The sequence below is a fragment of the Chryseobacterium sp. C2(2020) genome (genome assembly GCF_014218915.1).
Lineage (GTDB): Bacteria > Bacteroidota > Bacteroidia > Flavobacteriales > Weeksellaceae > Chryseobacterium > Chryseobacterium mucoviscidosis.
The window spans coordinates 57,672-173,014 of record NZ_JACLCT010000004.1; the positions used below are offsets into that span (position 1 = coordinate 57,672).

Here is a 115,343-nt window from a genome sequence, read left to right on the forward strand (position 1 = left end):
GACAGTTTCCTTCTTCAAGCAGCCATACTTTTTCTACATTCAGTTCTTCAGGAACGACATAAGAATTTTTCTTGTTGGCTTCTTTCTCAGAACTGTAGATCATCAATTCTTCATTGAATAAGAAATCCTGATAAAATTCATCTGCCGCATCATAAGGTGTGGAAATAATTCCGGCATCCAACTCTCCTGCTTTCAAAGCTTTGATGATGTTGTCTGTCGTCATTTCCTTTACATTCATCTGGATTTTCGGGTTTTCTTCCAAAAATTTGAAGATTTCCGTAGGCAGGATGAAAGAAGAAACGGTAGGAATAATTCCGATGTTGATGGTTCCTCCTAAAATATTGTTTAAAAGATTGGCTTTATTTTTAAGTTCATTGACAGATTCTATAATCACCTTTGCCTGATCGATGATCTGAAGTCCCACATCTGTGGTACGGATCGGGTGCGTTGTTCTGTCGAAAACCTTCACATCCAGTTCATCCTCAAATTTCTGTATCATTGCACTTAGTGTAGGCTGCGTAATGAAGCATGCTTGAGCCGCTTTCCCAAAATGTTTGTACTTATCAACCGCGATAAGATACTCGAGTTGCTGAATGTTCATCTGATTAATATTATCTATTACAAAGATAAAATGTTTTTGCCATTTGCAATTAAAAATTCAAGTAAATTTGATATTTAGTACCTTTACATAAACAAATACAGTTAAAAAATCATTCACAAAAATCATAAATCTATGGATTCTAAAAAATTAACCTTAAGTAACGGCGCTCCCTATTACGAACATCAGGATTCACAAACAGTCGGTCCAAGAGGTCCGGTATTACTGCAGGATTTTATTTTACAGGAAAATCTTGCTCATTTTGTAAGAGAAAGAATCCCGGAAAGAATTGTTCATGCAAAAGGAACGGGAGCTTACGGAACGTTTACGGTTACCCACGATATTACCCAGTATACAAAAGCAAAATTATTTTCTAAAGTTGGCAATTCATGCAGAATGTTTGCCCGTTTTTCCACAGTAGGCGGAGAGAAAGGAAGCGCAGATACTGCTAGAGATCCGAGAGGTTTTGCTTTAAAATTCTACACAGAAGACGGGAACTGGGATCTGGTTGGAAACAACACGCCGGTATTTTTCATCAAGGATGCGAAAAAATTCCCGGATTTCATCCATACCCAAAAAAGAGTTCCGAAAACGAATCTGAAAAGTGCAACCATGATGTGGGATTTCTGGAGTCTGAATCCTGAATCTCTTCATCAGGTTCTTATCTTAATGTCGGACAGAGGAACACCTTACGGACACAGACACATGCACGGTTTCGGTTCTCACACGTTCTCTATGATCAATGCTCAGAATGAAAGAGTCTGGGTGAAGTTTCATCTGAAATCCAAACAGGGAATTAAAAATTTCACCAATGATGAAGCGGTAAAAATGGCAGGAGAAAATCCTGATTTTGCGCAGGAAGACCTTTGCAATGCCATCGAGGAAGGAAATTTCCCGAAATGGACAATGTACATTCAGGTAATGACAGAAGAACAGGCAAGAGATTTCAGATGGAATCCTTTTGATATTACCAAAGTATGGTTCCAGAGCGACTTCCCGTTAATTGAAGTCGGAGAAATGGAACTGAACGAAGTTCCGGTTAATTATTTTGCGCATGTAGAACAATCTGTTTTCTCGCCGAGTAATTTAATCGATGGAATCAGCTTTTCACCGGATAAAATGCTTCAGGGAAGATTATTTTCTTATCCGGATGCGCACCGATACAGAGTGGGCGTAAATGCTCACCTGCTGGAAGTTAACCGATGTCCTTTTGCGGTTAACAACTATCAGAGAGACGGATTTATGGCAGATTCCAGCCATTATCAGGATAAGCCAAACTATCATCCGAACAGCTTTGATGATATTAAGCCGGATCCTGCCTACAAAAGTTTCGAATATGAACTGGACAGCGCTCATGTAGCAAGTTACAACAGAAATGAAAATGATGACGATCATTACACCCAACCCGGATTATTATATACAAAGGCAATGAATCCGGAAGACAGGCAAAACCTTGTAAATAACATTGTTGGAAGCATGAAAGGAATCACGGGACCGAAAAAAGATGAGATCATTAACAGACAGTTATGTCATTTTTTCAGAGCTAATATTGAGCTTGGAATGAAAGTGGCATCTCAACTGAATGTGGTTATTGATGCAAATATGATGAACCACACGAAATAAGTATCTTAAACAATAATTTCAATCAGAAGGAAAAAAAGTCAATATTTTTTCCTTTTTTTTATAAAAAATTCATAATTTGCACAGAATAATATTTTAAAGTGGAAAATGGGTTACGAAAATATATTATTAAATAAGGAAGATAAAATATCTATTATTACAATAAACAGACCTGAGAGTTTAAATGCACTTAATGCTAAAACAATCAGCGAATTAAGTTCAGCTTTGGACGAGTTAGATTCAGACCAATCCTGCAGAGTAGTTATTCTTACAGGAAGCGGTGAAAAATCTTTCGTTGCAGGAGCAGATATTAAAGAATTTAGTGATTTTGGACAGGAAAAGGCAGAAGAACTTGCCAAAAACGGACACAATACTTTATTCAACAAAATTGAAAATATGACCAAGCCGGTAATTGCAGCCGTAAACGGTTTTGCATTAGGCGGAGGTCTTGAGCTTGCCATGGCTTGCCACATCAGATACGCATCGGAAAATGCAAAACTGGGACTTCCGGAAGTAACTTTAGGATTAATTCCCGGTTACGGAGGAACCCAGAGATTACCGAAGCTTGTAGGAAAAGGCATTGCCAATGAAATGATCTTCTCTGCCAAAATGGTTCCTGCTGCAAAAGCAAAAGAAATCGGACTGGTAAATGAAGTATATCCAATAGAAGAATTATTAAACAAAACAAAAGAATTAGCCAACGTTATTGCCTACAATTCACCAATGGCAATTTCCAAAGCAATTCAAGCTGTAAACTTATCGGACACGGATAAAGGTTTTGAAACTGAGATTAAATATTTCGGAGAGCTTTTTGAAATGGACGACAAAAAAGAAGGAGTTTCTGCTTTTCTTGAAAAAAGAAAGCCAAGCTTCTAAACTTTTTACCCTTAATACAAATTATTTCGAAACAAACAAATGCGGCGGTATGAATAAGTTTGACAAAGCTTATCTAAAAATGGCTCAGGAATGGGCAAAACTTTCCTACTGTAAACGAAAACAAGTAGGAGCTCTTATCGTAAAAGATAGGATGATTATTTCAGATGGTTATAATGGTACTCCTTCAGGATTTGAAAACTGCTGTGAGGACAATGACGGCAAAACACACTGGTACGTACTTCATGCAGAAGCGAATGCTATTTTAAAACTGGCAGCTTCCACGCAGTCTGCAAAAGGCGCAACACTGTATTTAACGCTCTCACCCTGTAAAGAATGCAGTAAGCTCATTCTTCAGGCGGGAATCACCAGACTTGTCTACATCAATGAATATTCAGACGACGACGGGATATCATTTTTAAGAAACCACAATATTGAAATAGAACAAATTTCGGAAAGTGAACTAAAAAAATAACACAACATGACTTGGGATGAAAAAATTAAGGATTTTGAGATCTTTCTTCGATTCGAGAGAAACTTTTCAGAAAACACTCTCGACGCCTATATTCGAGACATCAAAAAACTAAAAGAATACGCAGAAGAAGATCTGGGCAACGTCGGACCGGATACTATAGGCTACGAAAATCTGCAGGAATACATTTTCAATCTTTCCAAACAAAAATTTAGCGAAAGATCTCAGGCGAGATGGATCTCTTCCATTAAAGCATTCTTCAAATTTTTACTGGAGGATGAATACCGCGAAGACAATCCGGCTTCTTTGCTTGAAGGTCCTAAACTGGGTCTTTACTTACCGGATACCTTAAGCCTGCCCGATATCAACAAGATTATCAGCGCGATTGAGGTAAATTCCGACCTTGGAAAGAGAAATCAGTGTATTATCGAAGTTTTGTACGGATGCGGACTCCGTGTTTCGGAACTTATTGATCTGAAAATTTCCAATATCAATTTTAAAGAGCAATATATTAAGGTAAACGGAAAGGGAAACAAAACACGTTTCGTTCCTTTAGCAGATTATACGGCAGATCTTTTGGAAAATTACATTCAGGAAGTACGTTCTAAAAGTAAAATTAATAAGAAATACGAAGACACTTTATTCCTGAACAGTCGCGGAACATCGATGTCCAGAGTAATCGTATTTTTAATTATAAAAGAATTAACAGACAAGGCGGGTGTAAGCAAAAAAATATCACCGCATACATTCAGACATTCTTTTGCAACCCATTTGCTTCAGAATGGTGCAGATCTTCGTTATATTCAGGAAATGCTCGGACATTCCAGCATTACGACGACAGAGATCTACACCCACCTGAAAACAGAGGAGCTGCGTGATGTGATCTTGTCTTATCACCCGAGAAATATTAATGTAACTCAATGAAAATACTGAAATATTGCCCCAACTGCGGCAAAGAATCTTTACAGTGGGATGGAGAAAGAAAATGGAGCTGCCAAAACTGTGGTTTCACATTATACAACAACGTTGCCGGAGCGGTAGCTGTGGTAATAAGATATAATGATGAAATTTATCTTACAAGAAGAAACAGAGATCCTAAAAAGGGAAAACTCGATCTTGCAGGAGGTTTTGTAGATCCGAAGGAAAGTGCAGAAGAAACCTGTAAAAGAGAACTTTTTGAAGAGCTGCAGCTGGTTGTTGATATTTCAAATTTAAAGTACTTAACGAGCCTTCCAAACGTCTATCAGTACAAAGAGATTGATTATAATACCATTGATCTTTTTTATGAATACCGCGTTCCGGAAAAATTTGAAGTGAATCTTGAATTGTCTGAAATTTCAGAAGCAGTCTGGATTCCTTTAAAAGAACTGAATCTCGAGGATATCGCTTTTGATTCTCAGAAAAAGTTTTTTGAAGAGTACCTGAAGAATATTTAATATTCCTGAAATATATTTCTCCCGCAGATTTTACAGACATCTACTAAATATGTAAAATTTGCGGGAGATTTTTTATGCTTTTGCTTTGCATGATCAACATAAATTAAACTCAGTTCAGGATAAGAAATAAATTTAAAAAATTGATTTATAGCGTTGTATTATTTTATCGCAAAGAAAAACAAAAGATTTTTTTTAATTATTAAAAGTTGGTAAGCTAAACAAAGGCACTTCGTTTATTTAAAAAAGACAAAAATGGTATTACTTGGATAAGTTTTACGCCTTTGTATATCTTAAAAACTGAATTCCTGATAATTGAATTTCTTTGTTTAACCTTGCGGTTAAGAAGACTTATCTCGAACTCTGGTTAAATTAAAGATTCTTAAGTTGATTTTCAAAATCTGATTATTTTATCGCAAAGGAAAACGAAGAAGTATTGTATTCTATGAAATGCTTTTAAGAAATGATTGACTGCCTGAATAGAAAAAAAAAAAAAAAAAAACAATGATAATCAAACAGTTAAACCATTTGTTTTTATAAATTCTTACACTGAACTTAAGTTTGATTAATAAGTTTTGGATTTCAGCATCTGATCAAAATACTGAATCAGTAAAGCTCTTTCTGCATCGGAGAGATTAGCTTTCTTGTGATAAACAATATAACCCGGCATTGGCATGGTTTTATTCTGAATAGTCTGGATCGACTTACTCAGCATACTCTGCTTTAAATCTTTATTATAGGTTTCCCAAATTGAAAAATTAAGATGTTCTCTTCCTTCGTTGATATGACTTTTCACAGACCATGAAATCGGTGCGATGTAAGCATATTTAGGGTAAACCGTTTCGTTGGTATGACAATCGTAGCACGCTCCTTTCAACAATTCCTGAATTTTTGCAGGTGCTTTTTTAGCATCCACAAAATTCACTTTGTGATCAACCGGAGGATTTACTTTATCTGTTGAAATAAACTGAATTAAAGCAAATCCCAGCAAAGTCCAGAAAAATATTTTCTTAAATGTTTTCATATTTAGCTTGAAGGCGTTACCAAAGCATCATTTCCTTTCAGATCAAGCTTATTAGCATCTTTCGGCTGAGATTTCGGCTCTGCTTTCGGTGTGCTTATTTTTGACGGATCCAGAACTCTTGTATCTTTAAGATCCCAGTTTTCGTTGCTGTCCCAAAGCGGTCTTACGATGGCTGTTTTGTAGTAAATGTAGGAATCTTCCGCGAAAGTTTCGTTCTGGAAATCTGCTTCATCCCAAAAGCCGTTTTCGTTATTATCCACTAAAATCCTTACAATGTATTCTCCCGGTTTAAGAATATCAAATTTCACCTCGCTTCCTTTGGTATATTTCTGGAACAATACTTTATCTGAACTGTCTAAAAGTTGCAGCCAGTAACTTGATGCGGGAGCGTTCTGAAGGATGAATTTTAAGCTTCCGAAATTCTCAACTTTATCCACTTCAAAATCGAAACGTTTCGACTGATAATTTTTAGCAAAGAATGATGAAACGGTTTCTTTCGGAATGGTAAGCTGATATTTTTTACCTGAAATAAAATCCGCTTTCACCAAAATCTGATACGGATTTTTCTCTGAGATTTTTGCGGTAAAAGGAACAGTGTTCAATGAGTCTCCTGCAACTCTGAAAATCCATTTATCCGTGTTTATTTTATCCACATAATAATTGGAAAGGATTTTAAAATCTTCTCTCGGAGGAAGCATTGCACCGCCGTTATCACTGTTGATATCCATTGCGTTTTTCGCATTGTATCTGTAAAACAACGAGGCGTTGTAAAGGCTGTCTTTTTTTCCGACACCGGCATTATATCCGAATTTTAAATTCTCGTTTGTAGTCTGTCCTACATCACTTTTCACAGCATCAAACCAGATTCTTACGGAATCGGATTTCGGAGCGTGGGTTACCTTATATTCTTTTATTTTTTCGTTTAAAGGTTTTACGGTTACTTCATTCGGTTTTCCTTCGAAAGTCATCACAACACCTCCCGGAGCTTCTTTCATTTCAAGGTATTTCACCGGCTTTTTAGACGGATATAATTTAAGATTTAATCCTGAAACCGATTTCTCTACGACAACAGGATCTTTCTGAAATCCTACTTTCTCTTTTCCCGCATCGTAGATGGAATTTCCGTTTTCATCTTCAAATGCGATGATTTTATATTTTCCGGCAGCAAGATAATTCAGTTCAAAATAGCCATCATCATCAACTTTGGTAATGTAGTAAGGTTTTTGTCTGTAATTGATGGTGTCTTTTACCTGATATAATCCTACCACAAATTTATTTTCACTGGCTTTTTTAATGGATAAAGCATCTCTTACATCCCCGCTTACATAAAGATCATCAAGCTTATCTCCCGTAGAAAACGCGAAATTGTAATATCTCAGAATATTGGCTTCATTATTATCTGCAATAGAATTTCCGAAATTAAAATTATACGTTGTATTTGCCTGTAAAGTATCTTTCCACTGGATCAGGATAAATTTATTGGCAATATTGGAAGGAACAATTCTGGTGATATTTTTAATCGGCGGAGAAATATTCAGGTTTTTGTTGATGTCTTTTAACGTAATGTATTCGTCAAAATCTATTCGCAACTGCTTTATATCTCTTGGCACATTTACTCTTGAAGAATCTATATTTGAGCTTAAAAATTTCGGAGCTAAGGAATCTTTTGCGCCTCCTACAGGCGAACCTACCCTTGCACAAGACTGCAAAAGAAAAGCGAAAACCAATAAAAAAAGAATTCTTTTCATGAAGATGTTTACGCAAAAATAAACATTATTCTCCATAAACTTCACTATGACCTTTTAATGTATCGCGATCATCGCTCATTACGCTGTGAAGTTTGTCTTTCTGAGGCGGAAAATCTTCGAATAATCCCGATAAAGCCAAAGCTGTATATACTCTGTTGGAATATTTATTACCGATAGCAATAATGGTAACTTTAGATTTCAGAAGATGGGCAAAAACGGAATTCGTTCCGTGCCACCAACCGTTGTGATACGTAAGTTTTTCTCCGTTATCAAAAATTTTCATCCTGAAGCCGAAACCGTAATTGTTCATGCCGAATTTTTCATTGCTGTAAGGTGTGAAAACCTGCTCCATCAATTCAGGCTTTAAAAAATCTTTCGAAAACATCGCTTTTGAAAAACTGTATAAATCTCTAGGAGTGGTATAAACATTTTTATCTCCGTAAATTAAATCCAGCCTGTCCAAAGGATACAGTTTATTTCCTCCGTAATAAAAAGACTGTGATGCCGTCGGAATATCTTTTTCCTGAAAAATATAGGAGTTTTTCATTTTCAGAGGATCAAAAACCATTTCTTTCATCGCCTGAGGAAAAGGAACTTTCGTTACTTTTTCAATAATTAAAGCCAACATGGCAAAATTCGTGTTACAGTACATAAATCCGGTATCTGTTTCTCTTGCCAGATCCGGTTTATATTTAATGATCATATTCAAAATATCCTCATTCATAAGGAACGTTTTTGAAAGTTCCGCGGGAGCCGGCTGAATTTTCGTGATGAAATATTCATATTTTGGAAGACCGCTTCTCTGATCGAGCAATGTTTTAACAGTAACATTCGGATAAGGAAAGCCCGGAAAATACTGGGTAAGATGATCGGATAAATTCACTTTTCCTGCTTCCACCAACTTCAGCATTGCCATTGCGGTTAACGTTTTTGAAACGGAAGCCACATGAAGCGGCGTATTTTTACCGATCGGGTTCTGATTTCCTTCTCTGGCAAAGCCTCTGTAATTTTCGTAGATGATATTATCTCCTTTCGCGACTAAAATTCCCCCGCTCAGATCACCGTTTTCCCAAACTTTCTGGTAATAACTGTTGATATAATTTGCGAGTGAAGCCTTATTGGCAACCTGATTCTCAGCAGGTGTAAAAACTTTGGCTAAGTCTACATTTCCGTAATTGGGAAGATTGGTGGTGCTTTCAGCGACACTGTCCTGATTTTCAGTTTTTTTTTTGCAGGAAAAAAGGAATAAAAATGCAGATAATACAAGGATAAAATTACGCTTCGTCATGAGTTTCGAAAATGAGCGGCAATTTAATAAAACTCGAAATAATTCGTATCTCCTGAATAGAAATTATGAATTATTTAACATAAATAAAAATTAAAAATAATTCATAAAATAGTATCGTAAAAATTTGTTTCTAATCTTACTGAATTTCAAGGCTAAGCAAACTGTGCCACAATTTTATCTACAATCACCTGCGCAAGTTTTTCCTTGCTCTGAACGGTCCATCCTGCAATATGCGGAGTAACAATTACTTTCTCGGTTTCCAGAAGGTATTGAAGGTCTTCATTTTCTGTTTCCAGATTTTCGAAAGAGGATTTTTCGTATTCCAGAACATCAAGACAGGCACCTTTTACTTTACCTGTTTTTAATGCCTCAACTAAACTTTTCGTTTCAACATTCTTTCCTCTTGCTGTATTTACAAAATAGAAATTGTTTTTCATATCAGAGATAAACGGACCATCCACCAAATAATAGGTCTGTTCCGTTAGAGGAATATGTAAGCTTACAACTTCAGCTCTTTGCTTTAATTCTTCCAGAGAAACCTGTGTTGCAAATTCATCCGAAAGATTCGGTAGAATATCATGAAAAATCACGGTACAGCCAAAACCTGAAAGTCTTTTTGCCGTGGCTTTTCCCATATTTCCGTAACCGATGAGTCCGACTGTTTTTCCCAAAAGTTCATCGCCTCTGTTTTCTTCCCGAAGCCAAATTCCGTTTTTCACTTCCTGCGATGCGATAAAAAGCCGGTTCATTAAAATCAGCAACATTCCGACAACGTGCTCTGCCACAGAATCCCTGTTTCCTTCCGGAGAATTGATCAGTTGAATTCCCAGTTTTTCAGCAACCGGAATGTCTATATTTTCCATTCCCGCTCCTACTCTTGCAATGAATTTCAGATTTTTTGCTTTTTCTAAAAAGTTTTGGTCTAAAGGAATTCTGCTTCGGATGATAATTCCGTCGTAATGTTCAATTTTAGCACAAATCTCATCATAAGAAGAGCTGAAATCTTCTTCCAGAATAAAGTTTTTAGCCAGAAGCTGTTCGGTAATTAAGGGGTGGTTTTTATCGAGGAGTAAAATTCTCATGGAAGACATAATTCTTTATATTTGCTGATGCAAAGGTAAGATTCAAAGTTTTAGAAACCGCTTTTGTGAAATAGAATTTTTCAATTTTTACATCAAAATGAAATTATATAAAGTCATTTTCAGTTTCTCCATTTTGCTGTTTTTGGGTTACCTAATTTTTTTAGCGGTAAAATTTTCTTCAATTAATGAAACGATTCCAATTCACTATTCTTCTGAAGATGCAGATGGTTTTGGGAGTAAAATTTTTCTGTGGTTTGAAGCAGCAATTAATGCCATCATTTTAATTTTTATTGGTTTAATCTTAGTCTTTCCTGAAAAAATGTTCAGAAAAACGGATGAATATTTAGAATCATCATTGGAAGCAGCAATAAAAAACCGACAAATATTCTGTCGGTTCTATCTGTATTGATAACTGTAGTATTCTGCGGATTGTCTTTGAAAGAAATTATGCCGTAGTATCTTCTTGGAAAAGCTTTTTAAGCTCAATAGATTCAGAGGGTTTCATTCTTCCGGAAAGAATCAGGGAAAGTTCTTTTCTTCTAAGTGCCGCTGCATATCGTTCTTTTTCAAGATCTGTTTCAGGTTCCATATCTGGAATCGGGATCGGTCTGTTGAACTCATCTACCGCAACGAAAGTATAAATTCCTTTGTTGGTCTGAATTTTTTTATGATTGATCGGATCATCCAGCCAAACATCTACATAAATTTCCATTGAGGTGGAAAAAGCTCTGGAAACTTTGGATTCCATCACAACAATTCCTCCTTCCGGAATCGGATGATCGAATGAAACGTGATTTACGGATGCCGTTACGACTCTTCTTTCGCAATGTCTTGTTGCGGAAATAGAAGCACATCGGTCCATTCTTGCCAATAATTCTCCTCCGAAAAGGTTTCTCAATTGGTTGGTGTCATTCGGAAGTACAATATTCGTCATCACCGTCAGAGATTCTGACGCCTTTTTTATTTTTGCCATTTCGTTGTCTTAGTGTTGTTTTGAGTTGCCGGAACTTTTGCCGCGTTCTGCACGGCGGGCTGAATGGTTTTTGGAACCACAGAATCTTTCTTTAAAGAATCTGCAACCGGAGCCGGATTCATTATTCTTGGCTGAGCTTTTACAGTATCCTGAATTCTGTGTGTTTTTGTCTGTACAGAGATATTGGCTTTGTCAAAAGATTTCTCTCCGAAAAGAAGTTCCTGCTGCGTGTATGCTACGTATACGATTCCTAAAATCGGGATGATAACCAGAAAAGCCCAAAGAATAGATTTATTAAACTGATAATCTTTTTCGGTATTCAAAGAAGTTTCTGACTGAGTGTTTTTATTGCTGATATCGGAAATCTTAATTTCTTCAAGACCATAAAAATCCGGATGATCCGACTGCAGTCTGTTTCCTTTGAAGTGCGTTTTGCCGTCTTCTACAAAAAGGACTCCTAAACCCTGAATTTCAAGCGTCTGATCTGCCTGCAGTTTTTTCTTCCAAAAATCGGTCTGAATCTGAAGATCTGTTTTTGAAGCTTCCAAAGTCATATGTTTCTGCCCCGCAATAAAAGATGCCAAATCATCAGACTTTACCTCATAATCGGGAGTGTAAACGATTTTGCTTGCAGGAGGAAGAATGCTCCCATTTTCGGAATTGATAATGGCTTTGGAATTTTCCAAAGAAAAAACGCCAAAATCCGGAACAATAACGGTCCCGAATTGTTTCAAATATTCTAAAATGTAAGCTGAAATATTCATTTGGCAGCAAATTTATGACTTTTTCACGACTTTTTGAGAGATTTATTGATTATGAATTTGTGTTTAGAAATATGAATTATATTTTTGGATGAAACAAATTTTACAGAATTTAATTTTGAAAACACGCTAAATCCCGCACCTATTGATTTTGAAAACTGAAATACAATAAAAAGACTGCCGAAGCAGCCTTAAATCTAACTTTACATTCTATAATTAATCTTAAATATAGCCTGACTGTTTACTGAATTTTCCAGCTGATCCCAAACATAAAATTCGTTCCTGCCTGAGAAAAATAATACGGAGAACCGTCATAAACAGCTCCGTTGTTCACATACTTTTTATTGAATAAATTATTAACCAAAAGCTTCAGAGCAATTTCATTATTTTTAATTTTAAACTGATACTGCGCATTAAAATCGGTTAAAAAATAATCTTTAAGCTGTAAATTTTCATCTTCCGAATTATCCAGATATTGTTTTCCGACATACTGATTCATCAATGCAAACTGGAAATTCTGTGTCGGATTGAATTTCAAACCTAAATTGGCAATCACATCCGGAGAAAAAGAAATCTGCGTATTTCCGAGATCTTTAACGCCCGTTTCTGTTTCCACTTTAAAATCTAAATTTCTGTTGTTGCTGAAACTCACATTTCCGGAAAGTTCCCATTGTTTGGAAAGTTTTGCCAAAGCTCCAAGCTCGATTCCGCTTCGGTAGCTTTTCCCGGAATTCGTTCTGATGAAAGCCCCCACATTATTCAGTTCGCCATTTAAAACCAACTGATTCACATAATACATATAATATAAGTTCGCGGTAAAAGACACTTTTCCGAACTGCTTCTCTACTCCAGCTTCGAAATCATGCAGCTTTTCAGCCTTCACTTCATTGTTTGCCAAAAGATCATCTCTGTTCGGTTCGCGGTGCGCATGAGCATAAGAAACGAAAATTTTTCCTGCTGAAATTTTATAATTGATTCCCGCTTTTGGATTAAAGAACAGCCAGTTTTTATTTAAATCAGCCCCTTCTCCATCTCCTGCCATGATGATTTTTGTATCATAATCTACATTTCTCAATTGCAGGTCTCCGAAAAATTCAAAATCATTCATTCTTACCAGTGCTTTGGCAAAACCTGAAACTTCGTTTTTCACAGAGCGGTTTCTGTAATATTCATGTTCATCAATTTGAGGAAGAAAAACGCCCGTTACATTTCCGAAATGTCTTCCGTAATATTGATTGGCAACGGCTCCGAAGTTCACATCAACAGCTCCCAATTTTCCGTAAAGCGTGGAAACAACTCCGTAAAAATCGTTATCCAGCCATTTCTTTCTGATAAAATCCGCTCTCGTTAAGGTTTGAGAACCGTTGATGAAGTTAGGAAGATTATATTTCGAAAATTTAGCGTCCTGCTTATAGTTTTCATAATATCCTTTTCCTTTGGTGTAATGTACCGTTGTTTCTAAATTCCATCTTTCATTGAATTTCTGTTCCAAAAGCAACTGATAATGGTTTTGTCGGTAATTATCCGTTTCGTTATCATAAAATCCGACGATGTTTTCCCAGTTCGAATCGTAAATTGCTCCCGAATAATTAAATTTAGGATCGGTTTCCCATGTTTTCCTATCGATTCCGTTCCACGCCTGATACGTTTTTTCTTTTCCTCCGAAAGCCATCAGACGAATTCTTGTATTTCCTTCCTCATATAAAGCGGTCAGATTGTAAGAATTTAATTTTGAGAAAGCGCGGTCTATATATCCGTCAGAATTAATGTGGGTATATCTTCCCATCACAGAAAGACGGTTTCCCCAGAATTTTCCGGAACCTATTTCCGCAGAATATTTGTAGGTGTTGAATGATCCGTAACTGTCATCCGTTTTAAAGTAAAACTTCTCTTCAGGATCTTTGGAAAGTACATTGATGCTTGCTCCAAAAGCCGCAGAACCATTATTGGAAGTTCCCACCCCTCTCTGAATTAAAATCTGTGATGCCGAACTCGTAAGATCCGGAACATTCACGAAAAACGTTCCCTGACTTTCGGAATCGTTGTACGGAACACCGTTCATCATGACATTAATGGCGCTTCCCGCAACACCACGAATCCGGAATCCTGTATACCCCACTCCGTTTCCGGCATCTGAAGTTGAAATGATGGAAGTCTGATTCTTCAGTAAAATCGGGAGATCCTGTCCTAAATTTCTGCTGTCCAAATCTTTCTGGACATTGATGATTTCTTTGGCAACAGGAAGTCTTTTGGTAAAATTAACGGCTTCAATTTCCCTTACTTTCAGGGAATCGGAATTCTGCGCCTGTAAAAAAGCGAAAGAGCCAACGGTAAGCCCTAAAAAAAATAATCCTTTCATTCTATAAATCTTTAAAATTTAATGAATAAAAGGGGCGGATTATGATGAGTAATTAGTAATCGGTAATAAGTAATATGATGAGGATTACTCATTGCTCATTACCTATTGCTCATTTTTAATTTCCCTAAACGGCATTACCCGTTCCAGGTTCATTGGGTATAATCTCAGCTTGCTACAGCACCCCTTTATTTCAGCCGCGAAATTACGAAAAATTTACCAACTGTAGGAAATTACGTTTTTCAACCTATTTTTTCACCAAGATCATTTTGATTAAAGGTTTGTGCTATCTGTAAAAGATTCGTGCAATTCGTGTTTAAATCTAATAGGTCTTATTCTGCGAATCTACATAATAATAATTCTTACTGTCTTTTGAAACCTCGAACATTTTACCAAGCTTCCAGCTAAAATTTCGTTTAATATCAGAATATTCAAACGGAATAATCACCTTTCCATTCACATCCACGACTCCGAAAACATTATTTTTTGAAGCAATAATCATGGGATTGGCAACATCATCACCTTCTAAAATAAAAAGATAGTCGTATTGAGGATAAATTTTAAACTGCTTGTAATCATAAGGATTTTCAAACGTTGCTTTTTCAATGATTCCGAAAAAACCATTCATCGTATATACCTGAAAAAGCTGCTGAACGTATTCTTTGTGAGGACATTTTGCCAAATCGGACTGTTTATACTGATACACCCTTTTGCCTGTTCTGTCGACACGGTAAGAAATTTCATCTTTTTCTACCGTCGCATAATCCGCAGTCCCGAATTTTCTGAGTTTTACATTTGGAGAGTTCAGAAGATTACAGTCTTCGTAGAAAAATACCGCAATGTGATATTCCGGCTGGATGATGAATTTTCCTTTTTGGTTCACATATCCGAATTTACCGTCCTGTTTTTTCGGAATTAAAAGCGGAAGCTCTTCATTGATGATGGGAAAATTGCTATTAAGTTTTGCCTTTTCTGGTAATTTTTTAACCACAGTTTTAGAACCTGTCTTCGAAGACAATTTCTTCACTGTTTTAGCCTGAGAAAAAACAAAAACCGAAATAAAAAGGAATAAAACCGAAGCTGCATTTTTCATAATCATCAATTGTTTGCAAAAATATCGCCAAAAATAGAAAATATAAAATACATATTTATAAAGAATCTAAATAATTTAAACTTGAAAAAATTGTAAAATTCCGTAAATTTGGGCACGTTTTCAGGCATTTATTATGACAGATGTCTTAAAGAAGTCATTTTTAATATTCTATCTAAAAATTTCAGCTTCTTGCTTAGATCAAATAAACAAAAAAATAATAATTCTGCCGGAAAACACACGATGATAATCTTCTCGTGAATAATGTTGATTATCATCCGATTAAGATTGAAAAGATTTCTATTATTATGAATATTTATCAGGATTACATCCAAGAGATTGAAGAAAGAAAAACTCAGGGGCTTCATCCAAAGCCGATTGACAGTGCAGAATTATTAAGCGAGATCATCGCACAGATTAAAGATACAGCAAACGAGTACAGGGCTGATTCTCTTAAATTTTTTATTTACAATACCTTACCCGGAACCACGAGTGCAGCCGGTGTAAAAGCTAAATTTTTAAAAGAAATTATTCTTGGTGAATCTGTAGTAGAAGAAATCTCTCCGGTTTTTGCTTTCGAATTGTTATCCCACATGAAAGGTGGAAAATCTATCGAAGTATTGTTGGATCTTGCTTTAGGCAACGATGAAAATATTGCAAGACAGGCTGCAGAAGTACTGAAAACACAGGTTTTCCTTTATGAAGCAGATACAACCCGTCTGAAAGAAGCCTTCAATATCGGAAACGAAATTGCAAAAGAAATTCTTGAAAGCTATGCAAAGGCAGAATTCTTTACAAAACTTCCTGAAGTTGCTGAAGAAATTAAAGTGGTTACTTTCATCGCAGGGGAAGGAGACATTTCTACCGACTTACTTTCTCCGGGTAATCAGGCGCACTCAAGATCAGACCGCGAATTACACGGTAAATGTATGATTACGCCTCAGGCACAGGAAGAAATCAAAGCGTTACAGGCAAAACATCCGGATGCAAGCGTAATGCTTATCGCAGAAAAAGGAACAATGGGAGTTGGTTCTTCGCGTATGTCCGGTGTAAACAACGTTGCACTTTGGACAGGAAAACAGGCAAGTCCTTATATTCCTTTCGTAAATATTGCTCCTATCGTTGGAGGAACAAACGGCATTTCTCCTATCTTCCTTACAACAGTAGACGTAACAGGCGGAATAGGAATCGATCTTAAAAACTGGGTAAAGAAAGTAGACGAAAACGGAAAAGCTGTTCTTAACGAAGAAGGCGAACCTATTCTTGAGCAGACTTATTCTGTTGCAACGGGAACGGTTTTAACCATCAATACCAAAGAGAAAAAATTATACAACGGAGATCAGGAACTTATCGATCTTACAAAATCTTTCACACCGCAGAAAATGGAATTCATTAAAGCGGGTGGATCTTACGCCATCGTGTTCGGTAAAAAATTACAGACATTCGCTGCTGAAGTTTTAGGCATCGAAGCTCCGGTAGTTTTTGCACCTTCTAAAGAAATTTCTCACGAAGGACAGGGGCTTACTGCGGTTGAAAAAATCTTTAACAGAAATGCATTAGGAAAAACTCCGGGTAAAATCTTACACGCAGGTTCTGATGTACGTGTGAAAGTAAACATCGTAGGTTCTCAGGATACTACCGGTTTAATGACGGCTCAGGAACTGGAATCTATGGCTGCAACGGTAATTTCTCCGGTAGTAGACGGAGCTTACCAGTCCGGATGTCACACCGCTTCAGTTTGGGATAAAAAAGCACAGGCTAATATTCCTAAATTAATGAAATTCATGAACGAATTCGGTTTGATCACAGCGCGTGACCCGAAAGGTGAATATCACGCGATGACAGACGTTATTCACAAAGTTCTTAACGATATTACTGTAGACGAATGGGCAATCATCATCGGAGGAGATTCTCACACGAGAATGTCTAAAGGAGTTGCTTTCGGAGCAGATTCAGGAACTGTTGCCCTTGCTTTGGCGACAGGAGAAGCGTCAATGCCAATTCCGGAATCTGTAAAAGTTACATTCAAAGGAACCATGAAAGAACACATGGATTTCCGTGATGTGGTTCATGCAACTCAGGCTCAGATGCTGAAACAGTTCGGAGGAGAAAACGTATTCCAGGGAAGAATTATTGAGGTTCACATCGGAACACTTCCTGCCGATCAGGCATTTACCTTCACAGACTGGACGGCTGAAATGAAAGCAAAAGCTTCCATCAATATTTCTGAAGATGCTACTTTAATCGAGTCTTTGGAAATTGCAAAAAGCAGAATCCAGATTATGATTGATAAAGGAATGGATAACCACAATCAGGTTCTTCAGGGATTAATTGACAAGGCTAATAAAAGAATTGAGGAAATCAGATCCGGTGAAAAACCTGCTCTGACTCCGGATTCCAATGCTAAATATTACGCTGAGGTTGTTGTAGATCTTGATGCCATCGTAGAACCGATGATCGCCGATCCGGATGTAAACAACGAAGATGTTTCTAAAAGATATACGCACGATACCATCAGAGATTTAACGTATTATGGTGGTGAGAAAAAAGTAGATCTTGGTTTCGTCGGATCTTGTATGGTTCACAAAGGAGATCTTAAAATTGTTTCTCAAATGCTTAAAAACATTGAAAAACAAAATGGTACGGTAGAATTTAAAGCTCCGCTTGTGGTGGCTGCTCCTACCTATAACATCATTGATGAATTAAAAGCGGAAGGCGACTGGGAATTTTTAGAGAAATATTCAGGTTTTGAGTTTGACGATAATGCTCCTAAAGGCGAAGCTCGTGTTGAATACAAAAACATGATGTATCTAGAAAGACCGGGATGTAACCTTTGTATGGGGAATCAGGAAAAAGCAGCAAAAGGAGATACGGTTTTAGCAACTTCTACGCGTCTTTTCCAGGGAAGAGTGGTTGAAGATTCTGAACGTAAAAAAGGAGAATCTCTATTAGCTTCAACTCCGGTGGTTGTACTTTCTGCGATCATGGGAAGAATTCCAAGCATCGATGAATATAAAACAGCGGTTGAAGGAATTGACCTTACTACTTTTGTTCCTTCTATTAAAGAACTTACAAGTACAAGTGCTCACTAAAAGAGTTTACAAAGAAGCCATAAAGGCTGTTTTAACAATTTATAGAATTGAAAGATTTTACTCGTAAAGATGTAGAATCTTTCAATTTTTTATTTAGAATCTTTCCATTTAAAGATCTGCAAAAATTATTTTAACTTAGATCAATCACAAAAATTTTATTTTTTCTTAACTTGAAGGTTGGAAATTTCAGAATTATTTATCATTTTTTATCCTTTTTAAAAGCATACAGGAATAGAATTTGATAATTTAATGATGTTAATTAATTTAATAGCAAAGAGCAAATAATTAAAACAGAAGAAAAATAAATTCAGATATGACTTTTGATATTGATATGATCAAAAAAGTGTACGAGCGTTACCCTGAAAGAATTGCTGCGGCAAGAAAAGTAGTGGGAAAACCTCTTACCCTTTCAGAAAAAATCCTTTATACCCACCTTTGGGAAGGAAATGCAACACAGGCACACGAAAGAGGAAATTCTTATGTAGATTTCGCACCGGACAGAGTAGCGATGCAGGATGCAACGGCACAAATGGCTCTGCTACAGTTTATGCAGGCAGGAAAAGCGAAAGTGGCTGTTCCTTCAACCGCTCACGCCGATCACCTTATTCAGGCAAGAGTAGGTGCAGAAGCAGATTTACAGGAAGGTATCAACAAAAACTCGGAAGTTTTCAATTTCCTGAGTTCGGTTTGTGATAAGTACGGAATCGGTTTCTGGAAACCGGGAGCCGGAATTATCCATCAGGTTGTACTGGAAAACTATGCTTTCCCGGGAGGAATGATGATCGGAACCGATTCTCATACTGTAAACGCAGGAGGTTTAGGAATGGTTGCCATCGGAGTTGGCGGTGCAGATGCTGTAGATGTAATGGCGGGAATGGCTTGGGAACTTAAAATGCCAAAATTAATCGGGGTAAAACTAACCGGTAAAATGTCGGGCTGGACTTCCGCAAAAGACGTGATCTTAAAAGTGGCAGGAATTCTTACTGTAAAAGGAGGAACAGGCTGCATCGTAGAATATTTCGGAGAAGGAGCACAATCTCTTTCAGCGACAGGTAAAGGAACCATATGTAACATGGGAGCGGAAATCGGAGCAACGACTTCTACTTTCGGCTATGATGATTCCATGAGAAGATACCTTTCGTCTACCGGAAGACAGGATGTTGTAGATGCGGCAGATCAGATTGCAGAACATTTAACAGGAGATCCTGAAGTGTATGCAAATCCTGAACAATATTTTGATCAGCTAATTGAAATTAATCTTTCTGAACTGACTCCTCACTTAAACGGACCTTTCACTCCGGATCTGGCAACGCCTGTTTCTGAATTCAGGGCAAAAGCAGAAGCCAACGGTTGGCCATTAGAAGTAGAATGGGCACTGATTGGTTCTTGTACCAATTCGTCCTATGAAGATTTATCAAGAGCAGCTTCTATCGTGGAAGATGCCGTTGCTAAAGGAGTGAAACCAAAAGCTATTTTAGGAATTAATCCGGGTTCTGAGCAGGTGAAATTTACCGCAGAAAGAGACGGTTTCCTGAATTCATTCAGAAAATTTGAGAATGCTAGAATCTTTACAAACGCCTGCGGACCTTGTATCGGACAATGGGACAGAGAAGGTGCTGAAAAAGGTGAAAAGAATTCAATCATTCACTCTTTCAACAGAAACTTTGCAAAAAGAGCAGACGGAAATCCAAATACACACGCTTTCGTAGCTTCTCCGGAAATGGTAGCTGCTGTGGCAATTTCGGGCAGACTGGATTTTAATCCGATTACCGATACTTTAACCAACGAAGCCGGAGAGCAGATTAAATTAGACGAGCCTAAAGGTTTTGAATTACCGGAAAAAGGATTCGCTGTGGATGACAATGGTTATCAGGCACCTTCTGAAGACGGATCTTCTGTAGTGGTAAATGTAAGCCCAACTTCAGACAGACTTCAGTTACTGGAAGAATTTCCGGCTTGGGATGGTAAAAATATTACAGGAGCAAGACTTTTAATAAAAGCTTTCGGAAAATGTACCACCGACCACATTTCTATGGCAGGACCATGGCTGAAATACAGAGGTCACCTTGATAATATTTCAAATAATATGTTGATCGGAGCAGTTAATGCGTTCAACATGGAAACCAATAAAGTTAAAAATCAGCTTACAGGAGAATACGGAGAAGTTCCTGCTGTACAGAGAGATTATAAAGCCGCAGGAATTCCATCCATCGTTGTGGGAGACCAAAACTACGGGGAAGGTTCTTCAAGAGAGCATGCTGCAATGGAACCGAGACATTTGGGCGTAAAAGCTGTTTTGGTAAAATCGTTTGCGAGAATTCATGAAACCAACCTTAAAAAGCAGGGAATGTTGGGAATTACTTTTGCCAATGAAGCAGATTATGATAAAATTCTGGAAGATGATGTAATCAATTTCCTGGATCTTGATCAGTTTGCTCCGGGGAAACAACTGACTTTAGAATTCATCCATTCAGATGGAACGAAAGACATTGTGATGGCAAACCACACCTACAATGATCAGCAAATTGACTGGTTTAAGGCAGGTTCTGCTCTGAATCTGATCAAACAACAGGAGAAAAATTAATTGTTAGATTTAATTAATCATAAAAAAGCAACTTCAGATTGAAGTTGCTTTTTGTTTTATATTGATTTAGCTTATTTTTAGGCTTTAAAAACTAAGAGTAAAACTGAACTATGAAAAAACTTTTACTGCTTTTATCATTTCTTCCTCTACTCTCTTTCGCGCAGGAAAACAACGAAGTAAAAATTAATGCCTTTGGAATATTTAAATCAAGAATTGATATTGGATATGAACGAATTATTAATTACAATGCCGGAATAGGAAGTTATTTTATATACCAATGGAAAGAAAAATATACGGTTATGCCATATTATAGATTTTACACAGACAATGAAGGTATTGCAAAAGATTTTTTTATTGAAGCATTAGCTATTTACAACAGAGACAAATATTCTCCGCTTGACGATAATGGTAAGACTTTAAATAATGAGAAATGGGGATCATCTTTAGGAATCGGAGCCGGAGTGGGAGAAAAATATGTATTTCTATCAAATCTCTTTGTGGAAGCTGGTCTGGAAGCCGGAATTGTTAAAAATTTATCTGCTTCAGACAGAGATCAGTATGGTGGATTATTCCGCCTCTTTATTTCCGCAGGGTATAGATTTTAAATTTAAGTGAATAAAAATGTAACAAAAGTACTTTTTTCATTGTCTAATAGAATATCAGAAAGACATTATGAAAAAAGCAATTATTGCGTTATCACTTTTGGGCAGCATCTTTTCTTTTGCCCAGGAAAAAACGAATAACCAGGCAACCAAAGAAAAACAAATTGAAGGAGTAACCATTACCAAAACTAAAAAAGCCGTTGAACAAAAAGCCGACCGTACGATTTTCGATTTTTCGGAACAGCCGCAGCTTAATAACGGAAACGTTCTGGAAGGCATCAAAAAACTTCCCGGATTGGTTTCTACAGATATCGCAGGAATGATGTATCAGGGAAAAGTTCTGGATGTTTATTTAAACGGAAGACCTTTGAACATTACTTCCAATGAGCTAAATTCTTTTCTTGAAGGAATGCCCGCCAATTCTGTAGACCGAATTGAAGTTATTACACAGCCCGGTGCGGAATTTCCTGCCACTTCAGGCGGTGCCATCATGAATATTATTACGAATAAGAATGCTAATAAATATTTAACGGCAACCTATTCCGGAAATTATTCTTTTACGAATTATGATAAATTCAGAAGCAGAACAAGCAACTCTCTGAATCTGAATGCGAGAAATAAAATTTTCGGATGGCAACTGAATGTTGGACAGAATTACCGTGAAAGTATGCTGAACAGCAATCAGGACAATCTGATGTTAAGCAATACGGACAGAGTGGGAAGAGGATATTTTGCAAAATCTGGGCTTACTTTTGATCTCGGACAGGACAGATTGCTTTTAAATTATGATATTTACCATAATAACAATGATAATTATACAGCCAGCAACGGACTTGCAGATCTTCCGTATTATCTGAATCCAAACATTATCAGAGAAGGAAATTTTTCATCCTTTGATGCAGCTCACACCGATAATTTGAGACAGGAAGCTGTGGTAACTTATCAGAAACGTTTTACAGAAAAATCCCAAAAGCTGGATTTCCAGTTTGGTTTTACAAAATCCGACAGTAAATTTATTCAGGATAATATTTTTACAGATGTGGTTTATACCAATCCTGTTGAAAATAGTCCAAGAATTCCTTTTTCTAATAAGCTGAACAACAAATCGGATATGGAAATCGCCAACTTTAAGGTAGATTATTCTCAGCCTTTAAAGATTTTGGACGGCGGAAAAGTAAGTTTGGGAGGATTGTACGAGCATCAGAAATTTGATACGGAAAGCAAAGGAATTACGAATTTAGAATACACCAGACAGACAACGGCAACTTATCTGGAGTTTCAGGCTAAGCTGAAAAAGTTTGATTTTATTTTGGGAACGCGTGCTGAAAATTATGATATTTCCGGTGTTACAAGATATTACAACAACAAAAATCTTATTGAGGCAGATCTTCTTCCTTTTAACAAGTTTAAATTGTTCCCGAACGCAAGTGTTCAGTACAATCTGATGAATCAGGTATACGTAGCAGCGAATTACAATAAAAAGATCAATTTGCCGAGTATTTCTGCCTTAAATCCTAACAACACCACATTTCAGGGACCGAATACGCAGGTAACGGGAAACCCGAATCTTCAGCCAACGATTTTTGATAATTATGAAATAAAAATTTCAGCTTTCGATTATGCATTTATCGGATACAGTGTAAGTTCAGCGAAAAATCAGGTAGCGCAGATCATCAGAAAAGACGGAAAAAATCTCTTCAACGAGCAGATTAATATTTCTGAAATGAAAATCCACAATTTCAACGTCGGATTACCGGTTCCTTTCATGATTTTCAGCAAACCGCTGAGCGAAATTATGAAGTTTAATTTCAATCCGGATAAGATCAACTTCATGTACATTTACGCAGGTTATCAAAAGCATGACATTGACAATCTGAACAATAAAGGATTCTGGATTCTGAATCTGATGACGCAAATTATCTTACCGAAAGAAATCAAGTTAACAGCCAATTACAGTTATCTGACTCCAAAAGCAGGATATTTTTATTTCACCGCAGAAAAACCATTCAACAATTCTGTGGATCTTACGCTTACGAAGAAGTTTATGGATAATCGTTTGACGGTTTCTGTTTTTGCCAATGATATTTTCAACGGACAATTGATGCAGGTTCGCTCGAATCCGCCTTCCGGAGAAACAGTTATGCTAAGAACCAAATACGACTCAAGAAATTTCGGATTATCGGTTAATTACAAAATCCCGACGAAGAACAAATTGGCAAAAGAAGATGCAAACATTCTGAATCAGACGAAGAAAGATGAAAATGGCGGTGTGATGCAGCAGGGACAGTAGTTTTTTGTTTAAAAACAAATTGCACGAATGTTTTTACACAAATTTCACGAATAATTTTGATTTATAATGATTAAGCAAAATTGAAACTAATAAGTATTTATTTTATCAATAGGAGCGGACTTTAGTCCGCTTTTTATGCCCAAAGAAAGGCTTTAGCCAAAACTTAGAATATTTGTGCGGTTTGTGCAAAAAAATTTGTGCCATTAGTGTTTAATCGATACGAGCGGACTTTAGTCCGCTTTTTTATGTCCCGAAAGAAAGGCTTTAGCTAAAACTTAGAATATTTGTGTTATTTGTGCAAAGCATTCGTGCTATTTGTGTTTAAATTAGAAATCAATCGTCTGGAATCTCCAATTCAATGTATCAATCAATGTTAGTTGATTCAACTGCAATGGTAAATCTGTAATAATTTTCAAAGCTAAATTCGCCATCATGCTTCCTACAATTCCGGGTAAAGCACCCAAAACGCCTAAACTGTCGCAATCCGGAAGTTGTTCTTCAAAAGGCGGTTTCGGAAAAATATCTCTTAAATTTTTGCTGCCATTATAATTAAAAATCGCGACCTGCCCTGAAAATCCGAGAATACTTCCATAAACCAAAGGCTTTTTGAATTGTACACAAGCGTCATTAACTAAATATCTCGTTTTAAAATTATCGGAACCATCAATAATGATATCAAATCCGGAAATCAATTCTTCTGCGTTTGATTCATCTACTTTTTGTTCAATTCCAATAAATTTAATTTGATGATTTAGATTTCTGACAAATATTCCGGCGCTTTTTATTTTAGAAATTCCAACCGTTTTTTCATTGTGAATAATCTGTCGGTTTAAATTATGGAGTTCCACCTCATCAAAGTCCACGACACCCAAAGTTCCGACACCTGCAGCAGCCAAATATTGAATAACGGGGCTTCCCAAACCTCCGGCTCCGATTACCAAAACTTTAGAATTCATTATTTTTTTTTGACCTTCCAGACCGATTTCTTCTATGAAAATCTGTCGGCTGTATCTTGCGAAGATATCTTCTTTTTTCATTGATTATTTTTATTTGAACCATTAAGATTTTATTAAGGAGTTTAGAAAGATTAAGTATTTGCAAGCAAATAAAAATAAGCTGAATTACTAAAAAAATATTTTTAAATATTTTCTTAATTAAACTTAACTCCTTAATAAAATCTTAATGGTTCAAATTTCTAATTTAAATTCCGCTATAAACCACATCCCAATCTTTCATTACCGGATCGTAGCCTGCTTTTTTAATGATATTTTTGATTTCTTCCATGCTTCTTTCATCACTGGTTTCGAACTGTTCCAACGACTCTTTATCCACCGCATAACCTCCCGGATTGGTTTTAGAAGCAGCACTCATTGCTGTTGCACCCAATGAAATAATGTTATTTCTGAATTTTTCGTTTTCTCTTGTGGAAATAGAAATCTCCAAATCTTCATTCCAGATCCGGTAAGCGCAGATGAGCTGTAATAAATCTCTGTCGGGCATGATGAAATTCGGCTCAATAATCCCTTCCGCAGGTCGAAGGCGCGGAAATGAAACTGAATATCTGCTTTTCCAGTATTGCTTCTGAAGATAATCGATGTGTAATGCGTTGAAAAAACTGTCTACCCGCCAATCTTCCAGCCCCAGTAAAACGCCGAGTCCTGTTTTATGAATTCCGGCTTTTCCAATTCTGTCGGGCGTTTCCAGACGAAATTCGAAATTCGACTTTTTTCCTTTCGGATGGTATTCTTTGTACACTTCATGATGATAGGTTTCCTGATAAACCAAAACCGCATGTACTCCCGCTTTATGGAGCCGTCGGTATTCTTCTTCAGATAAAGGCTGAACTTCAATCGAAATATTAGCAAAATGAGGCTTTAAAAGCTGAATCGTATTCAGAAAATAATCAATTCCGACCGTTTTATTGGCTTCACCGCTCACCAGCAAAACATGGTTTACACCCATTGATTTTAAAACGGAGGCTTCAATAAGAATTTCGGCTTCAGAAAGTGTTTTTCTTTTAATGGAATTATCCAGACTGAAACCGCAGTAAGTACAGATATTCTGACATTCATTGCTAAGATACAACGGCGCATACAACTGAATGGTTTTTCCGAAACGCTTTTGGGTAAGCTGTTGAGTCATTTTTGCCATCACTTCCAGTTTTTGAGAAGCAACCGGCGACAGAAAATTCAAAAAATCGTCTATGGTTTTATTTTTTTTCTGAAGACTTTTTTCAACATCAGTTAACGTTACTTTTCCAAGCTTCGTTTTCACCTCATCCCATTGGTATTTTTCAAAAAAATCTTTAAAACTCTTCATTTCATTTAATTTTAATCAAATAAAAAGGCAGTCAGCGGACTTGAAGCTTCTGCGTGATGTGAAATTGCTCCCAAACCGGATTCAAAAGCTCTTCTTCCCGCAATCACACCCTCTTTGAATGCCAATGCCATATTTACCGGATTCTTCGCCACCGCAATTGCCGTATTTACCAAAACCGCATCGGCTCCCATTTCCATTGCTTTTGCCGCATCGGAAGGTGCGCCAATTCCAGCATCCACTACAACCGGAACATTACTTTGAGCGATAATAATTTCCAGAAAATCCATTGTTTTCAATCCTTTATTGGTTCCGATCGGTGCTCCTAAAGGCATGACAACGGCTGTTCCTGCATCTTCGAGACGTTTGCACAGAACAGGATCTGCATGAATGTAAGGCATCACGACAAATCCTAATTTTGCCAGTTCCTCTGTTGCGTACAATGTTTCAATAGGATCGGGTAACAGATATTTCGGATCGGGATGGATTTCCAGTTTCACCCAGTTGGTTTCCAGTGCTTCTCTTGCCAACTGCGCCGCCAAAACGGCTTCTTTTGCTGTCCTCGCTCCAGAAGTATTGGGTAAAAGGTGGGATTTTGTCGGTTTTAACGCGCTTAAAATATCATCTTCCGAAGAATGGGCATCGATTCTTTTCAAAGCCATGGTTACCAATTCGCTTTCTGAGGCGATGATGGAATCCGCCATTTCCGACAGGCTTCCGAATTTTCCTGTTCCTAAAAACAATCGCGATTCAAAGATTCTGTCGGCTATTTTTAAAGGTTGATTTTTCATATTTACTTTTTAATTTAGATGTTTCTAAGAGTTATTTGAATTCTAAAATGCTTCTGAATTCATTAATTACAGAAGGCTGACTGGTAATCTGCCCGGAAACAGCAACACCATAAATTCCGATTTCTTGTAACTGTCTGATATCCTCCAAAACCACTCCACCAATGGCAAAAATTTTTGGAATCTCAATTGATTTTTCTTTTAAGCTATTGATGATTTCACCATAACCTTCGAATCCTAATATCGGACTTAATTGTTCTTTGGTGGAAGTAAATCTCAACGGACCTAATCCGATGTAATCGCAGCGTTCGACCATTCTCTGAAGAATATCTGAAAAAGTATTGGCTGTTCCTCCAATGATTTTATTTTCTCCCAAAATGTATCTCGCCTTTTCTACGGACATATCTTTCAGTCCCAGATGAACTCCATCCGCATCAACGTCTTTCGCGATCTGAACATGATCGTTAATAATACAAACAGCCTGATAATCTGCACATAACTTTTTTGAAATTTCACTGAGTGTGATAAAATCTTTTTCGGATGCATTTTTCCAGCGAACCTGAATACATTTTGCGCCATAATCAAGAGCTTTTCGGATGTTCTTTTCCTGAACTTCTAAAGATGAACCTTGAGAGATGTATTGTAATTTTTCCATTTTTTAATTTTGATTTTAACACTAAGAGCGCTAAGATTTTTTTTAACTACTAAATATTTTTTTAAGTTCGCAAAGGCGTTTCACTTAGCAAAGAACACAAAGTTTTAATATTAATTTTCAGGAGTGAAATCCTAAAAACATCTGATTGCTTGTTAAAAATTTTTCGATGTATAATTTTCCTTTTCGGCAGGCATTTTCTAAGTTTTCTCCTTTTGCTAAATGACTTGCAATTGCGGATGAAAGCACGCAGCCTGACCCATGTTTCGGGTAAAATAGAGCGGTTGTATTGTTGGGTTCGATTGAAATTTCTTTTCCATTTTCCCATAAAATATCTGTCCCGATTTCATCTTCCCGATGTCCGCCTTTTATTAATACGGAACATCCATTTTCTGATGGTTCAAAAAGATGATGTTCTTTCAAAACATTGTATTCATGATAGTTGGGTGTGATTAAATCTATTTTTTGTAAAACATTTTTAAGCTCGGAAATGGTATTCAAATCAAAAAAAGAAAATTCCGATGTGCTTTTTAAAACCGGATCCCAGACAATTTTTAATTCAGGATTAATGGATTTAAGCTTTTCTACAATCTGAGCTAAAAATTTGGCATCTTTTACCACTCCTATTTTCACCGTTTCAACTTTATATTTTTTCATCAAAACATCGGTCGCTGATAAAATTTCATCTATCGGCTGCCATTGAAGCGTATAAAATTCGGACTCTGTTTGTAAAGTCATTGCTGAACAGACAGCCAATCCGTGAACTTTTAACTGTTCAAATGTTTTAATATCTGCCAATACACCGGCTCCTCCGCTTGGATCGAAGCCGGCAATGCTCATTACGAAAGGACGTTCTTCCTGCATTTTCTGAAAATATCTAAAGGATTATTACTTTCCCAAATTGCTCCCAACAAAGCCACTCCGTCTACTCTGCTGTTGAAAACTCCACTAACATTGTTTTCATGAATCCCTCCCAAAGCAATCAGTTTTACGTTTGAATGATTTCGTTTTTGAATCTCATTCAAAATATTCGAATTTTCTCCGTATCCTTTTTTTGAAATACTCGGAAACACCGGACTGATAAAAGCATATTCCCAATCGTCACTTAATTCATTAAAAGTCTCAATATCATGAACAGAAGTTGAAATCCTTTGATCTGTGAAAGATTTATACAATTCATTCTGTCTGTCGGTTTCTCTGAAATGAAATCTTGAAATATTAAAACGTTCAGCCAAATCGTAATGACTGTGCAAAACCAATTGGTGATGAAATTCAGAATGTATGTTTTGGATAAAATCCGTCATTTCTTCTGAATGGATAAAAGGTTTTCTGATATGAAGCAAATCCAGCCCTTCCTGAAATAATGCATTGATGATTTCAGTTTCATTCTGAACCAGTTCTTCGGGAGTGATAACGATGATCATATATAAATTTCTTTTCCTTTTTCGATGAACTCCTGCGATTTATCCAGCATTCCCTGTTCGGCAGATTCACGGATTTCCTGGGTAATTTTCATGGAACAGAATTTAGGTCCGCACATCGAACAAAAATGGGCTACTTTTGCTCCGTCTGCCGGAAGTGTTTCATCGTGATAAGATCTCGCGGTTTCGGGATCCAAAGAAAGATTGAACTGATCTTCCCATCTGAATTCGAATCTGGCTTTGCTCAACGCATTGTCTCTGTATTGTGCTCCGGGATGTCCTTTTGCCAAATCTGCAGCATGAGCCGCCAGTTTGTACGTAATCACTCCCACCTTTACATCTTCTTTGTTCGGGAGTCCCAAATGTTCTTTCGGCGTAACGTAACACAACATGGCACAACCAAACCAACCGATCATTGCCGCTCCTATTCCTGAAGTGATGTGGTCGTAACCCGGTGCAATATCTGTTGTTAAAGGTCCCAAAGTGTAAAACGGAGCTTCATCACAAACTTCCAATTGCTTCTCCATATTTTCTTTAATCATATGCATCGGAACGTGACCGGGACCTTCGATCATCACCTGAACATTCTGTTTCCATGCGATTTTCGTTAATTCGCCTAAAGTTTCAAGCTCTGCAAACTGCGCTTCATCATTGGCATCGGCAATTGAACCGGGACGAAGACCATCACCCAAAGAAAACGCAACGTCATATTTTTTCATGATTTCGCAGATTTCCTCGAAATGTGTGTATAAGAAGTTTTCTTTGTGATGAAATAAGCACCATTTTGCCATAATTGAACCTCCTCTGGAAACAATTCCTGTCATCCGCTTTGCTGTTAAATGAATATATCTCAGTAGAACTCCTGCGTGGATTGTGAAGTAAGAAACGCCCTGTTCTGCCTGTTCGATCAAGGTATCTTTAAAAATCTCCCACGTTAAATCTTCTGCAACGCCTTTTACTTTTTCTAATGCCTGATAAATGGGAACGGTACCAATGGGAACCGGACTGTTTCTGATGATCCACTCTCTGGTTTCGTGGATGTTTTTCCCGGTTGATAAGTCCATGATGGTGTCTGCGCCCCATCGACAAGCCCAGACTGCTTTTTCCACTTCTTCTTCAATGCTTGATGAAACGGCACTGTTTCCGATGTTGGCATTAATTTTAACTAAAAAATTCCGCCCGATAATCATCGGTTCGCTTTCGGGGTGATTGATGTTGTTGGGAATGATGGCTCTTCCCGCTGCAATTTCGTCTCTTACAAATTCAGGCGTGATTTTATTTTTCGGCGTTTTGGCACCAAAACTGTTTCCCGAATGCTGGAAAGCCATGTCTTTTGAAACGGAATCCAACTGCTCAATTCTCTGGTTTTCCCTGATGGCAATATATTCCATTTCGGGAGTGATGATGCCCTGTTTTGCGTAATACAACTGGGTAACTTCTTTACCTTCTTTGGCTACTTTAGGTTTATGATTATATGAAAAGCGCAGTTCGTCCAATTTTGAATCTGCAAGGCGGGCTTTTCCGTACTCTGACGTAATTCCGTCGAGAATTTCTACGTCATTCCTGTTTAAAATCCACTGTTCCCGGATTCTTGGGAGTCCTTTTTCGATATTGATTTCAAAATTTTCGTCGGTGTAAGGTCCTGATGTATCATAAATGGTAACAGGAGGATTTTCATCCATTTTTCCGTTGCTGAGTTTTGTCGGACTGAGCTGTATTTCGCGCATTGCTACATGGATCGGGTGAATTGTCCCTTCAACATAGATCTTTTTTGAGTTCGGAAATGGTGAACGTGTGATGTTATGAGCCATAAAAATATTTTTTTAACCACCCTGAGTGGCTGTGATAATTAAAACTGAATCTTTGTCGTTGAGGAATGTTTCCGCCCAGAATGACTGCGGAATAATACGGTTGTTGAGTGCTACAGCAATTCCTTTTTTCTTTTCAGGTAATTCCATAGCAATAAGTGCTTCCAGATTTTCGGGAAGTTTTTCGAACTTTTTTGTCGTGTGATTGATTGTGAGCTCCATTCCTAAATTTTTTAAAACACTTTAGGAATATCCATGATTGTACAGTAGAATGTACAGCAAAGTCATCTCACTTTTCCCTACGCTAGTATGATCTAGAAATCAGGTTCAAAGGGTAAATTCTCAGCCCGTTTGTTCAACAGACACCCCTAAAGTATGGGACGAAGTTAGACATTTTTTTGAAATGGGCAAAATTTTTTGTGAAGGAGGAAAGTCTGAAGTTTTTGATTTTGCTAATGATAAAGAGATTTTTGATTCCAACGTAAAGAGCTCTTATTCAGGATTCTTAGTTTAGTAAGCAGAGGCAAATAAATTTGCGGCGCGAAGCTTTAAAATATTCTTTTTTGGATTGATTTTTTTAATTTTAGCTAACTGATTTTGTGGATAGTGCAGAGGTTTTGATTTTAACGCAAAGAGTTCTTATTAAGACTTCTTAGTTTAGTAAGCAAAGGCAAATATATTTGCTGCGCGAAGCGTGAAAATATTTTTTCATGAACCGATTTTTAATTTTATATATCTCGCAGATTTTGCCGATTGTGCGGATGTTTTTTGATTTAATTCAAATACTGAAAACAAAAGACCGCAATTTAGCCTCGATTGAGCGGCGTGTCTGAGCTCTTTTCTGGGTTTCGGCGGCGGCTCCGCCCCCGCCGAAACCCAGAAAAAGCGAGTAGCGAAAGCGGGAAATAGCTCCTAAAAATAAAAAAGACCATCTCCGGATCAAGATAGTCTTTGGTGTTTAAGACAATATATTATAAAGAAAATTAACAGCCACACATTCCTTTTTTAGAATAGAAATAGGCTTTTTTCTTGTAAATAATTTTTATTGAATAGACTTTATTTTCAATACAGGATTCTCCATCCTTTACCGACTTGGTTTCGCGGATGTAAATTTTATAGGTTTTATTTCCAAAGGCTTCGGGATATTCTTTTGTTCCTTTGATGGAAGGAAAAATTTCATTTTTTCCGTTAAGATTAAATAAAGCGCCTTCGTCTTCGGATAAATTGGCAACCGGATTATTTTTTCCGTCGATATAGCAACCCGCATGCATTTTAGGATCTTTCAGATCATGAAGAACAGGTTTTTGGGCAGAGAAGTTATTGATCAAAAGAAAAATGATTAAGAATAATATATTTTTCATGGCCAAATATTTTTAGTTAAAGGAAATAACTTAACCCTGCTTTATAGCGGTTGAGTCTGTCGGGCAAGCCGTTGTATCCACCGTTAATGGTTTTTGTGATTTTTTTGAAAACAACCAGATTATTTCCGGTATCAATGCTTTTGGTAATGTCAATCTGATCTGCCAAAGCATTTAGTTTTCTGCTATTCCAGAACCAACCCGCACTTTCTGCTGCATTTTTGAGTTGGACAGCATTACATTTCGTAACATTTTTACCTCCTAAAAATGTAGGATTTGTTACAAAATCAGTTCCTAAAGCCAATGAAACGGCTTTATAATTGGCTCTTCCGGTAATCTGAATGAGCCCTCTTCCTTTAAATTTCACGCCATCTCCTTTCTGGGTATTTCCCAAATCTGCTCTTCCTTCATAGGCACTTCCGCTCGCAAGTTCTTCGGTGTAAAACAATCCGCCGCTTTCGTGACCGACCTGTGCAAGAAAATTAAGCATTCGTGAAGGCGTGTTGATGGAAAATTTATCACATGTTGCTGTAACGTACGGTAAGAATTGCGAAGCATATGCAGTTTTTGAGCAGGTAGCTTCTTTAAGTTGTCCCAATGTAAGCATGATTATTGTTCTTTAGATTGATAGTGTAAAACTATTTCTAAAAAACAATAATCATTACAGTAAAATCCCTGTTTTGGGTAAGTGTTTTTACGGAAATTTACTCTTCGCAGGCTCTCCAAATGGCATCATTTTGCGGAACAGGAGCCGTAATTTCTATTTTTTCCTTTGTAACAGGATGGATGAACTCGAGTTTTCTGGCGTGAAGGTTAATTCCACCATCGGGATTGGAACGCGGTGAACCATATTTCAGATCGCCTTTAATGGGAACTCCTGTTTTTGACAACTGCGCCCTGATCTGGTGATGTCTTCCGGTTTCAAGATCAATTTCAAGAAGAAGATAATTGTCTAACGTTTTAATTACATTGTACGTAAGAATAGCTTCTTTTGCTCCTTCGGTTGCTTTTGGAAAAACAATGGCTTTGTTATTCTTTTCGTTTTTCTTTAAATAGTGAACCAGTCTCTGCGTTTTGGGAATCATCTCTTTTGCGACAACTGCCCAATATGTTTTTTTCACTTCACGGTTTTTCACCATCTGCGTGAGACGGGACAACGCTTTGGAAGTTTTAGCATAAATCACGAGACCCGAAGTCGGTCTGTCGATGCGATGAACCAAACCGAGAAACACATTTCCCGGTTTGTCATCTCTTTTTTTTATAAAATCTTTGATCAATTCCAGTAAAGAATCATCGCCGGTTTTGTCGCCCTGTACAAGCTGTCCGACTTTTTTATTGATGACGAGAAGATGGTTGTCTTCATAAACAATCTGTTCCTCCATTTTTCTACTGACGGTAATTGGATCTGTTGGCAAAAGAAATAATTACCCCTGCCAAAAGACCGATGGTTTTCATTCCTGTAAGATTCGATTCATAAGGTAAAAATGCTCCGATAATGCAAAGTGCAGCAGCGGCATACATCGGATAAACAAATTTCCTGTTCAGCAATAAAGAAGCCTGCAAAATGAAGCTTACTCCTACGATGATGTAAAATATCCTCTTGGAAAGGAGTTCGTTAATATCCGGAGAAAAAAGATTAAACCATCCTACCGCAAGACAAACTACGGCAAGAATAGAAATAAACCCCTGAATGGTCTGAAGTTTCTGATGATCCATTAATAGCTTTCGTTTTGGTTAGGAAATTCCTGAGTTTTCACATCTTTTACGTATTGCGCAACTGCTTCGGTGATTTCTGTATACAAATCCAGATATCTTCTTAAAAATTTTGGGCTGAAGCCTTTGTTCATTCCCACCATATCATGATACACCAAAACCTGTCCGTCGCAATGCGCACCGGCTCCGATTCCTATGGTTGGGATAGAAATAGATTCCGTTACTTTTTTAGCTAAATCTGCCGGTATTTTTTCTAAAACTACTGCAAAACATCCTAATTCTTCCAAAAGTTGTGCATCGGCAATTAATTTTTCTGCTTCTGCTTCTTCTTTGGCTCTTACTTTATATGTTCCAAATTTGTAGATCGATTGTGGTGTTAATCCCAAATGTCCCATTACAGGAATTCCTGCGTTGATAATTTTTTTAATTGATTTTGAAATTTCTTTCCCGCCTTCAATTTTCACTGCATGAGCTCCTCCTTCTTTCATCATTCTTACGGCGGATTCCAAAGCTTTTTCGGGATTACTCTGATACGTTCCGAAAGGTAAATCGGCAACTACCAAAGCTCTGTCGGTTCCTCTGACTACACTTTGAGAATGGTAAATCATCTGATCCAAAGTAATTGGCAATGTGGTTTCAAAACCCGCCATTACGTTTGCCGCAGAATCTCCGATCAAAACCGCATCAATTCCTCCCGCATCCACCATTTTCGCAGTGGTATAATCGTATGCTGTAAGCATCGTTATTTTTTCCTTGTCGAATTTCATTTTACGCAAGGTTTCAGTTGTAACTTTTTTAATTTCAGAATGAACAGACATAATGTATCTATTTTTTAAAAGTTAAAAGTCGGCATTTAGCCGACTTCAAGTTTGTATGATTTATAAAACTACGTGACCTAGTTTCATTAATTTGTCGTGGTTGAGAATTTTGATGTTTCTTCCGTCTACTTCAATGAGATGGTCTCCTTTGAATTCAGAGATCAGACGGATTGCACTTTCGGTTGCAGTACCGATGATATTGGCGATCTCTTCTCTTGTTAAAGAAATTTTGATAAATCCTTCCGGATCGACCCCTAATTTCTGTTCCAATAACAGAAGAATTTCCGCGAGTCTTTCTCTTACGGTTTTCTGAGCAAGGAAAGTAATGGTATTGGAAGATTCTCCCAATTCGTAAGCGATTTTCTGAAGCATCACAAAGGAAAGCTGGGAATCTACTTCCAACAGATACATAAAAATATCCGCCGGTAAAAAAGTAGCTTCAATATCCGTCATTGCTTCCGCTTTCGCCTGAAAATTTTCTCCGCAAAGCAAAGAACGGTAACCGATGATGTCGCCTTCTTTAATGAATCTCAGAATCTGATCTTTCCCGAAAGCTCCCGATTTTGATAACTTCGCTGCTCCTTTTTCCAGAACGAACACACCTTTCGGCGTTTCCCCGTCTTCGAAAATGGTTTCGTGTTTTTGAAAACTCAGTTTCTTTTTAGCGTTAATGTATTTTTCAAAATCAGCACTGGAAAGCCTTTCCCTGAATGATTTATCATTAAAAACTCTTGCGAACCTCTCCTCGATTGCAATTTGTTGTTCCTGCGACATTTTATATGACATTTATCACAAAAATAGAACTTTTTAACTCGATAAACAAAAAAAATTGTTATAATTTTGTAGTTCAATAATTTATGAAGGTGAGCGAGAACTGTTTTCATTGTGGTCAAGGGATCGAAAAAGAAAGAATTTTGTTTGATGAAAAAACTTTCTGCTGCAACGGTTGCAAATCTGTTTATGAAATTCTGAATACGAACAACTTAAGTAATTTTTATGAATTAAATAAACGTGCAGGAATCCGTCCGGACGAAAGTTCTTCACAGTTTGAATATCTCGACACTCCTGAAATCTTTGAAAAGGTAACGGATTTTTCTGAAGGAAGCACAAGTTTAGTCACCTTTAAAATCCCTGTAATCCACTGTTCTTCCTGTATATGGCTTTTGGAAAGTCTTCATACACTGAATAAACACATTAAATATTCTCAGGTTAACTTCACCAGAAAGACCTTACAGATCTCTTTTAATCATAACGATTTAAAATTAAGCGAATTAGCTAATTTTTTAACAAATTTAGGCTACAAACCGGTTATCAGTCTGGAAACCGCCGATAAAAACGTTGAAAATTTAGACAAATCATTACTTGTAAAATTTGCCATTGCGGCTTTTGCCTTCGGAAACGGGATGTTCCTTGCTTTTCCTGAGTATGTAGGCGGCGAAGATTACTGGATGGAGCATTACAAAGGACTTTTCAGAGCTTTGATGTGTCTTTTGTCTATTCCGGTTGTTGTATATTCTGCTTCAGATTATTATAAATCCGCTTGGTACGGTCTGAAAAATAAAATCGTGAATATTGATGTTCCGATTGTTTTGGGAATTATTGTGCTTTTCGGGCGAAGTTTATATGAAGTTGCCACGAATTACGGCCCCGGATATTTTGATACTTTATGCGGACTTTTATTTTTCATGCTTTTGGGTAAAATCTTTCAGAAAAGAACGTACAATGCGCTTTCATACGACAGAGATTACAAATCTTTCTATCCTATTGCCGTTACAAAAGTTGATTTTGAAGGTAAACAGGAAAATATTCTGCTTTCTGAAATTAAAGTGGGCGACCGGATTTTGGTAAGAAATCAGGAGATTATTCCGGTAGATGCTATTCTGATTAATGGTGAAGGTAATATCGACAACAGTTTCATTACCGGAGAAAGCGAAAGCATCAGCAAACAGCCGGGAGATAAAATTTTTGCCGGAGGAAAACAGATCGGATCATCATTGGAACTTGAAGTGATTAAGAATGTTGACCAAAGTTATCTTACCCAGCTTTGGAATAAAGAAGCCTTCAAAAAACATGAAACCGGACTTGATACGTTAACTAACAACATCAGTAAATATTTCACTTTCATTATTTTAGGAATCGCACTGCTTTCGGCAATCTACTGGTACACTGTAGATCTGGAGAAAATGTTTCAGGTAATTTCTGCAATTCTTATCATCGCGTGTCCTTGTGCGTTGGCGTTGTCCGCTCCGTTTACATTCGGGCACATTATGAGGATTCTGGGCAGAAATAAATTTTACGTAAAAGACACTTTAACAATTGAGAAAATTGCCAAATTAGACACGATTGTTTTTGATAAAACCGGAACTATTACGCACAGAAAAAAATCAAATATCAAATTTGAGGGCGCTGAAATAAAAGAATTTGACTTACTGAATATCAAAACATTACTAAAAAACTCCAATCACCCGCTTTCAAAATCATTATACGAATTCATTGAGGTAAAAGATGAATATTTCCCGGTTGAAAGTTTTCAGGAAATTTCAGGAAAAGGTTACGAAGCAAACGTACGGGGAAATGTTTACAAAATCGGTTCTGCGAGATATAACAATCAGGAATCAAAAAATCTTGAAACCGCAGTTTATATCAGTAAAAACAATGAATTTTTAGGAAAATTCATCTTTAAAAATGAATACCGCGAAAATTTAAAGGATTTGTTTAAAAAACTTACCCATTATAAAGTTTTCATTCTGAGTGGTGACAATTCTTCGGAGGAAAATCAATTAAAGGAATTAATTCCGAATTACAAAGGAATGGCTTTCAATCAAAATCCTGAAGACAAGCTGAATTATATTCAAAACCTTCAGAATCAGAACATGAAAGTTGCCATGCTTGGAGACGGACTGAATGATGCCGGAGCTTTAAAACAAAGCAATGTAGGTATTGCGATTGCAGATGATTCCAACAGTTTTACCCCTTCTTCGGATGTAATTATGAATGGAGAAAAAGTGGTAAGCTTAGACAAATATCTGAATGTATGCAAAGGCTCTATGACAATTGTGAAAATGACATTTATAATTAGTTTTCTTTACAATGTTGTTGGTTTAGGTTACGCAGTTACAGGACACATGCATCCTCTTTTCGCTGCTTTAATTATGCCTGCAAGTTCTATTACAGTGGTTTCATTCACTACACTTTCGACCTGGATTCTGGGAAGAAAATACTTCAAAAAAGGGGCTTAGAAAGACTTATTTAGATTCGTTTTAAATTAGCCAAAAGCCGTATTTCGTGATGAAAGTCATTATTTTTCACTAAATTTGAAACCCGAAAATACGTTAATTTTGTTGTCTAATGGATATTCTATATTTAATGATCCTATGCAGTGTTTCTTTGGCTGCAGTTTTCCTGGTCGTGTTTATAGTGTATGCCAGAAAAGGACAGTTTGAAGATGATGAGTCTCCGGCTGTACGAATACTCTTCGATTCCGATGAGATCAAGGAAAAAGAAGAATCTGGCAACAAAGAGGGCGATGATGAAAAAGGAGAAAAGAAAAAAATTGAAGAAAAAAGTGAATAGTTGATATGGAAACACAAAAGTTTAGTTATGACAACAGTATTGTTCGGGCATTCCTCTATGCGACCGTTGCTTTCGGGATCATAGGATTTCTGTTCGGACTTACGGCCGCATTAATGCTTTTCTATCCTGAGCTTCCGGAATTCTTTTTTGGAACAGACGATACAACCATTAATAGTTTAGGTGGAAGTATCCAGGGATTGATTAATACTCATGGAGCGTTCGGGTTCGGAAGAATCAGAATGTTGCACACAACCACTGTAATCTTTGCATTCGTAATGAATATCGTTTATGTGGGAGTTTATTACTCTTTACAGCGATTACTGAAAACAAGAATGTACAGTGATACATTGTCCTGGATCCATTTCTGGACATGGCAGATTATGATTCTTGTAACGTACGTTACGTTCTTTATGGGAATCAACACTTCTAAGGAATATGCGGAACACGAATGGCCGATTGATATTTTGATCGCATTCTCATGGATCATTTTCGGAGCCAATATGTTCTTAACGATTGCGAAAAGAAGAGTAAGACACCTTTATGTAGCGATCTGGTTTTACATCGGTACATGGATCGCAGTAGCAATGCTGCACATCTTCAATAACCTTGAAGTACCTTTGTCTTTCACAGGATGGAAATCTTATTCAGCTTATGCAGGGGTAAAAGATGCCATCGTACAATGGTGGTATGGTCACAATGCGGTAGCTTTCGTATTGACGACTCCTGTTCTTGGTTTGATGTATTACTTCTTACCAAAAGCTGCAGACAGACCGGTTTTCTCTTATAAACTGTCTATCATTCACTTCTGGTCATTAATTTTCGTTTATATCTGGGCTGGTCCTCACCACCTTCAGTATACAGCATTACCAGCTTGGGCACAGGCGGTAGGAACCGGTTTCTCTATCATGCTTATTGCACCATCTTGGGGAGGTATGCTTAACGGTCTTCTTACCTTAAGAGGAGCTTGGGATAAAGTAAGAGAAAATCCTATTCTTAAGTTCTTTGTTGTAGCAGTAACGTGCTACGGTATGGCAACTTTCGAGGGACCTCTTTTGGCAACAAAAAACATTAACAAAATCGGTCACTTTACAGACTGGGTTATTGGTCACGTACACGTTGGAGCACTTGGATGGAACGGCTTTATGGCGTTTGGTGTAATCTATTATCTTGTACCGATATTGTGGAGAACAAAAATCTATTCTACCAAACTGGCAAATCTTCATTTCTGGTTGGGAACATTAGGAATTATTTTCTATGCGGTTCCAATGTATATTTCAGGATTTACACAAGGATTGATGTGGAAACAGTTCAACCCGGACGGAACTTTGGTTTGGAAAAACTGGCTTGATACTGTAACGGCTATTGTTCCTTATTATAAAATGAGATTTGTGGGAGGTATTCTTTATCTTTCCGGAGCTCTTGTAATGGTGGTGAACTTAGTGGCTACTGTAAGAAAAGGATCATTCCAGAAAGATGTCCCTGCTGAAGCACCTGCATTGGCTAACATCAGCGGAAAACGTAAAGAAGGAGAAGGAACTCACCTTTGGTTAGAAAGAACTCCTGTATTATTAGGTATTTTATCTTTATTAACGATTTCAATCGGTAGTATGGTGGAAATTATTCCTACTCTGTCTCTTAAGAAGAGTGTACCTACTATTTCAGCAGTAAAACCATATTCTCCATTAGAATTAGAAGGTAGAGATATTTATATCAGAGAAGGATGTAATGCTTGTCACTCGCAAATGGTAAGACCATTCAGAGATGAGATCGTAAGATTTAACGGTAAAAACGGACAGTACTCTAAAGCAGGGGAATTCGTATACGACAGACCTTTCCTTTGGGGATCTAAAAGAACCGGACCGGATTTGCATAGAGAAGGTGGTAAAAACCCAAGTTCTTGGCACTACAAGCACATGTATAACCCAAGATCAACTTCTGCGGGATCTATCATGCCTCGTTACCCTTGGTTAATTGCAACAGATTTAGACAGATCTAAAATGGTTGATAAAATGAAGCTGATGAAGAGTGCTTTCGAAGTACCTTACACAAAAGCTGAAATTGATTCTGCCAACTCTTGGGCAAACAATCAGGCTTCAAAAATCGTAAGAGATATTATGTCTGAAGCACCGGATTTGAAGGAAGCTTATGCGAAGAGACCTAAAGGAGAATTAGAGAAAAAAGAAGTTGTAGCGCTTATCTCTTATCTTCAAAGATTAGGAACAGATATTAAGACAACTGAAATCAAAACAGCAAGTAATAACTAACATATTAAAAGGTTCACATCATGATCCCTCAGAATTTTAAAGACATCTTATCCAATACCGAAAACGCTGGCTTTTACCAGACTTTGGCTCTGATTTTCTTTATGCTGTTCTTCATTGCTTTGGTAATCTACGTTTTTAGCAAGCCTAAAAAATATTACAAAGAGGAAGAAGAAGCGCCTCTGCAGGATGACAGTGATGACGATTTTAATTTAAAAAATTAAACTACTTATTATGAAACAAAGAACACCGGTTGTTATAAACATTTTAATAATAATTGGACTTTTAATAGTTTTTTATTATCTGTTTGTACAAAGCTATGATTTCCTATCTTCTCCTTATTTCTGGGGAACTGTAGTAATCGGAGGTATTTTAGCTTATATCCATAGTGCAATCGGAGATTTAATTGAGAACAATAAATTCAAAAAATTATCTCCTGAAGAAAAGGCAGCTTATTTAGCTGAAAAGAAAGTACCTTACTTTACAAGATTATATAATGCAGCATTCAAGAAGCAATCTGCAGCAGAAGAAAAAGATATCCTTATCGACCACGGTTTCGACGGAATCATGGAGCTGGATAACCAGTTGCCAAAATGGTGGGTAGGTTTATTCTATTTTGGGACTGCTTTTTGTATTGTATATGTAGCAGCATTTTCTTTCACAGATTTCGCACATCCGTTGAGCGAATATGAGAAGGAATACAAAGAACAGTTGGCAGCGATTGAAAAGTATAACAGCGAGCAGCCTCCGGTAACGATTGAGACCGCTAAATATTCTGCTGATAATATTGCTGAAGGAAAAGAATTGTTCAAAACAAACTGTGCATCTTGTCACAAAGAAGACGGTAGTGGTGGAATTGGTCCAAACCTTACGGATAATTTCTGGATCAACCAGCCTGAGAAAACGTTATTCAAAAACGTATTCAATATGGACTGGAATGGTTCTCCTAACAATCCTGCGATGAGAGCATTTGGTAAGAACGGAGAAGTTTCGGGTGCTGAAATTGAAAAGATTGCAGCGTATGTATATCACATCAATCAGGAATTGCCTCCGATAACACCGGCTCAAGGTGGTGCAGCTCCTCAGGGAACAGAGGCACATTGGGAAAAAGAATAATTTAACTTAAATAAATTAGAACATATGAAAAACATAGTTTGTTATTAAATTAAAAAATAGTAACGAATTATGTTTTTCTTTTTTTAAAAACTATCATAAATGTCAGACATAGAAGAAACAGAAGTACGCGGAGGACAGGGACAAGTTCTGGACCCTGAAACTTATAGAGATTCTATCGGGACAATGGAACGCTCCGGTAAGAGGAAATGGGTTTTTCCCAGAAAACCAAAAGGAAAATATACCAACTACCGAAGCATTGTAAGTTATGTTTTACTGCTGATTTATTTTGCAGTGCCATTCATCAAAATTAATGGTAACCCTCTTATTTTATTTAATGTAATTGACAGGGAGTTCTTCATCTTTGGACAGCCTTTTTATCCACAGGATTTTTTTATCCTTACACTTGGCGCAATTACTTCTTTAATATTCATCATCATTTTTACGATGGCTTTCGGGAGAATTTTCTGCGGATGGATCTGTCCTCAGACAATTTTTTTAGAATTTATTTTCCGTAAAATAGATTATCTTATTGAAGGGGACAGAAACAAACAGATGAAGCTTGACAGACAGGAGTGGAACAGCGAAAAGATCTGGAAAAGAAGTCTAAAATGGACGATTTTTCTTGTGATTTCGTTAATTATTACTCACTTCATGTTCATGTATATCGTAAGATATGAAGAAGTATTCAGAATAGTTTCTGAAGGACCTTTTGCCAATCCTACCAACTTTATTGTTATGATTCTTTTAACCGCTGCATTTTACTTTGTATTTGCATGGTTCAGAGAGCAGGTTTGTACATTGGTTTGTCCTTACGGTAGATTACAGGGGGTTTTAATAGATAAAGATACCATTAATGTTTTCTATGATTTTAAAAGAGGTGAAAACAGAGCAAAATGGAGAAAAGGAGAAGACAGAAAAGCAGCCGGAAAAGGTGATTGTATCGATTGTCATCAATGTGTGGTGGTTTGTCCTACCGGAATAGACATCAGAGACGGACAACAGCTTGAGTGTGTAAACTGTACAGCCTGTATTGATGCCTGTGATGAAGTTATGGAAAAGGTAGGTCTTCCGAAAGGATTGATTAGATACGCTACCGAAAACGAGATCGAGAAGCAGACCGAGTTTAAGTTTACAGGAAGAATGAAAGGTTTTGCAGTGGTTCTTTTACTGCTTACAGGATTTTTAGGCTATCTTCTTACAAGCAGAGCCGAAATGGAAGCCAAATTCATTAAACCTGCAGGAAGCACGTTCTTTGTGAGAGACGGAAAAATTACCAATACGTACAATTATACTTTTTTAAATAAAACCAACGAGAAAAAAATTGTAACCATCAAGATTATCGAGCCGAAACATGGAGAGGTGATCTACAGCGAATCGAGTAAAATTTCTGTAGACAGAGACAAAATTACCAAAGGAACCATCAACATCAGTTTTCCGGAAAATGAAATGACGCTTTCCAAGCAGAACATCACAATCGGAGTTTATGATATGAAGGGGAAACTGGTAGATTCATACAAAACATATTTTGAAGGACCATTCAAATTACAATTTTAATTTTTAGAAATGAAAAACTTTAATTGGGGACACGGTGTAATTATCGCTTTAGCATCCTTTATGATCTTTATTTTATCCATGATGTTTCTTTTTCCGAACGGACAAAAGAATTCTGAAATGGTAACGGATAATTATTATGAAGAAGAACTGAAATATCAGGACGTAATTGATGCTAAGAAAAGAGCTGACGAACTGAAGGAAAAACCTGTTTACAGCCAGAGTCCAGCAGGAATAAGAATCACTTTTCCAAAAGACTATAATAACTCTAATACTTCCGTAAAATTTGTACTGAACAGAACCGACGATCAGAACCTGGATGTTCATAAAACGGTACAGTTAGATGCCAATCAGTCTTTTTTAATTCCTGCACAGGTTCTGAAACTGGGGAATTATACCCTTCGTTTGAGCTGGACAAAAGATAAAACAGACTACAGAATGGATTATGATGTGATATGGAAATAGCACTTGTAATATCGGCAATCGGGTTGGGTTTTGCATCAGGATTCCACTGTATCGGAATGTGCGGACCTATTGCATTGTCGATGGGATTAACAAAAAAACAGGCAACCAATTTCTACCTTCAGAATCTCACTTATCAATTCGGGAGGATTTTCACCTATTCCCTTTTGGGAGCAATTCTTGGAATTATCGGGAAAGGTTTTGAAATGGCAGGTTTCCAGAAATATCTTACAATTGCTGTGGGAATTCTACTTATTATTATGGCTGTTTTTTCGTTTGGAGGAAAAGATTTTGCTTCTAAAGTTCCGTTTTTTTCAAAATTTTTATTCAAAGTAAAATCGAATTTGGGAAGACTGCTTCAAAAGGCAGATTACCGTTCAAGATTTACTACAGGTCTTCTGAATGGTTTTTTACCCTGTGGAATGGTTTATATGGCTTTAACGGCAAGTTTAGCAAGCGGAGGAATATGGCAGGGCGCTTTGTATATGGCTTTATTCGGTTTGGGAACACTTCCTTTTATGTTCGCGGTAGTTTTGGTCGGAAATCTCATGAATCAGACTTTTAGAGTGAAAGTTTTAAAAGTGATTCCGATTGTCATGATTATTTTGGGCGGACTTTTTATTGTCCGGGGAATGGAACTGGGAATTCCCTATATTTCTCCGAGAGCAGAAGCCATGACCATTTCAAAAGACAATCAGGGAGACTGTCATTTGCCGGGAGATCACAGTACGCATGATCATAGTAAAGTAAATTGTCATTAGTAGTAATGCTAAATTTAAAAGATTTAACCCTCTGAAGTATATCCGGAGGGTTTTTTAATTATAATTCGGAATGATCAAACCAGACATTAACATTATACAAATCATACAAATAACAATTTATTCACGCAAAAATTCGATTAAAAATTTAATACAGTTACCAATATTATCTTTTAAATTCAATTTTATTATACAATCAATTTCGTATCTTTATTGTAACTAAAAATTTAATATATGTATATAAAGCTACCTTTTCCCTCATTTCAGAAAATTCAAAAACATCAAACACTAAGCTACCTTAGTAAAATTGCATGTCATGCGTTTACGGTTGGTGCTATTTTATTTTTTTCAGCAACGAAAGCCCAAACTTCAGTAACTGTTCCTAATTTGACTTCAACAGCAGCTTTTACAGGACCGTTTGCCAATTCTACCAGAACTTATCAACTGATTATTGATGACTCTCAGCTTACTGCTTTATCAGGAAAGTATCTTACTTCGATATCACTTAGAATTCCTGCAAGTGCAGCCTCTGCATGGCCTGCCTCAAATACAACCTACCCGGATTATCAGATTTATCTTAGTGACGGCGTAGAACCGGCTAACAGACAGCTTAATTTTGCAGCTAACGTTGTGGGAACGCAGACACAAGTCCGCTCAGGAAGTCTTTTAATACCATCCGGCGCCGTTACAAACAATGGAAGTTTCAGTTTTGATATAAATTTCAATACTCCTTATTTATATACAGGTACTAATCTTGTAATAGAAATACGTCATACCGGAAGCAACGGAACAACAACTTCCGTTGATGCTGTAGGAACAGGTGTTTCGGGATATGGTACACTTTTTACCGCTTGCTGGTCGAGCTCAACATCTGTGCTGCAAGGAAACTTTTCTTATGTGAAAATTAATTCCGGAAGTGTGTTGGGGGTGAAGTCTGTTGAAATAGATGGAGTCACCTCTGTTTATCCTAATCCTGTAAAAGATCAGTTATATGTAAAATCAGCTAACGATATAGTGGAATTAAATATTTTCAATATGGTTGGGCAAAAAGTCTATTCACAAAAGAATTCAGTTAAAAATCCACAACTGAATGCATCAGGTTTAGCCAAAGGAAATTATATTTTACAAATGATTGACAAAAACGGAAACTCAACGTCAACACGATTCATTAAAGATTAATCATGAATTCATTTCAAATGAAATCGTTTAGATAAACCAAATAAAAAACCACTGAACAACAGTGGTTTTTATTGTATATAGACAAAATTTTATTTAGCTGATCAAATCAAACTTCGCATATTCAGCGACTTTCTTCGGAAGTTTAATTCCTTCCTCTGTCTGATTATTTTCCAGCAAAGCAGCCATAATTCTTGGCAATGCCATTGCAGAACCGTTCAGGGTGTGAACCAACTGAGATTTTCCATCTGCTTTATAACGACATTTCAGTCTGTTTGCCTGGAAGGTTTCAAAATTGGAAACAGAGCTTACCTCAAGCCATTTTTCCTGAGCTGCACTCCAAACTTCAAAATCATACGTCATGGCAGAAGCAAAACCAGTGTCTCCTCCGCAAAGTCTTAAAACTCTATATGGTAATTCAAGATCACTTAAAATTTCTTTAATGTGTTCTACCATTTCTTCCAATACGGCATAAGAATTTTCCGGTTTTTCAATTCTTACGATCTCAACTTTTTCAAACTGGTGAAGACGGTTTAAACCTCTTACATGTGATCCGTAACTTCCCGCTTCTCTTCTGTAGCATTGAGAAAAGGCTGTATTTTTAACAGGAAGATCTTTTTCTTCAAATAATACATCGCGATAGAGATTCGTTACAGGAACTTCAGCCGTTGGAATCAGATATAAATCATCTGCCTGAATATAATACATCTGCCCTTCTTTATCCGGCAACTGTCCTGTTCCGTATCCTGAAGCTTCGTTTACAACGTGAGGAGGATTTACTTCCATATATCCTTTCTCAACATTTTTATCTAAAAAATACTGAACCAAAGCTCTCTGCAATCTTGCCCCTTTTCCTAAATATACCGGAAAACCTGCTCCTGCAATCTTTACACCCAATTCAAAATCAATAAGGTTATATTTTTTTGCTAGTTCCCAGTGAGGAATTGCTCCTTCTCCAAGACCTTCCACATCATGAGACTGATATATGATTTCATTATCATCCGCAGAAGCCCCATTTTTTACCTTTTCATTCGGAATGTTAGGTAATTGATACAGAATATTGATTAATTCTTTTTCTTTTACATCTAACTGAGCTTTCAATTCCGACGTCGACTCTTTGTATTGCGCTGTTTTAGATTTTGCGGATTCTGCTTCTTCTTTTTTTCCTTCTTTCATTAAAAGTCCGATTTCTTTGGAGATTTTATTGATTTCGGAAAGTTGGGAATCCAATTCAAACTGAATTTTCTTTCTTTCTTCGTCGGTAGCAATAGCCTCGTCTACCAACTCAAGATTCTTGAATTGTCTTTTTTTAAGACCTTCTAAAACGCGCTCTTTATTGTCGCGCAAAAAATTGACTTGTAACATTTTATTTAGATGTTAGTTATTAGAATGTTGAACATCAGAATGTCAACAGTTTTGCAAATGTATAAATTATTTTACGATCGTAACAACATTCGGGGAACCCGGTGTTTTTGTAAATCTTAAAGTATCGTTGTAATAGACTTTCGAGACCTCAAAAACCGAAGGCGTCATGCGATACTGAATTCTGAGCCTTTCATTAATGGTATCAAGAATCGTACTGTTAAGTCTCTTCACCAGTGAAACCGTAATTACCGACTGATAGGTTTTATTGTTCGGATCCAGCGTATCCAGCCCTACTCTTTTGGCTCCTGCAATATATTCAATAAAAAGTGTGGAATCTGCAGTAGCACGCAAAGTACTGCTTACCGGAGAAACGTCTTTGGTTCCGTTAACATCATTTAGTGAATACGTATAATAAGTCTGATCTTTTTTTGCATGAAACAGATCTCGTCCTGCCCCATTCTTCATATAGATGTTCAAAATCTGATCGATTTTCTGCAAATCTTCATCATCCGTTCTGCAGCTCAGAAAGGCACAAAAAATAACCAGAAATCCAAAAACAATATTTCTCATGTTACAAATATAATTCATTTCAATCTTCTAAGATAAATGAAGAATGAAAACATCATGAAAAAACCGATAATAGTTAATGTAAGCCCTAAAGAAAACGCCATTCCTAAAGCTCCTTTTTCAGGAACCCAAAAAAAAGAAAATCCTGCTAAGAGCAGCAAAGACAAAATGGAATAGAGAGTATTTTTTTTCATTAATCCTACCGCAGAAAGCATATTCCCGTAAAGGTTTCTTAAAAGCATACTCACACAAAACGCTCCTAATAAAAGACAAAAAGCAAATGAATTGTCTGCATATTTTACTCCGAAAAATAATTGAATTAAGGCGGTGCTGAAAAAACTGCCTAATGCAAATATTAATATAGAAACAGGGATAAATATTTTATAATAATTAATAATATAGTTAATTAAAAAAGATCTGCTGTAAGAGTTTTTTGCCAAAACAGGATAATCGCTCTGCATAAAAGAAAGTGCCAAAAAAGTAATATTAGACGGAATAAGCAGAACGACTTTGTAATTAGCAACTGCATTTTCATCTTTAAAAAAGTTGAGGAGTAAAATATCTGCAGAAAAAAAAGCATCTGATAATAAAGCCGTAACCGATGCATGAAACGCGAAATTCCAGATTTCTTTCTTTTGAAATTTTATTTTGGGGACAGCAATCTTCCACAGCGGCTCCTTATACCAGAAAAGAGAAAGAAAAGGAGCAATTAAATTAGCAAGCAAATATCCGTAGAGTCCCCAAAAAAAAGAAAAAGCAATCATCATGACCAATCCTCCAATATTCACGATATTATTAAGCATGGCATATTCGCTGTTTTTCATATGTATGCGAAGTTCAACCTGTTTGTGATTAAGAAAATACACTCCGATAAGCCTCACAGCAAAGAAAAGAAATATATAAAATATGTGGTAATAATGGTTTACATAAAAAAAAGCGATTAAAAAAAACACAATGCTTAGAAAAAGCTGATATAGAAATCCTTTTTTAAAAAGATAAACTGAAAGATCTTTTTTTTCATTTTCAGTTTGGCTTAAAGAACCAAATCTTATTAAACTCTGAAAACTGCCAAAACCGCTGAAAGGAACAAAGATGGCAAAAACAGATGCCACAATACTCAGTATACCGAATTCTTTTTCAGGAAGAAGCCGGATCATCATAACAGAGCCTGAAAATGCACATATTTTCGCTATTAAAAGAGACAGAAATACATATTGCCCTTTGTTCGCAAAAAATGCTTTAATAAAATCCTTTAAGCTTTTCATTTTAAATTTGTGGCTGGAAATTTATGCTTTTTAAATTAAAAATAATTTAAACCACTTTTTTGTAAATCTCATCGAATTTTTCTGCTATTTTTAACATAGAAAAATTGTCTACAATGTATTGGTGAAGTTCCGTCGGAGAATCCGGTTTATAGGTCTCATTTAAAACACTCTTCATTGCAGCATATAATTCTTCTTCAGTCTTTCCAATGATGATTCCGCAGTTATTTTTCACAATCTCAGGTACACCTCCTACGCGGGTTGATATTACCTGTATGCCGGAGGAAATAGACTCAAGAAGTACACAGGGTAAATTTTCATATTCGCTGAACAATACAAAACAATCGCTGTTCTTCATTTGTTGGGCAACTTCTTCATGAGAAAGTTCACCGAATGTTGTTATGAAATCTTCCGCCTTATTTTCTTGTATGATTTTGTTTAATCTTTCAATGTCTCCGTCGCCTCCAATCTCTAATTTAAAATTCTGAAATTCACTTCTAAGCCGGATTGCCGTTTTTATAATAATATCCGGATTTTTTAAAGCGATCAGATTGGATATATGAAGAAATCTGAAAATATCTGAATGATGTTTTGCAGGAGTAAAACGATTTGTATCTACAACATTTCCAACAACTTTAAATTTCTCACCAATTTTCAACTCTTTTAAGTTATTCATTAAATTCTCACTTACCGGAAAAATAAATGATGCTCTTTTTGCAATAAATCGGGCAACAGATAACGTTGAAAATGAGAGTCTGTTTCTGTTGATTTCAAGAAATAAAGACCAGTGCTCTGTTATAACAAAAGGAATTTGATATTTTTTTTTTAAATAAACCGCAAACAACATAGATTTATCCAAAATATTGGCGTGTATCAAATCCGGTTTCTTGATCTGTGAAAACCCCAATTTATACGCCCGAAATCTTCTTAAAAAATTTAATGCAGGATTTTTAGACTTCTTATAATAAACTACAATCGTCTTTACTCCATTAATATGATTTTGATCGAAAATATAGCTTTCCTTCTGTCCAGAATCGCCTATTGCGTGTAAAATTTCTACATCGTGCAATAAAGAAACGGCTTCCGCATGTCTCTGTACGAAATTTCCGTTGGTAGGCTCTAATTTGTTAGGAAACCATGATGAAATAAAAAGGACCTGCATGAATTATTACTTTATAGAAGCCGCCCAACTTCTATCGAATGGCAAAAGAAAATTTCCTATAAATTCGAGATAGGTATTTTTAGAAAAATCAAAAACCTGAATGTCTTTAGCAATTTCTCCGTTTCTTACTTTTGACTTAAAATCATTCAGCTTTAAGGTTTTTACTTCTCCATTTTCTATGAAGCTGGCTTTCATTCTGTCGAATAATCCCAATTGATATTCTTCATCAATTTCTCTCATTACTTTCCCAAGCGCATCGATACTGCATCCGGAAGCCATCTCCTTTTCTTCATCCACACAGATGATGATAAACTGATTTTTTTCAATCTTAAAAGATGAGGAAAGCGGTTTTCCGTGTGCTGCCCAAATTGCCAGAAAATCAAAAAGTTTCTCAGTGATCTGTTTGGCTTCTTTTGTTTCAAAAGGTCTTGAGGCAGGATATATTATTACTCTGTAGTCGTTTGCTTCTACAATATTAGATTCTTCAATCTTCATTTTGATCAATTTAAAAGGTAAAATTACAATTTTTTCTTCACACCATAATCCGACAAGGTGGAATTCTCACCAAACAAAAAACTCAGGAAAAATCCTGAGTCTTATATTTTTAGAAATATTCTTACAAATCTTCAGCTTCCGCTAAAAGTTCTACAATATCTTTCACGGCTACTTCATCATTTTTATTGAAATGTTTTACACCGTCCGTCATCATCGTATTACAGAAAGGACATCCTGTTGCAATAACTTTAGGCTCGAAAGACAGAGCTTCTTCAGTTCTTTCGATATTGATGTCTTTTTTTCCTTTTTCAGGTTCTTTAAACATTTGTGCGCCTCCTGCTCCGCAGCAAAGACCATTGGTCTTGCAACGCTTCATTTCTACCAGTTCGGCATCCAGTTTTTCCAGTAAAAGTCTTGGCGCTTCATACTCTTCATTGGCTCTTCCCAGATAACAGGGATCATGGAAGGTAATCTTTTTACCGCTGAATGCGCCACCTTCAATTTTCAGACGCCCTTCTTCCATTAATTTTTTAAGGAATTGGGTGTGATGCATTACTTCATAGTTCCCTCCTAAATTCGGATATTCATTTTTAAGCGTATTAAAGCAGTGCGGACAAGCCGTAACGATTCTTTTTACTTCGTAAGCGTTCAGAATTTCGATATTGGTTAAAGCCATCATCTGGAAAACAAATTCGTTTCCTGCACGTTTTGCGGGATCTCCTGTACAGCTTTCTTCCTGCCCAAGTACCGCGAATTCCACGCCTATTTTATTTAAAATTTTGCAAAATGCTTTCGTAATTTTTTTAGCGCGGTCGTCGAAACTTCCGGCACAACCTACCCAAAATAAAACTTCAGGCGATTTTCCTTCGGCAGCATATTCTGCCATTGTTTTTATATTGAAATCCATTGTTGTCAATTTGAAAATGTGAGAATTTGGAAATTTGAAAATATACTATCAATTTTCAAATTTACAAATTGCGTGATTGATTAATTAGTCTTTTGCCCAGTTTAAACGGTCTGCCTGATTGTATTGCCACGGTGCAGCGTTGTTTTCTACATTTGTCATCATCAGGTTTAATTCCTGTGGTGCAGCAGACTGCTCCATTACTAAAAATCTTCTCATTTCGAAGATGATAGAAAGCGGATCTAGCAATACAGGACAAGCTTCTGTACATGCGTTACAGGTTGTACAAGCCCATAATTCTTCTTTGGTAATGTAGTCGTTCAACAGTTTTTTTCCGTCGTCTACAAACTTTCCGTTTTTATCAATGTTTTTGCCGACTTCTTCCAGACGGTCTCTTGTCTTCATTAAAATGGCTCTCGGAGACAATTTTTTGCCGGTAATATTTGCCGGACAAACTGCAGTACAACGACCGCATTCTGTACATGAATAGGCATTTAACAACTGAACCTGATTAAGATCAAAAATATCTTCTGCTCCGAATTTTGCAGGTGTTTCTGCCTCTCCTTCTGCCGGAGCTGCATAAGGGTCTGCATTCGGATCCATCATCAGTTTAATTTCTTTCGTTACAGATTCAAGATTATTGAATTTTCCTTTCTCTTCAAGATTTGCATACCAAGTGCTCGGAAAAGCGAGAATGATGTGTAAATGTTTTGAATAATAAAGATAATTCATAAAGAATAGAATCCCTACAAAATGGAACCACCAAGCTGCTCTTTCAACACCGAATAAGAATCCATTATCAAAACTGAAAACTTCAAGGAACGGAACGAAAGTCATTTCGCTGATCGGGAAAGATCCTACTTTTACAAAATGATCGTAACCATTTGACTGGAGAATAAAGTCTGAAGCGTTCATGGTAAAGAAAGCCATCATCAAAGCAAATTCGATAATCAGAATCCAGTTTGCATCTTCTTTTGGCCAGCCTAAAAGTTCTTTCATCGTTAATCTTTTTACTCCGTAAAAATTTCTACGGATAAAAAATACAACAACGCCAATTACGACTAAAAGTGCCAAAACTTCTAAAGTAGCGGTAAAGAAACCATAAACGGTGCTTCCTAAAATGGTTGATAAAAATCTGTGTGTTCCGAAGATTCCATCCACCACAATTTCGATAAGTTCGATATTGATGATGATGAATCCTACATACACAAAAAGGTGTAAAATTCCGGCTATAGGACGTTTTGTCATCTTACTCTGCCCCATTGCAACAGTTGCCATTGTTGCCCATCTTTCTCCTCTTCTGTCGCTGCGATTGATCTCACGTCCTAATCTGATGTTTCTATATATCTTCTGCAGACTTTTTACAAAAAGTCCAAAACCTGCAATTAATAAAATCAGAAAAATAATATTAGGGATATAATGCATGGTTTAAAAAATTAGTCTTTATTATTTTTTCCGAAAACGGAGAAGTTAACATATTTTTTTGGGTGCGCTTTCAAATCTTCGATCAAAGAATTAAGATTGTTTGAAGCGGCATTCAGGTTATTGTAAAGCTGATCGTCTTTCATAATTTTCCCCAAACTTCCTTCCCCTCTGTCGATTCCTGAAACCACATTATTTAACTGTCCTACTGTTGCATCTAAATTAGCGATGGTAGCATTCAGCTTTTTAGTATCAATGCTTTCTGCTAAATTTCCGTATTTATCTAAAGTAACTTTTCCGCTCTGCATCGTAAGACTTGCATCATCCAATACTTTCTGAAGTTTAGGATCGTTGTGACCCACTAAGGAATTTACACTTCCTGCCGTAGTCTGTAAAGCGGCAACTGTTTTGTTAAGATTAGCCAGTAATAATTTAATTTCCTGTCTGTTTTGCGCATCTACAAGCTGATTGGCATTCGTCATCAGAGAGTCTACTCTGTGTAAAACAACCTGTAATTGATCTTTTACAGGACCTACCTGTGAAGAAAGGCTTCCTAAAGTTCCTAATTTAAATGCCCCTCTTAAAGTATCTCCGTCTTTTGCCGTTGGACCTCCATACATCAGGTTAATTCTCATTTCTTTTCCTCCCATTAAACTCGGTTCAAAAATTTCCAATGTTGAATTTTTTGAGAACTCAAAATTGTTATCAACCGTAATTTTTACGAGAAAATCGATTTTACCGTCCTTAGATGTATGAGGAATGATTTTATCAACCTGTCCTACCTTTAATCCATTAATGGAAACAGGGGAAGATTGTGCCAATCCCTCGACATTATCATATTGTGCGTAAAATATATTATCGGTAGTAAAAAGGCTTCTGCCTTTCATAAATTGAAAAAGCACCACAAAGCCGACAATGGCCAATAGTGCGATCACACCAGCTTTTAATTCTTTACTGAACTTCACTTGCTAAATTTTTTCTAATGAGCAAATATACTACATTTAAATGAATGTTTTTCTCTATTGCTCTGCGTTACACACAAAAAAAGCGGCAAAAACTTTGCCGCTTTTTATCTATCTGAAAAATTATTTTTATTGTTGCTGAGAACCCAGCTTATTCCAGATCTCGATTCTGTAATCTTCAATATCCGAATTGTCCTGTAAGCTCTTTAACCAAGCCTGCCCGAACATTCCGCCGTTTCTCTGGGTAACAGATTCTGTAAACTGTTTAAGATCTCCGGGCTGTTTGTTTGTGATCTCATTCTTTTTAATAAGAACATAAACTCCTGTTCCTCCTTCAACCGGCTTAGAAAGCTGTCCTTTCTTCACTCCGAATGCTGCTCCGGCAACTTTTGGCTCCATAGAACCTGCTACTGAAGGATTTAATAAGTTAACCTGTGCAGATTGTTTTGTAGTTCCGAATTGTTTAGCGATCTGATCTAAATTTCCTGCTTTCCCGATTTTCTCTGAAATCTGTTTTGCAGCCAGTTTATTTTTAACCACTACTTCAATCTGATCTCTTACAGATTCAGGATCTGCAGTTCCTTTTTCCTGCTTCCCGTTTAAGTAAACTACAATTTTATCTCCTGTTCCGTCTACTGTAAATAATTCAGTATCTCCTTTTTCTCTTTTCTTATCAAAAGCCCATGCAAGGATTTCCGGATCTTTGTCTGTTCCTAATCCCTGAAGCTGTCCGTCGAATCTCTTCGCCTGTTTAGGATTAGAGAACTGATAGTTTGCTTTTTTAGCAATATTCACGAAATCGTTGAAAGATTTCCCCTGAACCTGCTGAACGAATCTGCTTGCTTTTTTGTTTACTTCTGCTTCCGTAGCATCAGAAGGTTTAATTGCTTTTACCAAGTTTGCCACTTTGTAAGCCATTGCTCCCGGTTTTTTATCTTCAATATTGATGATATGATACCCGAACTGTGTTTCTACAACACCTGTCGCACCTTTAGGGTTTTCAGACAGATATTTTAAGAATTCAGGAACGAAAGGCGTTTCAGGAGTTGTCCATCCTAAGCTCCCGCCTTGTGCAGCAGAACTTGGATCGTTTGACAATTTTAGGAATTCTGTAAATTTCCCCGGATTTGCTTTTACAATTGCTCCGATAGAATCTGCTAACTTTTTAGCCTGTTCTTTGGATCTTGTAACACCTTCACCTGCAGGACTTCCTTTAAAAGCAATTAAAATATGTCTTGATAATGTAGAATCTGAAGTCTTTTTATCTAAAAGTTTAGAAACTACATAGAAATTCTGCTCTTTGTACGGACCAAAAGTCTGACCGATTGCAGCAGTCGGAAGCTGTGCCTGAATCGTCTGAGGCAATTGGTTTGGCTTCAGATACTGCGGATTGAAAGGCATATCAGAATTCGCCATGATAAACATAGAGTCATTCTTTGTATTCTGGAAGTTTTCAGAACCTCCGCTTGCATCGCTTCCTACAGAGAATAATTTATTAATTTCTTTCTGAGCCGCCGCATCATCTGCAGGACTTGGCTGAGAAGGGAAATAAACGATTCCTATATTTCTGCTTTCTTCCGCTTTGAACATTATCGGATGCTGCTTGATATAATTTGCTAAATCTTCAGTGGTAACTTTAATGTTGTTTTTTTGAAGATAAGCTGCATAATCTACTTTTACGAAATCGATATCCGCTAACTGATCTCTTTCTCTCATCAACTCTTCAGCTTCTTTTTTACCTGTCGTGATTCCTGTAGAAACATTAGCAAATACCTGTCTCGCCATCAATCTGTATTCGATCGATTTTCTGGTTTTCAACCACTGGTTGTAACCTTCCGGCGAAGCAGCTTTCATATCTTCGATTTGTTTTTTAAGCTCCTGCGTCTTGAAATTACCTTTTTCATCAAAAAACTGCTTCTGCTGTGCAAACATCTGATCGTACTGGATCTGGTTCCAGAAGTAATCGTCCGTCATTTCGAAGCCCATTTTCTCGAATTGCTGTTTAATCAGCTTCGATTGCACAAGCAATTGCCAAGCCTGCTCTTCAAGACCATTTTTTGGTTGACCTTGCTGTTCAGCCTGTTGTTGCAGTACGAAAAGTTGATCGTTAAACTCTTCACGGGTAATTTTCTCACCATTCACTTTTCCTAAAACATCAGGATTTTTACCAAAAACCTTATCAATACTGTCGGGGTTTACAAGGAACGCCAAAAGCGCCAGTGCAATTACTCCCATCAAAAGCCAAGGTCTACTCCTAATTTGTCCTAAAATTGCCATTATATAAATTATAGTTTTTTATCAGTTTGCGAAAATACACATTTTTAAGAAATTACGGAAATACAAGACCTTTATTTTAATTTTTAAAATTTAATTTTTATAAAAAAGGAAATTTTGACCGTATTTTTTAGTAAAAAACAAATGGCATAAGTCTTGTGCATTTTAAGCACACATAATATGGACAGTCTTTTTAAAACATATTATGAAATTTCACGTTAACGAATTAAAACGATAATGACAATTTGTCATTCGATTTACTATGACAGAATTTGAAGATATTAGTTTAGAAGATATGATAAGCGACGGATTTGATATTGTAGCTCAGGAAATCAACATTGATGATCTTGCGGAAACAGAACAAAATTCGGAGCAAAAGATATTCCCAATCCTTCCTGTAAGAAATATGGTGATGTTCCCCAACGTTGTGATCCCAATTACTGCGGGAAGAAAAGCGTCCATCCAATTACTGGAAGAAGCGCAGAAAAATGGCGATTTTATAGGAATCGTAAGCCAGAAAAATTCAGATCTTGAACAGCCTGCCGAAAAAGATTTATACCAGATTGGGACTTTAGCAAAGATTATTAAAATCATTAAACTTCCGGAAGGAAATATTACTGCGATTACGAAAGGTTTCCACCGTTTTAAAATAAAGAAAGTGGTTGAAAGACAGCCTTATTTTAAAGCAGAAATATCAAAATTAAAGGATTCTAAGCCTAAAAACAAGGAAGAATACGAAGCTTTACTGGAAAATGTAAAAGATCTTGCCCTGAAAATCATTGAGCTGGATCCGAACATTCCGAATGCTGCGAATTTTGCCATAAAAAACATCAACAACAATGATGACCTGTTGAATTTCATTTGCACAAATGCCAATTTCCCTTCTTCTGACAAGCAAAAGCTTCTGGAAGAAAAGAACCTGATGGAAAGAGCCAACAAGTGCTACGAGATGATGCATGAGGATTTCAGAAAGCTGGAACTGAGAAACCAGATCCATCAGAAAACGTCGAAGGATCTTGATAAACAGCAGAGAGAATATTTCCTGAACCAGCAGATCAGAACGATTCAGGAAGAATTGGGAGGCGGTACAGAAGGTGATGTAGAGGATCTTATTAAAAAGGCGAGAGAAAAAAAATGGAGCGATGAAGTAGAAGAACATTTCCAGAAGGAAATCAACCGTTTGCAGCGTCAGAATCCTAATTCGCCGGATTACAATGTTCAGAGAAATTACTTGGATTTCTTTACGGATCTTCCTTGGGAAACCTACACAAAAGATGTTTTTGATATTGCCAAAGCGGAGAAAATTTTAGATAAAGCCCATTTCGGTTTAGAAGATATTAAGAAAAGAATTCTGGAGCATATGGCGGTTTTAAAGCTTAAAAACAACATGAAATCTCCTATTCTTTTGCTTGTGGGACCTCCCGGAGTCGGTAAAACTTCACTGGGAAAATCTGTTGCAGATGCACTGGGAAGAAAATATGTAAGACTTTCTTTGGGCGGTCTTCACGATGAAAGTGAAATCCGCGGTCACAGAAAAACCTACATCGGTGCAATGGCGGGAAGAATCCTGCAGTCGATTAAGAAATCCGGGACCTCCAATCCGGTGATTGTTCTGGATGAAATGGATAAAATCGGACAGGGATTGCATGGTGATCCAAGTTCGGCACTTTTAGAAGTTCTTGATCCTGAACAAAATAAGTCTTTCTACGATAATTTCTTGGAAATGGGATATGATCTGTCTAAAGTAATGTTTATTGCAACGGCAAATTCATTATCTACCATTCAGACTCCTTTGTTAGACAGAACTGAAATCATTCAGATTGCAGGCTATACTTTGGAGGAAAAAATTGAAATCGCCAAAAGACATTTAATTAAAAAACAGCAGGAAGAAAACGGTTTGGATGCTAAATCTTTTAAACTCGGAAATGCTGAATTAAAACATATCATCGAAGCGCATACTTCGGAAAGCGGCGTAAGATCTCTGGAAAAAAGAATTGCAGGAATCGCGCGTTGGGTAGCTTTGCAGACGGCTTTAGTTAAAGATTACGATCCTAAAATCTCGATCGAAAAAGTGGATGAAATTTTAGGTGTTCCGAGACCGAAAAGCTTATCTGAAATTACAGGAGTTCCGGGAGTTGTTACAGGTCTCGCATGGACGAGCGTGGGCGGAGATATTTTATTCATTGAAAGCATTTTAAGCAACGGAAAAGGAGCTTTATCCATGACCGGAAATTTAGGAACGGTGATGAAAGAATCTGCAACCATTGCACTGGAATATATTAAAGCGAAACATGACGAACTGGGAATTTCTCAGGATGATATCGAAAAGAAAAATATCCACGTTCACGTTCCTGAAGGTGCAACACCAAAAGATGGCCCTTCTGCGGGAATTGCGATGCTGACTTCTATGGTTTCTTCTTTTAAAAATAAAAAGGTAAAACCTCATCTTGCCATGACCGGAGAGATTACTTTAAGAGGAAAAGTTCTTCCGGTGGGAGGAATTAAAGAAAAACTTCTTGCTGCAACTAGAGCGGGAATTAAAGAGGTGATTCTTTGTGAAGCCAACAGAAAAGATGTGGAAGAAATCAAAAAAGATTATCTGAAAAACCTGAATGTACATTATGTAAACAGAATGGAAGAGGTAATCGAAATTGCACTGGAGAAATAATTCAGACTTATCATTTAAATAAAAAACACGTCTCAGATTTGAGATGTGTTTTTTATTGTTTTTTTTGTAGAAGTTAAAAATAGCCTTACTAAATGGCATACATTTTTCTAATGAGTTGAAAAAGATTTAAAGGTTAAAGCACTTAACTCGAACGGTTTTTATTATTTTTATAGAACAGATTTTCACACCATGAATTTACTTCGACTTCCTTTTCTTGTAAAACTCACGCTGGTTATTATTTCCATCATCGGATTGGGATATCTTCTTGCTTTGGGACAGAGTATTTTAGCTCCTTTCTTTCTGGCATTTTTAATGGCAATGCTTTTTCTGCCGGTTTCCAATTTTCTGGAGAAAAGATTACGGTTTACAAGATCGATGTCTACCATTGCTTCAGTATTAATAATGCTGTTTATTTTAACGGGATTAATTTACTTTTTCGGATCACAGCTTTCGGATTTCAGTAAGGATATTCCCCATCTTAAAAGACAGTTCACCTCCGTTGCGGAAGATATTCAGCATTGGGTTTCCAGAACTTTTCATGTAAAAATAGATGAACAGCTTAATTATATTGATCAGGGACTAAATAAACTTCTTTCATCTTCGGGGGTTATTCTGGGCTTTACTTTTGGGATTTTTTCCTCGAGTTTAGGATTCTTTGTGTTTTTTATTCTGTTTTTTATCTTCATTTTAAATTACAGAAGGGTTTTGAACAACTTTATCATTACCGTTTTTAATGAAAAACATAAAGCCAGCGTTCAAGAAGTGGTAGGCGAAGTAAGAGTGATGACCAAAAAGTACATTATCGGATTGTGTCTTCAAATTTTAATCGTTTCCGTTCTTACTTCTATTGTTCTTACGATTCTGGGAGTAAAATACGCCATTCTTTTAGGAGTTCTTACGGGCTTGTTAAATGTAATTCCGTATCTGGGAATCTGCATCAGTCTTTTGATTTCATGTTTTATCGCTTTTGCTACTTCTACTCCTTCTACCTGTATTTATGTAGCGATAGGATATATTGCAGTTCACGTTGTAGACGGAAATATTGTTCTACCATTCGTGGTCGGCTCAAAAGTAAAAATCAATGCATTATTTTCATTTATCGGAATTCTTATCGGTGAACATCTTTGGGGAATTGCGGGGATGTTTCTGTGTATTCCGGCAATTGCTATCATTAAAATAATTTTCGAAAGAGTTCAGGGACTTCAGCCTTGGGGAAAATTGCTGGGTGAAGAAGAAAAACCTGATAAAAAGAAGAAAACCTATAAAATCTCCAAGAATATCACTTTAAAGGAAATGGATTGATAATCAACAATTAACTATAAAAAGAAAGCCTTCAGAATTGAAGGCTTTTATTTTTACAATGCACAAAGAGGCTGTAATCCGTTTGGACAAAGTGCTGTACAATAAATATACTCTCCGCTGTCCGGACAATATCCTACAGGATCGCCCGGATTTCCCGGATCTCCTCCTCCGCCTAAACAAGGATCTCCCGGTGGAATTTTACAAGGGCATCCAACAGGTCCGATATCGCATTTTTCTGCACCACCGCCTCCTTTAATTTCTCTTAAATCTGCACGATTTAGTTTTTTAAGATTTTTCAGCATAATATTTAGTTTTATTTGTCTTGCACAACAAATATATTAAATCAATTCATATAATTCAATAAATATTTCTCAAAACTGAGAATTTATTTAAATTTTATTTTCTTCTAATCAGTTAGCAATAATTTTCTCTGAGTTTAATAAAAATCATAACATGAAAATCGTAAAATTGAGAAACAAATTGACCATTCACTTTAATTTAAACAAATGCGCTGAAACCTGTAATTGATCTTCCCACAATCAGAGAATTGATTTCCTTTGTGCCTTCGTAAGAATAAATAGCTTCCGCATCGGCTACAAATCTTGCGACATCATATTCCAGCAGAATTCCGTTTCCGCCCATCACTTCACGCGCTCTGGAAACAATATCTCTGGTTCTCATGGTACAGAAAACTTTTGCCAGAGAAGCGTGCTCATCTTTTAAAATTCCTTCATCCTGCATTTCAGAAAGCCTGAAAACCATCGTCTGCATTGCCGTAAGATTAGAAAGCATCTCTACCAGATGTCCCTGAATCATCTGAAAAGAAGCAATCGGTTTCCCGAACTGCTCTCTTTTTCTGGTATAATCCAACGCACTTTCATACGCTCCTCTTGCACATCCGGTTGCCATCCATGCAACTCCAGCTCTCGTCATTTGCAAAACTTTTGCGGTGTCTTTAAAGGAATTGGCATTCTGCAACCTGTTTTCTTCTGTCACCAAACAATTTTTCAGCGTAATCAAACCATTCTGAACAATTCTCAACGCCATTTTTCCTTTGATTTTCTCAACGGAATACCCCGGATTGTCTTTTTCTACAATAAATCCTTTTACTTCGCCGTCATCTAAATCTCTTGCCCAGATAATAATTAAATCCGCAAACGTTGCATTTCCGATCCATTTTTTCTGTCCGTTCAGAATCCAGCCTTCGGGTGTTTTTTTGCAGCTTACCGTTAATCCTCCCGCTGCTCCGGAACCTACTTCGGGTTCTGTTAATCCAAAGGCTCCGATTTTTTCAAACTTCTGCATCTGTGGAAGCCATTTCTGTTTTTGCTCTTCGGAACCGCAGATATAAATGGAACCCATCGACAAACCGGACTGCACTCCGAAAAAAGTAGCAATAGAAGCATCAATTCTAGCCATTTCCATCGCAATAACACCTTCCATTAGAAAAGGCATTCCGGGACAGCCGTACCCTTCGTAAGTAACTCCGCAGATATTCAGTTTCTGAAATTTTGGAATTAATTCATGCGGAAATTCATCTCTCAGCCAATAATGATTAACAAGGGGTTTAACTTCTTTTTCCATGAATGCTCTCACTTTTAACTGAATTTCCCGCTGTTCAGGACTTAATGCGTGATAGATGTCGTAGAAATCGCCGTCTATATCAGGAAGCTCTTTCTTCTTTTTATTCGGATCGAGCATTTTCATCATTCCGTTAAGCTGCTTATCGTCTAATTTGGAGAAATTTTCCATCAGCTTGGGAAGATTTACTTTTTGAGAAATAGCACTCAACTGATCAAAATCTATGGATCTGAATAATTCTATGGCGTTTCGGATTTTGGAAAAAGTATTTGACATAATAATTTGTTGTGTTTGATTTGTAAAAGAACAGCAAAAATTACTCCGAAAATGAGGTAGCTGAATAGCCCACAATTTACAAAACAATGAATTACAACCACTTAAAACAGAATTTCTCTTTACAGAATTTTTACGTTCCATTTTCAAATATTACAAACGATTCTGTCTGAACTTTGGGATAAGCAAACATTAATAAATCTATATCTATGAAAACGAAGTACATCAGACTAAGCATCGCAACAGCACTTTTACTGGGAATTTATTCATGCAAAAAAGGAGAAGTTTCTTCCGAAAATCTTGAAAAATATGCATCTGCTGATTCAGCAATAGCAATATCTTCGGACAGTGTTTCTTCTGTGGCAACCATGAAAGTAAAAGACAAGCAGTTCATTAAAACAGCAGAGGTGAATATGGAAGTGAAAGATGTCTATGACGCGACCATTTCCATTGAAAAATCCGTTCAGGAATTGGGAGGCTTCGTAACGCGCAGCGACCTGAAAAGCAATGTGGTTTCTGAGGAAACCTACAATACATCGGATGAACAAGCAATGCTGATAAAAAAATATCAGTCTGAAAACACCATGCAGGTAAGAGTTCCCACAGAAAAACTGGGCGAACTGCTCACTTTAATTAATAATAAAAAACTGTTCCTGAATGCAAGATCGATTCATGCGGAAGATGTAACGGCAAATATTAAATATTCTGCTTTGGAAGCTCAGCGAAACAAAAAAACAACCGACAATATTGCTCAGATGAAAGTAAATAAAGACAAAGTAACCATGAGCGATGAAAATATGAAGGAAGGAAACAGCCAGCAACTGGAGAGCATGAATATGACGGACATGCTGAAATACAGCACTGTTGACATTTACATCAAAGAACCCAAAATAAGAGTCGCAGAAATTGCAGTTACCAACACACAAAGCATAGACGATAAGTACAAATTTGATTTTCTGTACAGCGCAAAATCAGCTTTCGTGGAAGGATATTATTTGATCCAGAAAATTGTAGTAGGACTCATCACAGTCTGGCCAATTGTATTAATAGGAATTGCAGTTGTTTATTTCGTAAGAAAAAGAAAACCTGCTAAAAAACAGCCTACAACAGAAATTTAGCGATCCTAACTCCGGTTATCTATATATATTTTAAATTTTACAATAAACCTTCGGTAAATCCGGAGGTTTTTATGTTGAAAACTTTCTTTTCAGGATTTCAGGTTTTGTTTTATAGAGATGAAGAATTAATTCACCGAATAATGTATTTGCCCACGCAAACCACGATCTTGTAAAATCTTTCGGATTATCTACATCAAAAGATTCGTGGATAAATCCGGTTCCGGCGTGTGTGGATTTCAGCATTTTCAGACAGGAAACAATTTCTTCGTTATCATCCGTTGTCAAAGCCTGCATAATTAAACCTAAAGGCCAGATTTTATGCTCTCCGATGTGCGGTCCTCCAATTCCTTTGGCAAATTTACCCTCGCTAAACCACGGATTTGCTTTACTTAAAGAAAATTTTCGGGTATTTTTATAGATTTCGTCTTCTTTGGATCTGTAACCCAAATACGGAATGGATAATAAATTCGGAACATTCGCATCATCCATAAACAAAGCATTTCCAAAACCGTCGATTTCCAAGGCATAAATTTTCCCAGCTTCCGGATGATTTAAAACTGCATATTTCTGAATGGCTTCATCTACTTCTTTAGCTAAATTTTTAAACTGATCCGAAGAATTTTCATCTTTAAAAATTTCAGAAAAAATTTCCGCAGTTTCCCTCAAAGAAACCACCGCAAACATATTGGAAGAAATTAAAAAAGGATAAAAAGTCGCATCGTCCGAAGGTCTGAACATCGAATGAATCAACCCCACTTTCTTTGTAGGATTTCCATAACCTCCGGCAAATTGTGTGTCCAGAGGATTTCCGTTGGATCGTTGAAATTTGTACGGACCTTTTGAATCTTTTCTTTGCTGTTCTTTAAAAGTCTGCAAAATTAAAAGCATCGCTTTTTTCCAGTCGGAATCAAAAATGGAAGAATCTCCTGTTATTTTCCAATAGTTGTAAGATAATCTCATAACATAGCAAAGTGAATCGATCTCCCATTTTCTTTCATGAATTCCGGGTTTCATTTGGGTAGAGTCATTTTTCCATTCACTTACTTTATTGGCATCATTGAAAAATGCATTGGCATAAGGATCAAGAAGAACGCATTCAAGCTGCTTATTAATGACGCCTTTCAGAAGATTTTTCAGTTTTTCATCTTCGTTAGCGAGACTTAAATACGGATAAACCTGCGCGGAAGAATCCCGAAGCCACATCGCATCAATATCTCCCGTGATAACATAGGTATAAGGTTTATTATTTTTCTGGTAAAATTTTACCGTGGTATCTAAAGTATTCGGAAAACAGTTTTCAAACATCCACGCCAATTCTTCATCAGCAATTGATTTTTTGATGGTCTTGATGGTTTTCTCAACAGCCTCAGAAGTGAATTTTCTTTCGCTCAAGGGCGGTCTTTTAGAGACGTAATCGTTTGCAAATAAAAACCTTGCAGAAACAGGCAAAGCAAAAAATCCTACTCCCAAAGATGACTTTTTAATAAAATTTCTTCTGTTCAGCATGATGTCATGAAATATTATGCCTAAAAATAAGCATTTTAAATTTTAAAAATTCATTTGTTACTCAACATACATTTGATTTTTAATCATCCATTAATATGATTGAACTAAAATTCCGTAAATTTGCAAATCAATAATTTTACATGAGGATTTGGAATTCAACAATCCTGAATCCGAAGTCACAAAACCTTAATTTCTAAAGATATGCTATCAAAAATAAATCCTACTCAAACCAATAGCTGGAAAGCACTTGACGACCAATTCGCGAATAATGATTTTGATTTAAGAAGCCTTTTTCAATATAATCCGAATCGTTTCAATGAATTTTCAATCAAAAGACCTAATTTTTTGTTTGATTATTCTAAAAATTTAATCGATTCCAAAACGAAAAACCTCCTTTTAAATCTTGCGGAAGAATGCGAATTGAAAGATGCGATTTCCAAAATGTTTTCGGGAGATAAAATTAACGAAACGGAAGGAAGAGCAGTTTTGCACACTGCTTTGAGGGATTTTTCAGATAAAGAAATTCTGGTTGACGGAGAAAATATCAAGCCTCAGATCAAAAGAGTGCTGGATCATATGAAATCTTTTTCCGAAAGCATTATTTCAGGGGATCACAAAGGTTTTACAGGAAAAGAAATTACAGATGTGGTGAACATCGGAATCGGAGGTTCAGACTTAGGACCTGTGATGGTCGTTTCAGCTTTGAAGCATTTCAAAACAAGGTTAAACGTTCATTTTGTTTCCAATGTAGACGGAAATCATCTGGCGGAAACTGTGAAAACTTTAAATCCTGAAACCACTTTATTTATCATTGCCTCCAAAACGTTTACGACACAGGAAACAATGACGAATGCCAATTCAGCCAAAGACTGGTTCTTAAAAGCGGGAAAACAGGAAGATGTGGCAAAACACTTTGTCGCTTTATCCACTAACGTACAGGCAGTTAAAGACTTCGGAATTGCAGAGGAAAACATTTTCGAATTCTGGGATTGGGTTGGCGGAAGATACTCATTGTGGAGTGCGATTGGCTTAAGTATAGTTCTTGCAGTGGGTTATGAAAATTTTGAACAATTATTAAGAGGAGCTTACGATACAGACCAACATTTTCAGACGGCAGATTTTGGAGAAAATATTCCTGTTTTAATGGGGCTGATCGGAATATGGTACAGAAATTTCTATGCAGCAACTACTCATGCTATTCTTCCATATTCTCAGTATTTAGACCGTTTTCCTGCTTATTTCCAGCAGGGTGATATGGAAAGTAACGGAAAATGTGTGGACAGAAACGGGGAATTTGTAGAATATGAGACAGGACCGATTATCTGGGGAGAGCCGGGAACAAACGGACAGCACGCTTTCTATCAGTTGATTCACCAAGGAACAGAATTGATTCCGGCAGATTTTATTGCATATGCGAAAAGCCCGAATAAAGTTTCTGACCATCAGGATAAATTGTTGGCTAACTTTTTCGCTCAGACTGAAGCACTTGCCTTCGGGAAAACGGAAGAAGAAGTAGAAGCAGAATTAAAAGCTTCAGGAAAATCTGATGAAGAAATTGAGTTTTTATTAAATTATAAAGTCTTCCATGGAAACACTCCAACTAACTCAATATTATTCAACGAATTAACTCCTTTTTCATTAGGACAGTTAATTGCGTTGTATGAGCATAAAATTTTCGTTCAGGGTGTGATTTGGAATATTTTCAGTTTTGACCAGTTCGGTGTGGAATTAGGAAAAGTTTTAGCGAATAAAATTTTACCAGAACTTGAAAGCAATGAAACAGTTAGTTCTCACGATTCTTCAACCAACGGATTGATTAATTATTATAAAGCAAACAAATAAATTATAGCTGATTTTCATTAATTTTGATAAAAAATACAAAGATATGAGTACCATTACCATCCATCTTAAAAATAAAGAAGAAGAAACTTTAATGGAAAATCTTTTGAAAAAGATGAAAATCAGCTTTGAAAAAAATGAGGATGATTTTGAGCTGACGGATGAAATGAAAAGGGTAATTGATGAAGCTTTAAAGCAAGACAGATCACAATCGGTAGATGCATTCGAATCGTTAAAGAGAATTTCCGAAAAGTATGGCATTTAAAATTTTGGTTTCTCCAATTGCAAACAATAATATTGATGATGCCATTAAATATTATAAAATGCAATCTCAATCTGCAGCTAAGAGTTTTAAGAAAAAATTATTGGACGCTTATAAATCTTTGCAAATAAATCCTTTTTTCGCAGTAAAATATAAAGATGTAAGAGCAATTCCTTTAAAGAAACTGCCTTATTTAGTTTTATTTGATGTAGATGAAAAAGAAAAAATCGTAAATATTCTCTCCGTTTTCTGCACCCACCAAAATCCGGAAAAATATCCATAAAAAAATCTAATAAAAAGTAATAAAGTAAAAATGGCACAAATTCTTGACGGATTAAAAGTATCCAAAGAAATAAAACAGGAAATTAAGGCTGAAGTAGAAAAAATTCTTGCCAACAAGAGAAGAGCGCCGCATTTGGTAGCCATTCTTGTGGGGAACAACGGAGCAAGTAAGGCTTATGTAAATGCAAAGGTGAAAGATTGTGAAGAGGTCGGATTTCAATCAAGCTTAATTAAATTTCCAAGCACCGTTTCAGAATCTGAATTATTGGAAAAAATCGACGAATTAAACAAATCTAAAGCAGTGGACGGATTTATTGTTCAGTTGCCTTTACCAAAACAGATTGATCAGGAAAAAATCATCAACGCAATCGACCCGAGAAAAGATGTTGACGGTTTCCACCCTGAAAATTTCGGGAAAATGGCATTGGAAATGGATACGTTTTTACCAGCAACACCGTTTGGAATTTTAACCTTACTGGAAAGATACAATATTGAAACAAAAGGTAAAGACTGTGTCATCATCGGAAGAAGTAAAATTGTAGGAAGACCTATGAGTATTTTAATGGGAAGAAAAGATTTCCCGGGAAATTCTACGGTAACTTTGACGCACTCTTATACAAAAGACATTGAAGAATATACAAAAAAAGCAGACATAGTAATTACCGCTTTAGGCGATCCTCATTTCTTAAAAGGTGAAATGATAAAAGAAGGAGCTGTAATTGTGGACGTTGGTATTACAAGAGTAGACGACGATTCTCCGAAAGGATATTATTTGGCAGGTGACGTAGATTTCGACAGCTGTGCAGCAAAAGCAAGCTGGATCACGCCGGTTCCGGGAGGAGTAGGACCTATGACGAGAGCGATGCTGATGAAAAACACCATCATTGCTTATAAAACTTCGGTCTATAACGACTAATTTTAAAATGAATTTAACAGAAGAAATATTATTAAAAGAAGGTAAAATGCTCCCTGTAATGGAGCATTTTTACACTCTTCAGGGAGAAGGAGCGCATACCGGAAAAGCAGCCTATTTCATCAGATTAGGCGGTTGCGATGTCGGTTGCCATTGGTGTGATGTAAAAGAAAGCTGGGATCCGAATCTGCATCCTTTAATGAATGCGGCAGACATTGCCGAAACCGCAGCTAAACATTGTAAAACAATCGTTTTAACAGGAGGTGAACCTTTGATGTGGAATCTTGATATTTTAACCGGAAAGTTAAAAGAATTAGGCTGTTCTATTCATATCGAAACTTCGGGAGCTTATCCGATGAGCGGACAAATCGACTGGATTACGCTTTCGCCAAAGAAAACAGGCCTTCCGAAAGAAGAAATTTATACCAAAGCGCATGAGCTTAAAGTGATCGTTTTCAATAACAATGATTTTAAATTTGCAGAGGAACAGGCTTCAAAAGTATCGAAAAACTGTACTTTGTATCTTCAGAGCGAATGGAGCAAAAGAGATGATATGTATCCTAAGATTACTGACTTTATTTTAGAAAATCCGGAATGGAGAGCATCAGTTCAGACCCATAAGTACCTGAATATCCCATAAAAAATATGTAACTTAGCCTTTCGTATCCGTAATTGCCTATAGATGCAGAGAATTCGATACTCCAGATACCTGAAATCGATCATCGTTTTGCTTGACCTAATGGTTATTGCATCTATTTTTATATTCTTTTTTCTGAGCAGAAATGAAAGTTTAAAATACAATCAGGAAACATGGTACCAGAATTTATTTTCTCTGGCATTGTTATTTCTGTTCTGGATGCTTCTCAGCGGCAGGACAAAAATTTATAATATTCCGAGAAACCTTACTTATACTTTATTTTTAGAAAGGCTTTTAATTCATTTTTTGCTTTTTATTATCGGAGTTTTACTCATCGGAAAAGTCAGTTATAATGTATTTTTCAATTCGGATATTTACTGGCTTTCGTTTTACCTGTTCTTCTTTATTTTCCTTGCGAAATCTTTAATTTATTTTGGAATTAAATACTTCAGAAGTCTCGGAATCAACCACAGGAATGTCATGTTCCTGAGCGAAAACAGCTCTACAGAAGTTTTAAAGAATATTTTAAAGGATAGACGAGATTATGGGTATAAAATTTTCGAGTATCAAAATGCAGAAATCAATGCTGAGGAACTGATTGATTTCTGGAAGACAAACGGAATTCATACTTTATTTATTCCCACTGAAAATATATACAACGAAAAACAGGAAAGAGAGATTTTCAGATTAGCAGAAGCCAACAAAGTGCATATTTCCCTGATTCCGAGTATTGTTCAGAATAATTTTTTCCTGTATGATATTGGGTATATTCAGACACAGCCGATTCTCAATCAGGCAAAATATCCTTTGGATTATTATTCTAATTTTTTACTGAAAAGAACTTTCGATGTTATTTTTTCAGTAATTGTTTTGGTGGCAATCTGCTCCTGGCTTTTTCCGATCATTGCCATATTAATCCGTTCATCTTCCAAAGGTCCGGTTTTTTTCATTCAGGAAAGATATGGTTTCCACGAAGAAGTTTTCAGATGCATTAAATTCAGAACGATGATTGTAAATGAAGAATCTTCTACTAAAACTACTTCGGAAAATGATTCCAGAATTACCAAAATCGGGAAGTTTTTAAGAAAAACAAGCCTCGATGAAATGCCTCAGTTCCTGAATGTTTTGAAAGGTGAAATGTCTATTGTAGGACCGCGACCGCATATGTTGGCTGTAGACGATTATTATAAGCCTAAAATCGGAAGATACAGTTTAAGAAGCATGGTAAGTCCCGGAATAACGGGGCTTGCACAGGTAAATGGACTTCGCGGCGATGCCGGAGATGTGGAAGTTGAAATGAACAAAAGGGTTTTGGCAGATGCATTCTATGTAAGAAACTGGAGTTTTGTTCTGGATCTTGTAATTATTTTAAAAACTATTTTATTGGTGTTAGGCGGAGATAAAAATGCAAAATAACATTTTTTGGTCTACATTATGATATACTAAATTTAATATTAAAACGGAGCTTCAGTCTTGGTCTTAAGTTTCAATTAATTCAATAAAAAAAGTCTAATTTAGCAGAATGTTAAAAAAGTTTTTTACAGCAGTCGGAGAATACATTCTTCTTCTTGGTAAATCTATTCAGAAGCCTCAGAAAATGAGGGTTTTCTGGAAGCTGTTCATGAGAGAAATCAACGATTTGGGAGTCAACTCTTTTGGGTTGGTGATCTTTACTTCAATATTCGTGGGAGCTGTTGTTGCAATACAGATGTTCAACAATTTCGATGCTTCTTCGTTTCCGATTCCTCCTTCTTTCGTAGGATATGCTACGAAAGCAGTTTTGGTACTGGAATTTTCCCCAACAATTATCAGTCTTATCCTTGCAGGAAAAGTGGGTTCTTATATTGCATCAAGTATTGGAACAATGAGGGTTTCCGAGCAGATCGACGCTTTGGATATTATGGGGGTAAACTCTCCCAACTTCCTGATTTTTCCTAAAATTATTGCCTGTGTTATATTCAATCCTTTGCTTATTGCCATCAGTATTGTTTTTGGTATCGGAGGTGGATATGTTGCCGGGATTTTAACAGGAAACTGGACAACCAATGATTATGTGGTGGGTATCCAAATGTATATGCCTAATCTTTTCATTTATTATGCATTTACCAAAACCATTGTTTTCGCCTTCATCATTGCAACGGTTCCGTCTTATTTCGGATATAATGTAAAAGGAGGATCATTGGAAGTAGGTAGAGCAAGTACACAGGCGGTAGTCTGGACGATGGTGTTTATTATCCTTTCGGAATTATTATTAACCCAATTAATTTTAAGCTGATGATTGAGGTAAAAGATCTTAAAAAGAGTTTTGATCAGGTAGAAGTACTGAAAGGGATTTCAACTACGTTTGATAAAGGAAAAGTAAATTTAATTATCGGACAGAGTGGTTCCGGAAAAACGGTATTCCTGAAAAGTTTACTGAATGTGTATCAGCCGACATCGGGAGAAATCTTATTCGACGGAAGAGATATTAATACGATGACCAGAGAAGAAAAGCAGCATCTTCGTTCAGAAATCGGAACTGTATTTCAGGGAAGTGCTTTATTCGACTCATTAACGGTGGAAGAAAATATTATGTTTCCGCTGGATATGTTCACGAATTTAACATTCAGAGAAAAGAAAAAAAGGGTTTTTGATGTTATCGGAAGAGTGCATCTGGATAAAGCCAACCGAAAATTTCCATCTGAAATTTCCGGAGGGATGCAGAAACGTGTGGCAATTGCAAGAGCTATTGTCAACAATCCGAAATATCTTTTCTGTGATGAGCCAAATTCCGGACTGGATCCTTATACATCGAACGTCATCGATGATCTTTTGCTTGAAATTACCAAGGAATATAACACAACAACAATTATCAATACCCACGATATGAATTCGGTAATGACGATTGGGGAAAAAATTGTCTATCTGAGACTGGGAATTAAAGAATGGGAAGGAAATAAAGACGTCCTGATTACGGCGAGCAATAAAAACCTTATTGATTTCGTTTATTCATCAGAATTATTTAAAGAATTGAGAGAATATCTGCTTGAGAATAATAAAACTATTGATAATACCATTACAAAAATAGAAGATAATGAAAAAGGCATTTAGTATCGCATTAATAGGTTTTTCTATGTTTGCTTCTGCACAAATTTCTCTTGCAGGAAAAGCAAATTTAATTTTTCCTACGGGATCTCCTTCATGGAAAAACATTAAAGGAACCGTAAACCAGGCAATTGAAGGAGAAGGTAAAAATAATGTAGGCTTCAATATTGGTCTTTCTTTAAAAGCGAATCTTCCTGCATCGTTCTTTCTAATGCCGGAATTGTATTATACGACTTTTAAAAGTGATTTTACAGATCCTGCATCCAATACCACTTTCGATATTAAAAATAACCGTCTGGACTTACCTGTATTAATCGGACATAAAGTTTTAGGTGATTTTTTAGGAGTGTATGTAGGTCCTGTTGCAAGTTATAATTTAAGTAAAGAAGATACTTTTAACGATTTTCAGGAAAATGCAAAAGACAATTTTACAGTAGGCTATCAATTCGGGGCACAGCTTGAAATTAAGAAGTTTCTTGTGAATGCCAAATATGAAGGTGCTTTCAGTAAAGATTCCAGAAACTTTATCAATAAGGTTTCCGGTCAGGAAATCAGATACGATAACAGACCTAACTTATTTATGGTAGGTGTGGGATATAAATTTTAACGGACGAAAATAACAACTGATAAAAAATCCTCAGATCATTAGATTTGAGGATTTTGATTTTCACGACTGCGAAGTTCTGCTTCACGTCTTGCAATTTCTGCAGCCTGCTGTTCAAGATCTTCCTTATCTTTCTGCAACTGCTTAAATTCTTTTCTTTTCTGTTCGGCTTTTATGGCACTTCCTTTACTTACATATCCTACCATTCCGCCGATAATCAGACCAATTCCAATTCCTCCTAAGATTCCCATAATATGAGACATCTGAAGATCATTAATGGTAAAATTATTAGACGTTAGATAAAACAGCAGAATAGATAAGGCTAAAAGAACAAGCCCGATAATGGTTAAATTTTTCATAGTGCTGTGTTTAAGTGGTTAATTAAAAAGCCCCATCAAATCAATTAAAATTCAACAAGGCTTTTACTCAAGATTAAAATTCTTTATGATTACATTCTTCCACCTGCAGCCTTGTAATATTCTAAAGCTTTAGGCAAATTTTTATTAATATCCGAGATTCTTGTTTCAGGATTAGGGTGAGTGGAAAGGAATTCCGGCTGTCTTGCTCCTGTAGATGCAGCTTCCATTCTGTTCCAGAAAGGAATTGCTTCTCTTGGATCGTAACCTGCCATTGCCATTAAATATAATCCCATCTGATCTGCCTCAGACTCCTGATTTCTTCCGTATTTCAATAAAGCAACCTGAGATCCAATTGGATAAACCTGCTGGAAAACGCTTGCCCACTGAGAATTGGAAATAGATCCTCCCAAAATTTGTCCGCCATATTGTGCGATCATAGCCTGAGAAATTCTTTCGTTTCCGTGTCCTGCCAAAGCATGAGAAACTTCGTGTCCCATTACCACAGCCAAACCGTTCTCATTTTTTGTAACCGGTAAAATTCCTGTATAAACTGCAACTTTTCCGCCCGGCATACACCATGCATTAAGTTCGTTGCTCTGAAGAAGATTAAACTCCCAATTGTAGTTCGCAAGATCCGCAGAACGCCCGATTTGCTGATAATATCTCTCGGCAGCAGATTTTATTCTGGAACCTACGCTTACCACTCTTTTAGCATCTGCAGTTCCGGAAATCACTTTAGATTTTCCTAATGTTGTTTTGTATTCCTGAGCAGACATGGTCATAATTTCCGAGTTATTTGCAAGCTGCAACGAAGATCTTCCCGTAATCGGGTTCGTTGTACAGGCAGCAACCGACAGAGCTAAGGCTCCCATTCCAAAAATGTGTTTTATTTTCATAGTGCGAGTGTATACGTTCAACCTTTACAATTTTTGTTCCAAAATAATTTTAAACAATATATTTGCATATAATTTGCTATTTAAATTTAACAATTATTTTAGTATTATGAAAAAGTATATTTCGATTATATTTATTTTTGGATTTCTGATGATCTTCCAAAACTGCTCTTCTCAAACCGCTACGGATCCTTCCGCTGTAACAGCACTTGTGAATTCCGAAGACTTCTCGTTTCATGCAGAAAGAGCTACACCCACGAATTATGACGTTATTAATGTGATGGGTTCTCTTCCCAATGCTACAGCGTCGAGAATTCTTGATCTTTCGGGAAGCAATTATTCTATTGATCTGAGAAAAGATAAACTTGAGGTTGTACTGCCTTATTTCGGAAGAGTTTTTAATCCTACTTACGGAAATACGACCCAAAACAGTTACAGATTTACTTCAAAAGATTTTACGGTGACAAAGTCTCAGGGAAAAAAGGGAAAATGGATCGTAAAAATTAAAGTGAATGACCAAAGTTCTGTTGATGAAATCAATATGGAGATTTTCAAAAACGGAAAGGCTTTTACTTCCATCAGAAGCAACGACAGACAGCCGATTTCTTATGACGGATATATTACGAAAAATGAAGAGGAGAAAGAAAAGCTTTAATTGAAATTTAATTGTCCGTTTATTAACCTAAAGCTTCGACAGGCTCAGCTTGACATCGCTAGAAATCAAGCGTTTATTATTAGAGGTATCACACTGAGCTTGTCGAAGTGCCTGTTATAAATAATTGATTTTCATATCAGTGCAAAGTAATAGGTTGTTTAACGGATATTCAAAAATTAAAATTATTCTTTAGACAAAAATTTATCCACAAATAATTTTGCTTCGGTACTTGGATTTGAAATCATGGCTGAAGCATTTTTTTTGTGTTGAAGATATGCTTCTTCCACGGAATTATTTTTTTTCATCACAGAAAGAATATATTCCTGAACCCAATATTCGAAACGTTTTTCTGCCTGTTGGATTCTTACCTCTTCGAAACGGTTGGTTTTCTTTTTAAGATTAATAAAATCATTAATTTTTTCAAAAACATCATTCAGACCTTCATTACTTAAAGCGGATCCCAGTAAAACAGGCACTTTCCAGTCTTTTTCCTTTGGGGGAATAAAATCTAAGGCTCTTTTTAATTCCAGTCTTGTATTTTTGGCTTTTTGAAGGTTGTCCTGATCGACTTTATTGATGAAAATAACATCCACCATTTCCATAATTCCGCGTTTGATGCCCTGAAGTTCGTCGCCACCGCCAATGATTTTTAAGAATAAAAAGACATCCGTAATATCGGCAACTAAAACTTCAGACTGCCCTACTCCAACGGTTTCTATTAAAATATAATCGTAACCTGCCGCTTCGCAGATCATCATGGTTTCGAAAGTTGTGTTTGCCACTCCGCCCAGAAATCCGGAACTCGGAGAAGGTCGGATAAATGCATTTTCTTCTTTGGCAAGTTCTTCCATGCGGGTTTTATCGCCCAAAATGCTTCCTTTATTGATGGCTGAACTTGGATCAATGGCTAAAACTGCCACTTTTTTGCCATTGGCAATGGCAAGTCTTCCGAAATTTTCAATGAAAGTTGATTTTCCGGCTCCCGGAACGCCCGTCACTCCTACTCTGGTTGAGTTTCCGGTAAAAGGCATGATTTGTTTGAGGAGTTCTTCTGCCTGTATTCTGTGTTCGGCTTTTTTACTTTCAACTAATGTTATGGCTTTTGCGATCAGGCGTTTGTTTCCCGATCTTATTCCTTCTATTAGCTCTTCTGTAGAAAATTTCATTGTTTCAAAAATAGACAATTAAACGGGAATGGTCAAGAGGGAATGTATTGGATTACGGAATTTTTAAGTTGAGTTTTTAGGTTTGTCTTCATTACAATACAAAAGAAATTTTGTACCTGACCTCTGCCCTGCCCCCGATTGGAGTATTTGTCTGAGCTCATTTTAGGGTTCCGGCGGCGGCTCCGCCCCCGCCGAAACCCTAAAATAGCGAGTACGGAAAGCGGGAAACAGCTCCAGATAAAATATTTAGAATTTAATTTACTCTAACCACCCCGTCAAAAATTCTTCCGAATTTTCGACACCCCTCCAGAGGAAGGGAATTTCTTCGAATACTTTTTATTCATTTCATTAATAATTAGACATTGAAAACAAACTTTCTGACTGGTGTTGTAATTTTTATTTCTTCTAAATTATGTACAATTTTATCAATGGAAACGGTAATTTCCTACATTTGTTTGAATAAACAGTTAAAAAACATGAAAAAACTTATCGCTGTAGCATCATTTGCTGCCGTTTTACTGGCATCCTGCACTCCAAAAGCTTCAACAGCAACTGCTCCTGTAGCTTCCACTTCTACAGCAGAACAAATTGCACAAGGAAAAACAATTTTCGAAAACTCTTGCGGAAGATGTCACAAATTACCGGATCCGGCTTCCCACACTTCTGTTCAGTGGGTTGGAATTATGAATTCTATGGCTCCGAAAGCAAAACTTACCGATGAGCAGCATCAGTGGGTGTACGATTATATCGTGTCTGTAAAAAAATAAATCACAACAAAAATAGTAATATGAAAAAATTAATTTTGGGTATGACGTTAGCTTCTGCAGCAGTCGTTGTATCGTGCGGACCAAAAAGTGTAGCGGTAACCGGACCAAAATATACCTCATCCGAACAATTGGCTCAGGGAAAAACCATCTTTGAAAATTCCTGCAACAGGTGCCACAAATTGCCGGATCCTGCAAAACACGACGATCAGGGCTGGATAAAAACATTAAGCAGAATGGCTCCGAAAGCGAAATTATCGGAAGATCAGCATCAAATGGTTTATGATTATCTGATTTCAGCAAACAAAAAATAGGCTTCTTTTGAAGTCTATTTTTGTTTTTGGTTCTTCTTTATATTTTTAACACAAAAAGGGTGAAGTTTTTTTGATTTCTAATCTGTTTATTTTTCGTTCGCAATGGCATTTCACTCAGCAAATGAAAGCACTGAGAGAAAAAACTGATAAGCAAAGCGGATTGACGATTTATCGTTCTCTTATTTAATCATAATTCCTAAACCTGGTTTTGAAGATAAACTAATTTTTCCGTTTTTAACAAAACTTCCTGTCGCATAGTCATTTGAAATTAAATTAGCGCCGTCCAAATCGGCATAATCTACCATTCCTGTTAAATTACAGGCTGCGGAAATTCCCACGGTAGATTCCGTCATACAGCCGATCATGATTTTGTAATTCAATGCTCTTGCTTTTCTGATCATTTCCAAAGCAGGGGTTAATCCGCCACATTTCATTAATTTGATGTTGATGCTTTTATAATAGGGAGTTAATTTGTCTAATGATTCTAAATTCTGACAATCTTCATCTGCCATCCAGTTTGCAAAAGATTGTTTTTCTAAAATTCCATAATTGTCAATTGGTCTTGGCTGTTCCAGATAAGAAAACTTCTGAACCTCATCATTTTCCTAAAGCCAGATACAATCTTCATCCGTAAAACTTGCATTGGAATCAAGAGCTATATATCTGTTAAGTTTTAATAATTTTTCAACATTGTTTTTATTTAAGCCTTTGCATTTTACTTTGAATTTATTCCATGAACTTTTTTCGATTTTTTCAATCTGATGATTGATTTCACCGACAGAAATGGTAATGGAACTTTCAACTAATTTGTCTGACGGAAGATGATTTAATTCAATAAAACTTTTGTTTTCAAGTTTACCGAAAAGATCCCAATACGCGCAATCTAATGCGGAAAGTAAAAAAGGATGCAGATTTAAATTCAACAAATATTTAAAAAATTCTTCCGGATGAATAATTTTACAGTTTTGAATCTGAGACTGAATTTCTTTTAATTTTAACACAAAGCTTTGAAGATGAATCTTATAATAATCGATCGCCACACATTCTCCGTAACCTTTGCAATTCTGATGAGATAATTCTATGAGCAAGGCTTCCCTCTTATCATAGTTTCCATAAGCAATTGAAAATGTTTCTTAAATATAATGGTCTGCGTTCGAATTTTAATTCCATTATTAAATGTACGAAAAAAGGAAGCCTAAATGACTTCCTTCTTAAAATTATTTGATTGAATAATTTATCTAACAATCAGTTTTTCTGACTGAGTTTTTTCACCCTGTCTGATGTTTACCATATACACTCCTTTTTGTAATCCTCTGGTTGAAAATGCCTTTTTGGAAGTGTTTTCACGCGTATCGGAGAATACTAATTTTCCTGACATATCGAAAAGTTTTACCTTAACATCTTCCTTGGATTTATCAATATTTCCGACAAAGAATTCATCATAGGTAGGATTTGGAAAAACGACATATTTAGTTTCTGCATTTCCGGCTTCCTGAGTTGCCAATACAATATCACATTCTGCAGGATAGGTAAAACTTTCTACCTGATCTGTTCCTACGGTTTTGCTTCCGGCAGAAGCTGCTGTTCCCAAGCCTCTTTTAGCAAAGGCTTTCCAGATCATACATTTGTCTACTCCTCCTGTTTTAACCTGATCTGCCTGAAGAATGGCATCTCTTCCGTCAATAAATGTAGGACTGCAGGCCTGAAGTTTCAGCCCGTCCATTACCAATTGTAAAATTCTGGCATTTCCCGAATTCGGATTGGCTAAAACATCACTGTTATACCCATATTTCTCTACATATTTCCACGTAAGATCCCAAAGCATGGAAGACCATACAAATCCTATGGAGTGAGGATTTCCAGTCATAGAATTAGTATTGTTATACGTATATCCGTTTACTGTAAAGTCCGGTGAATATTTTGCAGGTCTGATTCCGTTTCCTGTTGTTGCCTGTTCCGCAACATAGGTTCCCATTCCTCTCGCAAGAGAAGATGTATCTCCGGGTCTGGTCGTAAGCATCAATGCAAAGTAGTCTGACCATCCTTCTCCCATCTGTTCGGTAGAGTTGGTGGAAGACAGACAACTGTAGCCCTGTCCCGTCAGTCTGTTGGAAATTCCATGACCATATTCATGAACAACAACGCCATTATCTAAACTTGAATGTTTAAATCCGTTAAAATCATTAATCAAAGTTGCGTTGATGGTATTTCCTCCGGAAACCTGTGCTACTAAAAATTCGCCTTCAGTTTTCCCCATATTAATTGAAGGGATAGTAACCTGATCTCCATAGGTTCCGGCTCCCATTGTTGCGGGTGTATCTGTACTTGGTCTGTAAACAATAACACCTACTGCACCTGCATTCTGAGCGTTTAGAACTTTAAGGCTGTATTCGCAGGTAGTACTGGTTACAACAGCAATTTTTCCTGTAAGACTTCCTGCTGCGGGTTGTGTACATGCATCCGCCGGCGAAGAAACTGCGAGATCTCCTGTTACAGACTGACCTTCAAACAACAAAGTTCCAAAAGATGCTGTACCTGTTAAAACTTTTGGACGACTTGCAACGGTAGAGGGAGAATTATACTGATACCGTGAAATAGGATCTGCGCTTGTCTGTGCTCTTGCCCAAAGATACATCTGCATTCTTGGCGCAAGAAGGTAAGTTGTTCCGCTGATTACCGTTTCGTATCCTGAATTGAAATTGGCGTTATTCAGTCCGCTTCCGTCGAACGCTTCTGCATTTACTGCATCTCCGCTAATTCCTCCGTTTCCAAAATTATTTGTTTGAAAATTTCTTGCCGATTCTGTGAATCCAAATTTATAAAATACATCATGAATCTTATTATTTAAATAAAAAAGATTGGTAATGGCTGCATCTTTGTGCGTAAAAGGATTGATGTATCTTCCTTCTGCATATGTGAAATCAAAATTTCTTGAAGCTCCGCCGTCCGGAGAATATCCCGGTGTATTTGCATTTGCCTGATCGGAGTAAGCGTACACATTATTTCCTCTTGTATTGGTATAGCTTGCTGTACCTGTAGAATGCCATCCTTCTGGTGACGCCGTGAGATCCCAAGGATTGTTTACAACAGAGCGGGATCCGAAACTTGGTGCTTCTACCGGTAGAGGAAAAACATTATAAGAGGCATTAGACGGAACCAATAATGAAGTCGTTTTCTGAGAATCTGAACTTTCCGTTGTAAATTTTACAGGTTCTGAATAAGAATTCTCTTCACCGCTTTCGCTATGATCAAAATTACAGCTTACCGTAAGATTGTCTTTAGTAAGTATTTCTCCTGTGGAAGCATCTGCAATTACGTGCCATACATCTGAAGATTTCTTATCTGAAACAAAAATCTCTTTTGCCAGTACCAATACATTATTTTTGTCGAAATAAACGTCCGGCAGGTATTCTGTTCTTAATATTTCCTGCAGGTTTAAATTTTGCTTCAGTGTTTCTTCGGGAATTCTTTCTTTTGAACTTCCCTGATTTCCGATAACAATCTCTTTTTTGAAATCATTTTTTTCAGAGATTATTTTTTCATCTTTTATCAGAACTTTACCTAAAGCATTGTACACACGAAGACCGTTGTAAGTCTGCTGTACATTTACAATATTTACTCCAAGACTTTTGGAATTATCTTCATTAAGAATAATAAATCCGAGCTTATTATCAAAACTATTTTTCTGAGTAAGCTGTGCATTTTTTTTATAGTAATCCTGAATCAGTGATTTAGAATTTTGCGCATTTACTGTGCTGTAAGCGAACATCACCGCTACAGAGAGTGGTATATAAAATATATTTTTATTCATGTGATTGATTTTAAGCAAATCTAAGATTTTTTATGAATGGCTGTCAAAAAAATATATTATGTTAAAAAGGAGACTTATTTCGTCTCCTTCGCTTTTTTCATCTTCTTTTTCTTCGGCATTTTTGATTTGATGAATTTCTTCCGGTCTTTCACCACATTCAGGCTGTATTCTGTAAAACAGTATTTTGCAGATTCATCCAGAAATTTCAATGCATTGGCAAAACTTCCTCTTTTTTCGGAAAGCAAAGCTCTGTAAAACCATAAGGTTGCTTTGTCAATTCCCTTGATTTTTAAAGAATAATCAATCAGTTTTTCTGCTTCGTGATAATCTTCATTATCCAGAAGACATTTAATATAATATTGCGGTGTATTAAGATTCGTTACGTCACACTGCATGGCTTCTTCAAAGTACAGCTTTGCCTTTTCATAATCGGATAACATTTCGCTGTATATTCTTCCCATGAGACAAAGACTGTCTGCGTCTTCAGGATCATAAGACAACGCATAGTTTAATGCTTCGAGACACTCCGGCAAACTGTACGGATAGTTGTCTAAAGCCTCAAAATAGTATTTATTTTTAGTTAAGGTCATTGTTATAGTTTTTTAATTCGTTTTTCAGTTGATTTCTTTGTTTTTTGAAAGATTTCTCCTGATAATTCTTTTTGAAATCGATTCCGGAAAAAGTACGGATCGGATTTCCACGCTGAACATTCAGATGATTGTTCCATGTTTCCTGCATTCTTTTTTGAAGCTGAATGATGTTCTGTTCCAGCACTTTTGCTTTAAGTCTTTCAATCGAAAGTTTTTTATTTTCCAACTGTGAACGCGAATCCTGAACGAAAACACTTTGTCCTGTCGGAATGTGCGTTGCCCGAACTGCGGTATTCACTTTGTTTACGTTTTGTCCGCCGCTTCCCTGACTTCTGGTTGTCTGAAACTGAATATCTTTTTCATTAAAATTGATTTTCTCCAATCCTTCCAGTTCAAAAACGCCAATAAACCAATTGCTTCTTTTATGCAATTTCCGGAATCTACTTTTGCCAATCCAGCAAATGCTTCCTAACCATGTACTTAAAAATTCATTAAGATTTTTTGACTGTAAAAGCAAAGTCACCGATTTTAACGTGAGGTTTTCATCGCCATTTTCACGGTGAATGATTTCATAATCTATATTGTTATTTTTTGCCTCTTCGAGAAAGACCTTCAGAACTTTTGCAACTACCCATTGGCATTCTAAAGGCCCTCTTCCTGAGGTTATTTGTATGAGTTTTTCCATTTTTGTAAAATTTTTAAAATTGCCTCTCTGTTTTTGGCTTCTTTAATAAATGTCGGTAATCTTTCTACCATTCGCATTCTGTAAGGTAATCTTGTTCTTAAATCTGATGAAACATAATTCTCCATTTCCAACAGATGCTCTCTGTTTCTCGCCCAGAATAATTTCCCTTTAAAATCTGCCTGAAAATAATACGGACAACCGAAAACAGGATCGTGAATTAAACCTTCTTCTTTGGGAAAAGAATTCAAATACTTTTCAGTTTTTGGCTGAATTTGAAATTGAGAATCACATGCATCACATTTTACATTACTGATTTTAGGCTTTTCTTTTAAGTTGCCTTGCTCATAACGAATGGGATGTGCACAAATCGGGCAATAAAGATTGACAAAAGCTTTGTACACCACAAGATCTAATGCATTCTTCTGTAAATCGCAATGTCTGCACTTCAGAGTTGCCTGTTTATAATTGTGTTCATTTTCCACGACAGCATCTTCACCGCAATCCGGACAGACTACGAGAAGGTTTTCGTAATATCTGAAATGTTTCTGTTTGTATATTTTTTTCATTTCAATCTATTTCGGCATTTCACTTAATTTCGGATGACCAACAGGATCAATCCTTTTCTCCAGTAAATCTTTTGCAGCCATAACTGCCCAACATTTATCGCTGGAATGAATGTTTCTGTAGAACGTGAGCAAAACTTCAGGCTTTACAACGGTAAATCCGTTAGCTTCAACAGTTTCAAGATCATTTCTTTCAAAGAAATCGATTGTGATCCTGTGGAATTTTCCGTTTTCCAGCTCAACCGTTTTCTCATATCTTCGGAAATTCTCTTCGCTCTGAAGATGATCGTACCTTGTCCATACCTTTTGGAAACCTTCTTGCTGTAGGATGATGGCAACTTCTGCTACGTTTTCTTTTTTCACAAAGACATCAATATCCTTATGGTCGTGCGCGTGTTTGTATTCCGTATGCCCGATTTCAGACATAAAATGCCACGCCCAACCTCCTGAAATAATAATTTTATCTTTTAATTTTTCTAAAATTTCGAGTCCGCTTTGAATCCTAAATTCCGGCCAGACTTCACCGTATCTTTTTATATTATGTGGTGCTCCCATTTTTTTTGTTTTTTGTTGGCGGTTGATGGTTGTCAGTTGATGGCGTTAAAAATTCTAAGAACCATCAACCAAAAACTAACAACCATTTTACTTATCCATTCTAACAATTCTCGGTTGGAATGTTCCCAGAATATCCACCAGTTCGCTTTGCGCGTTCATCACTTCGTTGATGTCTTTGTAAGCCATTGGTGCTTCTTCTGCATTTCCGCCCATTAAGATGACATTCTTCAATTTTAATTCTTTTTTAATGTCATTTTGAGTAAAAAGGCTTCTGCATTCGCCTCTTGAATGCGCTCTTCCGGCTCCGTGAGAAGCAGAATTCAGAGAATCCGGATTTCCTTTTCCTCGAACGATGAATCCTTTTGCCGTCATGGAACCGGGGATCATTCCCAATTCGTTTTCATTTGCCGGAGTTGCTCCTTTTCGGTGAACGATTACTTCTTTTCCGTTATGGATTTCTTTCCATGCAAAATTGTGATGGTTTTCGATCTTTGCTTTTACTCTTCCTCCTACCGCTTTTACAAGTCTTCTGTGAATATCATCGTGACAGGCTGAAGCGTAATCTCCCGCCAGATTCATTGCGGTCCAATATTCTAATCCTAGATGCGTATTCAGATCCAGCCATGCAAATTGTTGAGCTTCTTTCGGCAAAGGACACTGTTCTGCTGCAACTCTGGAATAATACTGGGCGATTTCTGCTCCCAATCCACGCGAACCGCTGTGTGAAAGGATTCCGAGGTATTTTCCTTTTGGAAGTCCGATCTGTTCATCTTCTTCCGTAATTTCCACTTCTCCGAATTCCACAAAGTGGTTTCCGCCGCCGGAAGTTCCCATCTGTTTGATGGCTTTTCCTTTTAATCTTCTCAAAACCGGAATCATATCGAAGGTATCTCTGTCGAAAATCTCGTGGTCGACGTGAGATTTGTGGGTTTCGTACATTCCGAATTTGGTATGTTCAGCAAGCGCTTTTTCGTATTTATCTCTTGCTCCTTCAAGATATGAAATGGGCGTATCCAAAATGCTGAGGCTCATTCTGCAGCCAATATCCATCCCGACTCCGTAAGGAATTACGGCATTTTCTACCGCGAGAACGCCTCCGATCGGAAGTCCGTACCCGCTGTGCGCATCGGGCATTAAAGCTCCCTGTGTTGAAATAGGCAGTTTCAATGCTGTGTACAGCTGATTTTTTGCTTCATCTGAAATATTGTTTCCGAAAATATTGAATGTCGCCCGATGTGTATTGAGCATTCTTTTCTCGGTTTTCTTGGATGAAAGCAAAGCTTCCGCAATCTGTCCGAAGGTTAAATCTTTTTCAAAGTTTTCGGGATTCACCAGAATATCTTTTAGAATAGATTTTACGTGATGGATGTTTTTTGTGGCAAAGTTCCTTTTCATCACTTCCAAAGCGATGTTCACACTCTGGTTGTTTGGATAGCCTAATTTTAATATATCTTTTCCTTTAAGTTTTAAATTTCCCATTGTTTTTGTTTTAATTGTCTTCCCAAATGACAAGGCATTTCTTATCCTGCCAGAATTTTTCTAAGGTCATATTGGGATTTCCTGTTACTTTAATGGTAAGAGGACTAAGTCTTACACTGAGTTTGTGTGATCTGCTTCCATAGGTTCCTATGTCTACCATCTCGTTGCCCAAAAGCGTAAGATTTTTGTTTTTTAAATATTTATAAATTGCAGGAAGCTGTAAATCTGTTCCTCCCGTCATTTCTGCATGTGGATTCCGTAAAGCTTTGGCTGTATGAATAAGCTCCTGTAAATCATTCGGATGATTTTCAAAATGTTCTTCATAACTTTTGTAATAGATGGTTTCCAAAGCATCTTCCTGTGCTACAAATTCATTGTTTATAAAATATCCGATCTGCCAGTTTTCGCCATATTTATGGTTCCAATCCTGCTGTCTTTTCTGCTGCTGTTTTATATTTCCTGCTTTTCCTATTTTTCTTTCTGCAACTTTCCAGGTCATGCTTACTTTTTGTTGTTTAATGATTGATCTGAAAAATTAAAATTCTCCGTCTGTAAATATTTCTGCAAGCTCTTCTGCGGAGATCCTATAATTAAAATATTTTCTCACGTTAGTTTTCCTTTTGTATTTATCCCTCCATTTATTGGGTTTCCCATAAATGGTTTTTTGAATAATTCCTATTACTTTGTGCTGATTTAAATAGGAGTCTAATGCATTATATTCTCTTTCTAAATCCTCATCTAAAGGTTTATAGTGGGTAATGATATTCGGTTTTACTCTCAATACAAATCTCCACGGCTCAATGAATTCATAATATTCTTTAATCAGTCTATTATTATGAGCGTAATATTCTCTTTTTACAAAATACTGCCTTTCGCGTTCCGTTAAACCAAATTTCGGATTGTTCCATTCCCAGGGAAGAACGTTTGCGGTTTTCTGTTCTTTTTCCACGTAAATTCTTCGTCCGAATTTTCTTTTCTTTTTTAGAAATTTTCGGGTGTCGGAGTACATTTCCGTATTGATTTTCTTTAAAAGATTTTCGAAAAAATCGCCGTCTTTAGAACGTTTTACATCATCTCTTACAACAAAGAATCTTACAAATCCTTTCTGATAAGGTTTTTCCAGCGGAATGAGCGGAGTATTCCTTCTTAATTTCCAGACTTCTTTATGACGTTTATATTTTTTAAGTATTTGTTTTTCTACATCTTTTCTTATAATTCTTTTTCTGCTTCTCAGACTTCTTATTCGAGAATACAGAAGATGATCTTTTTCCATTTGTTTGCCGGATTTCAGAATTTCTGAACCATTTTTTGCATTAAACCATCTCCAACTAAACCTATAGTTGAATTTACTTTTACCATTCCTCGGTAAGATTTTTCTTACGATGAAATGATGATACGGATCCTTTTTTTAGCCCAGATTGCAGCGGCATCCTTTTTTGTTGCGACCTGCGCTTCGCTCCGGTCGTAATAAAAAAGATACAGCGGAAAGCTGGAAATAGCTTCAGATAAAAAATGATCTGCTATCTGAAAAAATCCTAATTTCTAAAAAAAGATTTTCGGGGAAACTGTTTTAAGTTTGAAATATTGCGCAATAAAAAACCCGAAATCTCTACGACTTCGGGTTTTGATATTTCATTGTACTGTTATTCTAAGAGTGTACCAAACCACGAAGCCTCGCCTTTGCAAAAGGCAATCCTACTGTTGAAAGCTGATTGGATATGAACATTGCTTCGTTGTTTTTAAATGGTTAAACTTTATTTTACATTGCAAATATATAAATTTTTCTGAATATCAAAATTATTTTTTAGTTTTTTTATTAAATCTGTAATTCTTTTTTAATCGAAACTCCTTTTTTCACCTATCTCTTTTTATGATCTAAAAGATAAACTGATAAAAAAGTAAATTTATTTTACTAAAATAAATAAAAAGGTATAATATTTGCCTATAAGATTTTACATCTTAACAAATAATATTATGAGAAATTTCATTAAACCTCTACTCTTTTCAGGAGTTGCTATGCTTAGTATTATCTCCTGCGATGACAATGACGACAACATGATGACTGAGAAAACAACTTATGAACTGGTTTCTTCAGACAGTAACTTAAGCAGTTTAAAAGCTGCCATTGACAAAGCAGGTCTTTCTGCTACTCTAAACCAAAGCGGAACTTTTACACTATTCGCCCCAACAAATGCCGCTTTTGCAACTTTTTTGCAAGCAAACGGATATGCAAGTCTTAATGATGTTCCTACAGATGCTCTGAAAACTCTGCTGATGAATCACGTTCTGAATTCTGAAGTAAAAGCTGCAGCAATTTCTACCGGCTATGTTTCTACTCTTGCTATGGGATCTGCTTCTTCCACAAGACCGATCAGTATGTTTATCAATACGAATGGCGGTGTAAAAATTAATGGGGTATCGAATGTTGTTGCCACAGACATTGATGCCAACAACGGAGTTATTCACAAAGTAGATGCGGTTATCGGTTTGCCAACTATTGTTACTCATGCAACGGCAAATCCTCAGTTTACGTCTTTGGTTTCTGCTCTTACAAGAAGTGATATGCCTAATTTTGTTGGAATTTTAAGCGGAACTGCCAATTCTCCGTTTACGGTTTTTGCGCCTACCAACAGTGCTTTCTCTTCTCTTCTTACTGAAATTGGAGCGGCTAATCTTGCAGCCATTCCAAAAACGACTTTGGAAAATACCTTGAAATATCACGTCGTTACCGGAGCTAATGTAGGATCTAATAATCTTACAAACAATATGATGGTTCCAACTTTCCAGGGTGGAAGTTTTAAAATTACCACAACAGGCGGTGCTAAGATCACAGATAACAACAACAGAGTTTCTAATATTATTGTAACCGACGTACAATGCAGCAACGGAATTATCCATGCAATTGATAAAGTTTTGCTACCCTAATTGTTTTTTTTCATATAATATTTAGCAAAATAGGCTGCCTCATTTCTGAAGCAGCCTATCTTATTTTTTAATTTTTATATTTAATCTTTAGATCCCAGATCATCCATCGGATCGTCCATTCCTTTGATGATATTGGAATGGTAAACTCTTTCTGATCCTAAGAAGTAAATATTGTGTCTTGCTTTTGCTATAATTCCGTTATACTCTTCTTCCGTCATTCCTTCAGGAATATCTGTTTTTTCTTCCGCTGGTTTTCTGTATACCTGCAAAGCTCCGTTCTTATTCAGCACTGAATTTGCGGAAACCGCCTGTTCCAGATTATCGGCATAAACGATAACATTATTTTTTCCAATACTGTGTTTTCTGTACGCATCAAGCATATCATTGTCATGCGCAAAGGTATATTCAAAAAATCCTTTGGTCTGCTCATCTTCCTGATAATTGTCGGTTGACAGTCCGCTTTCAAGGTTTGATCTGGAAATAATGATATTTGCTTCATCAAAGCCGTTTTCTTTTAAATCTTTTTTAATTTCTTCTGTATCTACCGTTACAGGAAATACGGAAACTACTGTATAAGCCATAATATTTTGTTTTGATTATGGAGTACAGTACAAAAGCTGTGCAACTTATCTGGTGAAAAGATTAATTTAATTTAAAAATTTATCCAGAATATCTACTGCGCACTTTGGAAGGTTGGTTCCCGGACCAAATATGAAATCGGCACCGTTTGCATAGAGAAATTCGTAATCCTGCTGAGGAATTACCCCTCCTACAACAATGGTAATATCGTCTGCTCCGAGTTTTTTAAGTTCTTCAACCACCTGCGGAACCAAAGTTTTATGACCTGCCGCCAAAGAAGAAACTCCTAAAATATGAATGTCATTTTCTACCGCCTGTTTTGCTACTTCTTCCGGAGTCTGGAATAATGGTGCTACATCAACATCGAATCCCATATCTGCAAATGCGGTTGCGACTACTTTTGCTCCTCTGTCGTGCCCGTCCTGTCCCATTTTGGCGACCATTAATCGTGGGCGGCGTCCTTCTTCCTCCTCAAATTTCTGAGTAAGATGTAAGGCTTTTTCAAAATATTCGTTTTTCCCTGCATTCATGGCGTAAACTCCTGAAATTGTTCTGATGTTGGCTTTGTATCTTCCGAAGCTTTCTTCCATCGCATCGCTCATTTCGCCCAGCGTTACTCTTCTTCTTGCGGCTTCAATACATAAGGCTAAAAGATTTCCTTTTCCAGATTTGGCACTTTCACGGATTTCATCTAAAATCTGATGCACCGCTTCGGAATTTCTTTCTGCCTTTATTTTATTTAATCTTTCGATCTGCTTTCTGCGGACTTCCGTATTGTCGATGTCTAAAATTTCAATGGCATCCTGCTTTAATTCTGATCTGAAAGAATTAACACCGATGATAAATTCTTCCCCACTGTCAATTTTTGCCTGTTTTCTTGCTGCCGCTTCTTCAATCCTCATCTTTGGAATTCCTGCTTCAATGGCTTTCGTCATTCCGCCTTCCTGCTCTACCTCATCGATGTATTTCATCGCTTCTTCAATCATCTGCTGCGTAAGACTTTCCACTAAATTACTTCCGCCCATCGGATCTACGACATCGCAGATTCCGCTTTCCTGCTGAAGAATAATCTGTGTATTTCTTGCAATTTTTGCTGAATAATCTGTAGGAAGTGCAATCGCTTCGTCCAAAGCATTGGTATGAAGAGACTGTGTTCCGCCCAACGCTGAAGATAATGCTTCAATCGCGGTTCTGGTAATATTATTGAAAGGTTCTTGTTCCGTTAAAGACCAGCCTGAAGTCTGTGAGTGGGTTCTTAAAGCTAAAGATTTCGGATTCTGAGGGTTAAACTGCTTTAATAATTCAGCCCAGATATATCTTGCTGCCCTCATTTTGGCAATTTCCATGAAGTGATTCATCCCGATTGCCCAAAAAAATGAGAGTCTCGGTGCAAAATCATCAACATTCATTCCTGCTTTTATTCCTGTTCTTACGTATTCTAAACCATCTGCAAGTGTATAAGCCATTTCCAGAACCGGAGTGGCTCCGGCTTCCTGCATATGATAACCGGAAATTGAGATGGAATTAAACTTCGGAATATTCTGAGAAGTATATTCGAAAATATCTGCTATGATCTTCATGGAAGGTGCAGGCGGATAAATGTAGGTATTTCTCACCATGAATTCCTTCAAAATATCATTCTGGATGGTTCCTGAAAGCAAATCCTGAGAAACGCCTTGCTCTTCTGCCGCCACAATATAGAAGGAAAGAATCGGCAGAACGGCTCCGTTCATCGTCATGGAAACTGAAATCTGATCCAAAGGGATTTCATTGAATAAAATCTTCATATCCTCCACAGAATCAATCGCTACTCCCGCTTTTCCAACATCGCCCACAACTCTCGCGTGATCGGAATCATATCCTCTGTGTGTCGCCAGATCGAAGGCAACGGAAAGACCTTTTTGTCCCGCCGCCAGATTTCTTCTGTAAAAAGCATTGGATTCTTCTGCCGTGGAAAAACCCGCATACTGACGGATCGTCCATGGTTTCTGAACATACATTGTAGAATACGGACCTCTTAAATAAGGTGCAATTCCCGGAGAAGTCTGCGTTAATTCCTGATTTTTAACGTCTTCTGCCGTATAAGAAGATTTTAACTGTAAGCCGTCTTTCTCAAAAGGATAGACTTCTGTTTTCTTTTCGGTAATAGTGAATTGAGGAGTTTTATTCTGAACTGCCCTTCTCATAATTTCAGATTTAATAGATGGCTAAAATTACACATTTTTGAGGGAATATTTTTTAAATAAAAAAAGCGAAACTGCAAAACTGCAAAATCGCTTTTTATGTACTCACTAATCGTAATTTTTCAATATCAATTAAAGAAATAAGTACAAACTACAAACAACTGCTAAAACCTTCTTCTGAGATTTAATGAAGGGGAAAAACATTTCCCTTCTTCAGTGGCGGTTTTCATATCTGTACATTATATTCTTTCAACTGTACATTACATTCTTGCAACTGAAAGTAATATTTTAGCGCCTGTAAGTTATATTCTTGCGCCTATATTTTATATTCTCGCGTCTGTAAGTTATATTCTTCCTACTGTAAATTACATCCTTGCAACTGAAAGAAGTGTTTTAGCACTTGTAAGTTATATTTTTATACCTGTAAACCATATTAGGATATACAGAAGTACGGTTTTCATTAAATCCTTTATCATTTAATATCCTGTTTTATATTTTCGGGAATGCTGAATAAAAAAATAATCCGGATAAAGTTTATCCGGATTATTTTGAATCTATGTTAAGAATATTACTTCTTGATTAACTTAGTGCTGTAAGATTTCTCCCCATTTTTAATCGCAATTACATATACCCCTTTTACTAAAGTGGATACATTAATAATCTGATTGCTAAGATCTCCCTGAAGTACCAGTCTTCCATCGGCACTGTAGATTTTATAATCTGCTTTACCTTTGATATTCTTCACCCCAACAAAGTCTTCTGCCGGATTCGGATATATAGAGATATCGGATTCTGCATTATTTTTAACTTCATCCGTAGCAAGAACTGTATCTGTAATCTTCACTCTGAAGTCCATTGTTCCTCCTGCAGGACTTACAGAACCACAAGCTGAAGTAAGAGGAGTATTAAAATTACCCGCAACTCTCATTAAAGTCGTTTTATCTCCTGAATAAGCAGTTGTAGGAACTGTAAAGCTAGCAGAAACCGCTCTTACACCGGAAGCAGCATTAGGCGTACCACTGTTTGAAAGAACTTTTTCTGAAGCTTCGAATACACCATTTCTGTTATAATCGATCCAGACATTTAGTCCCATCGGATTACTAACATAATCTGAAGTAGACAAACCATATACTGCTACAGAATATGCTGTTCCTTTCACAAGATTAATTACATTGGCAGGAACCTCAGTAATATCTTTATAAGATCTGAAAGTAGCATCTACATAATTAACATTCGCCAACTGAACACGTCCTATTGCTCCAAAGTAAGGAAGCGGACTGTTCAGTACACAATAATCATATCCCGTTCTAAGACCTTTTGTTTTGAAAGTATAAACTCCTGAGAAAGTTCCGGGAACAGTATTTACCACTGCAGCAACTCTTACTTCATAGCTGGTTTCATCCTCAAGTCCCGTTAAAGAAATTGAACTAACACTGCTTGAAGCCGTCGTCCAGTTTGTATCCCCTACTTTTCTGTAATTTACTGAATACGTTGCTCCGGGTACTGCATTCCATCCTACAATAGCCGATGTTCTCAGTACATCAAGATCTCTTGTTTTCAGACCTGTAGGCGCATTTGTAGTAGAAGTCGGCGCAGCCGCTACTGTAATCTGTGGAGAAACCGCATAGAATACATTCCCAATTGCAGAAATTCTTAATTTAACAGCACCAGTTAAACTTGCAGGCATTTGCCCTGTATAACTTCCGGTATTTGGTGTTGATGCAACCAAATCTGTCCATGTAGTTCCATTATCCGTTGTATAATCAATCTTTACATTTGATACATTATATGGTGCAGCATTTGTATTTACCGCATCCCATAAGATTGTATTTGAAGCATTGTTGTAAAGTACTGTCGCGTCGGTGATTCCATTAAATTTAAATGGCCCGTCGTTACCCACTGTAACTGTTGTTTCTGAAGAAGAAACCATTGGTCTTACCGGGTTTTCGTCTCTTACAGTCACTGCGTACTTTAAAACTCGGGGAATATAAGATACTGTTTCCCAATCAGTTTTATTAATTAAATTACCTGCCATTACAGTAGATAATTTAGGGAAATATCTTCTTCCGCTGGTTGTTCCAAAGTATGATCTTGTTAATGCTCCCACCGGATTGAATCCCCATCCGCTGTCTCCGGAAATAGAATTGGTTGTTCCTACAGTATCATACTGCTCCCAATTGTATTTAAACACATCATTCTGTGCATCAGTAGCTGAAGCTTCCAAATAATAAGCTGTTCCCTTAGGAATGGTGTAAGCTGTAAGAGGAGCAATAGAAGGAGCTGTGTTTGTGGTAATCGTCTGTTCTGTACCACAAGCACTTTTGCTATCAAGATTTGTTAGAATCTGATCAATTGATGAATAGTGAAAATACGCATCAGAATTCAATTGAACGTTATCTGGAGTAATTCCCGCATATGCCATAATAGTTGTTCCTCCTCCGGGTTCAACATTTACAGCCGTTCCTTCTGTAATATTAGAAAACGTATGGTTTCCTCCAAGCTGATGTCCCATTTCGTGGGCTACATAATCTATATCAAATGTATCTCCTACAGGATTTGTATTTTGAGTGAATGCTGATCCTTTTGCTAAAGTAGTAGTTGTTGCCGGATCTGTACAGATACATCCGATACATCCTGCATTACCATTTCCTCCGGCAGCATTGAAAACGTGACCGATGTCATAATTGGCATTCCCAACCTGAGAAGTTAAGGTTTGCTGTAAGTTTAAGTTCAGATTACCCGTATATGGATCTGTCGTTGGATCTGTATAAATAATTCCCGGTAAATTCTGAATAAGTAATTTTATACCAAATTCTTTTTCGAAAACACCATTCACACGGGTCATTGTTGCATTCATTTGGGTTACTGTATTTGTAATTCCTCCTGAAGGATCAAACAGTTTTGTATATTCTCCCGTTGTAGAAAGCGCCAAACGATACGTTCTGTATTTTGTAATAGAAGGTCTGTTTGTAATTCCTACACTAGAAAGATTTTTTTTTCCGTTTTCTAAAAGAGATTTAATATCCTTGATGTTTTTTTCTTCTGTACCACATTCAAACCCTTGGTCGCTCTGTGTTCTCTTGGACTTATAAAAAACGCCGTATGTTTTTTTATCCTTAGTAATAGGTTCTATAAACTGAAATACACCATCTTTAATAATCATTGTCTGGATTTCAGTAGGCGATGTACTGAATCTAAGATATTTTGAAGGATCATCCACTCCTACACCTACGTAAGATCCAAGCCCGTAGGTATCTGCCATGGATTTTTCCATAACAGGATTGCTATATACCGCAAACTTTTCAACTTTACCCTCTACAGTCGGTAAAGAAATAATAACAGGTTTTGCTCCATTTCCTGTCTCAACAGCATCTTTCAAAAGGTTTCTAAGTGTTGGTAAGTCTACTTTGTAAGCATACTTCACTTCAACTTCTTTTCTAATTTCAGAAACTTTCTGAGAAGATGGCTCCCATCTTTGTGCATAAGCAGAGGTAGCCATACCCGCTAATGCACAAACCAGTAAAATTCTTTTTTTCATAATAGCCAATTAATATTTTTAAATATTCTAAACAAATATAACTTGAATGGAAAATTACAAAAAAAATGGCTAACATTTAATATATCAGCCATTTTTAACATTTTGATTATTTTTTCAGGTTTTTAATCCCCATTTCATACAACGCAAAAGAAATCAGATCTGCATTTTCTCCGATCACCTGTTCCGTAGATCTTCCGGCTCCGTGACCTGCGTTTTTCTCAATTCTCAGTAAAATCGGATTGTTACAAGCCTGCTTTTCCTGTAATTCTGCACCAAATTTAAATGAATGCGCCGGAACCACTCTGTCGTCGTGATCACTGGTGATAATCATGGTTGAAGGATAACAGGTTCCTGCTTTTACATTATGAACCGGAGAATAAGATTTTAAATAGTCAAACATTTCTTTGTTGTCTTCCGCAGTTCCGTAATCGTAAGACCAGCCTGCTCCTGCGGTAAATTTATTATACCTCAACATATCCAGAACGCCCACTCCGGGAAACGCTACTTTAGCTAAATCAGGACGCATCGTCATGGTAGCTCCTACTAGCAAACCACCATTTGATCTTCCTGAAAGCGCCATGAATTGTTTGGAAGTATAGCCTTTGCTCTGTAAATATTCTCCTGCTGCGATGAAATCTTCAAAAACATTCTTCTTCTGCATTTTTGTTCCTGCATCGTGCCATTTTTTACCGTATTCTCCGCCACCACGAATGTTCGGAACGGCATAGATTCCGCCGTTTTCCATCCAGATTGCATTTACAACAGAGAAAGCGGGCTGTAAGCTGATGTTGAATCCTCCATAGGAATAAAGAATCGTAGGATTTTTACCGTTAAGCTTTGTTCCTTTTTTGTAATTGATCATCATCGGAATTTTTGTTCCGTCTTTTGAAGTGTAGAAAACCTGTTCAGAAATATAATCTTCGGGATTGAATTTCACTTTTGGCTTCTGATACACTTCCGATTTCCCTGAATCTGCGTTAAATTTATACGTTGTTCCGGGAGTGATGTAATTCGTAAAAGAGAAGTACAGTTCTTTTTCAGTTTCCTTGCCTCCGAATCCGGAAACGTTCCCTTTTCCGGGAAGGGAAATTTCACGGATCAGTTTTCCGGTTCTGTCATATTGTTTTACCTGATCAATGGCATCAATCATGTAAGTTGCGAAGAAATATCCTCCTCCTGTTGTAATTCCTAAAACATTTTCGGTCTGAGGAATAACATCTTTCCATGTTTCGGGAGCCGGATTTTTGATGGAAGTTTTTACCAGACGCATATTCGGAGCATCTTTATCCGTAAAAATATACAGATCATCACCCTGCGTATCAACAATGCTCACATTGATATCAAAACCTTTATTAATCTGAACAAAATCGCCGCCGTTCTTCAGATCCTTTATATACAGTTCATTTCCGTTGGTTGCGTTGGCTGCAGAAATAATCAGATATCTTTGATCTTCGGAAACTCCCGCTCCTAAATATCTTCTCGGTGTTTTTTCTCCGCCAAAAATCAACTGATCATCGGATTGTTTGGTTCCCAGTTTATGAAAATACACTTTGTGCTTGTCTGTCATTCCGGAAAGTACGGTTCCTTCTTTTGGTTTGTCATAGCTTGAATAATAGAAACCTTCATCACCCTGCCATGAAATTCCGCTGAATTTTACATCAACAAGGGTTTCATCAATCTGTTTTTTTGTTACAGCATCGATGATGATGATTTTGTTCCAATCGCTTCCTCCTTCCGAAATAGAATACGCAGCCAAATTTCCTTTTTTGTTGAAAGAAAGCTGTGAAAGTGAAGTGGTTCCTTTTTCTGAAAATTTATTCGGATCCAGAAAAACTTCGGTTGCTTTTGTTTTGTTGTTGGTTCTGTATAAAACCGACTGCGCCTGCAATCCGTCATTTTTATAATAATACGTATATTCTCCTTCTTTGAAAGGTGCCGAAATCTTTTCATAATTCCAGATGTCTCTCAACTGATTCTTGATTTCGTCTCTGAAAGGAATTTTAGAAAGATAATCCTGACTGTGTTTTACCTCATCATCTACCCACTTTCTGGTGGCTTCAGAATCATTCTCCAAATCCCGGTACAGATCTGCAACGGCAGTTCCGAAATAGGTATCGGTTTGTGTTCCTTTAACTGCTTTTGGATAATTCATTTTTTGTGAATAAAATGTTGCCGAAAAAAGAACTCCGGCTGTTAATAAAATGGGTGTGATTTTCATATTAAGCTATTTCCCCAAAAATAAGGAATCTGTTTTAAATAAAAAAAGCTGTCCTAAAACAGCCTTAATTTTTAATTGAAATTTCTCAGATAAAATTCATTTAGCTTCCAGTTTAATTCCTGTGGACCTCCGTTCCAGTAGTAAATGGCGTCATCAACCTTAATCTGATAAAGGTTGAATTTCTGTTCTGTGGAAACGATTTTGTCTGCTTTTTTTAACTGATTGGTAACATCAATAAGGTATTTCTTCATTTCTCCTGCACCTATTTTTTTAATATCTCCGATATTAAGCATCAGATTATGAGAAGGCACTTTAAAACTTGCTTCGTATGTAACTTCAGAGAATCCGTTTCCTTTAAATCTTTCATCATTTATGGTTTTAATTTCTTTTATCCTGTATTTCGCCTCGGCAAAATTCTGCATTAAAGCGCTGAAATAATTTTTAACTTCAACGGAGCACGCAGATGCCACATTTACAGAAAGACCGGAAAGAAAAAGTTGGGTATAATCATCAATCTTTTCGTTGTAGGTGTCTTTAAGTTTCATTTTGTGGGTACTTTCTTTTCCCAGAAAATTAATAAGATAACTGTTGAGTTCTTTTACAGATTCATCATCATATTTAACGAAAGAATTAAAGTAAAGATTAAAAACACTTTCAGGCTTTAGAATATTTTGGGATTTTAAGCTTTGAAAGCAAAAGAGAAGTATTGCCAGAAAGGCAATGTGAAGTTTTTTCATAAGTACGGTACATTTTTCAATTTTAGTGTATAAAAAAACTCCTGAATGATCAAGAGTTGACGTAAAAATACATTAATTATACCATGAAACCCTTTTTTTTAAAATTATTTTTAAACAAGCATTTACAAAACAACATAATCAATTGATTTAAAAACATTTAAACACCACATAATTCAAACAATGAATTAAGCTCAAAATAAAAGTCTCCGGAAATACTCCGGAGACTTACAAAAGATTTTATGGTAAAGATTTTATAAACTTTCTTCTTCGCCTTTCATTTTTTCGGCGTTTTCTGCCATGATAACGGCATCGATCATTTCGGAAATATCTCCGTTCATGTATGCATCTAAGTTATACATGGATTTGTTGATTCTGTGATCTGTAACTCTTCCCTGAGGATAATTGTATGTTTTGATCTTTGCAGAACGGTCTCCCGTAGAAACCATTGTCTTTCTCTGTGCTGCAATATCTCCCTGAACTTCCTGCAATTTGATGTCGTACAATTTTGCACGAAGCATTTCCATCGCCAATTCACGGTTGGCTAACTGCGAACGAGCCTGCTGACAAACCACCACCAATCCTGAAGGTTTGTGCGTAAGCTGAACTTTAGTTTCCACCTTGTTAACGTTCTGCCCTCCTGCTCCACCGGAACGCGAAGTCTGCATTTCGATATCTGCCGGATTAATTTCCACATCCACTTCTTCGGCTTCCGGAAGAACTGCAATGGTAATGGCAGAAGTGTGAACTCGTCCCTGAGATTCTGTTTCAGGAACACGCTGTACACGGTGAACTCCAGATTCGAATTTCATGATTCCGTATACACCTTCTCCTTCCACTTTCATGATGAGTTCTTTGTACCCTTTAGCCGCTTCGTTGGAATCTGTAACCTCATGTCTCCATCCTTTCGTTTTGAAGTACATGGAATACATTCTGTAAATATCTTCCACGAAGATGGCTGCTTCATCACCTCCAGTTCCGGCACGAAGTTCCACGATAACGTTTTTGTCATCAGCAGGATCTTTAGGAATTAATAAAACTTTTAATTCTTCCTCCAGTCCCGGAATTTTTTCCAGCGCTTCGTTTTTTTCGATTTTTGCCAGTTCCACGAAATCTTTATCAGATCCGTCGGCAATAATTTCGTCGGATTCTTCAATCGTATCCAACGCTCCTTTATATTGATCGTAAACTTTTACAATTTTCCCCAAATCGCTATATTCTTTGTTCAAAGAAGAATATCTTTTTTGGTCTGAAATAACATCAGGCTGTATAATAAGGTCTGCCACCTCATTATATCTTTGTTTTATAGCTTCTAATTTTGGAATTAATGATTTAGACATTATGAAAATTTTGTGGGTGCAAAGATACGGATTATTAATTCAATTTTAAAACTAATAGTTTGTCATCCTGAATGAAGCATATGCGTATTGAAGAATCTTTTTTTAACTCAATGTTTGCAACAGTTTTTGAATTAACCGCTTTTTTAAGCGCAAAGTTCGCAGGGTTTTTCTTTTAAATGTTTGTAATTATTTTCGGTCGCAACGGCGTTTCACTCAGCAAGTGATAAAAATGTTTAAATGATTACGTAATAACTTGTTGAAATTAAATCGCCTCAAATGATCTCAAAAATATATTCTGCTATCATTTGCTGAGTGAAACGCTCTTGCGAACATTTTTTTTCAAAGCTAATTCAATTATCCTTGCGAACTCTGCGTTAAAAACAATACGTAATTGTAATGATTTCTTACGTAATAACTTCTTGAAATTAAAGTGCCTCAAATGATTTTAAAAATATAATTCTGCTATCATTTGCTGAGTGAAACGCCCTTGCGAACATTTTTTTTCAAAGCTAATTCAATTACCCTTGCGAGCTGTGGGTTAAAAACAATTTTTGATTGTTTTACGATTAATTTAAATCAACAGATAATTTTTTATCAATTAAATACAAAACAATTCCCACAGCAACAATTCCTAATCCGATGATGCTTTCTTTAGGATTATGAATCAACGTGAAATACAAAATGTAGATGCTGAATAACAAAAAAACCGTCGGAAACATATAAAAAAGATTGGATTTGAATATTTTCCGATCTTCCTTTTTTATAAAATATACAGTTGAAATTGCCAGACTGGCAAATAACTGCAGAATAAAAGCGGTATAAACAAAGATTTCCTTAAAACTTCCCGTTAAAATAATCAGCGTTGCAATTACGGCATGGGCAAAAATGGCACGGACAGGAATTCCCTTTCTATTTCCGACCGATAGAGATTTCCAGAGTCTGTTTTCTTTTGCAAAAGCCTGTGTCAAACGGGAACCTACCCACAAATAACCGCTGATGGTGGCGACTAACTGTAAAGCAATAAAAATATTAACTATTTTACCAAAAGTATTTCCCAGCATATTATTGGCAGCTTCTCCCATTACATCTTCTTTTCCCGCCAACTGATCTACCGGAGCATGCTTCAGCATGATAAAATTAACCAAGAGATAACAAACGGTTACGAAAACAGTTCCTACAATGAGTGATTTTGGTAGGTTTTTCTGAACATCTTTTATTTCTCCCGCAATGTAGGAAGCAGAATTCCAGCCGGTGTAAGAATACGTTACAAAAACCAAAGATGTTGCAAAAGCCGGAAGCATGATTTCCTTTTGCCATGAATCATCTAATTTCAGGCTGTTTCCAATTGTTTCTGAGTCTGAAATTCCGATTCCTATGATAATGAGAACAATGATGAACGCAATTTTTATCAATGTAAAAAAATTATGAAATCTGCTTGAAGCTTGTAAGCTGAATGACAAAAAAACGGAAACCAGAAAGATAATTCCGATGGCAAAGCTGTTTCCAAAAGAAACATCGAAAGCAGAAAGGTATTTCGACATCGCCAAAGCTGCCAATGCAACGGGAGATGAAAAACCGATGATGAGGGAAATCCAGCTCACGAGATACCCTAAAAGCGGATGATACGTTTCTTTCAGATAAATAAAATCTCCGCCGTTCCCTTTGAAATGGGAACCTAATTCGGCGTAACAAAAGGCTCCGAACAAAGCAAGAATTCCTCCAATGAACCAAAGGAGGAATATGCTGTAGGTATTCGTAATATCGGTAAGCTGAAAACCGAGTGTTGTGAAAATTCCGGTTCCGATCATATTCGAAACAACAATTGCCACTGCGGTTTTCCAGCCGATCTGGTGTGAAGTTGAATTCATTAACTAAAATGTAAAATTAAACCTTCCGAAGAAGTAATTTCCGAGAGTTCCCATCTGCACCGGAGCATATTTGAAAACTCCAAAATACGAATTTTCATACATCTGAAGATCCGGAAAGACATCAAACACATTATTGGCTCCGACGGTTAAGTTAATATTTTTTGTAAAATTATATCCTACACTCACATCGGTTACTACTTTCGGATTAAATTCCTGAACTCCTCCAAACGGATATCCGTCGCGGATCACTTTCCCGAAGTAAGTATTTCTCACCAGAAAATTAAATTTTCCGACTCCGTAATTCAATCCTAAAGAAGCTTTGGTTTTGGGAGACAGACTTTCAATGATATTGATCTGGTCGGGTCCGAAAAATTCATTCTGCGGTGTCTGAAGATTAGCCGGGAAATGGAAATCTGTAATTTTTGTTTCGGTATAATTTCCGGCAAGATTGATATTTAAATTGCCTCCTCCTATTTTCCAGTCGTATGCAACTACCAGATCTACTCCTTTGGTTTCCGTATCAACGGCATTGGCAAAAAATCTTCCGCTTTCCACACCATAAACCGCCAGTCGGTCGTCTGTAATATTACTTGTAATCACGATCCGGTCTTTTACTTTAATTAAATATCCGTCAACCGTAATAGAAAGTTTATTTACCGGCTTTAAAGTAAATCCAACGCTTCCGTTCACCGAAGTTTCCTGTTTTAATTTGTCGAAGCCAAGTGCTTTTGCAGCTTCGCTGTCGTTGTTAAAAATTCCTTTGGTAACAATTGAATTTCCTGTGGTGGAAATATCTGCATAAGAATTGTTAAAATACTGCTGCTGAAGAGATGGTGCTCTAAAGCCTGTTCCCACCGCAGCACGAACTGCATAATTTTTTGCGAATTCGTACCTCACTGCTAATTTTCCGTTCAGTGTACTTCCAAAATCTGAATAGTTTTCGAATCTTCCGGCAAGGTCTACATTTAATTTTTTATCCAGATCATAAGAAACATCGGCATAAACCGCAGTTGAATGTCTGGATTTTGAAAGTGCGTTTTGTGGTGAAAATCCAATAAACGACTGCGCTCCTCCTGCTCCGGAGATATTATCCGGATTGGTAGTCGCCGTCACAGGATTTCCGAAAACATCATATCTCATATAGGAAGCCTGATCTCCTGCTTTGATGTCGTACTGCTCAAACCTGAATTCTCCACCGAATGCGATATTGAAGTTCCTGATGTTTTTTGAAACGTCAAGATTAATTGTATTCTGAAGAAAACTGTGTGCTCCTGCATAAAAATCCGTTGGTGACTTGGCTCCTAAAGATGTATTGACGGTGTTGCTTACATCATAATTGAATGTATTGCTTCCGAATGTATTGCTAAGATCAAAAAACCAGTCGTCTTTATTATATTTTGCTCCGACTGCATAAGAAATGTCATAGATTTTCGAGCCTAAAGTCGGCTGAAAACCGTTCGGATAAATAGAATACACATTGTTTGAAGTTTCACTCGGCAATCTTCTGAAACCGTAACCCTGTCCTTCTTTGATACTGAAGCCTCCGAAGGAATATATTTTAAACTGATCGTTCAAAGGATATTCGGAATTAAAAAATAACTGTGCCTGCTTTATTTTTGCATCACCAATCTGGAAGTTAAAATCGTCCCGGGTTAAACCATTGGCAAGAATTTTCTGATCATCTAACGCTTTTGCAGCATCAAAATCCGGAGCAAAATCATACGCAAAGTTGTCTCCGTAAATATCCAGATTGTGATTCTGCGTTCTTGTTGTTTTTCCTCGTTGGTTTAATTGCAGGGATAAGCTGATATAGCCGTCCTTCTTCCCTAAAGAAGTTCCGTAGTTGGCTGCTGCCTGATATGTTTCACCATCATTTCTTCCGGAAATTCCGTAATTAAGACTGGCAGTTCCACCCAGATTCTTTTTAAGAATAATATTGATGACTCCTGCAATGGCATCAGAACCGTATTGTGCCGCCGCGCCGTCTCTCAGAACCTCAATCCTGTCGATTGCGATTACCGGAATGGTGCTTAAGTCTGTTCCTACAGAGCCGTTTCCGACTGTATTCTGATAATTAACTAAAGAAGTAGTATGTCTTCTTTTTCCGTTAACGAGAACCAGAACCTGATCGGGTCCCATTCCTCTCAAAGTAACAGGATCGATATGTTCTGTACCGTCTGAAGCCGACTGCCGGACTGAGTTGAAAGACGGGATAACATAATTCAGTAAATCCTGAACGGTAATTTGCGGTGAAGACTGCTGTATTTTTTCGATGTTGATGATGTCTACCGGAACCGGTGTTTCCAGTTTTGTGCGTTTTGCATTTCGGTTTCCTACAATTACGACATCTTCTATCTGCTGTTCTTTTTCCTGTGCCGATAAAAATCCTACCGCCAAAAGGAATACGCTTACGCTGAGCTTCTTCATTCTTTTCAGTGCTTTAAAAAATTTAGTTTAAAAATGTTTGCAGAAACAAACAAAAAGACCTTCAAGAAGCTGGAATTCATACGGAATACAGAATCACTTATCTTCCCCCAATCGGGTTGGAATTAGCACCTTTTCATCAGAAAATGTCGGTTGCTAAGGTTTCTCAGGGCCAAATCCCTCCACCTTTCTTGATAAATCTACTGCAAAAGTAGACTAATAATTTTTAATCTGCAAACCAATTTAGAATTTGAATTTTTCAGAGCTGCCAAAATTGTGAATAAGATGTGGATAACGCGTGAATTATGTATTAGGAACATATTAATTTCATGTTGGTATGCAAAAATTAATTGTCGATAAATAATTTTTCAATTGTGAGTAAAATATGAATAACCTATTGATAAAGTATGAATATGATATGGACAACCTCCTATTTTAGTGTGGAAAAAATTGTGAATAAAGTATTGAAAAGCCGTTAGTATCGTATTAACAAACTCTATTTTTACTGCGGATAAAATATGAATAAACAAAAAAGAGACCGCTTTTCGCGATCTCTCATTATAACCTTTTGAAGTTATCCACAGGTTATTTTACCATCATTTTCTGAATTGAAATTCCTGTATCTGATTTTAAATGAACCAAATACGTTCCTGCAGGATAATTTGTTTTTAATTCGTAAGTTCCGTTTTCATTATTCAATTTAAATGAATCCATTTTTTTACCGCTCATATCGTAGATAAAGACTTCCCCATTCTTCGCTTTGTGGTAAATTAATTTAGCCACCCCATTTTTCACAGGGTTATCCGCAATCTGTAAAGAAAGCTTATTTTCGGCATTCACGTCTGTTGTGGATAAACTTCCCACATAATTACCGAAAATTCTGAATTCTCCCGGCTGAAGAGTTATCGGAGCTGTTGTAGAAGTTACATTAGAAACAGAGTTATCCATTAGATTTTGCCACTGACCTACATACGGAAAATACGGAACCACACTTTGAGCTGCCGTTGTGTAATTTGCTAACACCACTACATTTTTCACTCCGTTCGTAATTGCGTTGTCGTAAACGTAAATTCTCGTAATTAATCCATTCGGATCGTTTGCCAGATTATTGGATTCTACAGTATATGTTTTTGATTTGAAAACCGGATAGATATTTCTGAAATTGATAATCTTCGCCCAGGTATCATAAACCGCTTTTCTGTTGGTATCTGTATCATATCCCAACGTAAACGCAATTGGCTTTTCATCGGTTCTGCAACCGTTATTAATGGTTCCGTTTGTACATCTGTTGATGCTGAATTCGTAACCAAGCTCACCGAACTGCCAGATCATTTTCGGACCGGGAATAGTGAAGAACGTCGCTCCGAAAGCTTTCATTCTGTCTAAAGCTGTATTAAGGTTTTTAACATCATAGCTTCCGTTTACCGCCCCGTAAGCAAGGTTTTTGAACATTAACCTTTCTTCATCGTGACTTTCTCCGTAACCTACCGCTCTCATTTCAGAGAATCCATGCAGCGTATGATTCATTCTGTCGAAATTACTGTTTTCTTTATAGCCCATTGTATTCTGGTTATAAGATCCATTCTGGTTATTCCACATCATTACTCCTTTACCTTCTGCAACTCTGTAGTTTGCCCACTGCTGTTCTTCGGCATCGGTTCCCAAATGTTCAAAAATCATGTAAGAATTCGGATCAAGAGCCCATTGCTTGTCTGCATAATATTTCAGGATATCAACTCTGTCCTGCTGATAAGCGTTTGTACAGGTTTCGTCGTTTTCAGAACAGCTTTGTGTAAATCCTTTTGTTAAATCCCAACGGAAACCATCTACATGATATTCCGTTAACCATTGCTGAAGGCATCTTTCAACGTAATATTTCGTTGAAGGACTTGTATGGTTAAAATCATTGAATACATTATAAGAATGTTTAGGAACCTGATTGAAGTAAGGATTATTGGCTGCAATATCTCCGTAACCGTCTCCATCCGGATCAACATTCCAAAGTCTTGCGAGCGGAGAACGACCTGTTGCATGATTGAAAGCAATATCCAGAATTACAGCAATTCCGTTCTGATGACACAGATCTACAAATTCTTTGAACTTTTCCGGTGTTCCGTATGCTTTGTCTAATGCATAATGGAAAGAAGTATTGTATCCCCATGAAAGATTTCCTTCGAATTCCATGATAGGAAGCAATTCGATCGCATTAATATTCAGATTTTTCAGGTATGAAATCTTATTAATTAAAGACTGCCAGTTTTTTTCCTGTGTAAAGTCTCTTAACAGCAATTCATACACCACAAGATTTTCTTTTGCCGGACGCTGAAAGTTTGTAACCTGCCAGTTATATGGAGTCTGCCCTGTTTTAAACATTGAAACTTCAAAACCCTGCCCGGCAGGAAACGCCGGTAAATTCGGATAAGTCGTAGAAGAAATGTACTGATCGTCATAAGAAGAAAGAATCTGTGGAGAGTAAGGATCTGCCACTTTTCTTAAATCATTGGTTCTGTACTGGAAAGTATACAATTGCTGAGGCGTTAATCCGCTTAGCTCAATCCAGTATAAATCGGGATTTGCAGTATCTCTTTTCATTAAATAAGCATCATTCACTGCCCAGTTATTAAAACTTCCGATCACATGAACGAAATTTTTAGACGGAGCATACAAAGCCAATCCTACTTTTGCGTTATCTGTCGGATGATAATTGATCCCCTGTCTTATCCATGAAGGAATTGCTTCAGAAATCACATTTCTCGGAACCTGAAGAATAAAGGTAGAACTCTTTGAATTCACTCCCTGCGTTGCGATCAATTCCATATTGGCATCACCAGTTACCGTGTAATTGTAAGAATACGAAGTTGAAGCCGCAGAAGTAGAATTTACAACAGTCCCGTTGGCTTTAAGCTGAAAAGTTGCATTCACATTGGTGGTAGCCGTGATGTTAATGAAATTCCCCGTCGGAACAGACGTTAAGCTGTTTGTAGCAGGATTTGTCATGGTTAAATTCAGAATTCCTACGTTGACAAAAATATCCGGAGTTGTCTGATGCGCACCGGTTTTATCTTTCAGCAAAAAACCGAATCTTCCGATGCCTGTTCTTGCATAAAAAGTTGTCGGTGTAAAAGATAAGGAATAAGTGTCTGTAGCAGCATTATAATTTAATCGATTAGATTCATTGGAATTATTCCAGCTTCCGTTCGTAGGGCAGTCCTGACTATTCTGATAGTTCGTATCTAAAGACCACGTCCAGATATAAATGGCATTGTTTGAAACTCCCCACGCCGATTCATCGATCTGATTTCCGGGCACGGTTAATGTTATTGCATCCGTTTCATTAAACGGATTAGGGGTAATTGTATAGCTTATCTGACCAAAGACATTGGCTAAGATAAACAACAATATACCGGAATAGAATTTTTTCATATAATTCATCCTTTTAAGGTTAATTCAATACTAAAGTAAATTATTTTTCGAAAAAAAAATCAACTTTTGTTGAAAAACAAAACTTTGCACATATTAAATAATATGCTTTGAATAACACTTAACTGTTTGAATGATAGAAATAAAAAAAACCACTTATCAAGATAAGTGGTTTATATATGTTGTTTTGCTTTGATATTGCTTTCTCAGAATTCAGGTGAGAAAACAATGACAATCAATTAATGATGTCCGTGTCCGTGACTATCGTGCAAGAAAGGTCCGTTTCCTTTAGGATTGCTGTAGATTACTTCTACTCCCTCCTGCTCGTTTAGCTGCTTGCTTCTGATATCTTCCGGATTGAAAGGTTTAATTTTTCCGAAATATTCTTTCAAACCTTCTGTCAACCACATTGGAATTACCAACCCGAAGAACATAAAGATACACCAAAATCCTACAAGGAACATTGTAATGAAGAAAATTGTCCAAAGGAACTGGTAAAACGGCCAAAATGCTGATAAAATCGTTATCATTTTCTTAAAGATTTTAGGCAAAAATAGGACTTTTTATTTTTTTATACAAAAGATATACGTCCTATTTTATTATTTATTTTGATTTTAAACTAATTAATGCGCAAGATCTGCAAAGAAATCATTGCCTTTATCATCCGTAATGATGAACGCAGGGAAATCTTTCACTTCAATTTTTCTTACGGCTTCCATTCCTAATTCCAGAAAATCTACCACCTCAACAGAAAGAATATTGTCTTTAGCCAGAATTGCAGCCGGACCTCCGATGGAACCTAAATAAAAACCTCCGTATTTGTTGCAGGCATTGGTAACGTCTTTTGTTCTGTTTCCTTTTGCGAGCATAATCATACTTCCGCCGTGGCTCTGGAATTCATCTACATAAACATCCATTCTTCCCGCCGTAGTCGGTCCGAAACTTCCTGAAGCCATTCCTTCCGGAGTTTTTGCTGGTCCCGCGTAATAAATCGGGTGATTTTTGAAGTATTCAGGCATTGGCTGTCCTGCATCCAGTAATTCTTTGATTTTTGCGTGGGCAATATCTCTGGCTACAATTAAAGTACCGTTCAGCTTCAGTCTTGTTTTGATCGGATATTTTGAAAGTTCTGCTAAAATATCAGACATCGGCTGATTCAGGTTGATTTCTACTGCTTCTTCCAGATGTGGCGGTGTTGCCGGTAAAAATCTCTTCGGATCCTGCTCCAACTGCTCTAAGAAAATTCCGTCTTTTGTAATTTTTCCTTTGATATTTCGGTCTGCTGAACAGGAAACTCCCATTCCAACCGGACAGGAAGCGGCGTGACGCGGTAATCTGATTACTCTCACATCGTGTGTTAAATATTTTCCGCCAAACTGTGCTCCGATAGCACTTTCCTGACAGATTTTCTGAACTTTCGCTTCCCACTCCAAGTCTCTGAAAGCCTGTCCTGCTTCATTTCCTTCGGTCGGAAGATTGTCGTAATATTTTGCTGATGCTTTTTTAACAGCCGCCAAATTGGCTTCCGCGGAAGTTCCACCAATTACCAAAGCCAAATGATAAGGCGGACAAGCAGCCGTTCCTAAATCTGAAATTTTCTCTTTAATGAATTCTTCCAGAGATTTTTCGTTCAGTAAAGATTTTGTTTTTTGATACAAAAAGGTCTTGTTTGCCGAACCTCCTCCTTTCGTTAAAAATAAAAACTCGTAATAATCTCCTTTTTTAGCGTAAATATCAATCTGCGCCGGAAGATTGGAACCTGAATTTTTCTCATCAAACATCGTTAAAGGAACCACCTGAGAATATCTTAAATTTCTTTTTTGGTAAGTATTGTAGATTCCTTTGCTTAAATATTCTCCGTCATCTACGCCTGTGTAAACGTTTTCTCCTTTTTTACCCATCACAATTGCAGTTCCGGTATCCTGACACGAAGGTAAAGCTCCTTCCACAGCAACCGCTGCATTCTGTAATAAATTATAAGCCACAAATCTGTCGTTGTCCGTCGCTTCAGGATCGTCGATAATTCTTTTTAAACTTTCAAGGTGGGAAGAACGGAGCATGAAAGAAACGTCTGCCATTGCTTCCTCTGCTAAAAGCTCAAGACCTTTCGGATCAATGGTTAAAATTTCTCTGTCTCCTAATTTTTCAACTTTTACATAGTCTGAAGTTAATTTTTTGTATACCGTATCATCCTTTAGAATCGGATACGGATCCTGATATCTGAAATCCATTTTACTTTTTTCTTTGGGTGCAAAAATACAGCTTACTCAAAAATGCATGAGTAAAATCAGTAACTTAGATTGATATTTATAATGATTATAAATTGCGAGGGTTTTCTTTTCTCATTAACTTTATACGAAGATATTTTAACCACAAAAGACACAAAAGCTTTTAAACACTTTAGTTATTTTAAGTTTAATAAATAATGCTTTAGAAGAACACATTAGTTTTAAAAATCTTCGATTTTCATTTTGTGAAATTTGATTTTTATAAAATTTAATAAATCTCTTTGCTTTTGGGGTTAAATCAAAACTAAACAAATTTCAATCACATGAATTACAGAATAGAAAAAGACACCATGGGAGAAGTGCAGGTTCCTGCAGATAAATTTTGGGGAGCACAAACAGAACGTTCAAGAAATAATTTTAAGATTGGTCCGGAAGGTTCCATGCCTCATGAAATCATCGAAGCTTTTGCTTATCTTAAAAAAGCGGCGGCATTTACCAATACAGATTTAGGAGTTCTTCCTGCAGAAAAGAGAGATATGATCGTGAAAGTCTGTGACGAAATTTTAGAAGGAAAACTTAACGATCAGTTTCCTTTGGTGATCTGGCAAACCGGTTCCGGAACGCAGTCCAACATGAATGTAAATGAGGTAATCTCCAATAAAGCACACGTTAACAACGGTGGAAATTTAGGCGAAAAATCGGAGATTCATGCGAATGACGATGTGAATAAATCGCAATCTTCCAACGATACTTATCCAACTGCGATGCACATCGCGGCTTATAAAAAAGTGGTGGAAACTACTATTCCGGCTGTCGAAAAACTAAGAGATACTTTAAAAGAAAAATCAGAAGCGTTTAAAGATATTGTAAAAATCGGAAGAACACATTTGATGGACGCAACGCCTTTAACTTTAGGTCAGGAATTCTCAGGGTATGTCGCCCAACTGAATTACGGTTTAAAAGCACTGAAAAATACTTTACCTCATCTTTCTGAGCTGGCTTTAGGCGGAACTGCGGTGGGAACCGGCTTAAATACCCCTCAAGGTTATGATGTAAAAGTGGCAGAATATATTTCGAAATTTACGAATCTTCCTTTTGTAACCGCAGAAAACAAATTTGAAGCTTTGGCAGCTCATGATGCGATTGTAGAATCTCACGGAGCTTTAAAACAACTTTCGGTTTCTTTATTTAAAATTGCTCAGGATATCCGATTATTAGCTTCCGGACCTCGTTCCGGGATCGGGGAAATTCATATTCCGGAAAATGAGCCGGGATCATCTATTATGCCGGGAAAAGTGAATCCTACGCAAAATGAAGCAATGACGATGGTTTGCGCTCAGGTTTTAGGAAATGACACGACTATTTCTTTTGCAGGAACGCAGGGAAATTATGAACTGAATGTTTTCAAACCTGTAATGGCTTATAATTTTTTACAGTCCGCCCAACTGATTGCCGATGCATGTATTTCCTTTAACGATCACTGTGCGGTCGGAATTGAACCGAACTATGAAAGAATTAAAGAACTGGTTGATAAATCTCTGATGCTGGTAACGGCTTTGAACACGCACATTGGTTATGAAAATGCTGCAAAAATTGCCAAAACCGCCCATAAAAACGGAACTACCTTAAAAGAAGAAGCGGTGAATCTGGGACTTTTAACCGCCGAACAATTTGACGAGTGGGTAAAACCTGAAGATATGGTGGGAAGCCTGAAATAAACTAAGAATTAAATTGTTAAATATTGTAAAAAACCGCATGACAAATTTGTCCTGCGGTTTCCTGTTATATATAAATGTTACGTGTTTTTACCATTTGTAAGCAAGACCTATAACCAGAGCTTTATCATTTTCAAATTGATTATCCTTGAAAAAATTACCGAAATCTTTCTTCACGAAAATGCTGAAATCGCTGTACGAAACGGTAAACTGCGCTCCATAAATGAAAGGATTTACCTGATAACTCCCTCTTTCTCTCTGGCTGATTTCTTCGCCTTTAATAATGTTGTTTGTCGACATTCTTACTCCTCCATAAACATTTGCGCCTACTTTAAAGCCTTTCTGATAATCTCTGTACTGGATATCCATTCCTGCACTTTTCAGTTTAGAAAAATTGTACTGCAAACCTAAAGGAACGATGACATAGCCTGTTCGCAATTTGCTTTTGCTTAAATTTTTATCATACGCTGAAAGGTAAATATCCGAATTCATGTCTTTAGCAAAAAAACGGTTATTATCAATATTTAAGGTTCTCCATGAAAATCCAAGCCCGGAAATTAATCCCCAATGACTGGTTCTGCTGAACTGATAATTGAATTTCAGCCCAAATTCAAGATTTCCCGCGTATCCTAAATTTTTATCCAGATCATTATCTGCTTTATTATTGGTGAGAATCATGGCTCCGTAAGAAAAATAGGCGGTGAAGTTCTTAGTCGGACGGAATTTCTTTAGAAGTTTTTCTTTAATTTCTTCGTTGGAAGTTACATCAGAATTCAGAAGAGAATATCTTACCTGCTTTTGAATCACAGAATCCAGATCAAAACCGAGCTCTTCAATTCTCTGATCAATTTTTTCCGAAAAGCGGTCGGCAACAAGCGCCTTTTGTTTGTCGAATTCCGCTTTATCAAGATTCTTAGCCTGAAGAATCAGCAGTTCTGCTTCCATCAGTTTTTTTTCTTCCTGAATAATTGAATCAATTTTTCGGGCGTATTCATCTACTTTTTCTTTTACTATCGGGCTTACTTCTGTATCTTCTTTAGACTGAAGATTTAAGGTAAGATTTTTCTGAGAATAGGCTGTACCTGATAAAAGGCACAATAGTCCCATCATGATCATTTTTTTAATCATAGTATTATTTTTTATTTGTTAAAATTTGAAGTATTATTTTCCGTTCAGATCAATGGTTGCCACGTTGCTTTCTTTGGTTTTCATGATAACATCTTTATGCTCTACCGAGAACAGCAATGTAGAAGGATCAACATATCTTTTCCTTTTCCCCTGAGTTTTTGCAGAATCTGACTTTGCCATGATTTTTTCAGGCTCGATTTTAGAAATAGTGCCGATAATTTCCGGAGCATTTTCTTTTGTTAAAGGCATATGTTTTTGCTCAATCATGATCTGCGACTCTACCGCTTCATTCTTTTTCTCACTCGAAATCTTTTCTATAGCAACAGATTCTGTTTGTTTCGGCTCTATAATTTCGGGAGATGGTACTGTTGGTTCCTGCTTTTTATTTTGAATAACCGGCTTTTTAATCTCAGCAACAATTTCAGATTTTTCAGTTTCCTTATTTTCTTTATTAAAAAACAGAACTGCTCCCAAACTGAATGTTAAAACCAGACAAGCCGCCACCAAATACCAATTTATTTTTGTTTTTGAGTTTCTTCGTTCTGACTGGGCTTCAATTTCAGACCATAAATTTCTCGAAGGAGCAATTTCTCTTTCAGAAATCTGCTTTTTGATATGATGTTCTATATTATTTTTAGTAGTGTTCATTTTTCAGTGCTTTTTGTTGTTGGAAATAAATTTTTCTCATCTTTTCTTTTGCCCGAAATAATTGCGTTTTGCTTACCGCAACTGAAATCTGCAAAGTATCTGCAATTTCCTGATGCGAATAGTCTTCGAGAACATAGAGGTTAAAAACCATTCTGTAAGCATCCGGAAGCTGATCCAGAAGTTCCTGCGCATTGAAATCAAAAGTGACATCTTCTTCATAAATTTCTTCCAGATAAGACTGGTTGATGTCGTCCAGATAAAAAACGGTTTTGCGGCTTTTAATAAAATTCAGACATTCGTTCACCACAATTCTTCTCGCCCATCCTTCAAAGCTTCCATCATTTCTGAAAGTTTCAATACTTTTAAAAATTTTACAAAACGCTTTAATAACGCAGTCTTCTGCCTGATACAAATCGGTAACGTAACTTCTGCTGACGCTCAGAAATTTCTTTACATTCTGATCATAAAAAACTTTCTGCGCTGCCGGTTCCTGCCTTTTGAGGCGGCTCAGCAAATCATCTTTTTTATTTCCAAACAGAAGCTTCATAATTATTTGTTTCTATTAGTAAGACAATTAAAAACGGAAAAGGTTACACTATAAGAAATTATTTTTTGAAATTAATTAAAAAATATCATTTTAAATATTTTTCATATCTTAGGGACTTATTACAAAATACTATAAAACAAAACATTATGAAAAATCTAAAAAAAATCCAAAGAGAAAATTTAAAGCAGGTTTTAGGTGGTCATACCTGTCCGGCAAACACGTACCACATTACATATAACGGCTATCATGCGTGCTGCCTTCAGATTCCGAGCGGAAATCCGTGTCTTTCTACAAAATGTCTGGTTCCGATGGAAATGTGCGATTCAGAATTGAATTAATAGTCCATACAAAAATAAAACGGTCAGAAATTTCTCTGACCGTTTTGTATCTTAAAAAAATCTAAGTTTAATTTAGCATTTTCTGTGCTTTTTTTACGCCTTCTATCAAAGCATCAATTTCACTGAATGTATTGTACACCGCAAAACTTGCTCTTACGGTTCCCGCAATATTGAAGAAATCCATAATTGGCTGTGTACAGTGATGCCCCGTTCTTACAGCAATTCCTAATTTATCCAGAATCATTCCTACATCCGAAGCAATTCCGACTCCTTCAAGATTGAAAGAAACAACGCCGGTTCTGTTGGCTTTTTCACCATAAATTTTAATGCCTTCCAATTCCAGAAGCTGTCTCTGCGCATATTCCAGCAAAGCATTTTCATGGTTTTGAATATTTTCCTGCCCTACTTTCAGAATAAAATCCACGGCAGCTCCCAAAGCTATGTTTCCACCTACATTTGGTGTTCCTGCTTCATATTTAAAAGGAAGACCTGCGTAAGTGGTTCCGTCAAAAGAACAGGTGGCAATCATTTCTCCGCCTCCGTGAAATGGCGGTAAGTCTTCAAGAATCTGCTGTTTTCCGTACAGAATTCCAGTTCCCATCGGAGCGTACATTTTGTGTCCCGAGAACACAAAAAAGTCGCAGTCCATCTTCTGAACATCAAGGATAAAATGAGGTGCAGACTGAGCTCCATCGATAACGATGTAAGCATTGGTATTCTTTCTTGTTTTTGCAATAATTTCTTCAATCGGATTAATAATTCCTAAAGCATTGGAAACCTGATTAACAGAAACAACTTTTGTTTTTTCATTTAAAAATTTTTCAAACTGATCGAGTTGAAGAATTCCGTTTTCATCCATAGGAATGACTCTCAGCTTCGCTCCGGTTCTTTCACAAAGCATCTGCCACGGAACAATATTGGAATGGTGTTCCAGATAAGAGATAATAATTTCATCGTCTTTTTTTAATTTTTGGGTTAAAATATAGGCGATCAAATTGATTCCTTCGGTAGTTCCTTTGGTAAAAATTACCTCAAAATCATGTTCAGCATTGATGAATTTCTGGATTTTTCTTCTGGAAAGTTCCATTTCTTCAGTTGCCAACTGGCTTAATGTATGAATTCCACGATGTACATTCGCGTTAATTTCCGTATAGTATTTATTCCAGACTTCCAAAACGGAATCCGGTTTTTGAGAGGTTGCCGCATTATCCAGATAAACCAATGGTTTACCGTTCACTTTCTGATCTAATATAGAAAACTGACTTCTGATTTCCTGAATGTCAAACATTTATTAAATTTTTAATTAAACTGTTCTTATTTAGAACTTTTCAAATTTACGGCTTTTTTTCGGATTGTGGCTGAGAGTTGATTGTTGTTGATTGATAGAAAAATTCGATGTAAAATATTCTTTTTTGCTTTTAACGCTAAGATCGTTGAGAATTTTTATTTTATTAGACATTTTTGGTTCGCAAGGGCGCCTCACTCAGCGAGTGATAGCAATGAAAATGATTTAAATAAATTTTGATTTCTATATTTTTTATTAATTGATGTTTTTAGTTTTACAAAGACATTTCACTAATAAAAGATTAACCAAGATTTGAACTCATCATATTTATCTTTTAGTCATAAAAAAAACCTGCCAAAATTTGACAGGTTTTATATTTTTAAATAAGAAATTCTTATTCTGCTGCTGCTTCTGTAGCTTCAGGAGCTGCTCCTTCTTCAGTTGCAACTTCTTCTTCATCTTCATCATCCATTGCTGCTGCACCTCCTTTCATTGCATTTCTAGACATCTTAACAGCTACTACAACTGCGTTGTCCGGGTGCATGAAAGAGTATCCTTCAGTTTTGATACCTCCAACATAAAGTTTGTTACCAATTCTTAACGGAGTAACGTCTACAACGATCTCATCCGGTAAGTTTGCAGGGATTGCTTTTACTTTCAATTTTCTGAAAGACTGACGAAGAACACCACCAGCTACAACACCTTTAGAACGACCAGTGATTCTTACAGGAACTTCCATGATAACTGGCTTATCATCAGATAACTGATAGAAATCTGCGTGAAGAATTTTGTCTGTAATCGGGTGAAACTGAATATCCTGAAGAACAGCCGGAATTGTTTGACCATCAACCTCAATAGATACCGTGTGTGCTTCAGGAGTGTATACCAATCCTTTGAAAGATTTCTCAGTAGCAGAGAAATTCAAAGGAGCTTCACCTCCGTAAACAACACAAGGAACTAATTCAGCATCACGTAAAGCTTTTGTAGACTTTTTGCCCACGCTTTCTCTTTTTGCACCTTGAATTGTAATAGATTTCATTTATAAAAATTTAAAAAATTGTTTCAAATTAAATTTGCAAACCTCTAAATATCAGTTAAATAACAAACTTACTGCTAATTGACTGATGCTCGTGAACCATCTTCATAACGTCCGCAAATAATGGGGCGCAAGATAGCACTTTTATTTTAGATGACAAATTATTTTTAACAGGAATTGAGTCAGTTACAATAACTTCCAATAATTTTGAGTTCTCAATATTTTCGTAAGCCTTTCCTGAAAGCACTCCGTGCGTTGCCATTGCTCTTACAGATTTCGCCCCTTTCTCCATTAAGATGTCTGCCGCTTTACAAAGTGTTCCGGCGGTATCGATCATATCATCAATAAGAATAACATTCTTCCCGTCCACATCTCCGATAAGGAACATTTCTTCTACAACGTTTGCTTTTTTTCTTTCCTTATAAGCAATTACTACATCTGCACCCAAGTGACCTGCATAGTTTTTCGCTCTTTTTGCACCTCCCATATCCGGAGAGGCAATCGTAAGATTTTCCAGATTGAGATCTCTGATATAATCTACGAAAATAGTAGAAGCATACAGATGATCTACCGGAATTTCGAAGAATCCCTGAATCTGATCTGCGTGGAGATCCATTGTCATGATTCTTGTAGCTCCTGCTGCCGTTAAAAGGTTTGCCACCAACTTAGCACCGATTGGCGCTCTGGGTTGGTCTTTTCTGTCCTGCCTTGCAAGTCCGAAATATGGAAGCACTACGGTAATGCTCTTAGCAGAAGCTCTTTTGGCAGCATCAATCATCAGAAGAAGCTCTAATAAATTGTCTGCCGGCGGGAATGTAGATCCAATCAGGAAAACTCTTCCCCCTCTTACGGATTCGTCCAGAACAGGTTCGAATTCTCCGTCGCTGAATGTCTGAAAGTTGATTTTTCCTAATTCTTTCCCATAATTTTGGGCAATTTTTTCTGCCAAGTCCTTACTCGTCCTTGTAGAAAACAGATAACTTAACTGATCGGCCATTTTTACTTTTTAAAGATTTTGCAAATTTAAAAAAAAACCACAAGAATTACTCTTGTGGTTTCTAAGTTTTTATTTATCCAATTATTATGGGAATTTTACTCCGGAATAATTATTTGGATTTACCTGTGGTAAGGTAGATTTATATTTAGCATTGATCGCTTTAATAAATTCATTGGCAATAATTGCATAGCCTCTTCCTGTAAGGTGAACACCATCCAG

At 36.8% G+C, this 115,343-nt stretch carries 104 protein-coding genes and 3 riboswitches (2 of these 107 cut by a window edge); of the genes, 38 read left to right on the plus strand and 66 right to left on the minus strand.

The window, feature by feature from the left end; genetic code table 11:
* On the minus strand, positions 1–601 hold the 5' portion of the coding sequence (locus tag H6W52_RS03670; RefSeq protein WP_076396233.1) for a LysR substrate-binding domain-containing protein. Its footprint begins 350 nt before the window's first position; 601 of the gene's 951 nt are visible here — the first part of the coding sequence; it begins with the start codon at positions 599–601; its stop codon lies beyond the left edge, outside the window.
* Between the two features lie 132 nt (positions 602–733).
* Here H6W52_RS03670 and H6W52_RS03675 point away from each other — a divergent pair, with 132 nt between their 5' ends.
* The 5 genes from H6W52_RS03675 to H6W52_RS03695 all read left to right on the plus strand — a co-directional run bounded on the left by H6W52_RS03675 (position 734) and on the right by H6W52_RS03695 (position 4,999).
* A complete protein-coding gene (locus tag H6W52_RS03675) occupies positions 734–2,221 on the plus strand; it encodes a catalase (RefSeq protein ID WP_116096764.1) in 1,488 nt (495 codons plus the stop codon).
* Positions 2,222–2,326: 105 nt separating this feature from the next.
* Entirely contained in the window at positions 2,327–3,094 is a 768-nt protein-coding gene (locus H6W52_RS03680; protein ID WP_116096762.1) for an enoyl-CoA hydratase-related protein, read from the plus strand.
* 49 nt (positions 3,095–3,143) lie between these two features.
* Positions 3,144–3,566 (plus strand): deoxycytidylate deaminase, encoded by a 423-nt coding sequence (locus H6W52_RS03685; RefSeq protein WP_076396228.1) that lies wholly within the window; start codon positions 3,144–3,146, stop codon positions 3,564–3,566.
* A gap of 6 nt (positions 3,567–3,572) precedes the next feature.
* Complete coding sequence (gene xerD / locus H6W52_RS03690) at positions 3,573–4,487, plus strand: site-specific tyrosine recombinase XerD (RefSeq protein ID WP_087708296.1); 915 nt, start codon at positions 3,573–3,575, stop codon at positions 4,485–4,487.
* Entirely contained in the window at positions 4,484–4,999 is a 516-nt protein-coding gene (locus H6W52_RS03695; RefSeq protein ID WP_087708295.1) for an NUDIX hydrolase, read from the plus strand. Before xerD ends, H6W52_RS03695 begins: the two co-directional genes overlap by 4 nt.
* Before the next feature lie 562 nt (positions 5,000–5,561).
* Here the strand turns inward: H6W52_RS03695 and H6W52_RS03700 are convergent.
* From H6W52_RS03700 to H6W52_RS03715, 4 genes are all read right to left on the minus strand, one after another.
* Positions 5,562–6,020 (minus strand): heme-binding domain-containing protein, encoded by a 459-nt coding sequence (locus tag H6W52_RS03700; protein ID WP_087708293.1) that lies wholly within the window; start codon positions 6,018–6,020, stop codon positions 5,562–5,564.
* Positions 6,021–6,022: 2 nt separating this feature from the next.
* Complete coding sequence (locus tag H6W52_RS03705; protein ID WP_116096760.1) at positions 6,023–7,768, minus strand: Ig-like domain-containing domain; 1,746 nt, start codon at positions 7,766–7,768, stop codon at positions 6,023–6,025.
* Positions 7,769–7,793: 25 nt separating this feature from the next.
* Positions 7,794–9,056: a serine hydrolase domain-containing protein gene (locus H6W52_RS03710; protein WP_116096758.1), complete on the minus strand. Its 1,263-nt coding sequence runs from the start codon at positions 9,054–9,056 to the stop codon at positions 7,794–7,796.
* Between the two features lie 152 nt (positions 9,057–9,208).
* On the minus strand, positions 9,209–10,138 hold the full coding sequence (locus tag H6W52_RS03715; protein WP_116096810.1) for a 2-hydroxyacid dehydrogenase: 930 nt from the start codon (positions 10,136–10,138) through the stop codon (positions 9,209–9,211).
* A 97-nt stretch (positions 10,139–10,235) separates the two neighbouring features.
* Here H6W52_RS03715 and H6W52_RS03720 point away from each other — a divergent pair, with 97 nt between their 5' ends.
* On the plus strand, positions 10,236–10,547 hold the full coding sequence (locus tag H6W52_RS03720; protein ID WP_116096756.1) for a DUF1648 domain-containing protein: 312 nt from the start codon (positions 10,236–10,238) through the stop codon (positions 10,545–10,547).
* Between the two features lie 36 nt (positions 10,548–10,583).
* Here H6W52_RS03720 and H6W52_RS03725 read toward each other — a convergent pair whose 3' ends face one another.
* From H6W52_RS03725 to H6W52_RS03740, 4 genes are all read right to left on the minus strand, one after another.
* Entirely contained in the window at positions 10,584–11,111 is a 528-nt protein-coding gene (locus H6W52_RS03725; RefSeq protein WP_087708285.1) for an acyl-CoA thioesterase, read from the minus strand.
* Entirely contained in the window at positions 11,099–11,875 is a 777-nt protein-coding gene (locus H6W52_RS03730) for a hypothetical protein (protein ID WP_116096754.1), read from the minus strand. Before H6W52_RS03730 ends, H6W52_RS03725 begins: the two co-directional genes overlap by 13 nt.
* A gap of 238 nt (positions 11,876–12,113) precedes the next feature.
* On the minus strand, positions 12,114–14,231 hold the full coding sequence (locus H6W52_RS03735; RefSeq protein ID WP_116096752.1) for a TonB-dependent receptor: 2,118 nt from the start codon (positions 14,229–14,231) through the stop codon (positions 12,114–12,116).
* Between the two features lie 104 nt (positions 14,232–14,335).
* Positions 14,336–14,424, minus strand: a riboswitch (TPP riboswitch).
* Between the two features lie 126 nt (positions 14,425–14,550).
* Complete coding sequence (locus tag H6W52_RS03740) at positions 14,551–15,321, minus strand: WG repeat-containing protein (RefSeq protein WP_116096750.1); 771 nt, start codon at positions 15,319–15,321, stop codon at positions 14,551–14,553.
* A gap of 305 nt (positions 15,322–15,626) precedes the next feature.
* Between H6W52_RS03740 and H6W52_RS03745 the strand changes: the two genes are divergently transcribed.
* From H6W52_RS03745 to H6W52_RS03760, 4 genes are all read left to right on the plus strand, one after another.
* On the plus strand, positions 15,627–18,410 hold the full coding sequence (locus tag H6W52_RS03745) for a bifunctional aconitate hydratase 2/2-methylisocitrate dehydratase (RefSeq protein ID WP_116096808.1): 2,784 nt from the start codon (positions 15,627–15,629) through the stop codon (positions 18,408–18,410).
* 313 nt (positions 18,411–18,723) lie between these two features.
* The gene (locus tag H6W52_RS03750; RefSeq protein WP_116096748.1) at positions 18,724–20,994 is read left to right on the plus strand and encodes an aconitate hydratase; all 2,271 of its coding nucleotides are present in this window, start codon (positions 18,724–18,726) and stop codon (positions 20,992–20,994) included.
* A gap of 110 nt (positions 20,995–21,104) precedes the next feature.
* The gene (locus H6W52_RS03755) at positions 21,105–21,599 is read left to right on the plus strand and encodes a hypothetical protein (RefSeq protein ID WP_116096746.1); all 495 of its coding nucleotides are present in this window, start codon (positions 21,105–21,107) and stop codon (positions 21,597–21,599) included.
* A 67-nt stretch (positions 21,600–21,666) separates the two neighbouring features.
* A complete protein-coding gene (locus H6W52_RS03760; RefSeq protein ID WP_116096744.1) occupies positions 21,667–23,886 on the plus strand; it encodes an outer membrane beta-barrel protein in 2,220 nt (739 codons plus the stop codon).
* A 326-nt stretch (positions 23,887–24,212) separates the two neighbouring features.
* Here the strand turns inward: H6W52_RS03760 and H6W52_RS03765 are convergent, their stop codons facing one another.
* The 14 genes from H6W52_RS03765 to H6W52_RS03830 form a co-directional block, all read right to left on the minus strand.
* Entirely contained in the window at positions 24,213–24,923 is a 711-nt protein-coding gene (locus H6W52_RS03765) for a HesA/MoeB/ThiF family protein (protein ID WP_185216472.1), read from the minus strand.
* A gap of 163 nt (positions 24,924–25,086) precedes the next feature.
* Positions 25,087–26,205 carry a 2-iminoacetate synthase ThiH gene (gene thiH, locus H6W52_RS03770; RefSeq protein ID WP_116096740.1) on the minus strand — a complete coding sequence of 373 codons (1,119 nt, stop codon included), beginning with the start codon at positions 26,203–26,205 and terminating at the stop codon, positions 25,087–25,089.
* Positions 26,206–26,216: 11 nt separating this feature from the next.
* The gene (locus H6W52_RS03775) at positions 26,217–26,993 is read right to left on the minus strand and encodes a thiazole synthase (protein WP_116096738.1); all 777 of its coding nucleotides are present in this window, start codon (positions 26,991–26,993) and stop codon (positions 26,217–26,219) included.
* A 31-nt stretch (positions 26,994–27,024) separates the two neighbouring features.
* Entirely contained in the window at positions 27,025–27,645 is a 621-nt protein-coding gene (locus H6W52_RS03780) for a thiamine phosphate synthase (protein WP_116096736.1), read from the minus strand.
* A gap of 117 nt (positions 27,646–27,762) precedes the next feature.
* Entirely contained in the window at positions 27,763–28,506 is a 744-nt protein-coding gene (locus H6W52_RS03785) for a hydroxymethylpyrimidine/phosphomethylpyrimidine kinase (protein WP_116096734.1), read from the minus strand.
* A complete protein-coding gene (locus H6W52_RS03790; RefSeq protein ID WP_116096732.1) occupies positions 28,482–29,066 on the minus strand; it encodes a thiamine phosphate synthase in 585 nt (194 codons plus the stop codon). The genes H6W52_RS03785 and H6W52_RS03790 overlap by 25 nt, the downstream gene beginning before the upstream one ends.
* Positions 29,063–30,874: a phosphomethylpyrimidine synthase ThiC gene (gene thiC / locus H6W52_RS03795; RefSeq protein ID WP_116096730.1), complete on the minus strand. Its 1,812-nt coding sequence runs from the start codon at positions 30,872–30,874 to the stop codon at positions 29,063–29,065. The genes H6W52_RS03790 and thiC overlap by 4 nt, the downstream gene beginning before the upstream one ends.
* 12 nt (positions 30,875–30,886) lie before the next feature.
* On the minus strand, positions 30,887–31,093 hold the full coding sequence (thiS, locus tag H6W52_RS03800) for a sulfur carrier protein ThiS (RefSeq protein ID WP_076394110.1): 207 nt from the start codon (positions 31,091–31,093) through the stop codon (positions 30,887–30,889).
* A 57-nt stretch (positions 31,094–31,150) separates the two neighbouring features.
* A riboswitch (TPP riboswitch) is annotated at positions 31,151–31,251 on the minus strand.
* A gap of 603 nt (positions 31,252–31,854) precedes the next feature.
* On the minus strand, positions 31,855–32,232 hold the full coding sequence (locus tag H6W52_RS03805; RefSeq protein WP_116096728.1) for a hypothetical protein: 378 nt from the start codon (positions 32,230–32,232) through the stop codon (positions 31,855–31,857).
* Positions 32,233–32,248: 16 nt separating this feature from the next.
* Positions 32,249–32,836: a glycoside hydrolase family 19 protein gene (locus tag H6W52_RS03810; RefSeq protein ID WP_116096726.1), complete on the minus strand. Its 588-nt coding sequence runs from the start codon at positions 32,834–32,836 to the stop codon at positions 32,249–32,251.
* Positions 32,837–32,933: 97 nt separating this feature from the next.
* A complete protein-coding gene (locus H6W52_RS03815; protein ID WP_116096724.1) occupies positions 32,934–33,611 on the minus strand; it encodes an RluA family pseudouridine synthase in 678 nt (225 codons plus the stop codon).
* Between the two features lie 4 nt (positions 33,612–33,615).
* Positions 33,616–33,945 (minus strand): hypothetical protein, encoded by a 330-nt coding sequence (locus H6W52_RS03820; RefSeq protein WP_116096722.1) that lies wholly within the window; start codon positions 33,943–33,945, stop codon positions 33,616–33,618.
* Positions 33,945–34,760, minus strand: a complete 816-nt coding sequence (gene panB, locus H6W52_RS03825) for a 3-methyl-2-oxobutanoate hydroxymethyltransferase (RefSeq protein WP_116096720.1) — start codon at positions 34,758–34,760, stop codon at positions 33,945–33,947. The genes H6W52_RS03820 and panB overlap by 1 nt, the downstream gene beginning before the upstream one ends.
* A gap of 60 nt (positions 34,761–34,820) precedes the next feature.
* Positions 34,821–35,534 carry a Crp/Fnr family transcriptional regulator gene (locus tag H6W52_RS03830; RefSeq protein ID WP_116096718.1) on the minus strand — a complete coding sequence of 238 codons (714 nt, stop codon included), beginning with the start codon at positions 35,532–35,534 and terminating at the stop codon, positions 34,821–34,823.
* Between the two features lie 89 nt (positions 35,535–35,623).
* Between H6W52_RS03830 and H6W52_RS03835 the strand changes: the two genes are divergently transcribed.
* From H6W52_RS03835 to H6W52_RS03875, 9 genes are all read left to right on the plus strand, one after another.
* Positions 35,624–37,999, plus strand: a complete 2,376-nt coding sequence (locus H6W52_RS03835; RefSeq protein WP_185144394.1) for a heavy metal translocating P-type ATPase — start codon at positions 35,624–35,626, stop codon at positions 37,997–37,999.
* A gap of 109 nt (positions 38,000–38,108) precedes the next feature.
* Positions 38,109–38,333 (plus strand): cbb3-type cytochrome oxidase assembly protein CcoS, encoded by a 225-nt coding sequence (ccoS, locus tag H6W52_RS03840; protein WP_087708245.1) that lies wholly within the window; start codon positions 38,109–38,111, stop codon positions 38,331–38,333.
* A 5-nt stretch (positions 38,334–38,338) separates the two neighbouring features.
* Complete coding sequence (gene ccoN, locus H6W52_RS03845) at positions 38,339–40,597, plus strand: cytochrome-c oxidase, cbb3-type subunit I (protein ID WP_087708243.1); 2,259 nt, start codon at positions 38,339–38,341, stop codon at positions 40,595–40,597.
* A 20-nt stretch (positions 40,598–40,617) separates the two neighbouring features.
* Positions 40,618–40,818 (plus strand): cbb3-type cytochrome oxidase subunit 3, encoded by a 201-nt coding sequence (locus tag H6W52_RS03850; RefSeq protein ID WP_087708242.1) that lies wholly within the window; start codon positions 40,618–40,620, stop codon positions 40,816–40,818.
* A gap of 10 nt (positions 40,819–40,828) precedes the next feature.
* Entirely contained in the window at positions 40,829–41,710 is an 882-nt protein-coding gene (locus H6W52_RS03855; protein ID WP_087708241.1) for a cbb3-type cytochrome c oxidase N-terminal domain-containing protein, read from the plus strand.
* A gap of 99 nt (positions 41,711–41,809) precedes the next feature.
* Positions 41,810–43,264 (plus strand): cytochrome c oxidase accessory protein CcoG, encoded by a 1,455-nt coding sequence (ccoG, locus tag H6W52_RS03860; RefSeq protein WP_116096714.1) that lies wholly within the window; start codon positions 41,810–41,812, stop codon positions 43,262–43,264.
* Between the two features lie 9 nt (positions 43,265–43,273).
* Positions 43,274–43,726, plus strand: a complete 453-nt coding sequence (locus H6W52_RS03865; RefSeq protein ID WP_116096712.1) for a FixH family protein — start codon at positions 43,274–43,276, stop codon at positions 43,724–43,726.
* A complete protein-coding gene (locus H6W52_RS03870) occupies positions 43,717–44,484 on the plus strand; it encodes a sulfite exporter TauE/SafE family protein (RefSeq protein WP_116096710.1) in 768 nt (255 codons plus the stop codon). The genes H6W52_RS03865 and H6W52_RS03870 overlap by 10 nt, the downstream gene beginning before the upstream one ends.
* Before the next feature lie 231 nt (positions 44,485–44,715).
* Entirely contained in the window at positions 44,716–45,660 is a 945-nt protein-coding gene (locus tag H6W52_RS03875) for a T9SS type A sorting domain-containing protein (RefSeq protein WP_116096708.1), read from the plus strand.
* A 93-nt stretch (positions 45,661–45,753) separates the two neighbouring features.
* Here H6W52_RS03875 and serS read toward each other — a convergent pair whose 3' ends face one another.
* The 9 genes from serS to H6W52_RS03920 all read right to left on the minus strand — a co-directional run bounded on the left by serS (position 45,754) and on the right by H6W52_RS03920 (position 56,073).
* Positions 45,754–47,022 carry a serine--tRNA ligase gene (gene serS / locus H6W52_RS03880; protein ID WP_116096706.1) on the minus strand — a complete coding sequence of 423 codons (1,269 nt, stop codon included), beginning with the start codon at positions 47,020–47,022 and terminating at the stop codon, positions 45,754–45,756.
* Positions 47,023–47,088: 66 nt separating this feature from the next.
* A complete protein-coding gene (locus H6W52_RS03885) occupies positions 47,089–47,610 on the minus strand; it encodes a hypothetical protein (protein WP_228459445.1) in 522 nt (173 codons plus the stop codon).
* Positions 47,607–48,854, minus strand: coding sequence for an oligosaccharide flippase family protein (locus H6W52_RS03890; protein WP_116096702.1), 1,248 nt, complete (start codon positions 48,852–48,854; stop codon positions 47,607–47,609). Before H6W52_RS03890 ends, H6W52_RS03885 begins: the two co-directional genes overlap by 4 nt.
* A 46-nt stretch (positions 48,855–48,900) precedes the next feature.
* Positions 48,901–50,013 carry a glycosyltransferase gene (locus H6W52_RS03895; protein ID WP_116096700.1) on the minus strand — a complete coding sequence of 371 codons (1,113 nt, stop codon included), beginning with the start codon at positions 50,011–50,013 and terminating at the stop codon, positions 48,901–48,903.
* A 6-nt stretch (positions 50,014–50,019) separates the two neighbouring features.
* Entirely contained in the window at positions 50,020–50,508 is a 489-nt protein-coding gene (locus H6W52_RS03900; protein WP_116096698.1) for a hypothetical protein, read from the minus strand.
* Positions 50,509–50,629: 121 nt separating this feature from the next.
* On the minus strand, positions 50,630–51,415 hold the full coding sequence (locus H6W52_RS03905; RefSeq protein WP_087708232.1) for a (Fe-S)-binding protein: 786 nt from the start codon (positions 51,413–51,415) through the stop codon (positions 50,630–50,632).
* 84 nt (positions 51,416–51,499) lie between these two features.
* Positions 51,500–52,837, minus strand: a complete 1,338-nt coding sequence (locus H6W52_RS03910; RefSeq protein WP_116096696.1) for a 4Fe-4S dicluster domain-containing protein — start codon at positions 52,835–52,837, stop codon at positions 51,500–51,502.
* Positions 52,838–52,848: 11 nt separating this feature from the next.
* On the minus strand, positions 52,849–53,799 hold the full coding sequence (locus H6W52_RS03915) for an MlaD family protein (RefSeq protein WP_076393774.1): 951 nt from the start codon (positions 53,797–53,799) through the stop codon (positions 52,849–52,851).
* 126 nt (positions 53,800–53,925) lie between these two features.
* Entirely contained in the window at positions 53,926–56,073 is a 2,148-nt protein-coding gene (locus H6W52_RS03920; protein WP_116096694.1) for a peptidylprolyl isomerase, read from the minus strand.
* Between the two features lie 259 nt (positions 56,074–56,332).
* On the opposite strand from H6W52_RS03920, the gene lon reads away from it, so the two are divergent.
* Together lon and H6W52_RS03930 are read left to right on the plus strand one after the other, a co-directional pair.
* On the plus strand, positions 56,333–58,738 hold the full coding sequence (gene lon, locus H6W52_RS03925) for an endopeptidase La (protein ID WP_116096692.1): 2,406 nt from the start codon (positions 56,333–56,335) through the stop codon (positions 58,736–58,738).
* A 189-nt stretch (positions 58,739–58,927) separates the two neighbouring features.
* A complete protein-coding gene (locus tag H6W52_RS03930; RefSeq protein WP_116096690.1) occupies positions 58,928–60,040 on the plus strand; it encodes an AI-2E family transporter in 1,113 nt (370 codons plus the stop codon).
* A 53-nt stretch (positions 60,041–60,093) separates the two neighbouring features.
* Here H6W52_RS03930 and H6W52_RS03935 read toward each other — a convergent pair whose 3' ends face one another.
* Both H6W52_RS03935 and H6W52_RS03940 read right to left on the minus strand, forming a co-directional pair.
* Complete coding sequence (locus tag H6W52_RS03935; RefSeq protein WP_087708224.1) at positions 60,094–60,342, minus strand: bacteriocin-like protein; 249 nt, start codon at positions 60,340–60,342, stop codon at positions 60,094–60,096.
* 196 nt (positions 60,343–60,538) lie between these two features.
* On the minus strand, positions 60,539–61,897 hold the full coding sequence (locus tag H6W52_RS03940) for an acyl-CoA dehydrogenase family protein (RefSeq protein WP_116096688.1): 1,359 nt from the start codon (positions 61,895–61,897) through the stop codon (positions 60,539–60,541).
* A gap of 206 nt (positions 61,898–62,103) precedes the next feature.
* On the opposite strand from H6W52_RS03940, the gene H6W52_RS03945 reads away from it, so the two are divergent.
* Positions 62,104–63,012, plus strand: a complete 909-nt coding sequence (locus H6W52_RS03945; protein WP_116096686.1) for a DUF4349 domain-containing protein — start codon at positions 62,104–62,106, stop codon at positions 63,010–63,012.
* A gap of 69 nt (positions 63,013–63,081) precedes the next feature.
* On the opposite strand, the gene H6W52_RS03950 is transcribed toward H6W52_RS03945, so the two are convergent.
* Entirely contained in the window at positions 63,082–64,515 is a 1,434-nt protein-coding gene (locus H6W52_RS03950; protein WP_206608137.1) for a glycoside hydrolase family 125 protein, read from the minus strand.
* 204 nt (positions 64,516–64,719) lie between these two features.
* On the opposite strand from H6W52_RS03950, the gene pgi reads away from it, so the two are divergent.
* The 9 genes from pgi to H6W52_RS03995 all read left to right on the plus strand — a co-directional run bounded on the left by pgi (position 64,720) and on the right by H6W52_RS03995 (position 72,142).
* Complete coding sequence (gene pgi, locus H6W52_RS03955; RefSeq protein ID WP_116096682.1) at positions 64,720–66,360, plus strand: glucose-6-phosphate isomerase; 1,641 nt, start codon at positions 64,720–64,722, stop codon at positions 66,358–66,360.
* A 43-nt stretch (positions 66,361–66,403) separates the two neighbouring features.
* Positions 66,404–66,622: a hypothetical protein gene (locus tag H6W52_RS03960; RefSeq protein ID WP_087708215.1), complete on the plus strand. Its 219-nt coding sequence runs from the start codon at positions 66,404–66,406 to the stop codon at positions 66,620–66,622.
* On the plus strand, positions 66,612–66,902 hold the full coding sequence (locus H6W52_RS03965; RefSeq protein ID WP_116096680.1) for a type II toxin-antitoxin system RelE/ParE family toxin: 291 nt from the start codon (positions 66,612–66,614) through the stop codon (positions 66,900–66,902). Before H6W52_RS03960 ends, H6W52_RS03965 begins: the two co-directional genes overlap by 11 nt.
* 30 nt (positions 66,903–66,932) lie before the next feature.
* Positions 66,933–67,817 (plus strand): bifunctional 5,10-methylenetetrahydrofolate dehydrogenase/5,10-methenyltetrahydrofolate cyclohydrolase, encoded by an 885-nt coding sequence (locus H6W52_RS03970; protein WP_116096679.1) that lies wholly within the window; start codon positions 66,933–66,935, stop codon positions 67,815–67,817.
* Between the two features lie 7 nt (positions 67,818–67,824).
* Positions 67,825–68,454 (plus strand): 7-carboxy-7-deazaguanine synthase QueE, encoded by a 630-nt coding sequence (locus H6W52_RS03975; protein WP_116096677.1) that lies wholly within the window; start codon positions 67,825–67,827, stop codon positions 68,452–68,454.
* 42 nt (positions 68,455–68,496) lie between these two features.
* The gene (locus tag H6W52_RS03980; RefSeq protein WP_116096675.1) at positions 68,497–69,867 is read left to right on the plus strand and encodes an exopolysaccharide biosynthesis polyprenyl glycosylphosphotransferase; all 1,371 of its coding nucleotides are present in this window, start codon (positions 68,497–68,499) and stop codon (positions 69,865–69,867) included.
* Positions 69,868–69,973: 106 nt separating this feature from the next.
* Positions 69,974–70,726 carry an MlaE family ABC transporter permease gene (locus tag H6W52_RS03985; protein WP_087708206.1) on the plus strand — a complete coding sequence of 251 codons (753 nt, stop codon included), beginning with the start codon at positions 69,974–69,976 and terminating at the stop codon, positions 70,724–70,726.
* A complete protein-coding gene (locus tag H6W52_RS03990; protein WP_116096673.1) occupies positions 70,726–71,541 on the plus strand; it encodes an ABC transporter ATP-binding protein in 816 nt (271 codons plus the stop codon). Before H6W52_RS03985 ends, H6W52_RS03990 begins: the two co-directional genes overlap by 1 nt.
* Positions 71,525–72,142 (plus strand): outer membrane beta-barrel protein, encoded by a 618-nt coding sequence (locus tag H6W52_RS03995; protein WP_116096671.1) that lies wholly within the window; start codon positions 71,525–71,527, stop codon positions 72,140–72,142. Before H6W52_RS03990 ends, H6W52_RS03995 begins: the two co-directional genes overlap by 17 nt.
* A 38-nt stretch (positions 72,143–72,180) precedes the next feature.
* Here H6W52_RS03995 and H6W52_RS04000 read toward each other — a convergent pair whose 3' ends face one another.
* Both H6W52_RS04000 and H6W52_RS04005 read right to left on the minus strand, forming a co-directional pair.
* Complete coding sequence (locus H6W52_RS04000; protein ID WP_076393815.1) at positions 72,181–72,498, minus strand: hypothetical protein; 318 nt, start codon at positions 72,496–72,498, stop codon at positions 72,181–72,183.
* 89 nt (positions 72,499–72,587) lie between these two features.
* On the minus strand, positions 72,588–73,394 hold the full coding sequence (locus H6W52_RS04005; RefSeq protein WP_116096669.1) for a M48 family metallopeptidase: 807 nt from the start codon (positions 73,392–73,394) through the stop codon (positions 72,588–72,590).
* 106 nt (positions 73,395–73,500) lie between these two features.
* Between H6W52_RS04005 and H6W52_RS04010 the strand changes: the two genes are divergently transcribed.
* Positions 73,501–74,046 carry a DUF4251 domain-containing protein gene (locus tag H6W52_RS04010; protein ID WP_076393817.1) on the plus strand — a complete coding sequence of 182 codons (546 nt, stop codon included), beginning with the start codon at positions 73,501–73,503 and terminating at the stop codon, positions 74,044–74,046.
* A 182-nt stretch (positions 74,047–74,228) separates the two neighbouring features.
* Here H6W52_RS04010 and meaB read toward each other — a convergent pair whose 3' ends face one another.
* Positions 74,229–75,212 (minus strand): methylmalonyl Co-A mutase-associated GTPase MeaB, encoded by a 984-nt coding sequence (gene meaB / locus H6W52_RS04015; protein ID WP_116096667.1) that lies wholly within the window; start codon positions 75,210–75,212, stop codon positions 74,229–74,231.
* A 476-nt stretch (positions 75,213–75,688) separates the two neighbouring features.
* Between meaB and H6W52_RS04020 the strand changes: the two genes are divergently transcribed.
* Together H6W52_RS04020 and H6W52_RS04025 are read left to right on the plus strand one after the other, a co-directional pair.
* Entirely contained in the window at positions 75,689–75,979 is a 291-nt protein-coding gene (locus H6W52_RS04020) for a c-type cytochrome (protein WP_116096806.1), read from the plus strand.
* A gap of 20 nt (positions 75,980–75,999) precedes the next feature.
* Complete coding sequence (locus tag H6W52_RS04025; RefSeq protein WP_116096665.1) at positions 76,000–76,290, plus strand: cytochrome C; 291 nt, start codon at positions 76,000–76,002, stop codon at positions 76,288–76,290.
* Positions 76,291–76,469: 179 nt separating this feature from the next.
* Here the strand turns inward: H6W52_RS04025 and H6W52_RS21160 are convergent, their stop codons facing one another.
* The 10 genes from H6W52_RS21160 to H6W52_RS04070 all read right to left on the minus strand — a co-directional run bounded on the left by H6W52_RS21160 (position 76,470) and on the right by H6W52_RS04070 (position 85,246).
* Entirely contained in the window at positions 76,470–76,865 is a 396-nt protein-coding gene (locus H6W52_RS21160; protein WP_228457522.1) for an enolase C-terminal domain-like protein, read from the minus strand.
* A 30-nt stretch (positions 76,866–76,895) separates the two neighbouring features.
* Positions 76,896–77,378 carry a hypothetical protein gene (locus H6W52_RS21165; RefSeq protein WP_228457519.1) on the minus strand — a complete coding sequence of 161 codons (483 nt, stop codon included), beginning with the start codon at positions 77,376–77,378 and terminating at the stop codon, positions 76,896–76,898.
* A gap of 146 nt (positions 77,379–77,524) precedes the next feature.
* The gene (locus H6W52_RS04035) at positions 77,525–80,101 is read right to left on the minus strand and encodes a T9SS-dependent M36 family metallopeptidase (protein ID WP_116096663.1); all 2,577 of its coding nucleotides are present in this window, start codon (positions 80,099–80,101) and stop codon (positions 77,525–77,527) included.
* Between the two features lie 74 nt (positions 80,102–80,175).
* On the minus strand, positions 80,176–80,691 hold the full coding sequence (locus H6W52_RS04040) for a tetratricopeptide repeat protein (RefSeq protein ID WP_087708189.1): 516 nt from the start codon (positions 80,689–80,691) through the stop codon (positions 80,176–80,178).
* Positions 80,678–81,376, minus strand: coding sequence for a peptide chain release factor H (gene prfH / locus H6W52_RS04045; RefSeq protein WP_116096661.1), 699 nt, complete (start codon positions 81,374–81,376; stop codon positions 80,678–80,680). The genes H6W52_RS04040 and prfH overlap by 14 nt, the downstream gene beginning before the upstream one ends.
* A complete protein-coding gene (locus tag H6W52_RS04050) occupies positions 81,355–81,942 on the minus strand; it encodes a hypothetical protein (RefSeq protein WP_116096659.1) in 588 nt (195 codons plus the stop codon). Before H6W52_RS04050 ends, prfH begins: the two co-directional genes overlap by 22 nt.
* A 6-nt stretch (positions 81,943–81,948) precedes the next feature.
* Positions 81,949–82,494 (minus strand): hypothetical protein, encoded by a 546-nt coding sequence (locus H6W52_RS04055; RefSeq protein WP_116096657.1) that lies wholly within the window; start codon positions 82,492–82,494, stop codon positions 81,949–81,951.
* A gap of 87 nt (positions 82,495–82,581) precedes the next feature.
* Positions 82,582–83,973 carry an RtcB family protein gene (locus H6W52_RS04060; protein WP_116096655.1) on the minus strand — a complete coding sequence of 464 codons (1,392 nt, stop codon included), beginning with the start codon at positions 83,971–83,973 and terminating at the stop codon, positions 82,582–82,584.
* A gap of 10 nt (positions 83,974–83,983) precedes the next feature.
* The gene (locus tag H6W52_RS04065) at positions 83,984–84,472 is read right to left on the minus strand and encodes a hypothetical protein (RefSeq protein ID WP_116096653.1); all 489 of its coding nucleotides are present in this window, start codon (positions 84,470–84,472) and stop codon (positions 83,984–83,986) included.
* A 36-nt stretch (positions 84,473–84,508) separates the two neighbouring features.
* Complete coding sequence (locus H6W52_RS04070; protein ID WP_116096651.1) at positions 84,509–85,246, minus strand: hypothetical protein; 738 nt, start codon at positions 85,244–85,246, stop codon at positions 84,509–84,511.
* Between the two features lie 701 nt (positions 85,247–85,947).
* Between H6W52_RS04070 and H6W52_RS04075 the strand changes: the two genes are divergently transcribed.
* The gene (locus H6W52_RS04075; protein ID WP_116096649.1) at positions 85,948–86,898 is read left to right on the plus strand and encodes a fasciclin domain-containing protein; all 951 of its coding nucleotides are present in this window, start codon (positions 85,948–85,950) and stop codon (positions 86,896–86,898) included.
* Between the two features lie 80 nt (positions 86,899–86,978).
* Here H6W52_RS04075 and H6W52_RS04080 read toward each other — a convergent pair whose 3' ends face one another.
* Together H6W52_RS04080 and scpA are read right to left on the minus strand one after the other, a co-directional pair.
* The gene (locus tag H6W52_RS04080; protein ID WP_076393842.1) at positions 86,979–87,479 is read right to left on the minus strand and encodes a hypothetical protein; all 501 of its coding nucleotides are present in this window, start codon (positions 87,477–87,479) and stop codon (positions 86,979–86,981) included.
* A gap of 66 nt (positions 87,480–87,545) precedes the next feature.
* Positions 87,546–89,663: a methylmalonyl-CoA mutase gene (gene scpA / locus H6W52_RS04085; protein ID WP_116096647.1), complete on the minus strand. Its 2,118-nt coding sequence runs from the start codon at positions 89,661–89,663 to the stop codon at positions 87,546–87,548.
* Positions 89,664–89,876: 213 nt separating this feature from the next.
* Here scpA and H6W52_RS04090 point away from each other — a divergent pair, with 213 nt between their 5' ends.
* A complete protein-coding gene (locus H6W52_RS04090) occupies positions 89,877–90,140 on the plus strand; it encodes a hypothetical protein (protein WP_123891937.1) in 264 nt (87 codons plus the stop codon).
* Positions 90,141–90,228: 88 nt separating this feature from the next.
* On the opposite strand, the gene H6W52_RS04095 is transcribed toward H6W52_RS04090, so the two are convergent.
* The 9 genes from H6W52_RS04095 to H6W52_RS04135 all read right to left on the minus strand — a co-directional run bounded on the left by H6W52_RS04095 (position 90,229) and on the right by H6W52_RS04135 (position 107,433).
* Positions 90,229–93,198 carry a reprolysin-like metallopeptidase gene (locus tag H6W52_RS04095; protein ID WP_116096645.1) on the minus strand — a complete coding sequence of 990 codons (2,970 nt, stop codon included), beginning with the start codon at positions 93,196–93,198 and terminating at the stop codon, positions 90,229–90,231.
* 106 nt (positions 93,199–93,304) lie between these two features.
* On the minus strand, positions 93,305–95,350 hold the full coding sequence (locus tag H6W52_RS04100) for a prolyl oligopeptidase family serine peptidase (RefSeq protein WP_228457520.1): 2,046 nt from the start codon (positions 95,348–95,350) through the stop codon (positions 93,305–93,307).
* Between the two features lie 137 nt (positions 95,351–95,487).
* Positions 95,488–96,153, minus strand: a complete 666-nt coding sequence (locus H6W52_RS04105; protein ID WP_116096641.1) for a hypothetical protein — start codon at positions 96,151–96,153, stop codon at positions 95,488–95,490.
* 251 nt (positions 96,154–96,404) lie between these two features.
* Positions 96,405–97,490 carry a peptide chain release factor 1 gene (gene prfA, locus H6W52_RS04110; RefSeq protein WP_087708166.1) on the minus strand — a complete coding sequence of 362 codons (1,086 nt, stop codon included), beginning with the start codon at positions 97,488–97,490 and terminating at the stop codon, positions 96,405–96,407.
* A 566-nt stretch (positions 97,491–98,056) separates the two neighbouring features.
* Positions 98,057–99,358: an APC family permease gene (locus tag H6W52_RS04115; protein WP_116096639.1), complete on the minus strand. Its 1,302-nt coding sequence runs from the start codon at positions 99,356–99,358 to the stop codon at positions 98,057–98,059.
* 3 nt (positions 99,359–99,361) lie between these two features.
* Complete coding sequence (locus tag H6W52_RS04120; protein ID WP_116096637.1) at positions 99,362–101,785, minus strand: TonB-dependent receptor plug domain-containing protein; 2,424 nt, start codon at positions 101,783–101,785, stop codon at positions 99,362–99,364.
* Between the two features lie 94 nt (positions 101,786–101,879).
* Positions 101,880–101,983, minus strand: a riboswitch (SAM riboswitch).
* 384 nt (positions 101,984–102,367) lie between these two features.
* Positions 102,368–105,205: an alpha-amylase family glycosyl hydrolase gene (locus tag H6W52_RS04125; protein ID WP_116096804.1), complete on the minus strand. Its 2,838-nt coding sequence runs from the start codon at positions 105,203–105,205 to the stop codon at positions 102,368–102,370.
* A 236-nt stretch (positions 105,206–105,441) separates the two neighbouring features.
* Positions 105,442–105,732, minus strand: coding sequence for a hypothetical protein (locus tag H6W52_RS04130; RefSeq protein WP_185117444.1), 291 nt, complete (start codon positions 105,730–105,732; stop codon positions 105,442–105,444).
* Between the two features lie 93 nt (positions 105,733–105,825).
* The gene (locus tag H6W52_RS04135) at positions 105,826–107,433 is read right to left on the minus strand and encodes a fumarate hydratase (protein ID WP_116096635.1); all 1,608 of its coding nucleotides are present in this window, start codon (positions 107,431–107,433) and stop codon (positions 105,826–105,828) included.
* A gap of 320 nt (positions 107,434–107,753) precedes the next feature.
* Between H6W52_RS04135 and fumC the strand changes: the two genes are divergently transcribed.
* Positions 107,754–109,148 carry a class II fumarate hydratase gene (fumC, locus tag H6W52_RS04140; RefSeq protein ID WP_116096633.1) on the plus strand — a complete coding sequence of 465 codons (1,395 nt, stop codon included), beginning with the start codon at positions 107,754–107,756 and terminating at the stop codon, positions 109,146–109,148.
* An 87-nt stretch (positions 109,149–109,235) separates the two neighbouring features.
* Here fumC and H6W52_RS04145 read toward each other — a convergent pair whose 3' ends face one another.
* The 3 genes from H6W52_RS04145 to H6W52_RS04155 are packed head-to-tail and all read right to left on the minus strand — an operon-like array spanning position 109,236 to position 111,468.
* A complete protein-coding gene (locus H6W52_RS04145; RefSeq protein ID WP_116096631.1) occupies positions 109,236–110,273 on the minus strand; it encodes an outer membrane beta-barrel protein in 1,038 nt (345 codons plus the stop codon).
* 33 nt (positions 110,274–110,306) lie between these two features.
* Positions 110,307–110,921, minus strand: a complete 615-nt coding sequence (locus tag H6W52_RS04150) for a hypothetical protein (RefSeq protein WP_116096629.1) — start codon at positions 110,919–110,921, stop codon at positions 110,307–110,309.
* The gene (locus tag H6W52_RS04155) at positions 110,908–111,468 is read right to left on the minus strand and encodes an RNA polymerase sigma factor (protein WP_116096627.1); all 561 of its coding nucleotides are present in this window, start codon (positions 111,466–111,468) and stop codon (positions 110,908–110,910) included. Before H6W52_RS04155 ends, H6W52_RS04150 begins: the two co-directional genes overlap by 14 nt.
* A 146-nt stretch (positions 111,469–111,614) precedes the next feature.
* Here H6W52_RS04155 and H6W52_RS04160 point away from each other — a divergent pair, with 146 nt between their 5' ends.
* Positions 111,615–111,806, plus strand: a complete 192-nt coding sequence (locus H6W52_RS04160; protein WP_076393872.1) for a bacteriocin-like protein — start codon at positions 111,615–111,617, stop codon at positions 111,804–111,806.
* A 67-nt stretch (positions 111,807–111,873) separates the two neighbouring features.
* Here the strand turns inward: H6W52_RS04160 and H6W52_RS04165 are convergent, their stop codons facing one another.
* The 4 genes from H6W52_RS04165 to H6W52_RS04180 form a co-directional block, all read right to left on the minus strand.
* Complete coding sequence (locus tag H6W52_RS04165) at positions 111,874–113,094, minus strand: aminotransferase class V-fold PLP-dependent enzyme (protein ID WP_116096625.1); 1,221 nt, start codon at positions 113,092–113,094, stop codon at positions 111,874–111,876.
* 391 nt (positions 113,095–113,485) lie between these two features.
* The gene (locus tag H6W52_RS04170; RefSeq protein ID WP_116096623.1) at positions 113,486–114,130 is read right to left on the minus strand and encodes a 50S ribosomal protein L25/general stress protein Ctc; all 645 of its coding nucleotides are present in this window, start codon (positions 114,128–114,130) and stop codon (positions 113,486–113,488) included.
* 55 nt (positions 114,131–114,185) lie between these two features.
* The gene (locus tag H6W52_RS04175) at positions 114,186–115,124 is read right to left on the minus strand and encodes a ribose-phosphate pyrophosphokinase (protein WP_087711724.1); all 939 of its coding nucleotides are present in this window, start codon (positions 115,122–115,124) and stop codon (positions 114,186–114,188) included.
* Positions 115,125–115,208: 84 nt separating this feature from the next.
* On the minus strand, positions 115,209–115,343 hold the final stretch of the coding sequence (locus H6W52_RS04180) for a G-D-S-L family lipolytic protein (RefSeq protein WP_116096621.1). Its footprint extends 1,392 nt past the window's final position; only the last 135 of its 1,527 coding nucleotides appear in the window; its start codon lies beyond the right edge, outside the window; it ends in the stop codon at positions 115,209–115,211.

What these genes read in the sequence shown, in the direction of transcription:
- thiS (WP_076394110.1), bottom strand. Translation starts at nt 31,093, where the DNA reads ATGGAGCTCACAATCAATCACACGACAAAAAAGTTCGAAAAACTTCCC.
- ccoS (WP_087708245.1), top strand. Translation starts at nt 38,109, where the DNA reads ATGGATATTCTATATTTAATGATCCTATGCAGTGTTTCTTTGGCTGCA.
- prfH (WP_116096661.1), bottom strand. Translation starts at nt 81,376, where the DNA reads ATGGAAAAACTCATACAAATAACCTCAGGAAGAGGGCCTTTAGAATGC.
- H6W52_RS03895 (WP_116096700.1), bottom strand. Translation starts at nt 50,013, where the DNA reads ATGCAGGTCCTTTTTATTTCATCATGGTTTCCTAACAAATTAGAGCCT.
- H6W52_RS04065 (WP_116096653.1), bottom strand. Translation starts at nt 84,472, where the DNA reads ATGACCTGGAAAGTTGCAGAAAGAAAAATAGGAAAAGCAGGAAATATA.
- H6W52_RS03990 (WP_116096673.1), top strand. Translation starts at nt 70,726, where the DNA reads ATGATTGAGGTAAAAGATCTTAAAAAGAGTTTTGATCAGGTAGAAGTA.
- H6W52_RS03765 (WP_185216472.1), bottom strand. Translation starts at nt 24,923, where the DNA reads ATGAAAAAAGAAGATATCTTCGCAAGATACAGCCGACAGATTTTCATA.
- H6W52_RS03775 (WP_116096738.1), bottom strand. Translation starts at nt 26,993, where the DNA reads ATGAAAAATCAACCTTTAAAAATAGCCGACAGAATCTTTGAATCGCGA.
- xerD (WP_087708296.1), top strand. Translation starts at nt 3,573, where the DNA reads ATGACTTGGGATGAAAAAATTAAGGATTTTGAGATCTTTCTTCGATTC.
- H6W52_RS04040 (WP_087708189.1), bottom strand. Translation starts at nt 80,691, where the DNA reads ATGACCTTAACTAAAAATAAATACTATTTTGAGGCTTTAGACAACTAT.
- H6W52_RS03910 (WP_116096696.1), bottom strand. Translation starts at nt 52,837, where the DNA reads ATGCATTATATCCCTAATATTATTTTTCTGATTTTATTAATTGCAGGT.
- H6W52_RS03935 (WP_087708224.1), bottom strand. Translation starts at nt 60,342, where the DNA reads ATGCTGAAAAATCTTAAAAAACTAAATCGTGCAGATTTAAGAGAAATT.
- H6W52_RS04170 (WP_116096623.1), bottom strand. Translation starts at nt 114,130, where the DNA reads ATGAAATCTATTACAATTCAAGGTGCAAAAAGAGAAAGCGTGGGCAAA.
- fumC (WP_116096633.1), top strand. Translation starts at nt 107,754, where the DNA reads ATGAATTACAGAATAGAAAAAGACACCATGGGAGAAGTGCAGGTTCCT.
- H6W52_RS04075 (WP_116096649.1), top strand. Translation starts at nt 85,948, where the DNA reads ATGAGAAATTTCATTAAACCTCTACTCTTTTCAGGAGTTGCTATGCTT.
- H6W52_RS04155 (WP_116096627.1), bottom strand. Translation starts at nt 111,468, where the DNA reads ATGAAGCTTCTGTTTGGAAATAAAAAAGATGATTTGCTGAGCCGCCTC.
- H6W52_RS03685 (WP_076396228.1), top strand. Translation starts at nt 3,144, where the DNA reads ATGAATAAGTTTGACAAAGCTTATCTAAAAATGGCTCAGGAATGGGCA.
- H6W52_RS03970 (WP_116096679.1), top strand. Translation starts at nt 66,933, where the DNA reads ATGGCACAAATTCTTGACGGATTAAAAGTATCCAAAGAAATAAAACAG.
- pgi (WP_116096682.1), top strand. Translation starts at nt 64,720, where the DNA reads ATGCTATCAAAAATAAATCCTACTCAAACCAATAGCTGGAAAGCACTT.
- lon (WP_116096692.1), top strand. Translation starts at nt 56,333, where the DNA reads ATGACAGAATTTGAAGATATTAGTTTAGAAGATATGATAAGCGACGGA.
- H6W52_RS03780 (WP_116096736.1), bottom strand. Translation starts at nt 27,645, where the DNA reads ATGGAAAAATTACAATACATCTCTCAAGGTTCATCTTTAGAAGTTCAG.
- H6W52_RS03830 (WP_116096718.1), bottom strand. Translation starts at nt 35,534, where the DNA reads ATGTCGCAGGAACAACAAATTGCAATCGAGGAGAGGTTCGCAAGAGTT.
- H6W52_RS03985 (WP_087708206.1), top strand. Translation starts at nt 69,974, where the DNA reads ATGTTAAAAAAGTTTTTTACAGCAGTCGGAGAATACATTCTTCTTCTT.
- H6W52_RS04070 (WP_116096651.1), bottom strand. Translation starts at nt 85,246, where the DNA reads ATGGAAAAAGATCATCTTCTGTATTCTCGAATAAGAAGTCTGAGAAGC.
- H6W52_RS04120 (WP_116096637.1), bottom strand. Translation starts at nt 101,785, where the DNA reads ATGAAGAAGCTCAGCGTAAGCGTATTCCTTTTGGCGGTAGGATTTTTA.
- H6W52_RS04050 (WP_116096659.1), bottom strand. Translation starts at nt 81,942, where the DNA reads ATGAAAAAAATATACAAACAGAAACATTTCAGATATTACGAAAACCTT.
- H6W52_RS03730 (WP_116096754.1), bottom strand. Translation starts at nt 11,875, where the DNA reads ATGAATATTTCAGCTTACATTTTAGAATATTTGAAACAATTCGGGACC.
- thiH (WP_116096740.1), bottom strand. Translation starts at nt 26,205, where the DNA reads ATGAAGAGTTTTAAAGATTTTTTTGAAAAATACCAATGGGATGAGGTG.
- H6W52_RS03900 (WP_116096698.1), bottom strand. Translation starts at nt 50,508, where the DNA reads ATGAAGATTGAAGAATCTAATATTGTAGAAGCAAACGACTACAGAGTA.
- H6W52_RS03945 (WP_116096686.1), top strand. Translation starts at nt 62,104, where the DNA reads ATGAAAACGAAGTACATCAGACTAAGCATCGCAACAGCACTTTTACTG.
- panB (WP_116096720.1), bottom strand. Translation starts at nt 34,760, where the DNA reads ATGTCTGTTCATTCTGAAATTAAAAAAGTTACAACTGAAACCTTGCGT.
- H6W52_RS04175 (WP_087711724.1), bottom strand. Translation starts at nt 115,124, where the DNA reads ATGGCCGATCAGTTAAGTTATCTGTTTTCTACAAGGACGAGTAAGGAC.
- H6W52_RS03760 (WP_116096744.1), top strand. Translation starts at nt 21,667, where the DNA reads ATGAAAAAAGCAATTATTGCGTTATCACTTTTGGGCAGCATCTTTTCT.
- H6W52_RS04150 (WP_116096629.1), bottom strand. Translation starts at nt 110,921, where the DNA reads ATGAACACTACTAAAAATAATATAGAACATCATATCAAAAAGCAGATT.
- H6W52_RS03735 (WP_116096752.1), bottom strand. Translation starts at nt 14,231, where the DNA reads ATGAAAGGATTATTTTTTTTAGGGCTTACCGTTGGCTCTTTCGCTTTT.
- H6W52_RS04165 (WP_116096625.1), bottom strand. Translation starts at nt 113,094, where the DNA reads ATGTTTGACATTCAGGAAATCAGAAGTCAGTTTTCTATATTAGATCAG.
- H6W52_RS03940 (WP_116096688.1), bottom strand. Translation starts at nt 61,897, where the DNA reads ATGTCAAATACTTTTTCCAAAATCCGAAACGCCATAGAATTATTCAGA.
- H6W52_RS04025 (WP_116096665.1), top strand. Translation starts at nt 76,000, where the DNA reads ATGAAAAAATTAATTTTGGGTATGACGTTAGCTTCTGCAGCAGTCGTT.
- H6W52_RS03720 (WP_116096756.1), top strand. Translation starts at nt 10,236, where the DNA reads ATGAAATTATATAAAGTCATTTTCAGTTTCTCCATTTTGCTGTTTTTG.
- H6W52_RS03810 (WP_116096726.1), bottom strand. Translation starts at nt 32,836, where the DNA reads ATGCTTACATTGGGACAACTTAAAGAAGCTACCTGCTCAAAAACTGCA.
- H6W52_RS04125 (WP_116096804.1), bottom strand. Translation starts at nt 105,205, where the DNA reads ATGAAAAAATTCTATTCCGGTATATTGTTGTTTATCTTAGCCAATGTC.
- H6W52_RS04105 (WP_116096641.1), bottom strand. Translation starts at nt 96,153, where the DNA reads ATGAAAAAACTTCACATTGCCTTTCTGGCAATACTTCTCTTTTGCTTT.
- H6W52_RS03675 (WP_116096764.1), top strand. Translation starts at nt 734, where the DNA reads ATGGATTCTAAAAAATTAACCTTAAGTAACGGCGCTCCCTATTACGAA.
- H6W52_RS04095 (WP_116096645.1), bottom strand. Translation starts at nt 93,198, where the DNA reads ATGAAAAAAAGAATTTTACTGGTTTGTGCATTAGCGGGTATGGCTACC.
- H6W52_RS03705 (WP_116096760.1), bottom strand. Translation starts at nt 7,768, where the DNA reads ATGAAAAGAATTCTTTTTTTATTGGTTTTCGCTTTTCTTTTGCAGTCT.
- H6W52_RS04035 (WP_116096663.1), bottom strand. Translation starts at nt 80,101, where the DNA reads ATGAATAAAAATATATTTTATATACCACTCTCTGTAGCGGTGATGTTC.
- H6W52_RS03930 (WP_116096690.1), top strand. Translation starts at nt 58,928, where the DNA reads ATGAATTTACTTCGACTTCCTTTTCTTGTAAAACTCACGCTGGTTATT.
- H6W52_RS03890 (WP_116096702.1), bottom strand. Translation starts at nt 48,854, where the DNA reads ATGAAAAGCTTAAAGGATTTTATTAAAGCATTTTTTGCGAACAAAGGG.
- H6W52_RS03960 (WP_087708215.1), top strand. Translation starts at nt 66,404, where the DNA reads ATGAGTACCATTACCATCCATCTTAAAAATAAAGAAGAAGAAACTTTA.
- H6W52_RS04000 (WP_076393815.1), bottom strand. Translation starts at nt 72,498, where the DNA reads ATGAAAAATTTAACCATTATCGGGCTTGTTCTTTTAGCCTTATCTATT.
- H6W52_RS03715 (WP_116096810.1), bottom strand. Translation starts at nt 10,138, where the DNA reads ATGAGAATTTTACTCCTCGATAAAAACCACCCCTTAATTACCGAACAG.
- H6W52_RS03975 (WP_116096677.1), top strand. Translation starts at nt 67,825, where the DNA reads ATGAATTTAACAGAAGAAATATTATTAAAAGAAGGTAAAATGCTCCCT.
- H6W52_RS04145 (WP_116096631.1), bottom strand. Translation starts at nt 110,273, where the DNA reads ATGATTAAAAAAATGATCATGATGGGACTATTGTGCCTTTTATCAGGT.
- thiC (WP_116096730.1), bottom strand. Translation starts at nt 30,874, where the DNA reads ATGGCTCATAACATCACACGTTCACCATTTCCGAACTCAAAAAAGATC.
- H6W52_RS03905 (WP_087708232.1), bottom strand. Translation starts at nt 51,415, where the DNA reads ATGGATTTCAATATAAAAACAATGGCAGAATATGCTGCCGAAGGAAAA.
- H6W52_RS03920 (WP_116096694.1), bottom strand. Translation starts at nt 56,073, where the DNA reads ATGGCAATTTTAGGACAAATTAGGAGTAGACCTTGGCTTTTGATGGGA.
- H6W52_RS03815 (WP_116096724.1), bottom strand. Translation starts at nt 33,611, where the DNA reads ATGGAGGAACAGATTGTTTATGAAGACAACCATCTTCTCGTCATCAAT.
- H6W52_RS03965 (WP_116096680.1), top strand. Translation starts at nt 66,612, where the DNA reads ATGGCATTTAAAATTTTGGTTTCTCCAATTGCAAACAATAATATTGAT.
- H6W52_RS03995 (WP_116096671.1), top strand. Translation starts at nt 71,525, where the DNA reads ATGAAAAAGGCATTTAGTATCGCATTAATAGGTTTTTCTATGTTTGCT.
- H6W52_RS03865 (WP_116096712.1), top strand. Translation starts at nt 43,274, where the DNA reads ATGAAAAACTTTAATTGGGGACACGGTGTAATTATCGCTTTAGCATCC.
- H6W52_RS03755 (WP_116096746.1), top strand. Translation starts at nt 21,105, where the DNA reads ATGAAAAAACTTTTACTGCTTTTATCATTTCTTCCTCTACTCTCTTTC.
- H6W52_RS03820 (WP_116096722.1), bottom strand. Translation starts at nt 33,945, where the DNA reads ATGGATCATCAGAAACTTCAGACCATTCAGGGGTTTATTTCTATTCTT.
- ccoG (WP_116096714.1), top strand. Translation starts at nt 41,810, where the DNA reads ATGTCAGACATAGAAGAAACAGAAGTACGCGGAGGACAGGGACAAGTT.
- H6W52_RS03875 (WP_116096708.1), top strand. Translation starts at nt 44,716, where the DNA reads ATGTATATAAAGCTACCTTTTCCCTCATTTCAGAAAATTCAAAAACAT.
- H6W52_RS04115 (WP_116096639.1), bottom strand. Translation starts at nt 99,358, where the DNA reads ATGAATTCAACTTCACACCAGATCGGCTGGAAAACCGCAGTGGCAATT.
- H6W52_RS03725 (WP_087708285.1), bottom strand. Translation starts at nt 11,111, where the DNA reads ATGGCAAAAATAAAAAAGGCGTCAGAATCTCTGACGGTGATGACGAAT.
- H6W52_RS03740 (WP_116096750.1), bottom strand. Translation starts at nt 15,321, where the DNA reads ATGAAAAATGCAGCTTCGGTTTTATTCCTTTTTATTTCGGTTTTTGTT.
- H6W52_RS04005 (WP_116096669.1), bottom strand. Translation starts at nt 73,394, where the DNA reads ATGAAAATAAAACACATTTTTGGAATGGGAGCCTTAGCTCTGTCGGTT.
- H6W52_RS04130 (WP_185117444.1), bottom strand. Translation starts at nt 105,732, where the DNA reads ATGATAACGATTTTATCAGCATTTTGGCCGTTTTACCAGTTCCTTTGG.
- H6W52_RS03750 (WP_116096748.1), top strand. Translation starts at nt 18,724, where the DNA reads ATGACTTTTGATATTGATATGATCAAAAAAGTGTACGAGCGTTACCCT.
- H6W52_RS03805 (WP_116096728.1), bottom strand. Translation starts at nt 32,232, where the DNA reads ATGAAAAATATATTATTCTTAATCATTTTTCTTTTGATCAATAACTTC.
- H6W52_RS04135 (WP_116096635.1), bottom strand. Translation starts at nt 107,433, where the DNA reads ATGGATTTCAGATATCAGGATCCGTATCCGATTCTAAAGGATGATACG.
- H6W52_RS04080 (WP_076393842.1), bottom strand. Translation starts at nt 87,479, where the DNA reads ATGGCTTATACAGTAGTTTCCGTATTTCCTGTAACGGTAGATACAGAA.
- ccoN (WP_087708243.1), top strand. Translation starts at nt 38,339, where the DNA reads ATGGAAACACAAAAGTTTAGTTATGACAACAGTATTGTTCGGGCATTC.
- H6W52_RS03745 (WP_116096808.1), top strand. Translation starts at nt 15,627, where the DNA reads ATGAATATTTATCAGGATTACATCCAAGAGATTGAAGAAAGAAAAACT.
- H6W52_RS04060 (WP_116096655.1), bottom strand. Translation starts at nt 83,973, where the DNA reads ATGGGAAATTTAAAACTTAAAGGAAAAGATATATTAAAATTAGGCTAT.
- H6W52_RS03695 (WP_087708295.1), top strand. Translation starts at nt 4,484, where the DNA reads ATGAAAATACTGAAATATTGCCCCAACTGCGGCAAAGAATCTTTACAG.
- H6W52_RS03855 (WP_087708241.1), top strand. Translation starts at nt 40,829, where the DNA reads ATGAAACAAAGAACACCGGTTGTTATAAACATTTTAATAATAATTGGA.
- H6W52_RS03790 (WP_116096732.1), bottom strand. Translation starts at nt 29,066, where the DNA reads ATGATCATCGTTATCACTCCCGAAGAACTGGTTCAGAATGAAACTGAA.
- prfA (WP_087708166.1), bottom strand. Translation starts at nt 97,490, where the DNA reads ATGTCTAAATCATTAATTCCAAAATTAGAAGCTATAAAACAAAGATAT.
- serS (WP_116096706.1), bottom strand. Translation starts at nt 47,022, where the DNA reads ATGTTACAAGTCAATTTTTTGCGCGACAATAAAGAGCGCGTTTTAGAA.
- H6W52_RS03980 (WP_116096675.1), top strand. Translation starts at nt 68,497, where the DNA reads ATGCAGAGAATTCGATACTCCAGATACCTGAAATCGATCATCGTTTTG.
- H6W52_RS03710 (WP_116096758.1), bottom strand. Translation starts at nt 9,056, where the DNA reads ATGACGAAGCGTAATTTTATCCTTGTATTATCTGCATTTTTATTCCTT.
- H6W52_RS03680 (WP_116096762.1), top strand. Translation starts at nt 2,327, where the DNA reads ATGGGTTACGAAAATATATTATTAAATAAGGAAGATAAAATATCTATT.
- H6W52_RS04160 (WP_076393872.1), top strand. Translation starts at nt 111,615, where the DNA reads ATGAAAAATCTAAAAAAAATCCAAAGAGAAAATTTAAAGCAGGTTTTA.
- meaB (WP_116096667.1), bottom strand. Translation starts at nt 75,212, where the DNA reads ATGAAATTTTCTACAGAAGAGCTAATAGAAGGAATAAGATCGGGAAAC.
- H6W52_RS03885 (WP_228459445.1), bottom strand. Translation starts at nt 47,610, where the DNA reads ATGAATTATATTTGTAACATGAGAAATATTGTTTTTGGATTTCTGGTT.
- H6W52_RS03785 (WP_116096734.1), bottom strand. Translation starts at nt 28,506, where the DNA reads ATGCAGGAAGAACGTCCTTTCGTAATGAGCATTGCCGGCTTCGATCCA.
- H6W52_RS03870 (WP_116096710.1), top strand. Translation starts at nt 43,717, where the DNA reads ATGGAAATAGCACTTGTAATATCGGCAATCGGGTTGGGTTTTGCATCA.
- H6W52_RS03700 (WP_087708293.1), bottom strand. Translation starts at nt 6,020, where the DNA reads ATGAAAACATTTAAGAAAATATTTTTCTGGACTTTGCTGGGATTTGCT.
- H6W52_RS04010 (WP_076393817.1), top strand. Translation starts at nt 73,501, where the DNA reads ATGAAAAAGTATATTTCGATTATATTTATTTTTGGATTTCTGATGATC.
- H6W52_RS04055 (WP_116096657.1), bottom strand. Translation starts at nt 82,494, where the DNA reads ATGGGAGCACCACATAATATAAAAAGATACGGTGAAGTCTGGCCGGAA.
- H6W52_RS04020 (WP_116096806.1), top strand. Translation starts at nt 75,689, where the DNA reads ATGAAAAAACTTATCGCTGTAGCATCATTTGCTGCCGTTTTACTGGCA.
- H6W52_RS03850 (WP_087708242.1), top strand. Translation starts at nt 40,618, where the DNA reads ATGATCCCTCAGAATTTTAAAGACATCTTATCCAATACCGAAAACGCT.
- H6W52_RS04100 (WP_228457520.1), bottom strand. Translation starts at nt 95,350, where the DNA reads ATGAATTATCCAAAAGCAGTTAAAGGAACACAAACCGATACCTATTTC.
- scpA (WP_116096647.1), bottom strand. Translation starts at nt 89,663, where the DNA reads ATGAGAAGGGCAGTTCAGAATAAAACTCCTCAATTCACTATTACCGAA.